Origin of the sequence: Brevibacillus sp. SAFN-007a (assembly GCF_051967035.1) — a bacterium.
In the GTDB taxonomy this organism is placed as follows: domain Bacteria; phylum Bacillota; class Bacilli; order Brevibacillales; family Brevibacillaceae; genus Brevibacillus.
In genome coordinates this window covers 113498-228279 of record NZ_JBQCKK010000004.1, presented here as the reverse complement: position 1 = coordinate 228279, position 114782 = coordinate 113498, and the positions used below count along the sequence as shown (strand labels likewise).

Here is a 114782-nt window from a genome sequence, read left to right as displayed (position 1 = left end):
GGGCGGGCGAGCTTGTTATGCAGTTGGTGGAGGAAACCAAGCGGGTATGTGGCAGCTTGGGGTAGGGATTCGGCAACGGCAGACGACGGCCGTGCCATAACGGAGGAATCGCCATGAACCAAAGGTACGCCCTCAAAGGGAAAATCATCGCGGAGGGGCAAGCAATCGAAGACGGGCTGGTTGTCGTGGCGGGCGGAACGATTGCGTATGCCGGGGAAGCAGCGGGCTACGCCGAGCCGTGGCCGACAGAGGTGGTGACAGCGGAGACAGGCTGGATTTGCCCCGGCTTCGTCGATATGCACATACACGGGATTGATGGACACGATACGATGGACGGCACGCCTGAATCGCTGCGGGCGATTTCCGCAGCGCTGGCGCGGTACGGGGTGACCGCGTTTGTGGCGACGACGATGACAGCGTCCTACGAGGAATTGGAGCCTGTGCTGGAAAACATCGCACAGGTCAGCCAGCAGGGGCTTCCGGGGGCACAGCTCATCGGCATTCACCTGGAAGGACCGTGGATCAACCCGCGCTACAAAGGGGCCCAAAAGGAAGAAAACATCGCCCTGCCCAAGCTGGAAGCCGTGCAGCGGCTGTACGGCCTGTCCCGAGGTCTGCTGAAAGTCGTGACGATCGCGCCGGAGCAGCCGGAGGCGCTCGAAGCGATTGCCTGGCTGAAGGAACAGGGCGTGATCGTTTCGGCAGGGCATACCGGAGCGACGTTTGCCCAGGCGGCGGAAGCAGTCGAAGCGGGCGTGCGCCATTTCACGCACTGCTTCAACGCGATGACCGGGCTGCATCAGCGAGAGCCGGGGGGCGTCGGGGCCGCGATGTATTATGAGCAAGTGAGCACGGAGCTGATTGCAGACGGCATTCACGTTCATCCGGCGGTGATGAACATTTTGTACCGGGTGAAAACGGCAAGACGGCTTGCCTTGGTCAGCGACTCCATGCGGGCAGCGGCGCTTTGCGAGGGCACTTACGATCTCGGCGGGCAGGAGGTGCACGTCCGTGACAATCAGGCCAAACTGGCCGACGGGACGCTTGCGGGAAGCGTCCTGACACTGAACAGGGCGGTCGGCAACATGGTAGCGCTCAGCGGGGTTCCGCTGCCGGAAGCGGTCGAGATGGCATCCCGTACGCCTGCCTCCATTCTCGGTTATGGCGAGCGGAAAGGGCGTCTGGCTGTTGGCTACGATGCTGACATGGCCGTGCTGGACGAGAATTTTGACGTGACGATGACGTTTGTTGCAGGGAAGAAGGTGTACGTTCGCCCTGATAGCGCGAGGGGATGAAACGAATGAAAAGGTATCTACTTATGATTCATTTTGGTTGTCATTGATGTTCGCTTGGCTTGTATGTTCCATTGTGTGGACTGCCGCTTTGAAGTAGGGATGATTTTTCGTTGAGCGAATGGTTGCCCAGCAGCGAAACGGCGACAAAACACGACGCTGGCAAGAGAGATAGGGGAGGTAGCACGTTGTGAAGATCGCAGTAGTAGGCAGCATCAATATGGATCTCGTCACCCACGTCCACCATTTGCCCAGGCCGGGCGAAACCGTTTCCAGTCATGACTTTCGTCGGATTCCAGGCGGCAAAGGAGCCAATCAGGCAGTTGCCGCCGCGCGTCTGGGCGCACGCGTATCCATGATCGGGATGGTGGGCGAGGACGAGAACGGCAGCGTGATGCTGAAAAGCCTGACGGAGGCGCGCGTTCATGTGGAAGGAATTACGCGGGCGGGGACGACAGGCATGGCCTTCATCCAGGTGAGCGAGGACGGGGAAAACAACATCGTGCTCGTGCCGGGAGCCAATGCGCACGTGAGCGTGACGCATATCGAGCAGAACTTGTCCATTCTCCGGGAGAGCGACGTCGTGCTGTTGCAGCTGGAGATTCCGCTTGCCGCCGTGGAATACGTCGCGAAAAAGGCGTCCGGTATGGGCAAGCTCGTCATTTTGAATCCGGCTCCGGCGCAGGCGCTGTCGCCCGAGCTGTTGCAGCACGTCCACACCTTGACGCCAAACGAGACGGAGCTTGCCAGCTTGAGCGGCATGCCGACGGCTACGCTTGCGGAAGTTGAGGCGGCGGCGAAAAAGCTGTTGGCAAGCGGACCGAAGCGGGTGATCGTGACGCTGGGCGCGCAAGGCGCGTTGCTGGTGACGGCAGCCGGGGCGACGCACATCCCGGCCTGCCGGGTAGAGCCTGTGGACACGACGGCGGCGGGCGATGCCTTTACCGCTGCTTTTGCCGTCGGGATCGCCAAGGGGATGGCCGAAGCGGAAGCGGCTTCATTCGCCAGCAGAGTGGCGGCGATCGTCGTGACCAGACGCGGGGCGCAGCCGTCCCTCCCGACGCTTGCGGAAGTAGAGGCGCATCCGTTTTGAGCGATTGGAATTCAGTGAGCAAAGGAAAAAGGAAGAAGCAAACGGTTTGGGAAGGAATGCTCCCAAGACTCGTTTGCTTTTTTTGAGCCTATTCCCACCAAAATCCAAAGAAACCCTCTTGAAAGTCAAAGAAGGTCAAATTATAATAAAGTCATCAAAGGTCAGGAAAGGTCAAACGACACTGAACCTTTCAGGAATCAAACGTGCACGTTCACATTCCAAAACAACTCGATTTTGGAGGTAGGAAACTATGCAATGTGAAGTCTGCAAACAACGACAAGCAACCGTTTCCGTTCATATACAAGTGCAAAACAATCGTCAAGCCTATCAGCTGTGCAAGGAATGCCATGCCAAGCTGGGAAACAAAATGGGAATCGGCATGGGCATCGGTTTCAGTCCGTTTTCCTCCTTCTCCGCGCTGGATGAGTTTCTGCAAGGGTTCGCCCAGGCGCAGGCGAAGGGCGGCAAGACCAGAGGCCAGGAGCAACCGCAAGCTCCGGACCGCGGCGGCATTCTCGATGAGCTGGGCCGCAATCTGAACGATGCGGCGCGCGCCGGGCTGATCGATCCGGTAATCGGACGCGACCAGGAAATCGAGCGCGTGATCGAGATTTTGAACCGCCGCAACAAAAACAATCCGGTTCTCATCGGGGAACCGGGGGTAGGGAAGACGGCGATTGCGGAAGGACTGGCACTGCGCATTACCGAAGGCCAAGTGCCTGCCAAGCTGAAAAACAAGCAGGTGTACGTGCTGGACGTCGCTTCGCTGGTAGCGGGCACAGGAATTCGCGGACAGTTCGAGGAAAAGATGAAGCAAGTCATTGCGGAACTGCAAGCGCGCAAAAATGTCATTTTGTTCGTCGATGAAATTCACCTCTTGGTAGGCGCCGGCTCTGCGGAAGGCTCCATGGACGCAGGCAACATCCTCAAGCCTGCTCTGGCGCGCGGCGAGCTGCAACTGATCGGGGCCACTACGTTGAAAGAGTACCGCATCATCGAAAAAGACGCTGCCCTGGAGCGCCGCTTGCAGCCTGTGATGGTCAAAGAACCGACCGTGGAAGCGGCGATTGAGATTTTGCGGGGGCTGCGTCCGAAGTACGAAGCGTTCCATCAGGTGTCCTACTCCGACGACGTGATCCGGGCTTGCGTGGAATACGCGCACCGCTACATTCAGGACCGTTTCCTGCCTGACAAGGCGATCGACCTGATGGATGAAGCAGGCTCGCGCTTGAATCTGCGCTCTGCCGGGGCAGACACCGACCAGCTGCATGAGCGCTTGGCGCAAATCGGCCAGGAGAAAAAAGCGGCCACCGAGCAAGAAAACTACGAGCAAGCAGCCCGCCTGCGCGACGAGGAGGCAGCCATTCTCGCCAAGCTGGATCAGCAGGATCAAGCGGCGAACCGCGTACAGGTAGAAGTAGCGGATATCCAGGAGTTGATTGAGCAAAAGACAGGCATTCCGGTGCGCAAGCTGCAAAGCGACGAGCAAGAGCGCATGAAAAATCTGGAGGCTCGTCTGGAAGCCAAAGTGATCGGCCAGTCCGAGGCCGTCACGCAAGTCGCCAAGGCGATTCGCCGCAGCCGCGCCGGACTCAAGCCGAAAAACAGACCGATTGCTTCCTTCCTGTTCGTCGGGCCGACTGGCGTAGGGAAAACCGAGCTGTCCAAGGCGCTCGCCGAGGAATTGTTCGGCACGCGCGACTCGATGATTCGCCTCGACATGAGCGAGTACATGGAGAAGCATTCCGTCTCCAAGCTGATCGGTTCGCCGCCGGGATATGTGGGCCACGAGGAAGCAGGGCAACTGACCGAGCGCGTGCGCCGCAACCCGTACAGCATTATCCTGCTGGATGAGATCGAAAAGGCACACCCTGACGTCATGCACATGTTCCTGCAAATTTTGGAGGACGGCCGTTTGACAGACAGCCAGGGCCGCACCGTGAACTTCAAGGAAACCGTCATTATCGCGACGAGCAACGCAGGCGTAACCGAGCGCAAAATCTCCGTCGGCTTCGGAGCAGAGTCGCCTAAGCCCGGAACCGCGCTCGATTCGCTGGGCGCGTACTTCAAGCCGGAATTTTTGAACCGCTTCGACTCGATCATTTCCTTTGCGCATCTGGAAAAACAGGATTTGATCCACATTGTTGAGCTGTTGCTGCAGGATGTCGCGGCGAATCTGAAAGAGCAAGGCAGGGAGCTTGCCGTCACAGACGCTGCCAAGGAAAAGCTGGCGGAGCTGGGCTACAACCCTGCATTCGGGGCGCGTCCGCTGCGTCGTGTGATTCAGCAGTACGTAGAGGACGGCATCGCCGATCTGGTGATGGAGGAAGCCGATGTCCGCTCGATCGTAGTCGATGTCGAGGAAGACAGCATTCGCGTGAAAAAAGCATAAAGACCCGCCAGACGGCAGGTCCCGAAACGAGAAGAACCCCCTTTTGCCGGGGGTTCTTTTTTGCTTGCGCACGATTTACTCATGTCCCGCTTGCTTGTTTACCGGATGCAGCAGTTGCCGTTTGGTCCGTACTTTTCGCACCAGGAGCCCGATCAGCAGAATCGGGATCATCAGCAGAAAGACATACAGGGAGACATGGCCGACCATGTTTTCTGCCATCCGCCCATAAAAATAAAACAGAAAGCCGATGACGTAAAATTTGACAGCTCTTCCGATGGCCGCGTAGCCAATCAGCTTCCAGAGCGGGTAGTTCAGACAGCCGGACAAGATCGTAAACACTTTGAACGGGATCGGCGTAAACGAGCCGACAAAAATGGCGACTTCGCCACGCTTTTGAAACAGGGCCGTCGCAGAATCAATCCATTCTGGTTTGAGCAGTTTGTACAGGACAGATTGGCCAAGCAGCTTGCCGAGATAGTAACCGACAGGTGTTCCAAGCAAACAGGCGATATATCCTGCCGTAGCAATCCATAAAGCGGAGGATGGATCGATCAGGCTTACTGATACCTGCAGAAAGAACACGGGAATGGGGAAGATGATGGCGTCTGCAAAAGAATGGATGACGACTCCCCAAATGCCGTATTCCATCAAAAAATCTAAAACGTTCTGAATCATTTTATTCTCCTTTGTCCATCTCTCAAAATCGGCCTGCTGCGGCGGGAAAAAAGGGAGTAGCGTCATGGTCTGAACCGCCAATCAAGCTTGCGCCGGATGTTTGTCTTTTTCCATTATAACCGCATCGCATGCCATACCGCCAACAACGGATTGATTCCTTTTTCAACCGTTTCTTCCCGGACGGCGTGCAGCGTTCTTGCCAAGCAGATGGGCAAAGCCTTTCATTAATATAGACGTCACAAATAGATAGACGTCACGCTGGCATCGTGTGTCGCTTCGGCTGCCCGGCCGCCGTTCGTCCTCTCCGGGAGGCCCTCTGGAAAAAAATCAGGGACATGGGAGTGAACCTGTTTACAAAAACCGGGTAACACGATATAGTTACCTAGATTGCTATGAGTATAATGACATATGGTGAGATGACGGAATGAAAACGATTATTCATCTGGATTCAATTGAGAAAAGCTTTCACGGTTCGATCGTCGTCCCCTCTCTTTCTCTCTCCATTGCAGAAGGGGAGTTTTTGACGTTGCTCGGCCCGAGCGGCTGTGGCAAGACCACGCTTTTGCGAATGATTGCCGGATTTGAGGAGCCGACCTCCGGGGAGATTTTCCTCGACGAGAAGCCGCTTGCCCATGTCCCTCCTTACCAACGCGATATGAACATGGTGTTCCAGCAATACGCCCTGTTTCCGCACATGACGGTGGAACAAAACATTTTGTTCGGATTGAAAATGAAAAAGGTCAGTGCGAGCGAGCAAAAGAAGCGCCTGGAGGAAGTATTGCAGTACGTGCAGCTGACCGAGCTGAGAAAGCGCACGCCGAAGCAGCTCTCTGGCGGACAGCAGCAGCGGGTGGCAATCGCACGGGCGATCATCAACAATCCGCGCGTTTTGCTATTGGACGAGCCGCTTGGCGCCCTGGACTACCAGTTGCGCAAAAGCTTGCAGCTGGAGCTGAAAAACCTGCAAAAAAATCTCGGAATCACCTTCATCTACGTGACTCATGACCAGGAAGAAGCGATGGCGATGTCCGACCGGATCGCGGTCATGAACAAAGGACGAATCGAGCAGATTGCTTCCCCGGCTGAGATTTACAACCATCCGCAAACGCTGTTTGTCGCTACGTTTATCGGCGAGAACAACATTTTCAGCGCGAACGGCACGCATACAGCGGTCCGTCCGGAGAAAATCAAGTTGTACCAGCCGCAGACGGAGCCTGAGAAGCACAGGAAGCAGGGGACGATTACCGATGCGGTATTCCTCGGCAACCTGCGCAAGATCTTTATCCGCCTGGACGGCCAGGACATGACGGTCATGGCGCATCAGTATGCGGGCGATGGTCTGGACTGGAAGGTGGGAGAGCGGGTAGCGATTGGGTGGGCGCAGACGGACGAGGTGATCCTGACTTGCTGAACAAAAAGCCGGTAAAACTGCTCGCGGCCCCCGCCCTGTTGTGGATGGGTGTGCTTTTCGTCCTGCCCATGCTCCTGATTTTGCTGTTGTCGTTTTTAAAAAGAGGCACATACGGGCAAGTTGTCTACGAGTTTACGTTGGACAATTACCTTCGCATCTGGGACCCGCTGTACGGGTATATTTTCGCAGACACGCTGGCGGTTGCTATTCTGACGACGTTTTTGTCGCTTCTCTGCGGCTATCCGCTCGCGTACTACATCTCTCGTCTGGAAAAATCTTCGCAGCAAATCTGGCTGCTTTTGGTGATGATTCCGTTCTGGATCAACTTCCTCGTCCGGTCTTACGCCTGGGTCATCATCCTGCGCTCGCAAGGCGTCGTCAATACGATCTTGCAGTCGCTGGGGCTGATTACGGAACCGTTGCCGCTGTTGTACAACTCCGGCTCGGTGCTGCTCGGCATGGTGTACACGCTGCTGCCGTTCATGGTGCTGCCGATTTACGTGTCGCTGGAGCAGATGGATCGCCGCAAGCTGGAAGCCGCTTACGACCTCGGGGCCACTCCGTGGAAAGCGTTCTGGCATGTAACTCTGCCGATGACCAAGACCGGCGTCGTCACGGGCTCGATTCTCGTGTTCGTCTCTTCCATCGGGATGTTCGTCGTTCCGGACGTGATGGGCGGAGCGAAGTCGGCCCTGATCGGAAACGTCATCCAGAACCAGTTCCTCTCGGCGCGCGACTGGCCGTTTGGCTCGGCCTTGTCCATCGTACTCATGCTGTTGTCGATGCTTCTCATTCTTCTCTACTTCCGCGCAGTCAAAGCGGGCGAAGCGAAGGAGGGAGCCGCATGAAAACCGGGCGAAAACATATGCTGACCGCCTATTCGTGGCTGATGCTCGTCTTTTTGTACGTGCCGATTGCGATTCTCGTGCTGTACTCGTTCAATGATTCGCGCATCAATGCGACGTGGAACGGGTTCACCTGGAAGTGGTACGTATCGCTGTTTGACAATCGACAGGTGATGCAGGCCTTGATGAACAGCCTGTCCATCGGCGTTATCAGCAGCGTGCTGGCGACCGTTCTCGGCACGGCCGCTTCGCTTGCGATCAAGCATTATTCCTTGCGCTGGCGCAGCATCGTCAACGGGCTGATTTACTTGCCGATCGTCATTCCCGAGATCATGATGGGACTGGCTCTGCTGGTTTTGTTCAGCCAGGCGCACATCGAGCTGGGCAAATGGACCCTGATTATGGCGCACGTGACGTTCTCCATGCCGTACGTGATGGTCATCATCTCCGCTCGCCTCGCCGATATGGGCAAGGAGTTGGAGGAGGCCGCACAAGATTTGGGCGCGACCCCGTGGAAGACGCTGCGCCATGTGACGCTGCCCTTGATTATGCCTGGCATCGTCGCCGGATTTTTGATGTCGTTTACGCTATCGCTGGATGATTTCATTATTTCGTTCTTCGTGGCTGGTCCGAATTCGACCACGTTGCCGCTTTACATTTACGGTTTGGTGAAACGAGGCGTATCGCCGGAAGTCAATGCGCTTTCGACGCTGTTGATCGTCAGCACCGTGCTTTTGGTCATCATCGCCGAACTGTTCCGCCGCAAGGATTCCAAAAACGGTCAAATTCCTTTTGGAGGTTGAGAAGAAAAAATGAAACGTTTCAAGTCCATGATGATCGGCGCCCTGACCGCCGTACTTGCCTTGACAGCTGTCGGCTGCTCATCGTCCGAGCAAGAACAGCAAGTATTGAACATCTACTCCTGGGCCGACAACTTCGACCTCGACGTCATCAAAGATTTTGAGCAGAAGTACAACGTCAAGGTCAACTACGACATCTACGGCAGCAACGAGGAGATGCTGGCGAAAATCCAGGCGGGCGCATCGGGCTACGACCTGATCCAGCCGTCCGATTACATGGTCGCGACGATGATTCAGCTCGGCCTCTTGGAAGAGTTGAACAAAGAAAACATCCCGAACATGAAAAACATCGTGTCCACGTTCAAGACGCCTCCTTTTGACAAGGAGAACAAATACTCGCTCGTCTACACGTGGGGCATTACCGGGATTGCCTACAACAAAAAATACGTCAAGGAAACCCCGACAAGCTGGAGCGATCTGTGGAACGAAGCGTACAAAGGCCGCGTCATCATGCTGAACGACCCGCGCGAAGTCATGGGGATGGCCCTGATTAAAAACGGCTTTTCCAACAGCACGACCAACAAGGACGAGCTGGAAAAAGCGTTTGCTGATCTGAAAAAGGTGCTGCCGGGCGTCATGGCATTTGATACGGACAACATCAAGCAAAAAATGATTGCGGAGGAAGCGTGGATCGGGACCGTCTGGTCGGGGGATGCTGCGATCATCAACGGGCAAAACCCGGATGTGGAGTACGTCATTCCCAAAGAGGGCGCGACGATCTGGGCGGACACGCTGGCGATTCCAAAAGGAGCCAAGCACAAAGACTTGGCCGAGAAGTTCATCAACTACCTCCTGGAGCCGGAAGTCAGCGTGAAAAACTACGAATCGATCGGCTACAGCAACCCGAACGAGCAGGCATACCCGCTGCACAGCGAGGAATATCGTTCCAACAAGATGATCTTCCTGGACAAAGCGGACATCGCGCGCGCCGAGTGGCTGGTCGATGTCGGCGATGCGTTGCAGGAATACGACCGCTACTGGACAGAGATCAAGAGCGGCAGGTAACCATGAAGACCGAGGCCGGGAGAAATCCCGTCTCGGTTTTTCTTTTGGCCCATGCTGTTTCAACAAATCGTCACAGCAGATAGCCCGATGGAGCCATACAGATTCCAAACTGATTTTGATAGGATTAGAAGCGAAAAGGCGAAGGAAGTAGGTGAATGGCTGATGCCCAGCATGAAGCGACTATGGACCGTGCTTTCGCTGGCCTTTTTTCTGGTGCTTGCGATGGGAACAGATTCGGCCTATGCCCATGCAGGCTTGATGGGCAGCACTCCGAAAGACGGCGAGGTGCTGCAGGCGAATCCGGGGCAAATCTCCATGCGGTTTACCGAGACAGTGGAGCCGGATCTCGTCACCATCCGCCTGTTTGATTGGGACGGCCAGGAAATACCGATGCAGCGCCCGACGTTGCAGCCGGGAGATGCTTCGCAGGTGAATGCGCAGTTGCCGACGGATTTGGCGGAAGGGACGTACTCCGTGATCGTATCGGTCGTATCGGAGGACGGTCATCCGATCGAGGAGCGCCTGACCTTTTCCATCGGGCAAAAAAGCGCCGTTGTGGTGCCGCCCGGCGAAAAGCAGACGGATACGACGTATTTGATCGCCTATCGCTACCTAGCCCAAGGCATAATTCTGCTCGGCGGCGGGTTGTATCTGATTGCCGATCGGGGACAGCGCTACGGTTTGCCGACGCTGAAGGCGCTGATCGGGATCGGCAGACAGATCGGTTGGACGCTGGCGATGGTGGGGCTTGTGTTTCTCTGGTTTTTGTACGACGAATCGTTGCCGGCGGTTTCGTTGACGCAGGCGTTGTGGCAGGTTGACAGCCATCTGCTCGCGCAGTCCCCGTTCGCGGTCATGCTGATCGTCTCCTTCCTCCTGCTGCTGCTGTTGGCCATCCCGAATATGGTCTCCGGCTTTTATGCGGGTGTATGGGTACTGCTGATCGGCGCCCAGGCTTTTGGCGGACATGCCTGGGGGATTGCTCCGGTCTGGCTGGCGATTCTTTTGCGGGTGCTGCACGTCTTGACAGTGGCGCTTTGGCTCGGCGCGCTCGTCTATCTGCTGCTGACGGCAAAAGAAACAGAGCGGGGACATGCACGGTTCAAAGCATTCTTTTTGCGCCTGGTTGCCGCGTCGGCCGTGCTTGCCGTCGTGACGGGCGTGCTCATGCTGATCGTGCAGACGGATGTGGCGCTTCTTTGGCAAAGCTCGCTTGCCTGGAACTATTTGCTCTCTGCCAAAATCGTCAGCGTCTGCATCATGCTCGCGCTCGCCTATCGGCAGTCGAAGCGCTGGCGGGTAAACGACAGCCTGCGCATGAATCTCTTGCGTTGGGAAATTATGTTCGGTATCGTCGCTGTGCTGGCAGGGCTGTGGATGAGCCAGACCACCTATCCGACTGACAGGAACGACACGACAAATACACAAGCCGTCATACAAACGGCGACAAACTAGGAGGGTTTTTTGCATGAAGATGAAAAAATGGCTGAGCAGTGTACTGGTGGCAGGCGCCGTCTTGACGCTCGCGACAGCGGCGCAAGCGCACGTAAGCGTCTATCCGAAAGAAACCACTGTCGGCGCCTATGAAAAATATACCGTTCGTGTCCCCGTAGAAAAAGATGTCAACACGGTCAAAGTGAGGCTGGAATTTCCGGCTGGCGTGAAGGTGAACACCGTACAACCGATCCCTGGCTGGAGCTACGAGTTTGAAAAGGATAAGGACGGCGTGAACACCGCACTCGTCTGGACCGCGACAGGTGGCGGAATCAAGGCGCATGAGTTCATGGAGTTCGCTTTCGTGGGAGCGAATCCGAAAGAGGAAGGCACCTTGGCGTGGAAAGCGTATCAGACCTACGCGAATGGCGAAGTCGTAGAGTGGACAGGAGACAAGGACTCCAAGGCGCCTGCGTCCGTGACCACAGTGAAAGCAGGAACCGGCGAAGCCGGACACGACGCTGCTGCACCAGCGGCAAACCCGGCCCAAGATCAAGCGGCAAGCGCAGGCGGCAGCAACACATTGCCCCTGGTGCTCTCCGGACTGGCGCTTCTGCTCTCCATTGTGAGCCTGTTCCGAAAAAAAGCATAGAACCAAACGACGGTAAAGCCGTGCAGCGAGTCGAGAGGCTGCACGGCTTTTTCCTTTTTGGCTACTTACATTCGGAGGTGTTACGTCATGTCAATCACAATCAAATGGACAGAAGGAAACAGAAGAGTAAGAAAACCATACGAGTGGCAGAGTGGCACGGCGGATTTCCTCCTAACGAGCGAGTAACCTAGCGGCATCGCGGCTGGAAAGACGGAACGTGTCATCTGCCCGAAGAGGTGGAGACGGCTTCCATGGTGAGGAATGCAACGCATGTATATATGACAAAACGTTTTGTCACGTCGCTCGCCAACGCGACGATGTTTACAACCTATGCGCTCTACTACATTGCGGCGCTGGGATTGAATCCGTTTGAGCTTTTGCTGGTCGGCATGGTGTTGGAGCTGTCCGTGCTCTTGTTCGAGGGCGTGACTGGCGTGGTGGCGGATACCTACGGCCGCCGCCTGTCTCTTGTGATCGGGATGTTTTTGCTGGGGACGGCGTTTGTTCTGCAAGGTATTTTGCCTGCCATTGACGGGGTGTTGCCGTTTGTCTCCGCGTTTATGTGGGTGCTGGTTGCCCAGGTCTTGTTCGGCGTGGGGGACACATTCGTCAGCGGGGCCGATACGGCCTGGATTGCGGACGAGGTAGGGGAAGACAAGCTCGGGAGTATCTTCATGCGGGCGAAGCGCTACGCTTTGCTGGCGAATATGCTCGGCATCGGGCTGAGCGTGTGGCTGTCCACGCTGGCTCCACACTTGCCCTATCTGGTCGGGGGCTTGATGTACCTGGGGCTTGGCGTGTTTTTGAGTGTGTTCATGCAGGAGACGGGCTTTACGCCCAAGCAGAGGGAGCGAGGCGCTTCCCATTGGCGGGAAATGGCCGAGACGTGGCTGTCGGGCGCGCGCGTCATTCGCGGGCAACCGATCTTGCTGGTGATTTTGCTCGTGACGCTGTTTACGGGTGCGGCTTCCGAGGGATACGACCGTTTGTGGGAAGCGCACTTGATTTCGGAGATTGGCTTTCCGCAGTTGGCGGGCATTTCCATGGCGATATGGTTCGGCATCATCGCCGCCCTGTCGATTCTGGCGGTGTTCGGGCGGGTGCTGCGCAAGCGCTGAGCGAGTTTGCTACGGAGTCATACAGGCACGTGTTCCTTCGGGGATGCGTGTCTTTTTTATCGGTACCCGCGTGCGATCGGTGCCTCGCTTCTGCTGGAAAAATGCCCGCCAAATGCCGCTGCAAAAAACGGAAACAGCCCCGTAACGAGCGAGGCTTCGAACAGGGAAAAAAATCAATTTGCGAACAAGTGTTCTCTTGTGATAGGATATCATCAACAGCAGCTGGGCATGAGCATAGGCGGTACGTCCGTTCAGCCATGCCTATGCATAAGGCGGTGACAGCTTTGGTCTTGGCGGATTTGAAAAAGTACCGAGACAGGCGGCAGGCGGTTGCGATCATTTACTTGAACAAGCGAGGTCAGACGAGCAGACGAATCATCCGGATTCTTTTGCTGGATGAGGAGGCCGGACGGCTCAAGGCGTACTGCTATACGCGAAAAGCTTGCCGGGTGTTTGCGATTGCCGGCATTTTGGCGCTCGTGCCCGTTGCCGGGCAGTTTGCTGGATGACACGAAAGAGCCAGGGAAGCTAGCCAGTCGGGGCAGCTTGCAGCAAGCAGCCCTTTTCCCGATTCGGGTTTTCGGGAGGTGGCGGCCAGCTTGTGGTAGAATGAGAATGTACAGCTTATGTATTCCAAACGGATGGAGAGGACGTGGACGCTGATGGAATACGTGATTCTCGTCGTTGTTTTGCTTGTCGTCGCCGTGATTCTCTTTTCGTCCAAGGCCGCAAGAGGTGGTAGCAGACGCTCTCATTCATCCTCCTCTGACAGCGGCGGCGCATTCTACGTGGACAGCAACCATCGCACGTACGATTCCGATGGAGCTGGAACCGGCCATGACAGTGGCGGCGGAGACAGCGGGGGCGGAGGAGATTAGGGCTTTGTTCCATGCCGCCTGATGTGTTACAATGATTGGGAAAATCTTGATTCCAAACCAATGATGGTGCGGACTTGAAAAAGGAGAGATGTTTTTATGGCAAACATCAAATTCGTACAGAGTGTAGGAATGACCGTCGCAGGAATCCTCCTTTCAAGCGAACAGTAGCACCGTTCAAAAAATCGAGGATTCGACTGCGACTGGTTTTGGCGTAGAGCCAATCGAATAACCATTTGCAGGAGGAATCCGTCTTGAATCATGCAACCCATCCATTTATTTTGCAACCATGGGGCTGGAATGAGCATTTTGCCGCTCTGTTCGCCCCTTATGCCGAGCAAGGCTACAGCGTGGGAAGAGTCATGCTGGAACATAAACGTATCTATCGTCTGGTGAGCGAGCACGGCGAGCTTCTGGGCGAAGTTACAGGCAAGCTGCGCTATGAGGCGACTGGCCGCGAAGACTATCCGGCCGTAGGAGACTGGGTCGTCATCAAGGCACGTCCCGAGGAAAAGAAAGCCTCGATCCATGCGCTTTTGCCGCGCAAGAGCAAGTTTTCCCGCAAGGTTGCGGGGTACAGCGTCGAAGAGCAGATTGTCGCGGCCAACGTCGATACCGTCTTTTTGGTCAATGCCGTAAACAACGATTTTAACCTGCGCAGAATGGAGCGCTATCTCATCCTCGCCTGGGAAAGCGGAGCCAATCCGGTGATCGTGCTCTCCAAAGCGGATTTATGCGACGATCTGGAGCAGCGCATCAGAGAGGTGGAAAGCGTCGCGATGGGCGTGCCTGTGCATGTCGTCAGCGCAGAGCTGGGAGAAGGACTGGAGCAGTTGGCCCCGTATCTGGGATGCGGCCAGACGGTGGCGCTCATCGGGTCTTCGGGCGTCGGCAAATCTACCTTGATTAACAAGCTGAGTGGAGAGAATCGGCAGAAAGTCAGCGGAGTGCGCGAGGGTGACGATCGCGGCCGCCATACCACTACCCACCGCGAACTGTTCCAGCTGCCGGGCGGCGCTCTCATGATCGACACGCCAGGTATGCGAGAGCTGCAACTGTGGGAAGCGGATGAGGGATTCCGTGGAGCGTTTGACGATATCGAACAGTTGGCAGAGGCATGCCGATTCAGCGATTGCCAGCATGGCCGGGAGCCAGGGTGCGCCGTTCGGGCGGCGATCGAGGACGGTTCGCTGGAAAAAGCGCGCTTCCACAGCTACTTGAAGCTACAGCGCGAACTGGCCCATCTGGCCCGCAAGGAAGATGCCAGACTGGCGGCAGCCGAGAAAGACAAGTGGAAAAAAATCACCATGCAAATGCGGGACAAAAAACCGAAGCGATAAATGCAGGGAGCCCTCGACCAATCGAGGGTTCTTTTCATAGGGAGGCGGGAACAGCGCGTTGTCCGACTTTCAGAAATTTACGCTTGATTCCGGCAAGCCAGTTGTGATAGATTGGGGCAAGACCCAGCAATCGTGCTGGACAAAGTGCATAGGAAGTGCTCGTATAATTTTGGGAATATGGCCCAACAGTTTCTACCAGGTGACCGTAAATCGCCTGACTACGAGTGAAATCGCGTTGCGTCGACTGCGCTTTTTGCTGTTTCCTGTTCTGCGTGGCAGGAGGGAGCGGAGGGTTTTGGTCGAACGGGCGCGGACACGCTGTGTTGTCGCGTGTGATCCCTGAGGGAGAAAAGCCTTGAGGGACAGTTTCACTTGGCGGTGGTAGTCGTACCTGAGCATGCCTGTGATCTGTCCGTTCGGGGCTTTATTTTTTTTCGTCGATGGAATGGATAGACATGGCTATCGGCAAACAGGAAAACGGAGGTTCGCCCCACAGCCCGGCGAAGCGAAGGGTTCCCATCTGGTTGGACAGCCTCGTATGCTGCCAACAGCTAGCGTGGATAGAGGAGGAAGAAAAGATGAAAGAATTGCAAGAACGCATCGTGCAAGACGGCAAGGTGCTGTCCGCATCCGTGTTGAAGGTGGATGCGTTTTTGAACCATCAGGTAGACCCGCAATTGACGATGAGGATTGGTGAGCGTTTCGCCCAGCTTTTTGCCGACGAGAACATTACCAAAGTCCTGACGATTGAGGCGAGCGGGATTCATTTTGCGCTGGCGACGTCGTTTGCATTGGGTGTGCCTTTTGTGTATGCGAAAAAGAAAAAGGCAGTGACGCAGACAGAAGAGGTGTACGCAGCCCCTGTTTACTCCTTTACCCGTCAGGAAACGTATCAGATCAGCGTGTCCAAGCAGTATTTGTCGCCCCATGACCGCGTGCTGATCGTGGACGATTTCCTCGCGACCGGAGCGGCGCTGATTGGGTTGACCCAGATTATCAAAGACGCCAACGCTCACCTGGTCGGAATCGGCGCCGTCATCGAGAAAAGCTTCCAGGAAGGCCGCGGGCTGCTGGAGCAAGCGGGTGTCCGCGTTGAGTCTTTGGCGCGTATCCAGTCCATGTCTCCGGAAGGCATTCAATTCGTTCAACAGGAAACTGTTCGTGTCTAAAACCTATGACTAGGGGAGAATCTTTCATGCTGTCCAAACAAAAGATCGTTACGTTAGGTCTGCAGCACGTGCTCGCGATGTACGCGGGTGCTGTCGTCGTACCGCTGATTATTGGCGGAGCCCTGAACCTGACGCCTGCGCAGATTGCCTATTTGATCGCGGCCGATTTGTTTACATGCGGGATCGCTACGCTATTGCAAGTCATCGGGACGCGCTACACGGGGATTCGTCTCCCGGTTGTGCTCGGTTGTACGTTTACTGCCGTCGGGCCGATTATTGCCATTGCCTCTACGAGCAATCTGGCGACGGCCTATGGCGCGATTATCGTCTCCGGTCTGTTCGTCGTCCTGGCGGCTCCGCTGTTCGGCAAGCTGCTGCGTTTTTTCCCGACCGTGGTGCAAGGCTCTGTCGTGACCATCATCGGTCTGTCGCTCATTCCTGTGGCGATGAACAATGCGGCTGGCGGCCAGGGCATGCCGGACTTCGGTTCATCCCGCAACCTGCTGCTCGCTCTCGGAACATTGGCTATCATTTTGTTTATCAATCGCTTCTTCACCGGATTTATTCGCGCCATCTCCGTCCTGCTCGGCCTTGTAGCGGGGACCGTCGCCGCGTACATGATGGGCATGGTCAGCTTCGCCAGCGTGGCGGAAGCTTCCTGGTTCAGCGTGGTCGAGCCGTTTTACTTCGGCACGCCGCAATTTTCCATCGTGGCGATGTTGACCATGGTGCTGGTCAACATCATTAGCATGGCAGAGTCGACAGGTGTTTATTTTGCGCTCGGAAAAGTAACCGAGACGAAAGTAACGGACCAAGACGTGGTCAAAGGCTTGCGCGGCGAAGGGATCGCGATTGTGCTGGGCGGTATTTTCAACGCGTTCCCGTATACCGCCTTTTCGCAAAACGTGGGGCTGGTTTCCCTAACAGGCATCAAGACCCGCGACGTCATGATCGGGGCTGGCGGCCTGCTGGTTGTCCTGGGCCTTTTGCCCAAGCTGGCGGCGCTGACAACCGTGGTCCCCAATGCCGTACTGGGCGGCGCGATGATCGCGATGTTCGGGATGGTTGTCGCATCCGGCATCCATATTTTGTCGCAGGTGGATCTGCGCCAAAATGAAAACCTGCTGATCGCCGCTTGCAGTATCGCGGTTGGCCTCGGCTCCGCCGCTGTGCCGAGCATGTTTGACCAACTGCCGACCATGGTGAAAATGATGCTGCAAAACGGCATCGTAACAGGCTCGCTGACAGCGGTTGTGCTGAACATTTTGCTGGTGCATACGAATAAAAAAGTCAAGCAGGCTGCCGTTCCCAGCACGATCTCGGAAGCATCCTGATCGGCGTATCCAAAGCTTCGACAGCTTCCCTCCTACATGAACCGCCATTCTCTCGCTAGCGTGCAGAGGATGGCGGTTTTTCGCTTCTATTAAAAGGGGCAGGTCACATGAAACGAAAGCATTATCAATCGAAAAACGTCATATGTGGCTTTGCTTCCCGATAGTAGGCGAGACGATCCTGCAAGCTGCCTGTGTGCAGCTCGAACTTGTGCCCGTCGGGGTCCGTGAAATAGAGGGAGCGCTTGTCCCGCTCGTCGCGCTCTCTGCCGGGGAGAATGTGGACACCGTGCTGCTCCAGATGGCGCTTCCAGTCTGCAAAGGCTTCTTCGGCAACGGAGAAGGCGATATGGGTGTAGGACAGAGCAATTTCGTTGCGCGGGATGTCGCGTTCTTCGTTCAACGCCAGCCAATAGCCGTTCCAGTCGAAGTAGGCCAGTGTTCTGCCGCGAACGAGCGGCTTGGCGCCGAGTACGTCGCGGTAAAAACAAAAAGAACGTTCCAGGTCGGAAACAGAAAAAAGGAAGTGGTTGATTCCAGTCAATGGCTTCATAGCAATCGCCTCTTTCGCTTTAGGTGAATGTGACTTGCTTGCTCGTGATGACATGATTGTACGTCAGCGAGACAACGGTTTGCCATGGCTTGTGCAATCCTGATGAAAAGACACGCGCCCAACCCTTTGCGCCGCAGGCTGCATACCTTTGTAGGAGGGGAGGAATGCGTGATGAAGAAAAAGTGGGTAGGGGTTGTCCGGCAGGCGGAGCAGGCTTTTTGGACCATTGTGTTTTCGGCGCAGCGGCGAGTGGGAGAGCGGGGCAGAATTTTGCCCAAGCGGTTTCAATCCATCACCAAAATTCGCCGCTTTTTGACCCGGTTCATGACGCCTTGCCTCGCGAACCGCGTGATCGGCAACCTCGACCTGAGGCGGATCAAGGGACAGCTGGCCGTTCCGGTAGGAGATGGAATCGGTGCGGCGCCGATTGTCAAATCACAAATTTTGAAGAAAAGCGATAGGTGCGTGACGCTCGCTGTCTGGTTTCAATTCGATCCGAGCGACCGCTTTTTTCTCGTCTACCAGTTGAAAAAGCAGCCGGATGGGCGCTGGATTGTGGTAGGCCGCCACCCGCTGGACTATCCGTTCAATCGGCCTGGACAGTTTTTCCGGATCGTGCCCGGCTGTTGCAAGCCTTGTGTGCGGGGATGCAAGCGCGTGAGAAGGAGAGTCCGGCGAAGGTGACCGCCTGTAACAGGAGAGGGAGCAGAGGGAACTGCTGCCCATTTTTCAGGCAAGAAGTGGTAACATTTTCGGGCTGACTTCGTTTGTATAAAAGGGAGGTGGGAGATGAAGGCGCAACGATGGAGCGAATGGTTCGCTGCGTACCAGCAGCCGCTGTACCGCTATTTGTACCGGATGTGCGGTTCGCGCGAGGTGGCCGAGGAGCTGTTGCAGGAGACGTTTTACCGTGCCATGCTCTCCCTCTCGATTCAGGATGCCCGACAGGCGCGGGCGTGGCTCTACAAAGTGGCGCGGCATTTGTACATCGACTGGCTGCGCAAACAAACGTCGGAAAAAAGCATGTTGGAAAACATCCGCCGTCTGTTCAGCGCGTCCTCGCGCACGTATGAGCCGGAAACGATGTATCGCCAAAAAGAGGACAAGCAGCGGGCAGAGTGGATTTTGCAGCAGCTGCCCGAGCGGATGAGGACGATCCTCTACCTGCGCGAGATCGAGGAATTTTCCTATCAGGAGCTGGCGGAGACGCTTGCGATGAGCCTCGATCAGGTAAAAGTCACGCTGCACCGGGCACGAAAAAAATTTCGCGAGTGGGAGAAGCGCGCGGAAGGAGGAATGGACGATGGAGGATGACAAGCTGCGCGATAGGCTTGATGTGTCCGAGATAGTCTGGGACGAAAAAAGGGCGCGACGCCTGATCTGGCGGTCGCGGTTTGCGCTGTGGAGAAATATGGCGCAAGGATTGCTCGCCATCTGGTTTTTGTACATGCTCTACATGCTGGTGATTCAGATCGGCTATGCGAAGCTGGGCAAGGAGGACGACCTGGTCCGCTACGCCGCGACCTTGGTCGAGACGCATTATCCGGGCTTGAAGGTGAACAAGTCGGGACCCACTCCGGTGTCGCTGTCTCCCTGGCTGACGCAAGAGACGACGCTTCTCCTGTACAAGCAGCTTGGCAAGTGGGAAGAGGTCGTCGGTACGGTGTCGGTCAAAAAGCCGCTCTTGGGCAAGCTTTCGTACGACATCCGCTACCAGCAAAAGCAGCTCGACGACCGGGATGGAACGTTTCGCTTTGCCCTGCCGCTGTCGCTGCTCGGCAAAAAGCCTCTGGAAGTGCGCGAGGAGCAGGACAAGCTGTGGGAGCAGCTCGCCCATATGGAGGACGGCTACGTAGCGGAGATGGCGTTTTCCACGCTGCAGCCGTACGAGCCGCTGCAACTCTTCAAGCTGCTGGAAAAATACGATCTGTCTGTGCTACAGATGGTCGTGTACGGAGGCGAGCTGAAGACGTTTCAGCCGACGCAAGTGCGCAGTAACAATACCGTTTACGTCCCGAGCCTGGTGCTGAGGCCGGCGGTTCACTACAGCGAGGGAGGAAGCATGAGCTACGAGACGACGATGGATGTGTCCGAATCGGTGGAGGAGGCGACCAATCAACTCATTCCTGATTTGGAATGGATGCAGTCCTATGCGCCTGATGAGTTCGATGTCTATGACGACAAGCGTCTCGCCTATTTGCGCGAAAACGGAGTCGTCGTCTACGGCGCCGTCGTCACAGGACCGATTCGCGAGTTGGAGAAGCTGCGTGCCGAGCCAGGGCTGCACTTTTTTCAGTTGGGCAGGATTGCCGTATGGAACTGGTAGCCACATTTTTTAAAAATCCGGTCTTGATTTTGGGACGACTTGCCTGTAAAATACGTAAGTGTTGCGGCACTTTGCAGATTTTGTCGAACAAAGTAGAGCAACGTCGTGTGAGCAAGCGGGAAGTAGCTCAGCTTGGTAGAGTACTTGGCTTGGGACCAAGGGGTCGCAGGTTCGAATCCTGTCTTCCCGACCATGATGCACACGAACGGGCCGGTATGGCGGAATTGGCAGACGCGCGCGACTCAAAATCGTGAGGGAAACCGTGGGGGTTCAAGTCCCTCTACCGGCACCAGCCATCCATACATATGGTTTTTGTTATAAGGTGGGGAACAGCGAGCAAATCCTGTTTCTCACTTTTTTCATTTGCGGCGAAAACGTGCTGCTGATTACAATATAAGAGAAAAGGAGGCGGATTTCGTGAGACTTGCGGGAAAACAGGTAGTCTGCTTTGTGGAAAGCGAATTTGAAGATTTGGAGCTGTGGTACCCGGTGCTGCGGTTGCGCGAGGAAGGGGCCACTGTCCATTTGGCAGGGCCGAAAGCGGGACACGCCTACATCGGCAAATACGGCGTGCCGTGCGAGACGGACAAGGCATTGAGCGAGCTTGATCCGGCGCAGTACGACGGCGTGCTCGTGCCGGGCGGCTGGGCGCCGGACAAGCTTCGCCGCTATCCGGAAGTGCTTTCGTTTGTCCGTGCCATGCACGAGGCGAAAAAGCCGATCGGGCACATTTGCCACGCAGGCTGGGTGCTCGCCTCGGCCAAAATTTTGCAAGGAGTGAAGACGACCTCCACGCCAGGCATCAAGGATGACATGGAAAACGCCGGTGCGGTTTGGGTCGATGAAGAGGTCGTAGTCGACGGCCACATCGTCGGTTCCCGTCGTCCGCCTGATTTGCCGGCGTACGCGAAGGCGTTCGCGGATGTGTTGGCGGAGCAATAAAACCGGCACCCGGCGCAGCAAAAAGGCACGCTTGTGGCAAAAGGGCCAGGCGTGCCCGTTTTTTTAGGAGCTTGGCTTTTTGGTGTTCTTCCAGGGCGGGTCCCCCCACTCGTGGATTTTGTTGCTGAGCTTGTAAAACAAAAACGGGATGAGAAATGCCAGGACCGAGCCGCCCAAGGTGAGAAACGGGGGCAGCGAGCCCAAATATTTAATCATGCTTCTTACCTGCCTTCCTCTTTCTCCGAACGGTTGACCGAGCCGACATTTCGCAAGTACACTTTGGCGACTACCCGGATTTCGCTCTTTTCGTACAGGCGTTGTCCGGCTTCCCAATCGTTCTGGATCTGTTTCCATAACGCGTAGTTTTTTTGGCGAATATTGCTGCCCAGTTTGATGACATCGACTTTCATTTCCTTATGCACTTTCCGGATCGTGTCCTGGCACATCCGTTCGATTTCTTTCGCGAAGGCATGCTCCAGCTTTTTCGTTTCGTCTTTGCTCAAAAAATCCATCAGCGCGAACGCCTCTGCCAAAATCCCTTCGCACTCGATTTCGATTGTAAACCGAAACTTTTGCTTGTCGCGCAAATCCTGGTGGATGGTACGCTTGGCTCCCTGGATGTTCATGACTACCAGGTCGTTTTTCACTTTGGCTTTTAACAATCCCCCGTTAATATTCCCCGTCAAAAAGTTCAGGCCCTCTGTTTCTTCTTCGCCGAGAAAGCCGACCATTTGATTGCGATTGGAAAAAATAGCGCTTCCCGCCATTTTGATTTCGTTTGCTTCTGCACGCACGCGCGGGATGACGAAGCTGAACGGGTTTAACAGCTCCTCATGCACATCTCCCACTCTGACTTCCGGAAGCATGCGCGCATTTTTATTGATGTTTTCGCCGATCGAGTTGATGTAGAGAGCGGGCAGCTTCTCGGTTTTGGGCTTGACCTCCAAAATGCTTTTGGCGAGTCCTTTGGAAATATAGACGCGGCTGCTTCGTCTGGAGTCAGGATCGCGCAAAAGAAAATCCATCGCGTTGGCAAAGCTGTTATCCTTGCGAGCCACTTCTTCGGAAATGACGAGAATCTTGAGATGCTGATAGAATGGGGCACGACTGGTCCGCGTAGCCAGCTCGCGTGACACCTCAAAGAGGGAATCGCCCTCGGACGAGAGGTTGTGGAACGCTTCGTTTGTCGTGTTTTGCCCACCGCCGTTCGGATTGCCGGCGATCAGTCCGCCAGGGATAACCAACTGGTGGGTGACGAGAAACCGCTCCTTCACCCGCGGTTTTCCCGGAGCTTCCTTGGCGGCCCGCTTCTCGGCATCCTTGGAGCGAGGCGCATCAATGGCGACACCGACGACGAAACCGCGCTCTTCGATTTGCACCTGATCCCAGCAGCCCGAGACGAAAGCAGACAGCAGTGTCACCAGACAGGACAGGACAAGACGCTTATTCATGGCCCCTCACCCCGCGTATAATGGCGATCAGCAACAGGCAGATCGGACACAGGTACACGATAATCAGGCCGAAGTACGTCACGTAATCGGCAAAGGTAAAGAAGTCCACCAGATTTTGCGGAACCATGGCCACGAAATAAATAATCGGCGACAGCAGCAAGATCCATACCATTTTTTTTACCTTGCGAAACATCGACGTTAAATTGAGAATGGTGACATCGAGCCACATCACGCACGTATCGAAAATCGTCATGATCCAGATGGTGAAAAAGATGGATTCGACTCGTTCAAAAAAACCGCCGGGAATTTCCACTTCCTTCGCGAGGTCGATTGTCGGGTACGTCAAGTTTTTGGCGACCTCGGCCGAAAATACGCCAATGACGAAAATGTAGATGGTCAAGTACAGCGCCACGGGAATGAGCAGCCCGATCGCCATGGCCTTCGTTCCGTCTGTCGGCTTCCTCATCAGCATCGTATAGAAGAGGATGATTTCGAACCCGGAGTACGAAAGCCCCACCGACTGAGAGCCGTCCAGCAAGGCCTTCCAGCTGGAGGAGAAGAAGGGACGGATATTTTCGATTTCAATGAGCTGGGAGGTAAACAGCAGGACGAAAAACATCACGATCAGCACGACGGGCAAAAACAACAGGTTCAGCCTGAGCATGGAGATGCGGGAGCCTGCTACGGCGTATTGGACGATCAACAAAAAGCTCAAGGTAATCATTTCCACCGGGGTATTGTAGAACAAGTATTGCTTGGCGATGTTGCCGATCGCGCGAATTTCAAAAGATACAAACAGCATCGTGTACAGACTGACGAGAAGGGTCAGTACGTAGCCGACGGGTTTGCTCGCGATCAGCGAGGTGTATTCAAAAAAGGTTTGCCGCGGAAAGCGGGCGGCGAGCTTGGCGAGCAGCCATCCGATCAGAAAAGCGATCAGGCCGCTGATGACGATGGAAATCCAGCCGTCAAAGCCGCTGGTCGCTTTGGCGAGCGAACGCGGGAAGGTCAGGATTCCAACACCGATTGTCACAGCGGCGATGTTGATACCCATATGATTTTTGCTGAGCATTTTATCTGACAAGGTTTGTGCACTCATTTGGGGTCCCCTGTTCTCATTCTGATTTCATCTTCCGGATGCAGGACTTTTGGTCGATCCTTTAGAAAGGTGACAGGCGCGCGCAAAATCAAATCCTTCCAGTCTCTGGGCATTTGTGGGGCAAACGGAGCTAGATACGGATGCCCGATGCTCGTCAAATTGGACAGGTGAATCATGATGGCAATCAGGCTCAGCACAACGCCATACAGACCGAAGATGGCCGCGGTAAACATGGCGAAAAAGCGGACCATGCGAAACGCAATCGCCAGGTGGTAGGACGGAATGGCGAAGGACGAAATGGCTGTCAGCGCTACTACGATGACCATGACCGGGCTGACGATCCCGGCCGATACGGCAGCGTCCCCGATGACAAGACCGCCGACGATGCCGACCGTCTGTCCAATCGGTTTGGGGAGCCGCAACCCCGCCTCCTGCAACAGCTCCATCGTCGTAATCATCATGATCGATTCCACGAAGGCGGGAAACGGAACGCCGTCTCGCGTCGCAGCAATGGAGAACGCGAGATCAGATGGAATCAAGCCAGGATGAAACGTAACCAGCGCAATGTAGAGAGAGGGCGAGAAAACGGCGAAAAAAGCGGCCAAATAGCGCAACATCCGTGCCAGCGTGCCGACAATCCAGCGCTCGTAGTAGTCCTCGGGAGAGTGCATGAGCAGACCGAGCGTGACAGGAAGGATCAGCACCATCGGAGTGCCGTCCAGCATGACCGCGACACGTCCCTGAAAGAGAGCGGCGCTGACCTTGTCCGGGCGCTCGGTATTGTGCACCTGGGGGAAAGGCGAGAGAAAATCGTCTTCGATCCACTGCTCGATAAACCCTGATTCCTCGACTTCGTCAATGTCGATGGTAGCGATCCGGCGGTGGACCTCCCTGACCAAATCATGATCCACGATATTGTCGATGTAGGCGATAATCAGCTCGGTTTTGCTGCGCTTTCCTACCAGGGTGCTGTCAAAGCGCAGGTTAGGGTCTTTTACCCTTCTGCGAATAAGTACCGTATTGTCCCGGATGTTTTCGGTGAAGCCGTCGCGTGGGCCGCGCACGAGTCCCTCGGAGACCGGCTCCTCGATGGCTCTGGACTTCCAGCCTTTGCTGTCGATGAGGATGATTTCGCTGGAGCCGTCGACAAAAAGAGCGGTATCGCCGGACAAAATACAATCCAGAGCAGCCAGAAATGACGTCTCTTTTTTGATCTCGACAACGGATAAGACTTCTTCATAAAGGAGGTTGAGGATCGCCTCGGGTTCAGTGGGAACGACTTTTTCTGCCGTCGAGATCATCAACTGAATATGACCCAGTACCTGCGCATGGAGCATATGCGCATTGGCCAAGCCGTCGATGGCGATGACGGCGCACGAATGGTTGGTGTTGCCGATCAAAAACGTGCGAATCAACAAATCGTGAGGATTGCCGAGCAACGTTCGGAATCGCTCCAGATTTTCCTGCAAATGGATGGATAGCGGGATATCGGGTATGGGTGGTTGCTGCATGTGCTGCGCGAGGGGAGAGGTTTTCGTTTTGCGTCGCTGGGCGAAAAATTTGCGCATCATGGAAGTCCCTCCCGATCAAAGTGCAATTCGCATGTTACAGTGATTTTTTCCAGAACCAAGGAATTTATGCGAAAGGAAAGTTCCACGACAAACTTTCGCACAAAGAATTGAACAACCCTATGAGGTATGATACATTCGGCATGGTAGAATAGAGAGTAGTAGAGAGAGTAGGAAAGACGGAGGAAGGGTGAAATCGTAGTGCTTGACAGCCAAGTTTTGGTTCGGGAAACAGACTTTTCGAGACTCGCGCACACGTGGGAGAAGCTGGCGCAAGCCATGGAGGAGCAGGGAGACGCAGCGACGCCTGCCAAACTGAGGCAGCTGGCTGAAAAAACGCGGAAAGCCGAGCTGAATATCGCCTTCTGTGGACACTTTTCCGCAGGGAAGTCCACGATGATCAATACGCTTCTGGGAGTTGGCCTTTTGCCCTCCAATCCGATTCCGACCAGCGCCAATGTCGTGAAGATTCGCGGGGGCGAAAAAGCCGCTCGCGTCTATACGATGCAGGGCGACGTGGTGACGTTTGATCCGGATACGGAGATGGAGAAGCTCAAGCAGTTCGCCGTGGATGGAGACAGCGTGGAGTGGGTGGAGGTCACCTATCCGGGAACGCTGCTCGACGAGCGTTCCAGCCTGCTCGACACGCCGGGGATCGACTCGACGGACGCCGCGCACAAAATCGCCACGGAATCCGCGCTGCACCTGGCGGACGTCGTCATTTACATGATGGATTACAACCACGTCCAGGCGGAAGAGAACTTCAACTTTACGAAAACCTTGAAGGATCGCGGCAAGCCGGTCTATCTGGTTGTGAACATGATTGACAAGCACATTGACTTTGAGCTTGATTTTGAAAGCTACAAGGAGAGTGTGGAAGAGGCGTTTGCGACCTGGAACATTCATCCGGACGGCATTTTTTACACGTCGCTCGCGGAGCCTGACCACCCCGAGAACCAGTATGCCGAGTTTCGCCAAAAGCTGCTGGCGCTGATCGCAGGGCGAGAGGAGCTGGTCGGCAAGAGCGTTCGTCACGCAGCGGAGCATCTGATCGAGGAGCACGTCCAGTCGGTAAAGGCCGGCCATGCCTCCAAGCGTCAGGAGCTGGCAAGCAAACTGGACAGCCTGGAGCTGGCCGATGTAGACAGCGGGGATGCGCAAGCGGTGTCCACCGCGCTTGCCCAGGCAGAGGCGCGCATGGAGGCGCTGAAAAACCGCACAGCGGAAGCGCGCGCCCAGATGGAAAAAGAGTTGGGCTCCTTGCTCGACAACGCCCGGCTGACCTACTACAGCACGAACGAAGCGGCAGCGAGCTATCTGGAGAGCCGCAAGCCTGGCTTCAAGGTGGGCTTTTTGTTCGCCGGGAAAAAGACCGAGGAAGAGCGCCAGCGCCGCGAGGAAGCGCTGTTGGCCGAGTTCCGCGAAAAAGTGGCGGGCAATCTCGACTTCCATTTCAAGGAACTGATGAGCAAGCAACTGCAAGCGCATGACATCCGCGACGAGGAGTACCATGCGCGCGTCCATGCGACCGAGATCGCGATTACGGGCGAGTTCCTGGCCAAGCACATCAAGGACGGGGCGGCTTCCCGCGAGTATGTGATGAATTACTGTACAGACGTGGCGAACGCGATCAAGCTGGAGTACAGACGCGCGGGTCTTCTGTTTATCGAGGAAGTCGTCGGACGCCTGGAGAGCCAGAGCGAAAAGGAGAGCGCGGCACAGCTCGAGCGCCTTGGCGTCCTGCGCGAGATGGCCTCGCTGCATGAGCAGCTTGCAAGCCTCACCGCGAGCGAAGAAAACACGAGAGAACGATTGCAGGCAATCATGCGTGAAGGAGAATCGGAATCATGAATCAGCTACGAGACAAGCTTGTGGCGGCGGCAGAGCGACTCCGCCGCGCAAGCCACGAAATTGTTACCGTACCAGGGATGCAACAACAGGCGCAGGCGATGCGGGAGCGGGCAGAGCGCCTGACCGCCAACCGCTTCACGGTCGCCTTGTTCGGCGCGTTCAGTGCCGGAAAATCTTCTTTTGCCAATGCGTTGATGGGCGATCTCGTCCTGCCTGTATCGCCGAACCCGACGACGGCGGCGATCAACAAAATCATGCCGCCAAGCGCGGAGCGTCCGCACGGCACGGTGCGCGTCGTGCTGAAAGAAAGAGACGCGGTGGAGCAGGACGTTCTGCGCTCGCTCGCTGTCTTCGGGCTGCATGCCGCAAGTCTGGAAGGCGCGCTGGCCGAGTTGAACAACATTGACGTGGCGCAAATTCCGCCGACCGCGAAACCGCACTACACCTTTTTGAAAGCCGTCACCAAAGGACTTCCCGAGATGGACGCTCATCTCGGCGGAGAGCTGATCGTGGACATGCAAGCGTTCAAAAGCTTTGTCGCCAAGGAAGAGAAAGCGTGCTTTGCCGAATACATCGAGCTGTTCTACTCGTGCCCGCTCACCGATCAGGGCATCGTGCTGGTCGACACGCCAGGGGCGGATTCCATCAACGCCCGCCATACGGGTGTGGCGTTTGAATACATGAAAAACGCGGACGCTGTCCTGTTCGTCACGTACTACAACCACGCGTTTTCCCAGGCGGACCGCGAGTTTTTGCTGCAAATGGGCCGGGTCAAAGACACGTTCGAGATGGACAAAATGTTTTTCATCGTCAATGCGGCCGACCTCGCTGCTTCGGAGGAGGAGCTGCAGGGCGTCATGGCGCACGTAGAGAAAAACCTGCTCGCTTGCGGCATTCGGCTGCCGCGCATTTATCCGGTATCCAGCCAGACCGCGCTTTTGGCACGCATGTATGAAAAAGGCAAGCTGGCTGCATCGGCAGAAAAAGTATACCGCCAGCGCACGCAAACGCCAGAAGACGCGCCGCTCATGCCGGCAGAGGAAGCGTTCAGGCTGTCGGGCATGGCTGCTTTCGAAACAGCGTTTCTCCGGTTTACGATTGACGAGCTGACGCAGATTGCCGTGAACGCGGCGATGGGCGAAATCCGCCGTGCTTACGACACGTTGACCGAGTTCATGCGGATGGCCCAGTCCGGCGAAGACGAGCGCCTCGCCCGCAAGGAAGCGGCGAGCAAAGCCCAGTCCGATGCGCTGGCTGCGGTAGCGGCTCTGTCTACCGCCTCGTACGAGCGCGATCTGGCAAAAGAGCGCGAGGAGCTGCTCTACTACGTCAAGCAGCGGCTGTTTTTCCGCTTTAACGAGCTGTTCAACCTCGCCTTTAACCCGGCGGTTCTCAAGGAGGACGGGCGCAGCATGAAGCAGGCGCTCCAAAGCTGCCTGACCGATCTTTTGCGCTCGATCAGCTACGATCTGGCACAGGAGCTGCGGGCGACCACACTGCGCCTGGAAAAGTTTCTAAGCAAGCAGGGAGCCGCGCTCGTTGCGGCGTGGCAAAAAGACGTGCACGCCTACGCAGCAGGCTTGACGCTGGCACCGTACCAGCCGCGCCAGGTAGAGACGCTTCCTTTTGCCGAGGAATTGCCGGTGTCTGTCGAGGCATTCCAGCCCGCGCTTGGACTGTTTAAAAATACGAAAGACTTTTTTGAGCAGGACGGCAAACTGAAGCTGCGCGAAGAGCTGGAAAAACGCATGCAGGAGCCGGTAGCCGCTTACGTCGCGACCGGAAGCGAACAACTGGGCGAGCAGTTCAGCGCGCTGTTCAACGAGCTGGTCGCGACAGAACGGAACCGGGTCGTCGAGCAGATTAACGAATACTTCACGGGGCTGTTTGCCGCGCTGGACATGACCGTCGACCTGGAAGAACTGGGAGCGAAGGTAAGCCGCGTGGCAGCGGAGCTGGAATAACGGCTTTGGGACGCAAGAGAAAAAAGGCAGCGCACGCTTTTCGTCAGGCAAGGGACGGGCGTGGCTGCCTTTTTTGTTCAGAGAAGAAGCGAAAGCAACGAAAAAACCGCCCAGGCATTTGCACGAAAGGCAAAGCATGGGCGGTTTTGGCTTGGGTCAGTTTTATTTGCTTGCTTTTTGGTACTGGTCAAACTGGTCGGCTACTTCTTTAGGCGGTTCGCTGGTCAGCTTGCTGACGATCAGGATGGCAAGCAAGCTGGCAGCGAAGCCCGGCACCATTTCATACAGGAAGTCCTTCAGCACATCGAAGCGTGTCCAGACGATAACGGTGATGGCTCCGGCGATCATACCGGCCAGTGCGCCCCATTTGTTCATCCGCTTCCAGTAGAGGGACAAGAGGACTACCGGACCGAACGAAGCACCGAATCCAGCCCAGGCGTATCCGACAAGATCGAGGATTGTATCGTTTTTGTCAAGTGCCAGCAGGAAGGCGATGACGGCGACGATCAGGACGGAGAGGCGGCCGATGAAGACCAGCTCTTTATCCGACGCCGAGCGCTTGAGAAACGTTTTGAAAATGTCTTCCGTCAGCGAGCTGGAGGTTACGAGCAGCTGGGAAGAAACGGTACTCATGATTGCAGCCAAAATCGCAGCGAGCAAAAAGCCGGTGATGAGCGGGTGGAACAGCACGGTACCGAGCTGAATAAAGATCGTTTCCGGATCGGCAATCGTCCAGCCTTGCTTCGCGTACAGCGCAATCCCGATCAATCCGGTAAACATGGCGCCAGCTACGGAGAAAATCATCCAGCTCATTCCAATTGTACGCGCTTTCTTAATTTCCTTTATGGAAGTAATCGCCATAAAGCGGACGATAATGTGCGGCTGTCCGAAGTAGCCGAGCCCCCAGGCGAACAGGGAAATAATCCCAAGTAGGCTTGTTCCTTTGAAAATATCGAGCAGGGACGGATCAACCGAGCGAATGGTCGTAAATGTTTCACCCACACCGCCAACGGTCAGGATGGTCACGACCGGCACCATGACGAGTGCGATCACCATAATCAGTCCTTGCACCGCATCGGTCCAGCTTACGGCGAGGAATCCGCCAAACAGCGTGTACGCGATAGTAACTAAGCCAACGATCCACAAGCCTGTTTGGTAGTCCATGTTAAACGTGTTTTCAAACAGGACACCGCCGGAGACGAGGCCGGACGAGACGTAAAACGTAAAGAAGACCATGATGACAAGGGCAGAGACGAGGCGCAGGATTCGGGAGCCATCGCCAAAGCGGTTTTCCAGGTAAGCCGGAATCGTAATGGAGTTGTTGGCTACTTCCGTGTACGTACGCAGACGCGGTGCCACATACAGCCAGTTGGCATACGCGCCGAGCGTCAGGCCGATGGCGATCCAGGATGCGCTAATACCCGTGGCATACATCGCACCCGGCAATCCCATCATCAGCCAGCCGCTCATGTCGGCGGCGCCAGCGCTGAGAGCGGTTACAGTTGGTCCGAGCGACCTGCCGCCAAGCATGTAGTCACTCAAGTTGGAGGTACGCTTGTAGGCATAGTAGCCGATGAGCAGCATGCCTACCATGTACACAATAATGGACGTGAGCAGCATATTCATGGATAGCACCTCTTGTAAGTATTTTTTAATATAAATAAATAGTAACGTCTTACACAATATCATGCCCAAGTATGAAAATCTATATTAAAACACAGAAAATTTAGGAGAGAAGCAATAAAAAGTTTTTAAATGAACTGAATAAACCTGCGATTTTTCCATCGCAGGTTATATCTTCAAACGATTCCTTTTTTTACTGTACTTGAATCTGTCCATTGTTATCCAGGGTTACCTTGAATTCCTTTACGACGGTTGGCTCTGCGCCCGGGTTGTTCAAATCGTGTTTGAGCACCTGAAAAGAACCGTCGCCAGCGAGCTTGCCTGTGTATTCCACTCCGAACAGATCAGACTTGTAAAAGCTGAAGTTGGCCAGCTCGGTCTCTTGCAGCTGGTTGACGAGCAGTTGGCCGTCCCCGCTGAACATGGCCTTGCGCAGAGGCTCTGAGGACTCGTATTTTTGCTGGAGATAGGTCTTCAGTTGCTGGGCGATTTCCGATTCCGCCAGCTGCTTGCCCGCCTCTACTGCCTGTTTTCCTGCCTCGATCGCCTGTTTGCCCGTTTCCACTGCCTGCTGCGCTGTCTGGACGCCTTCGGAAATTTCCGAGCAGGCTGTCAAGAGCAGCGCGCATCCGAGAATCCATGCTTTTTTCATCTCCGTGTTCCACTCCTTCCTGATACGCTTGGATCGTACTTTATTTATTTTACCGTATATCCACTTCCGGCGCACCCGCATAGGATGAAGTAAGCGTAAGAGCTGCACTGATGACAGGGAGGAAACGCAATGATTCAAGGGAAAGTAAAATGGTTCAGCAAGGAAAAAGGGTATGGATTCATCGAGCGGGATGGAGGCCCTGACGTGTTCGTGCATTATTCGGCGATCACAGGCACAGGCTACCGGAATTTGGAGGAAGGCGAGCAGGTTGTGTTTGAGATTGTGAATGGACAGCGAGGATTGCAAGCCGCCAATGTGGCGCGCAAAATTGTCTAGGCAAAAACAGCAGATGACTGACCCGTCATCTTTATCCTTCCAGACGCCGTCATACCCGAAAAGGGCAGACGGCGTCTTCTTGTTAGCGGAACAACGTCCGTGGCTGGCGAGAACAGTCTTAGAGGTTGTAGAGAAAGACGGCCAGGGCGATGACGAGCATCGACGTAATCCCCCCGTATAGGAGCAGCAAATTGCGCGAACGCTGCCTGAAGCTGCGCGGCTTGGCTTCTACAGGCTTCCGCCCGATGAGAACCGTCCCGACCAACGCACAGAGGACAAGGATGATGACGGCAACAACAAAGGGAAAAATAGTCATGACGACCCAATCGTCCTTTCTGTCTCACACAGTCATCCTGCGCGGTCCACACAGGATGCAGATGGTTGTAGGCTTTCTGCTACGATCATATACCGATCGCTGCAAAAAGTAGCCATCCACTTTGCGGTTTTTTTGCTCATCCACTTGCGGTAAAAGCTTCCGCAAACCGTTCGACTGCAACAGGAATTTGTTCGAGAGAGGCTCTTCCGAACGTAAACCGCACATGGCCCGGCGCTGCTCCGAACAAATGGCCAGGCACGAAGACGACGCCCCGCTTCACGGCTTCTGTCAGAAGCTGCTCGTCGTTCCCTTTTCCCAAAAAGCGGCACCAGAGATGAATGCCGCCCTGTGCCTCTGTCATGTCGACCTGTTCGCCAAATGTTTCCCGCAGCGAAAAAAACAGCTGGTCATGGCGGATGGCAAGTTGGGTGCGCAACCGATCGACGTGCCGGGCAAACTCGGCGGATGCCAAAAAGCGCTCGGCCAGCCATTGCGGAAAAATGCTGTGCCCGAAGTCAAACTGCTGCTTCGCGTCGGCCAGCCGCTCGATGACGGTTGGCGGGCCGACGATCCAGCCGATGCGCAAGCCGGACGCGACGATTTTCGTCAGCGAGCTGATGTACAGAACCGTGCCGTGCTTGTCCAGTGACTTGAGCGTAGGAATCGGCTCCTTGGAAAAGGCAGTCAGGCTGTAAGGATCGTCCTCGATGATCGGAATGCCGTTTTCGGCGGAAAACGCGAGCAGTTGCTTGCGACGGGCAAGCGACAGGAGCGCGCCTGTCGGGTTTTGAAAATTCGGGTTGAGAAACACCATTTTGAGCCGATGCTTGCGATGCAGCTCGGCCAACTGGTCCGGATCAATGCCATGTCGCTCGACAGGAAGCGAAAAGGTGCGCACTCCAGCCGAATGGAACAGCGGCAAGGAATGGCAGTAAGAAGGCGTCTCGATCGCGACGGCGTCGCCTGGCTTGAGCAGGCACTGCACGACGAGGTGCAGGGCTTGCTGCGCCCCGGACGTAATCATGATGGAAGGGGCAGGCGCTTCGATGCCGCGCCATTCCTGCATATGGACACCCAGCGTCTCGCGCAGCGACCCGTTGCCTTGCGGATGCTCGTAGCCCAGGTGCGCGGGAAAGTCGTCCGGACCGATCAGTTGCCGCAGCGCGTGGCGGGGGACGAGATCAGGCGACAGCTCCCCGCTCGCCAAATCGATCAGCTCGCTATCCTGCGTTTCCCTGCGGATTTTGCGAATCAGCGGCAGATTGGGACGAAACGATCCGGTCTCGGTCAGATGCCGCCAATTCGGTACCCGCGTGCGCGCCAAGCCCCAAATGTCCTGGCTGACGAGCGTTCCGCTTCCCTGCCTGCGCTCCACGATCCCGGCTGCCTGCAACTCATCGTAGGCGGCGACGATCGTCGAACGGTTGACGCCCAGCTCTTTTGCCAGCGAGCGCTCCGAGGGCAGGCTGCTGCCCGGACCGAATTCGCCGCTTGTGATGCGCTGCTCGATCTGCTCGGCAATTTGCTTGTATAACGGCTTTCTTCTCGTCCTTGGCGTCTTGTCGTCCATGTTCATCCTGCTTTCTGTGCGTGCTCAAATTCCGTGACAGAAGTGAAAATCATCCCGCTCATTATAGCATGGATGGAATCTTGGCTTTCCATTTTGGCAGGGGTTGTTTAGTATAGAGGACGAAGGAGTTGATGGGGTTGAAACAATATTTGGACTTGTGCCGGCGCATTTTGGCGGAAGGCGTCACGAAAGAAGATCGGACAGGCACAGGCACGATAAGCATTTTCGGGCATCAGATGCGGTTTGATTTGAGCGAGGGCTTCCCCTTGGTTACGACGAAAAAGCTGCACATGAAATCAATCATCCACGAGCTGTTGTGGTTTTTGTCTGGAGACACCAACATTCGCTATCTCCAGGAAAAAGGGGTGCGAATCTGGAATGAGTGGGCAGACGAGAACGGCGATTTAGGCCCGGTGTACGGCAAGCAGTGGCGTTCCTTCGCCGGGCGCGACGGCAAAACCGTGGACCAGATCCAATGGGTGGTGGAGGAAATCAAAAAAAATCCGGACTCCCGCCGTCTGGTCGTGAGCGCGTGGAATCCGGCGGAGCTGGACGAGATGGCGCTGCCGCCGTGCCATTTGCTGTTCCAGTTTTACGTCGCGGACGGCAAGCTGTCATGCCAGCTGTACCAACGCAGTGCCGATACGTTTTTGGGCGTGCCGTTCAACATCGCTTCCTACGCGCTGTTGACGCACATGGTGGCGCACGTCACCGGGCTCAAGGTCGGCGATTTTGTCCACACGCTGGGCGACGCCCACCTGTATGTGAACCATATCGAGCAGGTGAAGCTCCAGCTCACCCGCGAGCCGAAGCCGCTGCCCAAGCTGAAGCTCAATCCGGCGGTCACGTCCATTTTTGACTTCACCTATGACGATATCGAGATTGTCGGTTACGAGGCCCACCCGCACATCAAGGGCGAGGTGGCGGTATGATTAGCCTGATCGTGGCTTACGCGAAAAATCAGGTGATCGGCAAAGACGGCGACATGCCGTGGAGCCTGCCAGCCGACTTGAAAAACGTCAAGGAGATCACGACGGGAAAAACGATTGTCATGGGCAGGAAGACGTTCGAGTCGATCGGCAGGCCGCTTCCGAACAGACGGAATGTCGTGCTGACCCGCAGCCGGGACTTTCATCCGGAGGGCGTTGAGGTCGTGCATACAAAAGAAGAGGTGCTCGCGCTGGGCGACGTCATCATTTTTGGCGGTGCCGAGATTTACCGCCAGTTTCTGGATGTCGTGGATCGGCTGTACATTACGGAAATTGATCTGGAGACGGAAGGCGACACGTTTTTTCCGGCTTGGGACCGCGACGCGTTTGTGTTGGTGGACAAGCGCGAGGGTGTAGTGGACGAGAAAAACGTGCATCCGCATACGTTTTACGTGTACGAGCGCAAAAAATAGAGGGTCGGCGATTCTAGGGAAGAGAGGGGGCTGTCCCTTAGTAGACAATCTACTGAGAGACAGCCCCTCTTTATACTTTTCCTTACGTTCGCCGCTCATGCTGCCCAATCGTTTCATTATGGGCTGGTAGAATCTAGTTAAACGCGACTGTGGATGCCAAAGTAGCGTGTGCAGGCGGGCTTGCTCGCTCGTAACGCAGACATATCACAGCGCCCTCTCGCATACAAACAGTAGAAAACAGGTGGACAAACCGCGGGAGGAATAGGATGAAAGTCGACTTTCACGTGCATCTGGAAGAAGGGCCGTACTCGCTGGACTGGCTGGTCGGGCAGGCTTGCGCGCTCCGGCCGTTTTTGGACGACAAGGAGGAGAGCGAAAGCCGAGGCTGGGCCAGCGAACTGGTCAAAGGGCTGGCCCAAAGGCTCCAGAGCGGCCCGTACTCCAGGGAGTGGCTGGACTTGTATCGCGTCCGGGCCAAGCAGGCAGGAATTGCGCAGGTGTGTGTCGTGGAGCATATGTACCGATTTGCGGAGTACCGCTCCTACTACGAGCGGCACATTCGCGTAGGTGACGACCGCTTGGGCAGGGCGCAACGGCGCTGGCTGGCGCAGATGGCGAACGACTCGCTTCCGGCCTACGTCGCGTTTCTGACCGAGGAGCGCGAGCGATGGGCGGAGGATGGCCTTGCGCTGCGCATCGGGATTGAGCTGGATTATTTTCCGGGCGGAGAAGACGTCCTGCGTGAAGTGATCGGGCAGTATCCGTGGGACGTGTGCATGGGCGCGGTTCATTTTCCCGGGGGATGGGGTCTTCCCGTTCGGGACGTCCAGGAGCATTGGGAAAGAGTGGCGCCAGCGGGCTTGTACAGCAGCTATTTCGATGTGCTGGAGCAGGCGATTGAAAGCGGCCTGTTTGATGTCATGGTGCATCTTGACGGGATCAAAGCATTCGGGCCGACGCCGGACGAAACGGCGCTTTTGCCTTACTACCAGCGGATCGCGCGGGCGCTTAGGCGAAAAGACATGGCCGCCGAGCTAAACGCCGGGGACGTGCGCGGCCAGTCGCTGCGCGAGTTTTCCCCGAGCTACCGCTTTTTGCACATTCTCGCGCAGCACGAGGTGCCGATCACGCTGTCTTCGCATGCGACGGCTCCCGATCAGGTGGGACAGCATCTGGCCGAGGCGCAGGCGCAGTTGAAGCGGGCAGGCTTTACGACAGTGGTCGTGTTTGCGGACAGAAAGCGGAGCGAACTGGAGATCGGGTAAGGAGCTTCTCCCGGATGGGCGCTTTTTTGCCATGTTTTTTGCTATGATGGTACAGAGAGGCAAAAAACGTACACCCGGGGAGAGGGGAGAAACCGATGTCCTTGCAGGAACAATTGAAATCGTTGCTAAAAGAAATCGAGCCGCAGATCATCTCGTGGCGCCGCCATCTGCATCAATATCCGGAGCTTTCCTTTCAGGAGGAAAAGACGCCCGCGATGATTGCAGAAATTTTGCGAGGACTGAATCTGGACGAAGTGCGGACAAAAGTAGGCGGACGCGGGGTGGTCGGAGTGCTCAAGGGCAGCCGTCCGGGCAAGGTCGTGGCGTTGCGCGCCGATTTTGACGCGCTGCCGATTCACGATCAAAAAGACGTGCCGTACAAATCAACCGTTCCCGGCGTCATGCACGCATGCGGTCACGACGCCCATACCTCCCAACTGCTGGGGCTGGCAAGCGTCCTCGCTTCGCATCGCGACCAGTTTGCCGGAGAAATCCGCTTTTTGTTTCAGCATGCGGAGGAAGAATCGCCGGGCGGCGCGATTCAAATGACCGAGGATGGGGCAGTCGATGGCGTCGATGCGGTGTTTGGCGTCCATCTCTGGTCCATGCTGCCAGTGGGCAAGGTGTTCATCAGCAGTGGCCCGATCATGGCGAACACGGACGATTTCGTGATCGAAATCAAAGGGCGGGGCGGCCACGGCGCCGTTCCCGAGGAAACGGTCGATTCCATCGTGATCGGCTCGCAAATCGTCGCGAATTTGCAGACGATTGCCAGCCGCAACGTCAGTCCGCTGGAAAGCGTCGTCGTGACAGTCGGTACGTTTCATGGCGGGGACAACAACAATATTATCGCGGACAGTTGTCGCCTGACAGGAACGGTGCGGACGTTTTTGCCCCACGTGCGGGATCGCGCGGAGCAGCGTCTCGGCGAAATCGCCATCGGCACGGCGAAGATGATGGGCGGCGAAGCGATCGTATCGTACGAGCGCGGCTACCCGGCTGTCATCAATCATGAGCGGGAAGCGCAAATCGCCCGTGAAGCGGCAGTGGCGGCGTTTGGCCCTGAGCGCGTGGAGCCGATGAAGCCGCTGATGGGCGGAGAAGATTTTTCGTACTACCTGGAGAAGGTCCCTGGCGCGTATTTGTTTGTCGGGGCGGGCAATCCGGACAAGCTGGCGAACTATCCGCACCACCATCCGCGCTTTGACATCGACGAGGATGCCATGCTCATTGCCGGAGAGCTGTTGGGACGAACCGCTCTTCATTACCTGGAAACGCACCAAGCGTAAACCGTTCCCTTTTCATGTGCAAAGATGCGCTTTTGCCTAGCGGTGGCAAAGGCGCTTTTTTTGTCTGCTGCCATAAACTGATGAAATGAGGCGTCGCGCATCGCACACGGCTACGGGTGAACAAAGGAGGGACGGCCTTTTGTGAGAAAACGGATCGGCATACTGACCTATCGGGGAGAAACCGGATTTGTCGAGCCAGGATTTTTGCGTCGCCTGGTCAAGGAAGGCAACGGCATGGGAGCGGAGGTTTTTGTCTTCGGGCTGCAGGATGTCCAACTGGCCGAACGCAGGATCAAAGGCTTCGTCCCCGCCGAAAAAGGCTGGAAGAGCGAATGGTTCGACTGGCCGGACATCGTCATCGACCGCTACCGGTATTATCCGCTGGCGAAGCATAGCCGCTACCCGCCGTTTCGCAAGCAAAACTGGTTCCGCTATGCCAACAACCGTTTCACCAATAAATTCAACCTCCATCAAATCTTGCAGGAAGACCCGCTGTTGACGAGATGGCTGCCGGAAACGCACGCCTACGCCAGAAGCACGCTCGTTTCCATGCTGGCGCGCCATCGCCAGGTGTATCTCAAGCCGACGAACGGCTCGGGCGGGAGGAGCATCCTGCGCGTGGAAAAAACCGCAGTGGGCTATTCGCTGCACGGGCGAACGAAGCAACAGGCGAAAAGCAGCGAAATGCTCTCGTCCATCGCCAAAGTATGCGAGCGGCTGGAGGCGTGGATGCAGCGAGAGAAAAACGGAAAGGAAGACTTTTTCCTCCAGCAAGGGCTGCAACTGTCCCTGGTGCCGGGGCGAACCGTAGATACCAGAGTGCTGGTGCAAAAGGACGGAGAAGGCACCTGGCGGCTGACCGGCATGGGAATCCGCATCGGTTCGACGCGATCCTCGACTTCGAATTTGCACGGGGGAGGCACGGCGATGCCGGCCATTCCTTTTTTGGTCCATCGCTTCGGGCCGGAGGAAGCAAGGCGAATCGTGCTGGAATGCAAAGAGCTCGTCCTGCAAACGGTGGCGCGCATCGAGCAGCATTTCGGCCAGATGATGGAGTTTGGCTTTGATCTGGGCGTGGATGTGCACGGCCGGGTATGGATCATCGAGATCAATCCGAAGCCGGGCCGGGAAATATTCAGGCAATTGGGCGAGTATCGACGCTACCTTCAGGCGGTGCGCAGACCGCTGGAATACGCATTATATCTGCTTGCCCAAGACGAAACGAGAAAAAACCGCTCACTCGGTTGACGGGACCCTTCATAGACTGGAGGGTCTTTCTCATTCCTTTTGCCCAAGGGTTGCGGCATAATAAAAGTGTCGGTCGCCCAGGGCGGACAGCGAGAAACGTGCGAGGCTGCCAAACAGGCGACCATCATGGAACGAGGGAGGAGAACGAGTATGGGACAGGAAGCGTTTTCCCTGGATCTGGGAGAAGGATTGACGCTGAGAGGAAATATACATACGGAGGAAGCGGCCGGGTCTGCGCAGCCCTTGCTGATCTTTTGTCACGGCTTCAAAGGCTTCAAGGACTGGGGCAGCTTTCCGTACGTCGCCGACGAGTTGGCGAAGCGAGGCATTGCGACGATTCGCTTCAATTTCAGTTGCAACGGGGTAGGAGAGAGCTTGACCGAATTCGATGAGCTGGAAAAGTTCGGGATCAACACGTATGCCCGCGAGCTTGCCGACCTGGATGCGCTGGTCGAGCGGATCGTGTCTGGCCAGCTTCCTTTGCCCGCCTATGTGGACAAAACGAAGCTGTACGTGCTGGGGCATAGCAAAGGCGGCGGAGTTGCTATCCTGTTTGGCGCAAAAAATCCGCATGTGACGGGTATCGTGACCTGGAACGGCATCGATGACGTCAACCTGTTCGACCCGGCGCTGCGTAAGCAGATCGCGGAGACAGGCATCGGGTACATAGCGAATGCGCGCACAGGCCAAAACATGCCGATTACGCGTGTCGTGATTGAGGATGTCGACCAGCATCGGGACGAGTATGACATTGTGGCAAAAGCAGCGGCCATGGAAAAGCCTTTGTGCATCATTAGCGGAGAAAAAGATTACGTCCGTCTGGTAGAGGCCGCCAAAAGAATCCACCAGGCTGCGAAAAACAGCGAGCTGCACTGGATAAAAGACGGCGATCATACCTTCAACACGCGCCATCCGTTTGCGGGTACTTCGGCTCCGCTGGAGGAAGCGATCAAGCAGACGGCTGCTTTTGTCCTTGCCTCGCGGACATAGAAAAAGCCGCGATTTTCCTGCGTTTTCAATCCATTTGGGCTATGGTATACTGGGTAACGTCAAAAGATTCGAATGATATGATTATTCAGAAAAATACCAGAGATAGGTGGAGAAGAAACATGAACAGCAAGGTGTATCTGTATGATACGACCCTGCGAGACGGGACGCAGGGAGAGGGGATCAGCCTGTCGGTGGAAGACAAGCTCAAGATCGCGCAGCGGCTGGATCAGTTCGGCATGGATTTTATCGAAGGCGGCTGGCCGGGGAGCAATCCGAAGGACATGGCGTTTTTTGAACGCATCCGTCACATTCCGCTCCGGCACGCCAAAGTGACCGCGTTTGGCAGCACCTGTCGCCCGAATGTGGCCGCAGCCGAGGACGACAACCTGCAAGCCCTGATCGCAAGTGGCGCACAGGCGGCGGCGATTTTCGGCAAGTCCTGGGATTTGCACGTCACAGACGCTTTGAAAACGACAGGGGAAGAAAACGTGCGCATGGTCGCCGATTCGGTGGCTTTTCTGAAACAGCATGGCTTGACGACGCTGTTTTTGGCGGAGCATTTTTTCGACGGCTACAAGGCGAATCCCCGCTATGCCCTGCGCGTGCTGGAAGCCGCCGAGGAGGCCGGAGCGGACTGGATCGTCCTCTGCGATACGAATGGCGGAAGCCTGCCGCATGAGGTGTACGAGATCGTCAAGGCGGCTGTCGGACATCTGCGCACGCCGCTCGGCATCCACCCGCACAACGACAGCGGTGTGGCCGTAGCGAATGCCTTGGCGGCGGTGCAAGCCGGAGCCAGGCAGGTACAAGGAACGATCAACGGCATCGGAGAGCGCTGCGGAAACGTCAACCTGATTTCTGTCGTGCCCAATCTGCAGCTCAAGCTCGGATACCAATGCGTGAGCAGCGAGCAGCTGCAAGAGTTGACGCAGCTGTCGCGCTACGTGGCGGAGATCGCCAACATGACGCTGCCCAACAACCAGCCGTTTGTCGGGCACAGCGCCTTCGCGCACAAGGGCGGCATTCACGTCAGCGCGGTCTTGCGCGATCCGAAGACGTACGAGCACATCGAGCCGGAGAATATCGGCAACAAGCGGCGCGTGCTCGTCTCCGAGCTGGCTGGCCAGAGCAATCTGCTCGCCAAACTGGAAGAGCTGGAGATTGATCTGTCGCTGGATCGGGAAAAGACCCGCGAGATCATTGCGCGCATTAAAGAGCGCGAGTTTCAGGGCTATCAGTACGAGGGCGCGGAAGCTTCGCTCACGCTCATGCTGCTTGCAGCGGCGGGCAAGCTGAAGCATTTGTTCACGCTCGACTCCTTCAAAATTTTGCTGGAAAAGGCATCCAGTCAGTCGATCACGTCCGAGGCGACGGTCAAGCTGCGCGTGAATGGCGAGACCGTCCATACGGCAGCGGACGGAAACGGTCCTGTCAACGCGCTGGATAACGCCATGCGCAAAGCGCTGGAGGGCTATTATCCTTGTATCGCCAACATGCACCTCACCGACTACAAGGTGCGTGTTCTGGACGAAAACGGAGCGACAGCAGCCAAAGTCCGCGTCCTGATCGAATCGGCGAGCAACGGCGAAAAGTGGAGCACGGTCGGCGTCTCTACCAATGTGATCGAGGCGAGCTGGGAGGCGCTTGCGGACAGTATCCGCTACCTTTTGTGGAAGGAAGGCTGCGAGGAAGCGGGCCACCTTGCTTCTTCGGAAGCGCGGGTGGGAATCGTCAATCATTGACCGGCAGGCGGGATAGGCAGGCTTGTTGACCGTGCGCAAGCGGTAGCGCGTTACGGGCGGGGCACGGATGGAACGCGTTCCCCCCGTTCCCTCGGTAAAAAAAGACCAGCAAAGCTCCAGGGAGCTGCTCTCCTTTTGTCAGTCGCATCCTGACAGGGGAGAGCGGCTCGGGTGAGAGCGCGCTGGTCTTTTTGTCGAGCGTGGCTCAGTGGGCCGTCTCGGAAGCAGGTCGGTCAATGAGCTGGCGCAGCTTCGCTTCCGTCGAGGACTGGGGGTCTGGCGTGTAGATGCTGCAACGCAAATCCGCGCTGCCCTGCACTTGCAGGGAGGTCAGGTGGAACTGCATCTTTCCGGCCTTGGCGTGGCGAAATTCAAGCAGCACCTCGGGCGCGGAGCTGACGTGGCTCTGCTCCCAAAGCGGCTGAAAATCGGGGTGGACCTGTTGCATCTCGTTCAAAAAATGCCCGTACCATTCGTCTTCGACGTACTGCCCGTAATACGCCCGGAAAATCGCGAGAAAGCCGCTGACGAAATGCTCCCAATTGACGGCGAGCCGCCGCAGCTCTTTTCGCGTGAACAACAGTCGGATCAGGTTGCGCTCCTCGTACGGAATCTGCTCAAAGTCGAGAAAGACGTGCGCCGCGGCGCTGTTCCAGCCGACGATGTGCAGCCGCCTGTCGGAGACAATCGTCGGACAGGAGCGCAGTTCGTGCAAAATTCTCTCCAGGGCGGGGCTGATCTGGGGCGGTTCCTCCTTTTGCAGGCCCGTGCCGACTCCCGGCCCGCTTTCCAGCGCCAGCGCGTACAAGTATTTGCGCTCGTCCACGGTCAGTTGCAGCGCTGTGGAGACGGCATCCAGCACGGAAGGAGAGACTTTGATGTCTCTGCCCTGCTCCAGCCACGTATACCAGGTGGAGCTGACACCCGCCAGTTGGGCGACTTCCTCGCGGCGCAATCCGGGTGTCCGGCGGCGGGTGCCAGGGGCGAGGCCGACGGACTGTGGGAGAATTTTGGCGCGGTGCGCTTTTAAAAACGACGAGAGAGCCTGTAGGCGTGTCTGCTTGTTCATGGCTGTTTCCTTTCCTGGCCTTTTAGCCCAAACGGTTACTTGTTATACTAGGATAAATAATAACTTGTAATAGGATAACACATGTGACAAGATGGTTTCCAGAAGGACTCGAAAAGGAGGATAACCATGGAAAAAGTCGTGGTGACTGGACTGGGCGTCATTTCGCCTGTAGGTTGCAACGTCCAGCAGTTTTGGAGCAGCTTGACCCAAGGAAAATCAGGTATATCGCCAATAGATACATTCGATACCTCCCGTCTGAAAACGACAATCGCCGGAATCGTCCGCGACTTTGATCCGGAGGCTCGCTTCGGGCGCAAAGAGGCGAGAAGAATGGACCGCTTCTGCCAGTTCGCTGTCGCGGCAGCGGATGAAGCCTTGGAAGACGCGGGTATCCGGCTGGAGGAATGCGACCGCGAGCGCGTGGGCGTCTACGTCGGTTCGGGCATCGGTGGCGTTCAGACGCTTCTGGAGCAGCACGACATGCTGCGCAACAGAGGACCGGAGCGGATTAGCCCGACGCTCGTGCCGATGATCATTCCCAACATCGCGCCAGCCATGATCAGCATCAAGCACGGTATCTACGGCCCGACCATGTCGCCTGTCACAGCCTGCTCGATCGGCAACACGGCAATTGGTGAAGCATTTCGCCTCATTCGCTCCGGCCGGGCAGATGTCGTCATCGCCGGAGGGACCGAGGCCGCGATCAACGAGGTGTCGCTGGCAAGCTTCAGCAATGCAATGGCCTTGTCCACGCGAAACGACGATCCGACAGCCGCAAGCCGCCCGTTCGATGCGAAGCGGGATGGATTTGTCATGGCAGAAGGCGCAGGCATCCTGATTCTGGAATCGCTTTCCCATGCCAGGAAGCGCGATGCTCGCATCTACGCCGAGGTCATCGGCTACGGCGCCAGCTCGGACGCGTACCACATGGTCGCGCCCCATCCGGAAGGAGTCGGGCCGTACCGAGCGATGAAATGGGCGCTGGAGGAGGCAGGCATTCAGCCTGGCGAGGTAGATGTCATCAGCGCCCACGCCACCAGCACCGAGATCGGGGACCGCTCGGAAACAGTGGCGATCAAGCGATTGTTCGGCGAGCACGCAACCCGTATCCCGATCACGGCAAACAAGTCGATGACGGGCCATATGCTGGGGGCGGCAGGCGGCGCGGAAGCCATTGCCCTGGCGAAAAGTCTCCAGGAGGGGATCGTTCCGCCGACAATCAACCAGGAGGAGCGCGACCCTGCCTGCGACCTCGACTACGTACCGAATACAGCCCGCCAGCTGCCGCTGAACATCGGAATGTCCAATTCCTTCGGCTTTGGCGGCCATAATGCGGTGATCGTCATGCGGAAGTACGAGGGATGAGTCTGTAGCGGATCGTTTGTGTGGAAGGAACCTTTCAAACGGGTTTTGAGAGGTTCTTTTTTTATGGGGGTTTCTGTGGGGACCGGGGAGTCCTGCGATTTTGCTTTGCTCCACCCAGAATGTCATCTGGAAAAAGTCTGCATACTAACGAAGCAATCCAATCCACGCAAATGCAGCCGATAAACCAGAACCAAAAAAGGGGAATTGTGCATGGCAAGCGAGCAGGGAGTCAAAGAAGCAAACATCCGTCCGGGACCCATACTCGGCGTCATCATCGCAGGTGCGATTGCGGCTCTGCTGAACCAGACGCTCTTAAACGTCGCCCTGCCCAAGTTGATGGAGCAGTTCCAGATCACCACCTCGACCGCGCAATGGGTGATTACCATCTACATGCTCGTCAACGGTGTCCTGATCCCGACCACCGCCTTTCTGATGGAAAAATATACAACCCGGCAACTGTTTATTGCCGCGATGAGCCTTTTTGCCACCGGAACGCTCACCTGCGGCATCGCCCCCAGCTTTGTCATCATGCTGCTCGGGCGAGTCGTGCAGGCAGCGGGGGCAGGCATCCTCATGCCGCTCATGACCAACGTCATTTTCAACCTGTTTCCCGCAGAGCGGCGCGGCTCCGCCATGGGGATCGTCGGCATTGCCATGGTATTTGCGCCGGCGATTGGTCCGACCTTGTCCGGTTGGATCGTCGAACATTACTCCTGGCGCCTGCTGTTTTTCGTCGTTTTGCCGATTGCCTTGATCGTTTTGCTCACATCGTTTTTCGTCCTGAAAAACGTGACCGAGACCGCCAATCCGAAGCTGGATTTCCGGGGAGTCGTTCTGTCGACGATCGGCTTCGGCGGACTGCTGTACGGCTTCAGCACGGCAGGCGGAGCGGGCTGGGGAAGCGCCGAGGTCATCCTCATGCTGCTCGTCGGCTGTATCAGCCTGGCCGCCTTTGTCTGGCGCCAGCTTTCCATCGACCATGCGATGCTGGAGTTTCGCATCTTCCAGACTCCGGCGTACACGCTGGCGGTACTCATCAGCCTGCTGGTCAACATGTCGCTCTACTCGGGCATGATCCTGCTTCCAGTCTACGTGCAAAACATCTTGCACTTCACTCCTGTGCAGTCAGGGTTGCTGCTTTTGCCGGGGAGCATCCTCATGGGCATCATGTCTCCGGTTACTGGGAGGCTGTTTGACAAGTTTGGCCCGAAATGGCTGGTCTGGATCGGACTCGTCATCACGATCGTCACGACCTACGGCTTTACGAAGCTGAGCCTTTCTACGAGCTACAGCTATCTGGTCACGCTGTATACAGTGCGCATGTTCGGGTTGTCCATGCTGATGATGCCGGTGATGACATCCGGGCTGAATGCGCTGCCGCTGCGGCTGAATCCCCACGGGACGGCCATGTCCAACACGGTCAACGCCATCGGGGGAGCGCTCGGGACAGCGTTGTTTGTCACGATCATGACGACGAAAAGCGCAGCCCACACGGCGGAGATCGTCAGAAGCCAGCACCTCCATCCGGCTGATCGGGCCCAGATGGAGCTGGCCGCGAAGCAAGGAATCGCCATGGGGACGAATGACGCCTTCTGGATCGCCACGCTGTTCACCGTCATCGCCCTGGTTTTGGCGCTTTTTTTGCGCAACCACACACCGCGCCCGGAAAAGCTGGCCTCGAACAAGCGAGTGCCCCAGCCCTCGTAACCCGACAACCCAAACGTCAAAAAGCGTCGCTTCCGGCTGGGGAAGCGACGCTTTTTTGTCTTCCGATCTTCCTTCTTAGGGCTGCTTTCGCATTGCGCCCAATTCTTCGACGATCGCCGTCATCTCGTTGATGCCGAACGCCGTTTTTTTCTGCACCATGTTGTACAGGTACAAAAGATCCTCGTAATGAGCGAGGTCAAAATCTTCCGCGCGCATGACGGCGGTGTTCGCCATGTTCAGCTTGGTCTTGATGCCCTCGATCAGCACGGCTAAATTTTCCTGGGTTGCCTCTTTCAAATCTGCCATGGTTGGCCTCCTCTCCAAAAACGCCGCTAGTTATTTGGTCAGCTGTCCACGCGTGACGCCAAGCTGGTTGGTTGCTTTCAGCGTGCGCCAGACGTGTGTGCCGCTCACTTCCCCGCGCAGGGCCTGACGGTACAGGCGGATGACTTCGCGCACGCGCTCCGGTTCTTCCTCCAAAAACTCGATGCGGTAGCTGCCGACATGAAGGGAGCGGAATTCGTTCAAATACTCCGCGCCTGACTGGTCGATGGCGTTGTACACCGTGTTGCGGCAGCCGGTATCGACCCGCACCGGGTGGGAGAAGCCGACGCGATCCTTGAGCGAGATGCGAGAGGTCTCGCAAGGGGTTCCGCAGTTGGTATGATCGGTCCCCTCACTCAGGAAGGTGCAGTAGACGCAATGCTCGGTGTGGAACATCGGCATATGCTGATGGATGACCAGCTCCATTTTGGCCGCGTTTGCGTGCCGGAGCAGGTCGACCATCTGCTGGATGTTCAAATCGTACGAAGGCGTGACCCGCGTCAGGCCCGCTTCGAGAAACAGCTCGACAGCTTTGTGGTTGGCCACGTTCAGGGAAAAATCGCCGATCAGCGGGATGTCGATCTCATCCTTGCGGGACAGGTAATAGTAGAGTGCCCCGGTGTTGCGCACGAGAATCGCGTCCGGCTTGCTTTTGGCGATCAGGGCAAGCACGCCGTTTTCGTCCGGCATGTGGATGCGCATCGTTGCAATCCCGATTTTTTTCCCGTACTTGTGTGCCAGTTTGACGCCCTCCGGATACTGCTTGACAAACTCGAAGTCTGCGTAAAGGAAATCGACGTCCGTCTGCGCTGCCGCCTCCAACTGCTCAAGCGAGCGGCACAGCGCGGTCAGCATCGGCTTTTCCACCGGCTGTGTGCGAGGCACGTCCGCGTACACGTTCACGTCGCGATGGAGGTAGACAGGCGGCTTGGAGCGCAAGTAGACGAGCTGCTCCACGGCTTCCCGCCGCATCCGGTTCAGCTCGCTGACCGGCACGATCAAGTCACCGTCCAGGTTGACGGTCAGATCGCGCGCATCCAGATGGAAAATCGTTCCGCCCAGACGGCTCAATTGGTCGTGCAGCAACTCATGCGTCAACGGTCGCTTCATGGCAGCCTCCAGCGGCTTTTCCGAAGGGACGGTCACGGCGTGGTTCGCTTGTTTGTCTACCCAGGTGATGCTGAGCTTATCACCCAGCTTGCCGCTGACGTGCACGGCCAGCGGGAAGGTGCGGTACGGCTTTTCCGTTTCAAACGTTTTGCGCAGGCGGCGATCCAACTCCGGGTCGCTCGTTTTCCAGACGCGGTCGCCCACATGGAGCCGCTTCAGGTTGACGTCGTTTCGGCCCATGACGATCTCGTACAAGCCTTTTTCGACCTCGCCCTCCACCTTTTTGCCGCGGGAGAGAATATCGTAGACGCGTCCGCCTTCTTCTTTTTGCGTCGGATCGCCCGCGTCGAACACGATGCCGTCACCGCGTTTGACGGGAGCGACAATCTCGACGAGCACGCTGGATGCCAGCAGCTTTTTCACGGTGCCCAAAAAGACGCCGCGGCTTTTCGGGAACGATCCGTCCACGAGCTGCTTGTTGTTCGTTCCTTCCAAAAATCCATGGGTAAAGCCGCGAGAAAAGCTTTGCTGCAGCTCGCGAATCTCGGTCTCGGTCGGACCCGTGTCCTCTCCGGCAAAGTAGCGCTCGATGGCTGCGTTGTACTTGCTCACCACGTTCGCTACGTACTCCGGCGTTTTCAGGCGGCCTTCGATTTTGAACGAAGTCACGCCCGCCTCGATCAGCTCAGGAACGAGGTCGATGGCAGCCAGGTCTTTGGGCGAGAGGAGGTACGCGATGTTGCCCATGTCCTTTTGCACGCCGTCCACCATCAGATCGTACGGCAGTCGGCAAGCCTGGGCGCATTCGCCGCGGTTGGCCGAGCGTCCGCCCCACATCTCCGAAGTCAGGCATTGGCCGGAGTAGGAGACGCACAGCGCGCCGTGGACGAACACCTCCATAGGCAGCTTCGCTTTTTCCCCGATCTTCTTGATTTCCTTGAGCGAATTTTCCCGGCCCAGCACGACCCGTTCGATGTTGAAGGGCTTCGTGAATTCGACCGCTTCCGGCGAAGTGATCGTCATCTGCGTGGAGCCGTGGATGGGGAAGTCGGGGGAGATTTCGCGAATCAGCTTCACGAGACCGAGGTCCTGGACGATCACCGCGTCGACCCCGGCGTGAATACAGGCGTCGATCAGCTCGCGCGCATCCTCCAGCTCGTTTTCGAACACGAGAATATTAAAGGTCAGAAAGCCTTTGACGCCGTACATATGCAAATACGCCATAATCTCAGGCAGCTCAGCCATGCGGAAGTTCTCCGCGCGTGCGCGTGCGTTGAACTTTTCTACCCCGAAAAAGACGGCGTTGGCCCCATTCGCGACAGCGGCCTTCAAACAGTCCCAGTTGCCGGCAGGAGCCAACAGCTCTATATCTTCTCGCTTTAATCCATTTCGCATGTGAATGTCATTACCTCCAAGGTCAATAAAAAAGCTCTTCTTCATCATAGGGAAATGTCCTTGCTCCCGCAACAAAAACCTCCCGTACAACTCGAAGGGCCGATCGCTTGGATTAATCCACGACCAGCCCTTCGAATACGATCGAAACCTTCTCTTCCATAATTTCTTCCAGTGCCCATGCTCCTTCGCTGCGCACCCAGTCGTACAGAGCGTTGTAGTAAATATTTTCCAGCATGTTTGCCGCCACCAGCGGGTTGAACTTGGCCTTCAACTGCTGTTTTTCCTGTGCTTCCTCAATCAGGTCGGCAAACAGCTGCCGCAGCTCGAAGTACATGTTCTTTTCGTTCTCCAGCACTTTGCGATGCTTCATCGACGATTCCACGACCACTTTGATGAAGTCAAAATTCGTGATCGTCACCTCGTTCATGATCTTGTAAATCCGCAAAACCTTGGCCTTGCAATCGTCGCCGTAATCCCATTCCTGACGGCGCTCCTCAATTTCATGGAGCCGCTCGTATCCCCAGTTCGCAAGGATCGCTTCCTTTGAGGTGAAATGCAGAAAAATGGTGCCGCGCGCGACGTCTGCTTCTTCCGAGATCATGTCGATGGTCGTGGCTTCAAAGCCGTGCAGCTTGAACAGCTTGATCGCGGCATTGAATATTTTTTCGCGGGTTTCCCGCTTTTTTCTCTCCCGTCTTGTCGTCAAAAAGATAATACCTCCTCTGCTTCGTTTGCTTGGTCGTTTGCTTGATTATACCATAACCCTTACTTACAAAAGAATTTTCCGCACATCCCCCGTGAAAAAGCGCAAAAAAGGGATAGACTTCTGGAAGAGTCGAATGTATATTTATATACAATAATGAATAATTATTTAATCATACCGAGCCGTATGAGCGTGGGGTGGAGGAGTGTACAATGAGCGTTGCAAAAGCGCTGACGGTACGTCAGGCCAGGATGGTGGACGTCGATGCCATGCTGGAAATCATTAATGAATATGCACAACAAGGATTGATGCTGCCGCGTACGAAACTGTCTGTCTGTGAAAATTTGCAGTCATTTATCGTCGCTCATGATGGAGATACAGTAGTGGGAGTAGCCGGTTTGCATATTTTGTGGGAGGATTTGGCCGAAATTCGCTCGCTGGCAATTGCTGAAAAAGCAAAGGGCATGGGCGTGGGCAAGCACCTCGTTCTGCATTTGGTCGAACAGTGCCGCCAGTTGGGAATCAAGCGGGTGCTTGCCTTGACGTATCAAAAAACGTTTTTTGAAAAATGCGGGTTCTGGATCGTGGCGAAGGAAACATTGCCGCAGAAGGTGTGGAAAGACTGCATCAACTGTTCCAAACTGCCGATGTGCGACGAAATCGCCATGATTTTCGAGACCGCCTGATACTTTGGTATAGCCTTCCTTTTTTCTTTTCTGGTACTATATTCGTAATAATAATAAAAATATAGAGAATATTGAATCAGAGATGAATGTTCGAAAATGGGGGGCTTTTCCATGAAGCTGGGCGCGCGCGTACTGATTGTGCTCTTAGTCGCAAGTATTATACCGTTAACGGCGGCAGGTGTGTTTGCTTATCAGGAGACCAAACGGGAATTGCTGGATAGCAGTGCGGCCAAGCTGGAAGCATTGCGGCTCAGCAACAAGGAGCAGGTGGAGAATTACTTTCGGGAGCGCACCAAAAATGTCGATACGCTGGCTGCTTCGGGAACCGTGATCTCTGCGCTTTCTTCCTTTCAGGAATTGTGGCAGGGGGGCAGGGAATCCGCTGCCTATCAGGAAGCAGAGCTTGCCTACGCCAAGGAACTGAAGATGGAGGTCGCGCGCTACGGCTTTTCCAACGCCTATTTGCTCAACGAGACGGGCGAGATCGTCTACGAGACGAAGCCGCAGTCCGACTTCGGCACGAATTTGTTGACGGGACCGCACGCCAACTCTGTGCTGGGGCAAACCGTCCAGCAAGTCGCGAAGGGCCAGAGTGCGGAAGTATCTGACCTGGGCAGGTACGAACCGTCGGGAAACGTGCCAGGCGTCTACATTGCCGCTCCGATTTATGAAAAAGGCTACATGATGGGGCAGCTCGTCGTAGAAGTGCCGCTCGATTATATTTCCCGCCTTCTGAACCAGCGCGAGGGGCTGGGGGAGACGGGGAAAATTTATCTCGTCGGGCCGGACAAGCTGATGCGATCCCAGCTCGGCAGCGGCCAGGAGACGATTTTGCAGCAGACCGTCGATACGCCGATCGTTGAGCGAGTCTTCCAGGCGGAAGGGTATGCGGGGACAGAACAGAGCGTCGATTTTCGCGGGCAGCCTGTTTTGGTTTCGTTCGACCAGGTAAAAGTAGCCAAGCACACGTGGGCCATTCTGGCCGAGATCGACATGACGGAAATTTTGGCAGGGCCTACTCGTATTCAAACCGCGATGATCGTTTTTAACGGCGTCGTCCTGCTGGTCATCGTGGCGATCTCGCTCTATACGGCGCGATGGCTGCGTCGCTCCTTCAGCGGGATGCTGCGCGTGGCGGAGCGGATTGGCCAGGGTGACTTCACTACGGTTGTTCCCGACAAGCTGTTGAAGCGCAAAGACGAGCTGGGCGAGCTGGCCCGCTCGCTGTTCACGATGCAACAGCAGCTGCACGGCATTCTTTTGCAGGTCGGGCAAGCCGCCGCTTCCGTGGCGAATGCGGTCAGGGAAATTCACGGCAACACCAATGAGATCGCCCAATCCAGCGAGCAAATTGTCCAGGTCGTCGAGCAGGTGGCGGCGACGAGCGAAAGCCAGATGGAAAAAATGGGTCAGACGCTCCATCTGGCGGTTGATCTGACGAATGATGTAGCGGGCGTCACCGAGAATGTGCGGCAAGTCAACCTGTCCTCCACCGAGATGAAGCAGCACGCCGAAGAAGGCAGGGAGGCCGTGACGGCAGTCATTCTCAGCATGGAGGAAATCAATCGCTCCGTGGAGGCCGCCACGAAAGTCATTCGCGTGCTGGAGCAGCGCTCGCAGGATATTTCCCGGATTATTTCGGTCATTACGGAGATTGCCAGACAGACGAACTTGCTCGCGCTGAATGCGGCTATCGAGGCGGCGCGCGCCGGGGAGCACGGGAAAGGCTTCGCGGTCGTTGCCGGGGAGGTCCGCAAGCTGTCGGAAGGGACCAATGAAGCCGCGCAGCAAATCGTGCGGATGATTAACGACGTGCAAAACGACACGATGATCGTCGTGGCGAAAATGGCAGAGGGGGCAGAGACGACCGCTCACGGGATGAAAACGGCTCGCCAATCGGGGGAAATGTTCCAGCGGATCGAGCAAAATATTTTGCGCGTCTCTGCGGAGATCAATCGGGTCAGCGACGCTTTCGCGCGGATGGCGCCGGATGCCCAGCAGGTCGTCGTGGTCGCCAAGGAAGTATCGGCTGCGTCCGTTCAGGCAACGGCTGGCGTGCAGAGCATCTCTGCCGCGGTGGAAGAGCAGAGCGCAGCGATGGAACTGATCGCCCAATCGGCCGACCAACTGGCGAAGCTCGCGGACGAACTGCGCGGGTCGCTGGCTGCCTTTGTGCTCAAGTAATCGGAGGCGACATATCGAGTAAAGAGAAAGAGCCGGGATATGCTCGTTTTCCCGGCTCTTTTTGTATGGGGGAAGGATATCTCACACAAAATGTTGAATGATAAGGACGATGGAGAGTTTCGGGCCGGAGGGACGTAAGCGTGCACAAACTAGATTGGGAACTTTATTTGCTGCCGTTCGAGCAAGCTGTAGAAGAAATCAAAGTCAAAATTAAAAATATACGCAACGAGTTGCGCAAGCGCAAGGAGCATTCGCCTATCGAGTTTGCCGTCGGACGAGTGAAATCAATCCCGAGCATTTACAACAAGGCGAACCGCCTGCAATTTCCGATTGACGAAAACATCTGCTGGGAGATCAGGGACATCGCGGGCATTCGTGTCATTTGCCAGTTTATCGACGATATTCCCGCCGTGGTCGAGATGATCCGCAAGCGGGGAGACATGCGCGTCTATTTGGAAAAAGACTATGTCTCCACGCCAAAAGAAAGCGGTTACCGCGGCTATCATCTGGCGGTCGAATATCCGATCATGATGGCGGGCGGTCAGGTGACGATTCCGGTGGAAATCCAAATTCGTACACTCGGCATGAACTTTTGGGCGACGATTGAACACTCGCTGAATTACAAATACGAGGGAATCATTCCGTCGAACATTCGCCAGCGCCTGTTTGAGGCGGCCAAGGCATCGTACAAGCTGGACAGCGAAATGAACAACATCCGCGACGAGATCAAGGAAGCACAGGCCGAGTTTACGAAAAAGGAAGTGCCGATGGAATCGCTTCTCTCCCTGGTCGAGCTGGATCTGGACATCGAAGCAGGACTGATGGACGGCAGTCCAAACGAAAGGAACGAAAACGAAGATGACGACCATCAATTGGCTAGAGGAAACAAACAAGCGCAAGGATGAGCTGATTGCCGCCACCCAAGAGTTTTTGCGGATCAAAAGCGTGCTCGATCCAGCTTCCGCTCGCGAGGGAGCGCCGTTTGGCGAAGGCATCCGCGCCGCGCTGGACTTTGCCCTGGACGTATGCGAAAAGGCCGGGATGAAGACAAAGGATGTGCGCGGCTATGCCGCTCATGCCGAATTCGGGCAAGGAGAAGAGCTGGTGGGCATTTTGAGCCACGTCGATGTCGTGCCGGAGGGAGACGGCTGGAGCAGCCCGCCGTATGCGGCCGAGATCGTGGACGGCAAGCTCGTGGCGCGCGGAGCGATTGACGACAAGGGACCGACGATGGCGGCGATTTTTGCGGCCAAAGTGGTGTTGGACCTGGGACTTCCGCTCTCGAAGCGCGTGCGCCTTATTTTCGGAACGGATGAAGAGTCCAGCTGGCAATGCGTCAAAACGTACTTTGAAACCGAGGAAATGCCGACGATGGGCTTTACGCCTGACGCGGATTTTCCCCTGATTTACGCGGAAAAAGGTCTGACCGACCTGACCTTGCGCCAGACGTACGCGGCGTTCCAACAGCTCGGCAAGCCTGTAGCGGAGCAGGCGGAAGCCAGGCTTGTGTCTTTGCAGGCGGGCTTGCGGATGAACATGGTGCCGGACAAGGCGGTGGCGACACTCGCGCCGCTGACCCTCGACAGCCAGACGATTATCGACCGCTACCGCACGTACCTGGAACAGACCGGACGAACAGGGCAGGCACAGGCAAAAGGCGATTGGGTCGTTCTGCACATGGAGGGCGTCTCCGTACACGGAATGGACCCGAAAAAAGGCGTCAACGCGGGCACGGAGCTGATTCACTTCCTGCGGACGCTCGCTTTCGACGCGCGCGCAGCCGTGTACATAGAGATGGCGGACCGCTACCTGCACAAGCAGCACGGCGGGGAAGCGCTGGGAATCGCGCATGACGACGAAGAGATGGGCGCGCTCACCGTAAATACGGGCGTGCTGGAATACGAAGCGGAAGGGGACGCGCTGTTCCGTCTGAACATTCGTTACCCGCATTCGATCTCGTTTGCGCATTGGTCGTCGATTCTCGCGGAGCGCTTTGGCGAGGCCGGGTTCGAGCTGGAGGTCGTGGAGCATCTGACGCCGCACCGCGTCGATCCGAACCATCCGCTGGTGACGACGCTGCAACGGGTGTACACCGAGCAGACAGGCGAAGAGGCAGGCATCATCGCCATCGGCGGCGCCACCTACGGCCGTTCGCTGGACGTGGGCGTGGCGTTCGGGCCGCTGTTCCCCGGTCGTCCGGACAGTGCCCATCAGCGGGACGAGTACATGTTGGTCGACGACCTTATCAAGGCGACCGCGATTTACGCGCAGGCGATTTACGAGCTGGCCAAATAAAAACCAGACAGAGAGGCAGGGGGTGTGGCGCAGGCTGCATCCCCTGCTTGATTTTTGAGCGCGGGACAAGTCTGTGCCCTTTTGCCAGCGAGAGGCGTACCGCCCGCTTCTTCCCCCGGTGACGCGCGTTGTCAGCGATCCGGTCCGGGGAAAAAGCGAGGGGGATCGAACGGGCCGGTTGTATTTTTGGTTCGAGTCCTTTAGTATAGATAGGATAGGATTTCGCAAGGGCTGCAACCGGAACGGGTTGATACCGCAAGGGACGGTACCCGCTTTTCGTTCATCCGCTGTCCATGCAGGCCAGGGTGCGCGAAAACGGAAGACCGCGTGTGAAAGGAAGTGGATTCGATGGCAAAATCGTTTGCGTCTTTTGGCTTTCGACCGGAGCTGATGCAAGGGATTCAAGACCTGTACTATAAAGAACCAACCCCGATTCAGGAGGAAGCGATTCCGCTGATTCTGGAAGGGAAAGACGTGATTGGACAAGCGCAGACCGGAACAGGGAAAACAGCGGCGTTCATGCTGCCGATCCTGAACCGTCTGGAGGCGGGCAAGCGCGACATTCAAGCGCTGATTCTCACCCCGACGCGCGAGCTGTCCATTCAGATCGCCAAAGAAGTGGAAAAGCTGGGCAAGCACCTCGATGTGAACGTGCTGTCCCTGCACGGCGGAACGGATATCGACAGACAGCTGAGCAAGCTGAAATCGACGGTACACATCGTCGTGGGAACGCCGGGACGCGTGCTGGATCACATGAAGCGCGGCTCGCTGCACTTCGGGCGGATTTCCACGCTCGTGCTGGATGAAGCTGACAAAATGATGGAGATGGGCTTTTTGGAGGATGTGGAGCAAGTCATTGTCCATACGCCTTCCCAGCGCCAGGTGCTGCTGTTTTCTGCGACCATGCCGGATGTGGTGAAGCGGCTGGCGCATCGCTTCATGAAGCAACCGCCGCACGTCAAGATCGAAGGCAAGCAAAAGACCGTGGAAAAAATCGAGCAGTTTTACTACGTGGTCAACCAAAGCGACAAGACGGATGCGCTCGTGGACGTCCTGGAGCAGGAGCAGCCGTTTTTAACCATCGTCTTCGCCAATACGCAAGTGCGCGTGCAGCAGCTCACCGCCCGCTTGCAGGAAAACGGATTTACGGCGCAAGCGCTGTACGGGGATTTGTCGCAAACCAAGCGCGAGCAGCTGATGCGGCAGTTCCGCGAGATGCGCTTCCAGTACCTGGTGGCGACAGATATTGCCGCGCGCGGGCTGGATGTCGAGGGCGTCTCGCACGTCATCAACTACGATTTGCCGAATGACGTGGAGAGCTACATTCACCGCGTGGGCCGGACAGGCCGCGCCGGACAGAGCGGAAAAGCGATCTCGCTGATTTCCCCGCGCCAGAAAAGCTTGGTGAGCCGCTTCGCCAAAGCGACAAAGGCGGCGATTGAAGAGCGCATTTTGGAGCCTGGACGCCACCTGGATGCAGGCCGTCGCCAGCGTGCGCTGGAGCGCGAAGCCCACTTCATCGAGCTGCGCGCCCAACAGGCCAAAGAGCAGCAAAAGGAAAAAGACAAGCAGTTTGCTCCTGTTCGCGAAGCTTTGCAGAAAAAGGCCAAGGTGAAGCCGGGCTACAAAAAGAAGCTGGCGCGCGAACTGGAAGAACTCCAGGCACATTATGAGAAAAACCGCAGAAAGGCAGAGGCGATCGCAGCGCGCAAAGCAGGCAAAACGGCGAAGCCCGCCGATGCCAAAAAAGCGGGAAGAGGCGGAGCAAGCCGCTCTGCCAAAGGCGCGAGACCGTTCCGTCACGATTCGGGCAAGCCGCGCGGGTAATCCATACGAGCGAAAAACGCCAAAAGGCCCAGCCTCGCTTCACGCGGTCTGGGCCTTTTGGCGTTGTGGCAACGGGAGGGAGCAGCAATTCATGACGATGTGGTGAAATCGTGTTTTCGTCCCGGAAGAATGCGGGTAATATAGGGAAGAGACAACTCTATGCGAGAACGCATAGGGGAGAGGACAGGGTGCGAGGAGAACGAGCGATGATCGATACGTGCTTCAAATGCGGAAGCAAAATGAATCCGAACGAATACAGCTGCCACGTTTGCGGACAAAACGAAATGGAAGACTACCGGATGATTCGCAATTACGTGCGGAGCTATCCGAATTCGAACGCGATGCAGATTGCCAACGCCACAGGTATCTCCGTGTCAAAAATAGTGCGCTACATCAAAAACGGTTCCTTGACGGTGGTAGACAACCCGTCCCGCAGAGGACGTCGTTTGGAATGAAAGGGAAACAACCATAGCCCGCTAGCCGAGCATGCACGGTTTTGTGCATGAGAGCTGGCGGGCTTTTTTTGCGGTTGCAGAGGGGCAGGCCAGCCGTCTGCACGGGCGAACTACACCCAGCGCAGCCCTTTCGGATAATGGTTTTTCAACTGGCCCTCCGCTTGCTTGCCCCAGCCGATGGAAAAGCCGTCGACGGCGACGAGTGTCCAGCCGTTGGCCCCGTCCCGGACGAGCGCTTCGCCTTTTACATAGCGGAGGATGTCAGGATCGTCCCCGCTGTAGGAGGCGACGCGAGCCGCTTCGGCGGGCGTGATGGCGAGCGCGAGCGCATGGGCAGGCTCCAGCCGGTTTTTTTTCACCGTACCGAGATGCAGGCCGACGCGCGCGACCTTGAGCTTGTCCCAGTCCATCTCGGGAATGGGCGAGTAATACAGCTGCTCGCCAAACAGGACAAAGGCGGATTCGTCGGCAAACGCGTCTGCGAGCTGGGGAATCGCTTCCTTGGCAAAAGCGCGCCAGGCGGCCAGCGCTTCCTTGCGTCCGGCGGGAGTGGCTTTGACGGTTCGTTTGTCCTTGCGCTTTTTCGGCGTTTCCAGGGGGGCGGCATCGGTGTCGGCGCTTTTTTGCAGCTTGGCGAGATAATGCCCTTCGCCTTGCAGGCGGTGAGGCCACAGCCGCGCGGTCTCGCTAAGCTGTTCGCAGGCTGGATGTGCCCAGTCTGGCTGACCGGGAGCGAACCATTCCGGCTGCGGCAGCGGGACGATGGAAAATTCCGGGTGCCGGGCCAGAAAATCGACGAGAGATTGCTCGTTTTCCAGCGGCGCGAACGTACAAGTGGAGTAGACGAGCGTTCCGCCCGGCTTGAGCATGGCGCTGGCGGCGTCGAGAATATCTTGCTGCATGCGGTGGCATTCCGTCACCTTGTCCGGCGACCAGTCTTCCACGGCTTCCGGCAGCTTGCGGAACATTCCTTCGCCGGAGCAGGGAGCATCGACGAGAATTTTGTCGAAAAACTGCGGAAAACGCTCCTGTAGCCGCTCGGGAGTCTCGTTGGTCACGACGGCGTTTTTGACGCCGCAGCGCTCCAGGTTTTCCACCAGCGCTTTCACGCGAACCGGGTGAATTTCGTTGGCCACGAGCAAGCCCTCGCCGTTCAGTCCGGCAGCGAGCTGGGTAGACTTGCCGCCGGGAGCCGCACACAAGTCGAGGATGCGTTCCCCCGGCTTGGCGTCGAGCGCCTCGGCTGCGGACATCGCGCTCGGCTCCTGTAGGTAGTACAAGCCCGCGGCGTGAAACGGATGCTTGCCGGGACGGTCCTGCTCCCGGTAGCGAAATCCGTTTGCGCACCAGGCGACCGGCTCCAGCGCAAACGGCGAGAGCGAGAGGAAATGCTCGCGCGCCACTTTGAGCGGGTTGACCCGCAAGCCGTGTGTGACGGGCTGATCGTAGGAAGCGATGAACGCTTCGTATTCCTGTCCAAGCAGGCTTTTCATACGTGAGATGAAGAGTCCGGGTAGATTTTGTGTCATAGACGCCTCCGTTGTCAGATTTTGGCCGCATGGAAAAGGAAAAGCTAGAATCGTGGCGAATCATAGAACAATGAGGTGAGAGCTTGTTATGAAGGGATCCCGTGCAGAACGCTACCGCTCCCGGCGGAGGAACGACTCGGAAGTCAGCCGGTTTTGGATCATGGGGTTGCTGTTCTCACTGCTGGTGCTCGCTTTTGAATTCTTCATCGAAATTCCCGCCGACGCAGATTGGCTTGTCGATATGGAGATGGCTTTGTTCTCGGCCAGCTTTACGTTGCTCGCCTTTTACCTGCTCGGGCTTACCTTTGCCTTTTCCCGCCACCAAAAGGCAGGGAAGATCAATCACCAGATCATTATCTATGTATGGTTGGGAGCGATCTTGTTTCACCTTTTCCTGCTCATCAGCAATTTGTCCAATCAGCATGTGTACAAAGCAGGGATTATTTTATTTTTAGGACCTCTGTTTTTAACTGTCTACCATTTTATCACGTACTTGTCCGCTTTGCGCGAGGAGCGCGAAGAGCAGGAGGCGGCCACGGCTGCTTCGCTGGAACGGACGGCCTACCAGATGATTTTGGAGGGCGGCAAAGTGTACGGCGAAATCCAACGGTTAAAAGCAGAGTATCCGGAAGTGGATCAGATGCTTCGCGCCAACGACTTTCACGATAGATTGGAGCGCTACGCCCTGGAAATGCAGCAGTATTTGCAGGTGAAGCGCTTTGAGCGCAAGGATGTGGAGCTGTTGGAGGGACACTACTATTTCTTGGAAAATTTGCTGAGTCTCGCGAAGCAACACCCTGGGATCATCGAATCCCGCGCGTATTCGCGCCGAGGAGACAAGTAAAGCAAAAGGAGAGGGAAGCGGATGTTTTGGAAAAAGGACAAAGGACTCGCGGAAAAAGAGACAGCAGCGGCAGCAGTGACAACCTTGGAAAAAGAGAACGCAGCACAACAGCAGGAAGCGTGGAAAGACGAACTGCGCGGACTGTACGAGCAGATGGGGGCGATCATTGCCAAGCACCATGAGGTCAATGCTCAGCATGACGAGCTTGCTCGCCTGGCCACCCAAATGAAAGACGTCGTAGAGAAGATCCAGGCCATCAACGAAAAAGACGATGAGTCCGCCAACCAGCTCTCTGTTCGCGGAGAGCGGCTGACGGTCATCTGCAAGGAATCTGTCGAGCGCTCGGAGGCAGGCAAAAAGGCGATGACGGAAGTGGTCGAAGTCATGAGCCAGCTGGAGAAAGAATCGACCAACACGTCCCGGTCGATGAGCCGCCTGGAAGAGCGATCTTCGGAGATTACGAGCATCGTCAAGGTCATCAGCGATATTGCCAACCAGACGAATTTGCTCGCGCTGAATGCGGCGATTGAGGCAGCGCGTGCCGGTGAGCAGGGACGAGGCTTCGCTGTCGTGGCCGACGAAGTGCGCAAGCTGGCGGAAATGACGGCGAACTCGACTAAAACGATTGCCGAGCTGATCGGCAAAATCCAGGAGGAAACCAAGGAAGCGCTGGCCAACAGCGAGAAGAGCGGCAATGCGATCAAAAACGGCCTGTCGATCAGCAAGGAAGCCTCCGAGAAAATGGATGGAATCGTGCGCGCGTTTCACGAAGTCAACGGAGAAGTGGCAGCCGTCATGCAAATTATCCAGCAGCAAAAGCGTTTTGCCGATGAGGTTTCCAGCCAGGTCAATGAAGCGCGCGGCCTTTTGGACGAGTTGAACGACGATTTGACGGAACACGTCAAAGAAGCGGGCGTCGTGGACCAGCTTTTGCAAAGCAGCCTGACAGAAGTCAAAAAAGTATGGTCGAAATAATAGGATTGCTCATTGAGTGAAACGAAAAGTCCCTCCCCGCAGTCTACATGGGTGAGGGACTTTTTTGCGCCAGCGAAGGCCAGGTCAAGCGGCTGGACCGCCCGTTCTAGGACGGGTCCACGACTGGCAAAGGCTGCTCCAGCATGTAACGGTACACAGGGACTACATCCCCGGCTTCGACCGGAATGAAGTTGAAGGTGACATAGCTGTCGACCGATTCCGGCTCCAGGGCCAGGGCGATGAAGTTGGCGTTTGGCTGGGCCATGCTGAATACATAGCTGCCAGCCGGGAAGGTCTTGGTCGTCTGGGTCACATTAGTCGTCACTTCGTTGGTAAAATGACCGTTTTCGTACGTCGTGTTTACGTTGTTTTCGCTGACGGTGTAGCTTTCGACAGGCACGGTTGTCTCTTCGGCCAGTTTGCTTACGTGAACCCCGAGCTTCTGTAGCTTGGCGGCCACCTCGTGATAGGCCGGGGGCATGAGGTAGGCTGTAGGGCGTTCGCGCTCCAGCACGGGATAAGCGTCTGTCGAGCTGACCCAGTCGACGGGGACAGACACTTTTTTGGCCTGCGCCACATCGACGACGACGAGCGACTGATTGGGAATTAGCTTGTTGACGCTCGTGATGACGAGCTTGTCGCTGTCGTTGGCTTTTCTGCCTTTTTCCGTGACTTCCTCGCGGGCGCGGGCGACTGCTGTCTTGATCGTATCGGCATGATCCGCGGTGGACCGGATGATGGCGGCATGCGTGACGGCCTGACTGTAGACACGCCGCTCAAAATCGGCCCGTCCGATGCCGATGCCGCGCGTTTCCACCAGGAAGGTCAGCGTGTTTTTCAAGCCGAGTGCATTGCGCCCGATGCGCGTCTCCGTGCTGCCCTCGGTGGCGGTCACTTTGCCGTCCTTGCCCTTGGCGAGCGTGAAATAGGCGTGGTGGGAAAGCTGTTCCTTGTCCAGCGCTTTTTGCGCATCGACCAACAAGAGCGAATCGGACAGTTCGCGCAGCGACTGGGGAATATTCAGGTTTTTCGCGGAAGAGATCAGGACGTCGTAAGCGGAAATCGCGCCTTTTTCTCCGACGTGGGCAAACTGGCTGTAGGAGACGCCGTATTCGTGCGCGTCGAGGATGACCTCCGGCTGAAACTCGTTAATCGCCTGGTGGACGGCCTGCACCTCGGGAGATTCGACCTTCATATAGTCGCGGTTGGCATCCAGTTCGGTCGCGATGTAGCGCTTGAACGCATAGGAGCCGTCCGGGTTGAGCCGGGGGACGATGGCGACGTTCACCTTGTCGAGCAAGTCTTCGCCGAGCGCGTCTTCCGCCAGCCATTTGGCGATGACGAGCGCGGATTCTCCGGCGGCAGGCTCGTTGCCGTGAATTTGCGCCTGGAGCCAGACAAGCGGCTTTGTCTGGTTTTGCTTGACGGTCGTCGTATCTTTGCTGAACAAAAGGAGCGGGATGTCCCGGCCCTCCAGCGAGGTTCCGATCGAGACCAGCTTGGCGTGCTGGCTGGTTTTCGCCAGCTTGCTTATGTATGCCAGCATTTCTTCCTGGGTAGTGAAGTCGGTCTTTCCTGGGGCAAAGCCAGGGGTGCCGAAATCGAGCGGCGGATCGGGAAACAGCTTTTTGACCTCGGCAGGCTGTACATAGCTGGGGCCAGTTCCATAGTACGGAACAGGCGCATCCGTCTGGGCGGCGTAGGCGGCCCTTGGCGACCAGGGGAGTGCGGAACCGCTTGAAAAAAGCGACAGGGCAAGGGCGGCAGATGCGATGGAACGGACTTTTTTGTTCATGAGTTCCCTCCACGGATCAACAAAGAATCGTTGCACAGGTTAAAAATATCAGATAATTTTAAAAATAATAATCGCTCTCTGTATTCATTTTCCCAAGCGCGAATCCGGGACTTCCGTGTGAGTCGTGAGGAATGATATGGTATCATTTTCATATAAATACAAAAGTTTACTGTATTCGAACAAGGATAATGGAGGAATTTTTCTTCAGGACAGGGGGATGACATGGTCAGAAAAATCAGCGTTTTGCTCCTTTTGCTGACGGCCATCGCCGTATGCACCTTTTTACCCGACCCGGCTTCTGTCTTCGCTTCCGCTGCGGCGCCGCCTTGGCAAAAGCCCGTCGAGAAAGAAACCACCGGCAAAGGAAACGGCGCCACGTACAAAAAGCGAGAGTTTGCATTTGGCGACGGAGACGTGTACTGGAGCCAGCAGATTATCGGCACGAAAACGGCAAAGCCGTACGTGATTACCGTCCCGGTTCAGGGCAACAGCCAGCACATGGTGTTTCGCTACCGGGCGTACAACGAGGCGAAGCAGCCAGTTTGGCAAGCCGTGACGCTGGATCAGGTCAAGACGCTGCCGCTTGCTTCCGGGTTTCTGGAAACAGAGGGACGATCCATTTGGCTCGGGAAGCCTATCGTCTATGTCGCAAAAGGCAGGGGCACCATAGAGGAGCATGCAGAGCTGGCGCTGCCGATCCAGGTCAAACAACGGACAAACGGCATCGTGCTGGAAATCAGACTGCCGATCAAGGCGGGCTATCGGAGCGAGATGTGGGCGCTGGAATCGAGAGAACCGCTCGTGCCATGGGGCGAGCAATCGATTGACCAGATTTGGCTGGCGCTCGATGTCACGCAAAACGCCAAATGGCTGTATGACGGCTACTATTACAAAAGTCCCTCGACCTACGAGCCGACTTCCGCGAACGCGTATTGGCGAATTCCCGAAAATTACGTGTTGCGCTCCTTTTTGTACACGGGAGGCAGCAGGGCAGCACGCAACATGGGCTATGTGATGCTGAAAACAAGCCTGCTCCAGCAAGAGCCGGAGGGGTACTGGAAGACGCTTCCCCGCTCGCTGTGGCTGAGCGAGGACTACGGGATACCCGACGGCTTTTACGATACCCGCTTCAATACGGGAGCCGCCGACTTGATGCTGCGTGGCTGCGTGCAGTACGCGGAGGAAGCCTTTTGCCAGTCGGCACAAACATACGCCGATTACTTTCATCGGCACGCCGCGAGCCACCATTACGTCGTGAACGGAACGCAGCCAGGCTGGCTCGTTGCCGATTACGCTTCTGCGAAATATCCTGCCAAAAAGACGCACGTTTCGCTCAACCACCAGCTGGCGGAAATCAATTTTTTGTACAGCAGCTACCTGCAATTTGGCGATCCGGCAGACAAAACGTTGGCCGATTTAATGCTCGCGGGCGTAGTCAATCTGGGCACCCGCTGGCTGTTGCCCAACGGCGACTTGCACTATGCTTATTTCCCCAATGGAACGTTCGGGAGAGCGGACTATCCGTATCTGACCTACAACGATTTGCTCGAAACCCAGCGTCTGTACAGACTGCTCCACGGAACAGAGGAGCCGACGATTGCCCGGCTGACTGCAAGCAAGCTGGCCTGGATGCAAAAAAGCAACGTCGCCTACCGCTGAACAGACAAAAGGCCGCCGGATCGCCCGTTTTGGGTTCCAGCGGCCTTTTGTCGATGGCATCAGTCGGTTTGCTTTTGCAGGGCGAACAAGGTCAAAAAGCTGACTGCCTCCCGCAACTCCACGCTCAAGCGCCCCGCGATATCCGGTGTCACGCCTTCCTTGTACACCGGCTCCTCCGCAAGCAGCACGAAGCCGTTTTCTGTGGCAAGCTGCTTGGCTTCCCACGGCATCATCGTGTTTTGAATCGTCTGCTCCTCGTACAGCCGCCGATAGCTGTGGGCGCGAGGTCCCGCTGTCGGACCCAAAATGCCGAGGACGAGAATCCCTCCCGGCGCAAGTACGCGGCGCAGCTCCCGCAAAGCTTTCAACGGAGCAGGGGTGAATTCCACGACATTGATGGACAGCCCGGCTGCAAATGTGTCATCGGCAAACGGCAACTTGCTGACATCGGCTGTCTGAAAATGAACACGTTCCGGGAAAGGGGTTCTCCGTTCCTGTGCAAGGCGAATCATTTCCCCGGCAATGTCGATCCCTTCCACTGTATAGCCGAGTTCGGCCAGCTTGCAGCTCGCATAGCCATCTCCGCAGCCAGCGTCGAGAATCGGTCCCTGCCCGGGGGAGACGTGCCGCAGCAAAAACGGGAGGATCGTCCGGCGGCTGCCTTTTTCCCACATCTGCTCGCTTCTTCTGCGCCAGTCGGCGGCAAACGAATCCCACTGCCTGGCTGCTTCCTGACTCCATGAACCTGCCAACTTTCCCACCTCCTGATCGGATTGCGCTGGCTCTATTGTACCAGGCGGGCGCTCGATTGCGTACGTAAATCACGCATGCTTTCACCGTTGAAAGCGTTTGCGCGTTTTCGCGTTATTTCGTGTTCTTGCATGCGGAAGCGCTTTCCATGTAATCTCAAGGTAACGAAAAATCACCGCAATTCACAAAAAACTGACAATAATCAAAGAGAGAAGAAAGCGGAGGGGTAGGCAAATGAGCAACACCGATTTTTTCCCGATTCAGGACTGGGACTATCTGGAGTTTTACGTGGGGAATGCCAAACAGGCGATGCATTATTTCACCAAGGCGTTCGGCTTTGAACCGGTCGCGTATGCCGGACTGGAAACAGGCTCGCGCGAAAAGGTGTCCTACGTGTTGAAGCAAAAGCACATGACCTTTGTCATCAGCGGCGCTTTGACGCCTGACAGCCCGATCGCGGAATTCGTGAAGAAGCACGGAGACGGCGTGAAAGACGTGGCCCTGCGCGTGGACGACTGTGAGCAGGCGTACCGCGAGGCGGTTTCGCGCGGTGCGATCCCGATTATGGAACCGACCGAATACACCGATGAATTCGGCACCGTGAAAAAAGCAGTGATCGGAACATACGGCGAGAACGTGCACTCCTTTATCGAACGGAAACAGTACAACGGTCCTTTCCTGCCCGGCTATTCCGCCTACGAGTCTCCGGTAAAAGGCGAGAGCACCGGACTGATCGGAATCGACCACATCGTTGGAAACGTGGAAGTCATGGATGAATGGGTGGGCTATTATCAGCGGGTCATGGGCTTTACGGCTGTGCAAAACTTCAGCGAGGACGACATTTCCACCGAATATTCGGCGCTGATGTCCAAAGTGATGCAGAACGGTACAGGCCGCATCAAGTTCCCGATCAACGAGCCGGCAGAAGGCCGCCGCAAATCGCAAATCCAGGAGTTTCTGGAGTTTTACAAGGGGCCTGGCGTGCAGCATATCGCGATTTTGACCAACGATATCATCCACACCGTCTCGAAACTGCGTGAAAACGGCGTAGACTTCCTCACGGTGCCCGACACCTACTACGAGGACTTGAAGGAGCGCGTAGGCGAAATCGACGAGGATATCGAAGCGCTGAAAAAGCTGGGTGTCCTGGTCGACCGCGACGATGAAGGCTACCTGCTGCAACTGTTCAGCAAGCCGATCGTAGACCGCCCGACGCTGTTCATCGAAATCATCCAGCGCAAAGGAGCCCGCGGCTTTGGCAACGGCAACTTCAAGGCGCTGTTCGAAGCGCTGGAGCGCGAGCAGGAGCGTCGAGGCAACCTGTAACGCGCACATCTCATCAGGAAAAGCCGTCTGTTGTACGTTAGGCGTACAGCAGGCGGCTTTTGTTGCTGTCCCGGACCCTGTTCTGCCTACTCTGACAATTGGCTTGACCACCGCTTTGCCCGCTGGAGATAATGGAGCAAAGGGCAGCTGCTGACCGAGCGGGCCCGGAAGTGTGCGAAGAGGGTGAGCCGATGAACATGTCTTTGATGATATCCCTGGCGGAGCGGACGGCTGTCCTGATTGTAGCCGCCTTGCTGTTTACGCGGGTGCGGGCGTTCCGCAGCATCCTGAACCAGCAGGCAACCTGGCGGGAAAAGGCCGTCATGGTCCTGATCTTTTCCGCGATTTCGATTCTCGGGACCTACAACGGCATCTGGTATCAGGACGCGATCGCCAATTCCCGCGTCATTGGCACGGTCGTAGCCGGGTTGCTGGCAGGCCCCTGGGTCGGGCTGATGACGGGCCTTGTCGCCGGCATTCACCGCTATTCGCTGGGCGGCTTCACCGACCTGGCCTGCACGATCTCCACGATCAGCGAAGGCGTGATCGCCGGACTGATCTACCGGTTTCGCCGCAACCGCAACCAGGAAATCGGCTGGACTACCGCGCTGGTCGTAGGTTTTTTGGCGGAATGGATGCAGATGAGCATTATTTTGCTCGTGGCTCGACCTTACGCGGACGCGCTTGCTCTCGTGCAATCGATCAGCGTTCCGATGTCTGTCGTCAATTCGCTTGGTATCGCCATCCTGATTATCATTATTGACCTGGTGAAAAAGGAAGAAGATCGGATCGGTGCGCTTCAGGCGCAGCGGACCATGCAGGTAGCGGACAAGACGCTCTCCTATTTGCGCGAAGGATTGACCTACGAATCCGCGCAAAAGGTGGCGGAGGAAATTTTGCGCACGACACGGGTCGCTGCTGTGGCGATTACCGATACGCGCTGCGTGCTGGCTCATGTTGGCGCAGGCGCATCGCACCATGTGGTGGGAGAAGGCATCTCCACCAAGGCGACCAAGGAAGTGCTGGAGAATAAGAAGCTGATGATCGCCCGGACCAAAGAGGAGATCGGCTGCACAGAGACGAATTGCCCCTTGCGTTATGCGATTATCATTCCGCTGATGCGCAGGCGGGAGGTCGCGGGCGTGCTCAAGCTGTATCAGGATCGTTCGCGCATGCTCTCGGCCGTCGATCTGGAGCTGGTGCGCGGCTTGGGGAATCTGATTTCCACCCAACTGGAGCTGGCCGAGCTGGAAAAGCAGTCGCGGCTGCTCGCAGACGCGGAGATCAAAGCGCTACATGCGCAGATCAACCCGCATTTTTTGTTCAATGCGCTCAATACGATTGTGTCGTTTATCCGCTTTCGTCCCGAGCAGGCGCGTGAGCTGCTGATCCATCTCAGCGAATATTTTCGCCGCAACCTGCACGATTCCGGCGGCTATGTCAGCCTGGCCGGAGAGCTGGAGCATATCGAGGCGTATTTGGCCATCGAACGGGCGCGTTTTGGCGATAAGCTGCATGTGGAATACGACATCGAGCCTGGCGTGGAACGGTATACGGTACCCGGCCTGATTCTGCAACCGCTTGTGGAAAATGCTGTCAAGCATGGGCTGTTGCCCAAGCGGGAAGGAGGCACGGTCAAGATTCGCGCACGAAGGGTTCAGCAGGATACGCTCGAACTGACGGTGGCGGACGACGGGGTAGGCATGGACACCGACCCGTTTTTGCTCGCCCAGACGCAAACAGGCGATCGGCGGCGTCTGTCCGGAATCGGCCTGTCCAATGTGAGAAGCCGACTCGCTTCGATTTACGGCGAGCCGTATGGAATCGTCATCCGAAGCAGCGCGGGGAAAGGGACAACCTGTACGATACAATTGCCAATAGGAGTGAGTGCTAGTGCTAAAAGTGTTCATCGTGGATGATGAGGCACCGGCACGGGAAGAGCTGCGTTATTTGCTGGAGCAGTTTCCCGAGGTGTCGGTGATCGGGGAGGCGGCCAGCGGAGAAGAAGCGATTGAGGCTGTCATGCAACGGGAACCGGATGCGGTCTTCCTGGACATCCACTTGCAGGACCGGGACGGCGTCGAGGTGGGGCAGGAGCTGCTGGAGTCGATGGTCCGGCCGCCCGTCATCATTTTTGCAAGCGCCTATGAGATCCATGCCGTTCGCGCCTTTGAAACAGAGGCGGTCGATTACATCGTCAAGCCGTTTAGCGAGGCGAGATTGGAAAAAACGATGAACCGCGTCCGGAAAATGCTGCGCCAGCTGGAAGCGCCAGCCGAGCCGGCGCGCTTTTCCGAAGAACAGCTGCAGAGCCTGCTGCAAGCCGTCCTGGCCGACCAGCAGCCCCGCCGCATCCCTGTTGAAAAGAACGGCAAAATCATGCTGATCGATCCGAACGAAATTGTTTTTGCCACCTTGGAAGGACGGTACGCGAGCATTTATACGCACAGCGAGCAGTACGCCACCGGCTTTACCCTGCAAGAGCTGGAGAGCCGCCTGTCGCGCCAGCAGTTTTTCCGCACGCACCGGGCGTTTATCGTCAATCTGGCGAAAACGTCTGAGCTTGTCCCCTGGTTCAAAGGCTCGATTCATCTGGTGATGCAGGACAGCCGCAAGACAGAGGTGCCCGTCAGCCGCAACGTCGTGAAGGAGCTGAAAAAGCGGCTGGGCTTTTAAGCGGAATCGGACGACGAAAAAGCCGCCTCCCTTCACGAAAAGCGAAGAGAGGCGGCAGGCTTACCCGCTATTGTATGCGTTTTCGCTCAAACGGATATGCTGCATTTTATGCTTGTTTTTGTGCGATTCAGCCATTTTTTGTTTAGGCCAGGCTCTCCTTCATGATACCTTTTTCTAAGATTAAAAAGAATTAACTGAAAATTTAGTATTGATAATTGATAGAAGGGGGCGAATGAAATGAAAAAATGGCTTCTCTCTCTCCTGATTTGGGGCGGGATTGCCGCTTTGGGTGCGGTTGGTTTCGGGATCGTCGCGCTCAATCGAGGAGAGTCAGTCAACTCGTTCTGGTTGCTGACGGCTGCATTTTGTACGTATGCGGTTGCCTACCGTTTTTACAGTCGTTTTATTGCGAAAAAAATCATGGGGCTGGATGACAACCGCGCCACACCCGCAGAAGTCAACAACGATGGCAAAGACTTCGTGCCGACGAACAAATGGATTTTGTTCGGGCATCACTTCGCCGCGATTGCCGGAGCAGGGCCGCTGGTAGGTCCGACCCTGGCTGCCCAGATGGGGTATTTGCCGGGGACGATCTGGATTATCGTCGGGGTCGTGATCGGCGGAGCGGTACAGGACTTTATCATTTTGTTCGGTTCGATGCGCCGCAACGGGAAGACGTTGGGGCAGATTGCCAAGGAAGAGATCGGGCCGGTTGGCGGCGTGCTCGCCTTGGTCGGAATTATTGCGATTATGGTCATTTTGATTGCCGTTTTGGCGATGGTAGTAGTGAATGCGCTTGCGGAATCCCCGTGGGCTACCTTTACGATTTTCATGACGCTGCCGATTGCGGTATTGATGGGGCTGTACATGCGCTACATTCGTCCGGGACGGGTAATGGAAGGCTCGCTGATCGGTCTGGCGCTGCTGTTCTTCTCCCTCTGGCTGGGGCAGCTGGTAGCAGATTCGCCGACGTGGGGCCCGGCCTTTACCTTCAGCAAGGTGCAACTCGCCTGGATGATTATCATTTACGGCTTCATCGCGTCTGTCTTGCCTGTCTGGCTGCTCTTGGCACCGCGCGATTACCTCAGCTCGTTTTTGAAGGTCGGGACGATCGCCGTACTGGCCGTAGGGATCGTGCTGACGCTGCCTCCGCTGCACATGCCTGCGCTGACCAAGTTTATTGACGGGACAGGCCCTGTGTTTGCCGGTAATTTGTTCCCGTTCTTGTTCATTACGATTGCCTGCGGGGCGGTATCAGGCTTCCACGCGCTCGTCTCGTCCGGTACGACACCGAAGATGATCGCAAAAGAATCGCATGCGCCGCTGATCGGCTACGGCGGGATGCTGATGGAGTCCGGTGTGGCGATCATGGCGTTGATTGCAGCATGTGTGTTGACGCCAGGCGTTTATTTTGCCATCAACTCTCCGGCAGCCGTCATCGGCGTGGACGCAGCAACGGCCGCCGCGACGATAAACGGCTGGGGCTTTACGGTTACTCCTGACCAGTTGACGACACTCGCCAATGACATCCAGGAGAAGACGGTTCTCTCCCGGACAGGCGGAGCTCCGTCGCTGGCCATCGGGATGGCGACGATCTTCTCCGGCATTTTGGGCGGAAAAGCGCTGATGGCATTCTGGTACCACTTTGCTATCCTGTTCGAAGCCGTTTTCATTTTAACCACGATTGACGCGGGAACACGCGTAGGCCGATTCATGGTGCAAGACATGCTCGGCAACGTCATTCCGAAAATGAAGCAGGTCAACTGGCTGCCGGGGAACTTGATCGGCTCGGCCATCATTACGTTCGGGTGGGGCTACTTCCTGCTGCAAGGCGTCATGGACCCGCTCGGCGGTATTTACACCCTGTGGCCGCTGTTCGGCATCGCCAACCAGATGCTCGCCGCCATCGCCTTTACCGTCGGCACGACCTTGATTTTCAAAATGGGCAAGGCGGCCTATTCGTGGGTCACTCTCGTCCCGATGGCCTGGCTGACAGCGGCTACGCTGACGGCAGGATGGCAAAAGCTGTTCCATGCTGATCCGAAAATCGGATTCCTCGCCCATGCGGACGCCTTCCAAAAGGCGCTGGACGCCGGAACGCTGCCGCAAGGGGTAAAGACGGTCGAGGCCGCGCAAAAAATGATCCTGAACGACCAGATCGACGCAGCGGTTTGCGCCATCTTCATGGTCATCATGGTCGGCATCATTCTCGACGGAGCGCGGGTGTGGATCAACATTTTGCGCGGCAAGCAGTACCCGCTGTACGAGTCGCCGTACGTCCAGTCCAAAGGGCCTGTCATTGACGAAAAAGGACATCATGTCGCATGAAGAGAAAGTGGAGAGAGCTGCGCAAGGCGATGCGGCGAGTCAGTTCGGCGATCAAAACGGTTTTCGGCATGCCCGACTACGATCGTTACCTCCAGCATTGGTACGAAACGCACGGCGCTCCAGGCATTTTCCCGATGACGGAGCGCGAGTATTACATGTACGCTCTGCGCGAACGGTTTGAAAAAGGCGGGGTGACGCGCTGCTGCTAGTCTGCCCCTCCCTAAAACAGGGTGCCTCGCTCGTCAGTTGCTGACGGGTGGGGACTTTTTTTGTTCCGGGACGACCCTGGGGAATTCAGAACAACCCCGCTTGCTTGACGTGTGGTGTAACCGCAGGTAAAGTATGGTACACTAAAGAGAAAAGTCAAGGTTTAGGTGGCGATATGCGTGCAAGCATCAACTCTGGCGGCGCTAAAAGAGCTGGCTCTGCAATGCGCCCGTTCAGCGGGTGAGCTGAGTCTGAAACGAATGAAGGAGCCTTTTACCGTCGAATATAAGACGTCTGCCTCCGATCTTGTCACGGCCGTAGATAAAGAAGTGGAGAAGCATGTCGTCAGCATGATTTTGCAGCGTTTTCCGGATCACGGGATTTTGGGGGAAGAGAGCACCTTTACGAAAGACCCTGCCCAGTACGAGACGTTGTGGGTCATTGACCCGATCGATGGTACGACCAACTTTGTGCATCAGCAGATCAACTTTTCCGTTTCCATTGCCGTTTATCATAAGGGAGAGGGTCTCGTCGGCGTGGTCTACGATCCTTCGCGCGATGAACTGTTTTACGCCGTGAAAGGCGAGGGGGCGTATTTGAATGACCGCCCGCTTCATCTGGACCGCACAGTCAGTCTGGAAGAAGCGCTTTTGTGTACGAGTGTTTTTTGGAACAAGCGCGCCGAGCAAATGGGCATTGACCTGATCGTAAAAAAGCTCGCGGGAAAAGTGCGCGGCATGCGTCTTCTGGGCAGTGCCGCACTGGAGATGGCCTATGTTGCGGCAGGAAGACTGGATGGGTACGTGAGCCTTTCGCTCAATGCGTGGGATTTCGGGGCTGGACGAATCATTGTGGAAGAAGCAGGCGGCCGGGTGACGACCATGATGGGCACTCCGCTTCCCTACAACCAAAAAAGCAGCGTGATGGCTTGCAACCCGACTTTTTACGAAGAGTTGCAGCATTACCTTACGCTGGCGGACAATGCGTAAAACAGCTGCCTGCGCGACACAGGCAAACAAAACCCACTGGACAAAAGTTGCCGGTGGGTTTTTGTCTGGGTGCCTCCTCCCGGCTTGTTGCATATGCTATAAGAAAGAAAGAGAGAACAAGGGGAAACAGACCGATCAGACAAAACCGGCTTTCCATGGAGAAGGCTTGTCTCAATAAAGGGGGAAAGAGTGTGGCTGCCAACACCTTGATCTTGGAGAGCATACGGTTGATTTTGCAGCATCAGACGGCGAGCGGAGCGTATCTCGCGTCTCCTGCCTTTCTCCACTATCAGTATGCCTGGCTGCGTGACGGAACCTTTACGGCCTATGCCATGAACCGCGTCGGGCAGCATGACAGCGCTCACCAGTTTTATGCGTGGTGCGCAAGCGTCATCACTGCGCATGAACAGAAGGCGAGGACAGCGATCCGTGCGGTACAGGCAGGAGAGTGCGGCAGCAAATCGGGCAATGAGCTGTTTTTGCACACGCGTTACACGGTGGACGGAAAGGAAGTAGCAGGCGACTGGGGCAGCTTCCAGCTGGACGGCTACGGAACATGGCTGTGGGGGCTTGCCGAGCATGTGCGACTGAGCGGGGACGAAGCGATCATCGACAAGCTGGCATCCGCCATTGACCTGACGCTGGACTATTTGGCTGCGTGCTGGCGCCTGCCCAACTTCGATTGTTGGGAGGAATGGGGCGAACGGATTCACCCGGTGACGCTCGCGGCTATTTACGCCGGAGTCAAAGCGATGGAGCCGTATCGGCCCATGCGTGCTGCCGAGCTTTCGCAGCTGGCAGCCACCATTCGCCAGTTCGTGCTGGATCACGGCACGGCAGATGGTCGATTCGTCAAGTCGTTGGGCAATCGTGCGGTAGACGCCAGCCTATTGTGGCTGACAGTGCCGTACGGATTGGTCGATGCAGCGGATCCGCTCATGGCTCGCACAGTAGCGGAAATCGAGCGGGAGCTGCTTTGGGGCTGTGGCGTCCACCGTTATGCAGCGGATACGTATTACGGCGGGGGGCAGTGGCTGCTTTTGTCGGCGTGGCTGGGGTGGTATGACGTCCAGGTAGGGAACAGCCAGCGGGCAAAAGAGATCGCGGACTGGATCGTCTCCAAGCAAGAGGCGGCAGGGCTGCCTGAACAGGTACAGGATCATTTGCTGGCACCCGAGCAGTATGCCGATTGGATCAAACGGGCGGGCCAGCCTGCCGTCCCGTTGCTGTGGTCGCATGCAATGTTTCTCATACTCGCCGATGAGCTTGGCTTGATCGGATCGGAAACCAAAAACGCGGCACTCCCGTAAAGGGGGCCGCGTTTCAAACTGCTGATGCGGCCATATTTTGCTTGATTTTACGGCTGGCAAACGCTAACATATGATACTGATAACCATTATCAGGACATGACGATGTCCGGCCAAGAAGGTGAACGATGTGTCCATTGCCAAAATCATTCGCGAGCGCCGCTCGATTAAAAAGGGGTATAAACCGGATCCCGTGCCGGAAGAACTCGTACTGGAGCTGCTGAACGATGCCGTGTACGCACCGAACCACGGCTTGCGCGAGCCATGGCGCTTTTTGTTCGTGCCGTCCGAGAGAAAGGAAGCGTTTGTGGAGAAGCTGATTACAGTCTATCCGCCCGAATCGCACCCGGCGCGCAGAGAAATGTACAACGAGCCAGCCGCTTACCTGATCGTCATCATGAAGGAAGACCCGCGGCAAAAGCAATGGGAGGAAGATTTCAGCGCCGTTTGTGCCCTGATTCAAAACTTCCAATTGCTGGCCTGGGAGCGCAATCTCGGTGTCGTCTGGAAAACAAACCAGCACAACTGGGACCCAAAAGCGCATCAGCTCCTGGGCGTGGCGCCAGGCGAGAAGATCGTCGGCTTTTTGCACCTCGGCTTTTTCGATCCGCAGGCTGTGCCGGAAGCCCGGCCGCGGACGCGGGCAGAGGAGAAGTTTACGCGTTTTGAATAAGGGCCGACATGAAACCTCCCTGATTGTCAGGGAGGTTTTTGATAGGGCAGAGGTCTACCTCAGCTCGCTGCTCAAATGCTCATGAATCAGCTTCCACTCGCCTGCCTCCGTTTGGACAAACACATTTGTGGCTCGTCCGCTCCCGGAGACGAACTCGCCGTTGCAATAGCCTTCGTACCGATACGTGTACAGACAGGTCGCGGAGTGCCGATCTGTGCTGATCCACTGCACGTCCGTTGCGGCGTACACTTCTTCTTTAATGACGTTCCAGGCGTTTTCGAAGTAGCTGCGGATTTCAGGCAGCGACGTGCAGGTCTTGTCCGAAAACCAGTAGACGGCCTGCGGATGCAGCAGCTTTTCCACGTTGGAAAAGTCGTGCGTGTTCGTAGCGGCGATGTATTGCTCGAATGCTTGCTGATAACCCATGGCGAACATGACCTCCCAGACCAAATCCAGAAAATACGGCTTCTGTTTGGTATTGTAAAGGATTTCCTTCCCACGCACCAGTCCACGAAAAAAAGCCCGCCCGATCTAGAAGGGGGCTATTCGGGCGGGAATGGAGGACGTCATGTCCATCGTAGGGTCTGACAATTCCATCATAGAGCGGACATGTTAAGGGAGAGTAGAGGCAGCGTGAAGCCTTTGTGAAGGTTAGGCAGCGTACAGGTGAGGAGGGCAAGCACCTGTTTTTTTTATTTTGCCGAGCCACTAGACAGGCATCCACGCGGACAGCCGTCGGTTTTCATAAGCTGAAAGGAAGCGCTGGCCTCTTTTGCAAGGTCAGCTCTGCTCTACGACGTGAGAAGAGAGGAGAGGAAAGCCATGGGATGCAGGCGCGGCGGTTTCGGCTTCGGCTTTGGCGGTGGCGGGTTTTTTTGGATCATCCTCATTATTCTTCTGGTCACTTCCTTCTGGGATGACTAAGGTCTGAATGGCAGCACAACAAAAAAGACTCTGCGCAAAGCTTGAATCTGCGTAGAGTCTTTTTTGGATAGCAGCTTGGCGCCGCCGCGCGTTGTTTCGCCTGTGCGGACACGGCTGCCCGCTTTACGCCTTCAAATGCTGCAAAAACTGACGGGTGCGCTCCTCGCGCGGCGCCGAGAACAGCTTGGCCGGGGTATCGCGCTCGACGATGACGCCCTGGTCCATAAAAATGACTTCGTCGGCCACCTCGCGGGCAAAGCCCATTTCGTGCGTGACGACGACCATCGTCATCCCTTCCTGGGCCAGCTCCTTCATGACTTTCAGCACTTCGCCGACCAGCTCGGGATCGAGTGCAGAGGTCGGCTCGTCAAACAGCATGACTTGCGGGTCCATCGCCAGCGCGCGGGCAATCCCGACCCGCTGCTGCTGGCCGCCGGAGAGCTGGGCCGGATAATGGTCGAGCTTGTCGCCCAGCCCTACCTTCGACAACAGCTTGGCGGCTTTGGCCCGCGCGCTCTCTTTGCTTTCCTTTTTGACGGTGACAGGGCCTTCCATGACGTTTTCCAGGGCGGTCATGTGCGGAAACAGGTTGTAGCTCTGAAACACCATGCCCGTCTGTTTGCGCAGCCGCGCGATGCTTGCGCGCTCAACCTTTTGCGAAAAGTCCAGCTTGACCTCGCCGATCTGCACGCTGCCGCTGGTCGGCACCTCCAGCGCGTTCAGACAGCGCAGCAGCGTCGTTTTCCCGGAGCCGGAAGGGCCGATGATGACGACGACCTTTCCTTTTTCCACGGTCAGGGAAATGCCTTTCAGCACCTGCACGTTGTGAAACTGTTTATGCAAATCCGTGATGGTAATCATCTGGGTTCACCTGCTTTTTAGACGTAGCGGTCCAGCTTGTTTTCAATCCGATCCTGGGCGAAGGAGAGGACGAAGCAAATCATCCAGTAAATGAGCGCCGCTTCCGAATAGACGAGCAACGGCTCATAGGTCGAGGCGACGATCTCCTGTGCCTTGCGAAACATCTCGGGAACGAGAATCGCCGCAGCCAGCGACGTATCCTTGACCAGGCTGATGAACGAGTTGGACAGGGGAGGAACAGAGACACGGGCTGCCTGTGGAAGCACGACCCGACGCAGGGCTTGCCAGTAGGTCATCCCGAGAGAGTAGGCCGCTTCCCATTGCCCTTTGTGAATCGAGAGAATGGCTGCCCGCACAATTTCGGAGGAATAGGCGCCGACGTTGAGCGAAAAGCCGATAATGGCAGAAGGGAACGGATCGATCATGATGCCGACGCTAGGCAAGCCGTAGAAAATGATGAACAGCTGCACTAAAAGCGGCGTCCCGCGAATGAGCGATACATAAAAACGGGCGATGCCCACCAGCGGCTTGATGCCGGACAGGCGGGCCAAAGCGGTTAAGACAGCGATAATCAGGCCGAAGAAAAAAGAAACGATGGCGAGCGTCAACGAATAGAGCAAGGCTCCTTTCAGGAGAGGCAGAAAGGAGCTTTGCGCGATATCGATCCATCGGTTCAGGCGTTCCGGGTTGTCAAACAGGTTACTTAGAAACATCTTCACCAAACCATTTCTCGGAAATTTTTGCGAGGGTTCCGTCCTGCGTCATGTCATCCAGCGCTTTGTTGAACGCGTCCACCAGTTCGGTGCTGCCTTTGCGGAAGAGGAACCCGTTTTTCGCTACGTTCGGATCTTTTGCCACTATTTTAATTGGCGTATCCGGTTTTTGCTTGAGTAAGTCCAAAAGGGACAGACCGTCGTTGATCGTGATGTCGACACGCTTGGAGGCGAGCAGGTCGATCGCCTGGTTGAAGCCTTCTACCCCGACGATTTCCGCGCCGTGTTTCTTCGCGATGTCGGTGAGATTGCTCGTCAGCGTTTGCGCGGCCTTCAAGCCTTTGATATCTTCAAAGCCCTGTACGGTCGTGTTGTCCTTGTGGGTCACAAGCACGGCTGTCGAGACGGTGTACGGCTTGGAAAAATCGTATTTTTCCTGACGGTCGGGGCGGATTCCCACCTGGTTGGCCACGACATCAAAGCGCTTGGAATCCAGTCCGGCGAACATCGCGTCCCACTGGGTTTCCTGGAACACAGGCTCGACGCCGATGCGCTTGGCGACTTCCGTCACAACCTCGATGTCATACCCGGTCAGCTTGCCAGACGCATCGTGAAAGGTGAACGGAGCGTATGTGCCCTCGGTCCCGATCAAGATTTTTCCCTCCGCTTTGACTTTTTCCAGCAGGTTTTGCTCTTGTTTCTCTTCGCTCGCTGCTGGAGCAGGTGCTGCGCTATTTTGCGGCGCTTGGGAAGAAGAGGAGCCGCAGCCGCTCAAAGCGACCAGCAAAGCAGATGCGAGAACGGAAAGCCATATTTTTTTCATAAAGGAACCCCCACGAAACCGATATGTTTGTAGATTAGGATAGGAACAGTGACGTAGCCTATTGCCAACGAACCATTACTTGGTGATGTCTTCGCCGAACCATTTTTGAGAAATAGAGGAAAGTGTACCGTCCTTCTGCATCTCATCGAGTACCTTGTTGATCTCGTTCACCAGCTCGGTGCTGCCTTTGCGGAACATGAAAGCGGTAGGCTGGCCTTCTTCATTTTTGGTCACGATTTGAATCGGCGTGTCCGGCTTCTGCTTCAAGAAGTCGAGTACGGACAGGTTGTCGTTGATGACGACGTCGACGCGTTTTTGCGCGATCAGGTCAATCGCCTGGTTGAAGTTTTCCACGGCGACGATCTCTGCTCCGTTTGAACGGGCGATGTCCGCGTAGTTGCTGGTCAAGGATTGTCCCGCTTTCAATCCTTTGATGTCAGCGAAGCTCTTGACGGTCGTATTATCCTTGTGCGTGACGAGAACCGCGCGCGAGATCGTGTACGGCTTGGAAAAATCGTATTTTTCCTGGCGGTCTGGACGAATCCCTACCTGGTTGGCAATCACGTCAAAGCGCTTGGAATCCAGTCCGGCGAACATGGCGTCCCATTGGGTTTCCTGAAACACAGGCTCAACCCCGAGGCGCTTGGCGACTTCGGTTGCGACTTCGACATCGTATCCGGTCAGCTTGCCGGACTGGTCATGGAACGTAAACGGCGAGTAGGTTCCTTCCGTTCCGATGACGAGCTTTTTCTCTGCTTTGACTTTTTCCAGCAGGTTTTGCGAAGCGGCTGGTGGCGTTGCCTGATCGGATGGGGAAGGCGCGCCGGAGCTGCTGCAGCCAACGATTCCCACCAAAAGGCAAGAAAGCAGTGTAGAGAAAATGACTTTTTTCATGATGAAAATCCCCTTTATGCTGATCGAATTTCATGGATTCATAGTAGTAGGCTCGTCGGACTTTGTCAATCACCAAAATCGCAAATCCGATTTGATTACTATGAATTCATTTTTGTGCGCATGGTTCCTTTTTCAGGATTCACCAATGGCGTTCAAGCTATGTGCGAACAGAGGAGCCGTTGGGCAAGTAGTGGTTGAGGTTGTGGGCGCAGATAGCGTACAATGAGTACGACCTTGGGCATTTGCCTGCTTTTTAATGGAAAAAAAGCAGTGAAATAGATGGGCCATAACGAACCGATAAAAGGAGTCAATCAGCATGCTAAACGACTGGCGTATGTACACGGATGCAAGCGGAACCGAACAAAAGCACGTAGCCTGGCATGAGGTGTTGCGGGAAATCGCGCAGCTTGACGGCGTAACCCGGACGCTCGTGCATGCGGCGTACGGCGACCATGTGGATTTGGTGGTGGCTGGCGGAAACAAAGGCAGGGTGCTGGTTCAATGGAAGGAACACGAGCCGGGCGAACGGCATTTTGTTTTGACTACGGGCGAACCGAGCGCGGTGATGGCGTCGCTCGTCATTGAAGGCAGCGAGGGGGTGTTCCCGCTCTCCTGGTGCATTCCGCTGGAGAAGGCCGTTCCGTTGTGCGGTGATGTGCTTCGAACATGCGACAAAGGCGAGCCGGCAGAGCTGCAATGGCTGCCTGTAGACATGTAGGCGGGGGAAGCGGGCGATGGAATTTCAAACCTTGCAGCAATCCGTTCTCATCATGGCCGTCATTATCGGCATCGGCAGCCTGATCGGTTACCGACAGCCGTTGACGGCCGATTCCCGTCAGCTGGTCATTACGATCATTGTCAATGTGGCGATGCCGTGCATCATTCTGGACGGAATCTTTCAGACGCCGATCGACGATTCGCTGTTGGTACAGATTTTTTCAATTTTCATCCTTTCGCTCGTTCTGAATTGTTTTGGCATTTTTCTGGGATGGGCAGGGGCCAGGACGCTGCCGCTGCCTGCGAAAAAGCGGCGTGAAATCGCCATTTTGTCCGGACTGGGCAACACGGGCTTCATCGGACTTCCGCTGTGCGCCGCGTTGTTCGGGCCAAAAGGCGCTTTGCTGGCGGCGATCTTTGACGCGGGCATGGATGTCGTGCTGTGGACGGTCGGCGTCATGATGCTGCAGGAAAAAGGCTCGTTCTCCCTGAAGGGAATGAAGACGCTGGTCAATATTCCGATGATGGCGATTGTGTTCGGACTCGGTTCCGCTCTGGTCGGCTTTGCCCCGCCGGAGCCGGTCAAGCACCTGTTCGGCACGCTCGCCAAGCTGGCTTCGCCGCTTGCCATGATGTACATCGGGATGCTTTTACCGCTGTTTTTGCGCAAAAAGCCGCAAGTATCCCTGCCGCTGCTCGGCTTGCCGCTCGCCTTCAAGCTGTTCGTCTTTCCGCTGCTGACTGCCCTGCTGTTGTCGACGTTTTCGCTGGACGGCGAGCTTGCCAGCGTCACGCTGGTGCAGGTAGCCATGCCTACCTTGACGCTCGCCTCGATTCTGTTCGGGCGGTATCAGGCAGACGAGGAAATGGGCGCGATGACGACGGTTTGTTCCACGTTGCTGGCGCTGTTGACGATTCCAGCCGTGGTCTTGATGGGAAACTGGCTGTTGCATTGAGCGCGCCTGCCCTGCGAAGCCGGAGGCTGGCGCAGATGGCAGGCGGATTTTTTTTAGGCAACGGCACTGAAACGAATAAGAACGAAGGGAAGTCTAACAAGATAGAAACAAACCGACAGCAATGGAATGGAGGAACAAGGATGAGAGGAAAGACATGGATGATCGCTGCGCTGAGCCTCCAACTGCTGGCCGTAGCCCCTGCTCTCGCGGCGACGGGCGGGACGCAAACGGCCACGGTGCTGGTCGATGGAAAGACGGCAGCCTTGCAAAAGCAGGCGATTCTTCAGCAACAGAAAACGTACGTATACGCCGAGGATGCGGCCAGCTTGCTGCAAGGGGTCTGGACGCTCCAGGGACAAAACGGGCAGTTGAAGCTGGGCGAGCGGACGATTGTTTTCCAACTGGATTCGGGGGCAGTCACGGTGGACGGGAAACCGCTGCAAGGCGGCGCGGCTGCGCTCGTCCGGGGCAAAGAGGTGTACGTGCCGCTGCGGTGGCTGGTAGAGCAGGCAGGGCATGAGATTGCCTGGAATGCCGAGAAAAGGGCGGTGGAAATCGTGACGATAGCGCCAAACGATTCGTTTGTTCTCGTGGATGAAACGCAGTTGACCAAAGAAGAGCAGGACTTCATCGAGTCTGTCAAAGGAAAGCAGGGCATCCATCAACGGGGCGATTTGTACGTCATTGCCCGCGGGCAGGCTCCCCATCCCGGATACGGCCTGCAAGTCACGAAGGTCGAGCAAAAATGGGAGCAGCTGTTTGTTTACGTCAAACAGACAGAGCCTGTACCAGGGATGATGTATCCGCAAGTGATTGCCTATCCTTATCTGACGGCAAAGGTGAAGCTTGCGCCTTACACGACGATCTCGTTTCTGGATGCGGATACGGGCAAGCCTTTGTTTGAGGGGCAGCCGCAAGGACAGTAGGCGCTTGTTTTTGGTATGAAGCTGGTATAAAATGGTGGTTAAGAGTAAGAAATCCTGGGAAATGGAGGTGTATGTACGTGTTCGGAGCCGTTCAAGCATGGTTTGTGGTCGAAACATCCAGTATGACGCATGATTTTTCGTTCAACGGGACCAGTCTGCCCATTTTTGCGCATACAACAGAACGGAGTTTCCAGAGGCGTACCATGCATCGACCAGGAACGGTTTGTTCTTGCTGAGAATGGGGGACCGATTCGCACGGCGTTTTCGCTGGCGAGTGGCTCCCCCCTTGCGATGCCGCAGGTAATGGCCTGCGGCTTTTTTGCGTCCATTTTTGCCTGTTCGCGTGTTCGCGGGCAAGCGCGGGACAAAAGTCGGCCGGGGCCAGCTGAGGAACTCCATGGTTTTGAACCGTTACCACAAACCAGGGAGGAAATGAACGCATGATAATCGTCGCGACTACACACTTGCAAAAATCGTACGGAGCCGATCCGGTTCTCAAAGACGTGACACTGGAAATAAAAGCGGGCGAGCGGGTAGGAATCGTCGGGCCGAACGGAGCGGGGAAAACGACCTTGTTCAAGCTATTGGCCGGAATCGAAACCCCGGATGCGGGAGAGCTGTACCGCGCCAAAGGAACGGTTTGGGCCTACCTGCCGCAATCTCCGCAGTACCCGGCGGACTGGACAGGCGCAGATGTGGTGGCAAGCGCGTTTGCCGATGTGCGCCACATTCAGGGGCAGATGCGCGAGCTGGCAGAGCAGATGGCGCTATGCTACGAAAACGAGGGCGAGTTGAATCGGCTGATGCAGCGCTATCAGAAGCTGCAGGACGAGTTCGAGCAGCTGGACGGCTACCAGTGGGAGACGCACATGGCGCAGGTGACGCAAGGGTTGGGCATTAGCGCGGAGCTTTTGGCGACGCCCTTTGCCAAGCTCAGCGGGGGCGAAAAGACGAAGGCGGGTCTGGCCAAGCTGTTGTGCCAAAAAAGCGACGTCCTGCTGCTGGATGAGCCGACCAACCACCTCGATGTGGAATCGATGGAGTGGCTGGAGCAATTTTTGCAGAGCTATCCGGGAACGGTACTGATTATTTCCCATGACCGCTACTTCCTGGATGCTGTCGTGACGTCGATCTACCATGTCGACGGCGGGGAGGCGGAGTTCTACATCGGCAACTACAGCGCGTTTGCCGCCGAGCGGGAGGAGCGCTTGCTGCGTCAGTTTGCCGCCTACCAGGAGCAGCAAAAAAAAATCAAAAAGATGAAGGAGACGATCAAACGGCTCAAAGAGTGGGGCAATCGCTCCAATCCGCCGAACGAAGCGTTTCACCGCCGGGCGAAGAGCATGGAAAAGGCGCTGGCGCGCATCGAGCGGATCGAGCGGCCGAAAATGGAAGCCGACCGGATGGGCTTGCAGTTCAAAAAGACCGACCGGAGCGGCCAGGATGTGCTGATCGTAAAAGGCGTACACAAAGCGTACGGGGGCAAACCGTTGTTTTCCGACGCCAGCCTGCTGCTCCGCTTCGGGGAGCGAAAAGCGCTGCTCGGGCCGAACGGCTGCGGAAAGTCGACGCTCATTCGCATGCTCCTGGGCGAAATCGAGCCGGACGCGGGCACGCTCACCATGGGCAGCAGCGTCAAGGTCGGATATCTTTCGCAGCAAGCGCTGGAAGGGGACCAAAACCAGCGGCTGATCGACGCGTTCCGCGACGTGGCGAAGGTGACGGAGGCAGAAGCGAGACATTTGCTGGCGCGGTTTCTGTTCTACGGCGAGCACGTCTTCAAGCGGATCGGCCAGCTGAGCGGCGGCGAGCGCATGCGGCTGCGCCTGGCCCAGCTCATGCATCAGGACATCAACCTGCTCATCCTGGACGAACCGACCAACCATCTCGATATCGAAGCGCGGGAAACGCTGGAGGAAGCGCTCGCTGAGTTTCACGGTTCTTTGTTCATCGTCTCCCACGACCGTTATTTTCTGCAAAAAATGGTCGACGGCGTCTTTTGGGTGGAGGATCGACAGCTCGTGCATGATGTCGGCAGCTACGAGGAGGCGCGGGAAAAGCAGAAGCGGCGTAGCGCAGCGCGGGCTGACAGGCGCGGGGAGGAAGAAACAAGCAAAGCGAGCCAGCCAGCGCCGCAAGCGGCAGCGAAAAGCAAGTCGTCTCACGGAACCGTGAGCCCCGGCGCCCCATCCAAACGTCCCAACGCCTTCAAGCTGGCAGAACTGGAGGAGCGAATTGCCAGGCTGGAGGAGCAAAAAGAACGTCTGAACAGACGGCTGGCGGAGGGGACGGCGGACTATCGGCAACTGGCGGAGTGGCAAGCGGAAAGCGAGCAGGTGCAACAAGAAATCGATGCGGCGTACTTCGCCTGGATGCAGTTGCAGGAGGCGTAAGCGAAGCGGCCTGCGGGCAAGCAAAAGAAAGGCAGCGAAGAAGCGCGGACACAAAGTCCGGGGCTTCCGCTGCCTTTGGCGTTTGACGGACAAACGGGCTGTCGGCTACGAATTCGAGGTTTGCACAGTCGGCTCCGGGTCGGGCAGCCGTCGATAGCTGCCGAAAAACCAGAGCAGAATCAGCACCATCAGGACGCCCCCGAGGAAAAACGGGGCGCTGTGGGAGAACGGGTAGACCGCGCCGCCTGCCAGCGGACCCAGGATGCGTCCGAGGCTGTCCATCGAGCTGATCGTCCCGCTGGTGACGCCTTGTCCTTGCGTAGTACGCTGCGTAATCATCGCGGTGGCGGTTGCCCGGATCATGCCTTGTCCGGCCCCGAACAAGGACAAAATCAACGCCAGCGCCCAAAAGTTGCCGGACAGCGGAATGGCGAAAAAGCCGATGCCGTAAAAAATCATTCCCAGGGCAAGCACGGCGGCTTCTCCGAACTGTTTGACCAGCCTGCCGATCAGGCCGCCTTGCACACAGGCTGCAATCAGGCCCATGACGAGAAACATGTAGCCAAGGTCTTTGGACGTAAAGCCGTACAGATCGCTGATGAACAGCGCAAAGGTCGTCTCCAGTCCGGAAAAGGCGAACGAGACCACAAACAGGATCGCATACAAAAGCGACAGGGAGCCGAATAGAGAAGGGAGCGGGTTTTTTCGCGCTTCTTTGGGCAGGCTCGTCCGCTTTTCTTTGGGCAGGCTTTCCGGCAAAGCGACGAGAATGAACAGAAACGTGACGAACGCGACGATCCCCGCCGCGTAAAAGGGAACCGCAAACCCGTACCCGCTGAGCAGACCGCCCATGACGGGGCCGAAGACAAAGCTGAGGCCAATCCCGGCACCGACGACCCCCATTCCTTTTGCCCGCTCTTCAGACGGGAACAGGTCTGCGACCATGGCTGTCACCGTGGGCAGTGCCGCTGCGGAGACGATGCCGCCCAGGATGCGGTAGACGAGCATTTCCGTATAGCTGCTTGCCATTCCAAACAGGATAAAGGTGACGGCGAAGCCGAAAAGGCCAAAAGAGACGAGCGGCTTTCGCCCGATCCGGTCGGAGAGGCTTCCCCATACAGGTGCGAACAAAAGCTGCATGATGTTGTAGCTGGCGAACAAAACGCCGATTTGAAAGGAAGACGCCCCTCGTTTTTCTGCTAGGAAAGGGAGAATAGGAATGATGATGCCAAATCCGAGCATGGTCAAAAAGGCAATGAAGAACAAGAGAGCCAGGTACTTCTTCTTCACGAACAGTTCCCTCGTTTCACGCGAAAATCAGCTGCTTTTTGCTTGCATGTACCACCTTACGTGAACGAAGTGTCGAAGTCAAGCGAGCGGCGTGGGCAGCAACGCTCCTGGCATGGTATAATGGAAAAGAAACAAGAATCGTTTCGCAAGTCGTCTAGTATATATCCATGAGGTGTTGGTTCCATGTCTACTGCAATGCTGTACTACCTGGCCTGGCATGAAGATGATTGGCTGGATGAAGTTCTCGACCGCTTTCCCGAGGTGAATGCCATGGTGCCTACAGCGAAAACGTTTGAGCTGATCGCGGGGCAGCGGGAATCGAATGAGGTAACGCGCGCGGTCCTCGTCTTGAATGCGGCCGAGGAACAGGACAGATGCCGCGAATTTTTGCGTCTGCGCCAGGAGCATCCCCTGCTTTCCAAAGATCCGCTCTACCTTGTCGGATTGAAGCCTGAGGAAGAGGAGGCGTGGCAGGAAGCGTATCCGGATGCGAAGATCATCGTCATTACCGGCTTTGCTGTCGAGTTTGATTACGATGCCGTCCTCGCGAGGATGGAAATCGATCTGGAGGGAGCCCATTGAAAGCGAACCCGAATGAGTTCGATTTAAAGGCGTTTCTGCACCGCTTTGGCTTGTTCATCTACACAGGAGACCCGGAGGGGGATCTGTTGTTGATCGAGGACGAGATTCGCGAGCTGTACGAATTGAATGTGATCGAAAAGGAAGAGTTTATGGAGGCCATGTCCGCTGTGCGCAGCAAGCGCCAGGCGTTGGACAGCCGCTAACAAAAAAAGCGAAAAACCGGAACCAGGCGTGTTTATCTGCTGCTCTCAGGGTGCGGCGGTGATAAGCGCGTTTTTTTGTGCTTCTGGTACCCAGCCAGCCCGCCCCGCTTTCTTCAACCATTTGTCATAAATCCTTTCCCAAAATGTAAGGCATTCGTTTCCTTTTCGAAAGGTTTCCCCTGTAGCATAGAGAGCAGGCTGGAGAGAAGGAGCGGAGAATGGGATGACAGACGTTGCAGCGTTTTGGAGCGAACTGGGGAAAGAACTTCTCCGGCAACTCGTTCCCGATGAAATTTCGGTGATGGGTGCGGGCGCAAGAATGACACAGGTGGATGCAGAATTTTTCGCTGGGTACGCAGTCGTTTTGGCGGCGGCACTCATCGGGATAGGGGCAAGCTACATCGCGGGCGCGAGGATGGGGGCGCCTGTTCTTGCACGGCTGATCGGCCGATCCCGGGCTGCCCGACTGAGACGCGGGCAAAAGCAGCAGGAATACGCGGGCTGGCTTCTGTCCATCAGCGTATGGATTCCGGTGGCGCGCCAACTGGTGCCGTTTGTTGCCGGGGGATGCCGGATGCCGCTGCGACGGTTTTGGCTGTTTTTTCTGCCCAGCACGTTCGTCTGGACGCTTCATTCTTTTCTCATGGGCTACTGGTTTTCGGACGAGCTGGACGCGCTGCTGGCAGGCGTGTACGCGTACAGGAACATTGCGTTGGGGACAGCAGTTGTCGCCGCCGTCTGCTACATCGCGATTCGCCAGTACATGCGAATGAAGCTTTGGAGGGGAGCCAGAAGCGCGAAGCACAGGGGAGAATTGCAAAAGGAGCCGACTGCCTGAGAGGGAAAACGCCCAGGACAGCCGGCTTTTTTTCTCACACTTCCTCGGGACGGTGATTTTCCGCCGCCTGTCTGCGCAGCTTTTCCCTGTTCTTTTTCAGGACGGGCGAGCTGCTCATGGCGGCAAACAGCATGCCGAACCCGGCGAGTGCCAGCACGATGCCAATGATGAGGTAGAGGGTAGAAGACATTCGAAAAAGACCTCCTTCTTCTATGAAAGCAAGCATGAACTTGAACTTGAACTATGCTATAATGGCACAGTGTGTTTTACTCGATACTACGTATTGACTTATAGAAAAGCACAGGGAGGATTTCGCGAGATGACTCAGCATACGTCTGTCGATCAGCTATCCATCAACACCATCCGCACGTTGGCGATTGATGCCATTGAAAAAGCCAATTCCGGCCACCCGGGAATGCCAATGGGCGCTGCCCCTATGGCTCATGTCCTGTGGAGCCGTTTCATGAAGGTCAACCCTAGCAATCCGCAGTGGATCGACCGCGATCGCTTTGTCCTGTCTGCCGGACATGGCTCTATGCTATTATACTCGATGTTGCACTTGATGAAATACGATGTTTCGCTGGAAGACCTGCATAACTTCCGCCAATGGGGCAGCAAAACGCCAGGCCACCCGGAGTTTGGGCATACGGCTGGCGTGGATGCGACGACCGGACCGCTGGGACAAGGGATCGCGATGGCGGTCGGGATGGCCATGGCGGAAAAGCATATGGCAGCTGTTTACAACCGCGACAGCTTTGATATCGTCAACCACTACACCTACGTCATTTGCGGCGACGGCGACCTGATGGAAGGCGTGTCCAGCGAAGCGTCTTCCCTGGCGGCACACCTGAAGCTGGGCAAACTGATCGTGCTCTACGATTCGAACGATATTTCCCTGGACGGCGAGCTGTCCCGCTCCTTCTCGGAAAACGTGGCGGCGCGCTACCAGGCATACGGCTGGCAATACTTGCGCGTAGAAGACGGAAACGACCTGGCCGCGATTGAAGCGGCGATTGCGGAAGCGAAAAAAGACCTGGATCGTCCTACCCTGATCGAAGTCAAAACGATTATCGGTTACGGCAGCCCGAACAAAGGCGGCTCCAGCGCTTCCCATGGCGCTCCGCTCGGCAAGGAAGAAGTGAAGTTGACCAAGGCGAACTACGCGTGGACGCACGAAAATGAATTCCACGTTCCGCAGGAAGTAGCAGACTTCTACGCCAGCCTGGCAGAAGCGGGCGAAAAAGCGGAAGCGGCATGGCGCGACAAGTTTGCGGCCTACGCCAAGGCGTACCCGGATCTGGCGGCGCAATTCACGACCGCACAGGAAGGGCACCTGCCAGCAGGCTGGGATGCGAACATGCCTGTGTACGAGGCAGGAGCCAAACTGGCGACGCGCGTAGCGTCCGGAAACGCGATCAACGCGCTGGCGAAAACCGTTCCGTTCTTCCTCGGCGGTTCCGCTGACCTGGCTCATTCCAACAACACCGTCATCAAAGAAGCGGGCAACTTCCTGCCAGGCTCCTACGAGGGCCGCAACATCTGGTTCGGCGTTCGCGAGTTCGCCATGGGGGCAGCCCTCAACGGGATGGCTTTGCACGGCGGCGTGAAAGTGTACGGCGGTACGTTCTTCGTCTTCTCCGACTACCTGCGTCCGGCGATCCGCCTCTCTGCGCTGATGAAGCAGCCAGTGGTGTACGTGTTCACGCACGACTCCATCGCAGTCGGCGAAGACGGTCCGACGCACGAGCCGATTGAACAGCTCGCTTCCTTGCGCGCGATGCCAGGACTGACCATTATGCGTCCGGCAGATGCAGTGGAGACGAACGAAGCGTGGAAATACGCGATATCCCGCACGGACGAGCCAGTCGTACTGGTGCTCACTCGCCAAAACCTGCCCGTTCTGCCTGAGACGATCGAAAAAGCGGCAGAAGGCGTGACCAAAGGGGCATACGTACTGGCAGATGCGCCAAGCGGCAATCCGCAGCTCATCCTGCTGGCTACCGGCTCCGAGGTATCTCTGGTGATGCAAGCCCGCGAAGAACTGCTCTCCCGCGGCATCGAAGCGCGCGTCGTGTCCATGCCAAGCTGGAACCTGTTCGAGCGTCAGCCGCAAGAATACCGCGATGCAGTCATTCCTCCGACGGTCAAAGCACGGGTAGCCGTAGAAATGGGCTCGCCGCTGGGCTGGGAGCGTTACACCGGAGATAGCGGCAAAATCATCGCAATCAACCAGTTCGGCGCATCCGCACCAGGCGAACGCATCATGCGCGAATACGGCTTTACGGTAGAAAATGTGGTGGCAACTGCCGAAGAGCTGCTGAAATAAATCGTTTTGATCGGTCAAAAAAAGCCTATCTCCGAAGAGATAGGCTTTTCCAGTGACAAATGGAAAGCAGTATGGAATGATAGACACGTGCCAAAACCAAACGGAGAAACTTTTTTCGAAAGCATCCGTCTATATAAGATGCGGGGGAGAGAGAAAACCAGGAGGTAAGAAATGGCAACAAAGGCCAAGAAGAAAGTCAGGAAGAAAAAGAACAACTTGCTGATGATTGCCGTAGGATTCGCAGTCTTTCTCATCTTGAGCGTCATTGGGGGATACTTCTCCCTGCTGTATGCGGGAGATCGGATGATTGCGGAAAACGAACAGAAGCTGAAAGATTTGAAAACAGAACCAACCGTCATATACGACAAAAACGGCGAAGAGATGACGAGCCTGATTCGTCAAAAAAACCGTGAATACAAGCCGATCAGCGAAATGCCCAAAATTTTGATTAACGCGTTCCTCGCCGTCGAGGACAAACGCTTCTTCGAGCACAAGGGCGTCGACATGATCCGGATCGGCGGTGCCATTATCAATGACATTAAAAAAGGTTCACTGGCTGAAGGGGGAAGCACGATCACCCAACAGCTGGCCCGCAACGTATTTCTCACCCTGGACCAAACGTTTTGGCGCAAGACGAAAGAAATGAGTATCGCGATCGGACTGGAACGCCGATACTCGAAGGATCAGATATTGGAAATGTACTTGAACCGCGTCTATTTGGGCGAAGGGGAGTTCGGCGTCGAGGACGCGTCCAACTATTACTTCGGACATTCTGTCAGTGATGAGCGGTTTACGATCGCCAAAGCGGCGATGCTGGCGGCAATTCCGAAAGCACCGACGACCTACTCGCCGTTCAACAACCCGGAAAAGGCGAAGCTGCGCCGGGATACCGTTATTCGCCTGATGTATGAGCAGGGCATCATTACCGAATCGCAAAAAAATGAAGCGCAGGCAGAGCCGCTGCCAACCGAACCGACGGAAGTCGCCGGAGCCAGCCTGAAAAAAGGCTACCGCGCCTTTTTCGACCACATGGTAGAAGAAGCGGAAGTCAAGTACGGCGTGACAGAGGAAGAGCTGTACCGCGGCGGCTGGCAGGTGTACACGACGTTTGATCCGAAAGTGCAGGATGCCATGATCGAGGAGTACGCCAACGCGAAAAACTTCCCGAAAGACGGGCCGAAGCGCGGCGTGGAGTCGGCCATGATCGTCGTGGATGCGAAAAACGGCGGCATCGCCGGGATGATGGGCGGTCGCAACTACGCGGCAAAAGGCTTCAACTACGCGTCGGACATGAAGCGTCAGCCGGGCTCCAGCTTAAAGCCGCTGGCTGTGTACGCGCCTGCGATTGACTCGGACAGCAAATGGGGGCCGAATTCTTCCCTCAGCAACAAGCGACAGAGCTTTAACGGCTATGAGCCTCGCAACTACAACAACAAATACAGCGATTCCGTAAGCATGAACCGTGCCTTGATTGATTCGCTCAACGTGCCCGCGGTTTGGCTGTTGAATGAGATCGGCGTGCAAACGGGGATTGATTACTTGCAAAAATTCGGCATCGAGCTGGCGCCGGAAGACCGGAACCTGGCGATTGCGCTCGGAGGTCTCAGCAAAGGAACGTCCCCGCTGAAAATGGCGCAGGCCTATACGGCCTTTGCCAATGGCGGGATCATGTCCGAGGCGCACACGATTACGAAAATCGAGAACAAGAGTGAAGGCGTCGTCCGCGAGTATGAAGGAAAACAGACCGAGGTGCTGAAGCCGCGAGCGGCATGGGCCGTTCACACCATGCTGGAGAGAGCGGTTCAGGAAGGAACAGGGAAGGCAGCCCGTATCTCCGGACGCCGCGTTGCCGGAAAAACGGGTACGACCCAGTCGATTGCCGGGGACAGCAGCGTGAACAAGGATGCCTGGTTCGTCGGTTATACGCCGGAATACGTCGGCGCCGTCTGGATGGGCTTCGACCCCGAGGACAAACAGCACTTGATGCGTCAGGGCAGCAGCCTGACCGCGCAAATGTTTTCCAAGGTGCTCGCGGCCGGTTTGAAGGGCGTGAAGGCTTCAGACTTCGTGCGACCGGATGGCGTTGCGGACCAGCAGCAAGAGGAAGAAACCGCACAGCCGCTGCAACTGGCGGCAGACCTGACACTGGACAACAACCAGTTGAAGGTCGTCTTGAGCTGGATTGGCGGGGCGCCCGATTACACCTATGACGTGTACCGCATCAAGCCAAACGGCGAGCGCGAGCTGATTGTGGCGGGATGGAAGGATACGACATTCATCGATACGCTGGATCAACCGAACGAGTATCGCTATGTCGTGGTTCCGCGCAACGCCCGGGGCGAGGAACAGACGCCTTCGCCGATCACCCCCATTAACTCGCAAAGCCTGGAGAACCTGATTCGTGCCGGGGAAGAGCAGCACGAGGACGGCAACACCCAGGAGCCGAATCCGGATGGAACAGGTAGCGACAACGGTGACGGCACGCCCCAGTTCCCGCCGAACTTTGGCGGCGGAAACGGCAACCAGGGCACTAATGGCGGACAGCCGGGCGGCCAAAATCCGAATGGCGGCCAGGGCAATCCGGGCAACCAAGGAACTCCGGGGAATGCTGGCGAAGTGCCGCCCGATATCGCCAACCCAGGCAATGGGCCATCAGGCTCCTCTAACGGCAATCAGCAACCGACACCGCCTGCGGATGGCGGGCAGCAGCCGGGAAATTCCACAGGAACGAATGGCGGCTGATTCGCATATAGATAGACAACTCGACCGATTCAACTATTTGCACATCTTCTTTCGCGTGGTACAATACCAGTAAATCGGTAGACAGGGGGGAACAACCATGTCTGACTTCACACAAAGAGATTTGTCCACTTTTTTCAAGGATCAATTACGCCGAGCCAAAGTGAATTTTGAGCGAGCTCTCGACTGTAAACATACCGATTTTGACGACCTTTACCCATATATGAACGAGCAGCCACAGTTTTTCTGGTACAAACGTTACGTCGCCTGGTCAGAGCTATTGACTGTCGTGCGGCTGGCTGAGGAATTGGACGTCGAATGGACAGAGGATTTTAGCGAGCAGCAAGTGGAGTTTATCAAAGGCAAGGTTCTGCAAGGAAAAGTGCTCGATTACTGGAAACCGGAAGAAGAACAGGAAGAAACGATCAGTCAGTTGGAAGAAGAAAAATAAGCCATGACAAATAGAGCGCGTTCCCGATGGGGGCGCGCTTTTTTCAGTTGCCCATCCATTCTTCTGCGCTGGTGTCGCAGAGAACAAAGAAGATGACCGCTTGGCTGACAGCAAGCGGTCTTTCCTGTTTTTGTCGCAAGGCATCGTCCCGTAACCAGCGGTACCGCTGGTTCGTCTTTTCATAGCGAGAACTAGTGCAACCAGCTGTAAGTGACGCCGGGTGTCTCTTCCTCGGGTCCCGCCGGAAGGATGAAGGGGGCCGGATTGCTCCACGGCTGGGCGGGCGCCGGAGCGTCCGAGATGATGAATTCTGTGCCCAGCGAGACAAAGGTGTACAGTTCCTCCACAGCGGCGTTGAACAGTCGGACGCAGCCGAGCGAGACGGATGTTCCGATGCTCGCGGGGTGGTTGGTTCCGTGGACGGCATAGCCGTTTCCTTGAAAAACCAGCCCGCGTGTTCCGTAAATGTTGTCATGGCCGCGCGGTTTGTTGATCTTTTGCAAAATCGTGTAGTAGCCCTCTGGTGTCGAACCGTTTTTGCCAATCGCGGCCGGGTAGCTGCGGACGAGATGCGTCCCGCTGACCAATTGCAGCGTATGCGACTTTTGCGACAGCCGGATCTGAAGCGGCGCAAGCGGCGACAGCGGCTCCGGATAGCCTGGCAGCGGCAGCACGTCACGCAGGCTGTCCCAGGCTGCCCCGCTCTGAAAAGCGTAGGGATGATACGAATAGCTTTCCAGCAGCAGCCGTTTGGGCGGAAATGGAACTTGCGGCAAGGAGTTGCCGGGATAGCTGCCTGCCAACTCCGCCAGACGGGCAGGAAGAGTCCCTTTTTGTTGATAGTAGCGATAGAGGGCATTGCGGAGCGTCAGCACATGCTGCAACGTTTGCTGCTCGACGGCCAGGTCGCCTCTCACGGCTGCGAGCGTGGCTTCCCCATCCAGGCTGACGGGGGTGTCGAACCAGCGCTGACTGATGATCGTCCGGCTGCCCGGATGGTACTGGAGAATGCCCAGCACCTGTTTAGGCTGATAAAACAGGAGGGGCGCAAAGAGCGGCGAGCCGGGAACCTCCGGCACGACGAGTACGGTATAAGGCTGCGTGAGCGCCGGACGCCGCGCCTCTGCATAACGCCGTACCTGACTTTGCCGTTCTTGGGGACGGAGCGTCGCAGGAACGGCAATCACCTCTACGTGCGGCTGCGCCGGAGCCGACATGCTGGCGGGCGCTGCTGGCGTCTCTGTGCCGGCAGCCGGCGTGCCATCCGGCAAAGGACCGGGGGAAAAAACAAATTGGGCGTACAAAAAAGCGAGCGAAGCGAGAAGCAGGCGCGCCCGGTTGCGCCAGCCTTGACGCTGTTGCTCGCGCAGCAATGTTTGATAGGCGTCTCGCGCCTCGTCGCAGTAAGGACCTGGCTTGGCAAAAAGCCCTTGTCTGTAAGCGGCAAGCGCCTGCCGAATGTCTCCCTGTGCCTCGCGGGCCTGGCCGAGATGATACCAGCCGATCGCTTCATCCGGGTGCTGCTGTGTATACCACCGATAAAAGGAGAGATCGCTCTGTTCCGGATATTTCATATGAAAAGCGCTTTTTTCCTGAAGAAAGGAAACCTTGTCCACCGATACCCCCCCTATATGGTTGTATCGGCGTGACTTGGCCCAATTGTGAGTAGGGAGGGGAAACATTTGGTTTATTTGCGGACGATCAAGCTGCTGCGCGAGCAGTTTCCCGATGCCGGGCGCTACCCGTTTGACGAGTCTCCCATACAGCCGATTCGTTATCGGGATACGGAGCATTATCAACTGACCCGGCGGTTTTTGGAAAAGCCGGATGCTTTTTTTCGCGAATAATGGTTCCTGCTGTCACAAAAAAGGCTCCGGCGGTTTCTATCAGATGTAGAACGCAAGAGGGAGCGTCAGGACAGTGGCATTGCAGGAAGGAGGAGGATCGATGGAGATGCAGGCCAAGCTGGCGATGAATCAGATGCGAGCCAGGGCGGAAACGGACTCGTTTCAGGAGCTGTTTACGGCCTACTACCCGTTCGTTGTTCGACAGATCATGCGGATTGTGCGTGAACAGCAGACAGCCGAGGATATCGCCCAGGAAGTGTTTCTCTCCTTGTACCGTACAGATCGCTCCGCCATCGAACATATTCCGGCATGGCTGGCCAAAGCGGCTCTCTATGCGGCCTACAACCATTTGCGTGCGGAAAAGCGCAGGCAGGACAGACAGGAGCGCGGGACAGCCGACCAGGCAGGCGTCATGCCTTCGTCCGAGGAAGTCTGGCTGGAACAGGAAACGATCAGTCATGTCCGCAAAGTGCTGGAAGAGCTGGATGAGCGGGAACGCACCTTGCTTGTGATGAAATACTCCGGCTTTCCCTATGCCGAGCTGGCCAAAGCGACGGGTATGCAGGCCAGCTCTGTCGGGACGATTCTGGCGCGAGCGAAGAGCAAGTTTCGCAAGCTATATGAGCGGTTCAGGGGGGAAGAAGGATGAAATGTGCGGACACAGGCTTTCTTCAGACGTTTTTGGACGGGGAGTGCGACGCGCAGCAAAGCGAACGGTTTCGCGTTCATCTGGCGGAATGCGGGCAGTGTCAGGCTCGCCTGGAAGAGCTGATGGCTCTGGATGTCTGGACGCGGGAAGCAATCGAAGCGCACGTTTTCGCCCAGGCGGACCAGGCGAAGGTCGATACCGCCGCAGCGTGGCAGCGCTTCTTGCAAACGATGGAGAAAACGAACAGGAGCGATGGGCGCGAGTGGCAAAGCCACGAGCAGCGCAGCGCGAAAAGGAGCTGGAAACAGATGAACAAAACGACAAAACGATGGGTGACGGCAGCTTCCGCAGCAGCCGTCGTGGCGGTGTCCCTTTCCTTTCCGCAAGTGCAGGCGGCCGCCAGTGATTTTCTATCTATTTTTCGCATGAGCAAGGTCGAATTCGTCAAAGTGACACCCGAGGATTTGCAGCAAGTGGAAAGCTGGATTGCCAATGGGAATGTCGGCGAGATGGATTTGCAAGGAATCGGGAAAATCTGGATTGAAGGCGTGGAAGAAGGCAAGCTGGAAAATCGAAGCCAAACCTACAACAGCAGAGAGGCGGCGGAAAAAGCGGGAATCAAGCTGCCACAGCTGCCAGAGGAGCTGGCGGTGGACAGCGTAGAGGTGACTTCCCCGTATCGCGTGCACCTGGAAATCAACACCGAACGGGCAAACAAGCTGCTGGCCCAACTGCAAGTAGCGGCGAAGTTCGATGAAAAGCTGAACGGCCAGCGCATCTCGCTGGAGATTCCGAAGATGCAAAAGCTGTGGATCACGGCTGGCAAGGACAGCTACTCCTATTCCGTGGTGAATGCGCCAGAGCTGAAAGCGCCAGAAGGCGTCGATTTGGCACAGCTGCGCGAGACAATGCTGGCGCTGCCGTTCATCCCGGATCAGGTGAAAAAGCAAATTCTCGACATCAAGGACTGGAAGCATACCATTCCGGTGCCGTACATGGCTGACGGTAAAAGCGACATGAAGGAAGTCAAGGTAAACGGCGCGGACGGCATGCTCGTCACAGGCGAGTACGCTGCGCATCTTGTCTGGCAGCAGGACGGATCCATTCACATGCTGGAAGGCAGTGAAAAGAGCGGGGAAGCGCTGCTGGCTTTGGCGAAGCAGTTGAAGTAGAGAGGCAAGTCGAATGGAGGGGAGAGTAGCAGAGCTTTCCTATGAAAAAGGCTCTGCTTTCTCCCGTTTCTTGCAAGAAAGAGGAGGAAACCGATGACGGATTACGTAATCGAGACCTGGGAGCTATCCAAGCAGTACAACGGCAAGGCAGGGTGCAAAAACATTACGCTGCAAGTGCCGCGCGGGTCGGTGTTTGGCTTTCTCGGGCAAAACGGCGCCGGAAAAAGCACCTTTGTCCGAACGATGCTGGGGCTGTTGCACCCGACAAAGGGCAGGGCGGTCATGCTCGGCCACCCGATCGGCAGCGTAGCGTCGCGGCAAAAAGTAGGCTATTTGCCCGAGCTGTTTCGTTATCCGGATTGGCTGACCGGCCAGCAGCTCCTGGAGCACCATGCCGAGCTGTGCGGTCTGTCCCGGACAGAGAGCAGGACGGTCATCCGCGATGTTTTGGAGCTGGTGGGCATGGCTGGACGCGAGCGCGAGCGGATTCGCGGCTACTCGAAAGGCATGCAGCAGCGCATCGGAATTGCCTGCGCCTTGTTGTCCGATCCCGAGCTGATTTTTTTGGACGAGCCGACTTCTGCGCTTGATCCGATTGGGCGCAAAGAAGTGCGCGAGCTGATTGTTCGACTGCGCGAGCAAGGAAAAACCATTTTTCTCAACAGCCATCTGCTCAGCGAGATGGAGAACGTCTGCAACTACGTAGGCATCATCCATCGCAGCGAGCTGGTCGTGCATGGGGAATGGCGCAAGCTGAGAAGCGTCGCTCCCCAGATCGAACTGACCGTAGAGGCGGAGAGTTTTGCCGCGAGCGACGAGCTGCCTGCCTTCGTCACCGGGGTGCGGCTGCACAGACAAGAGGCGGAGCGTTCTACGTGGCTGTTGACGCTGGATGAGGACCATCGGGTGCCGGAGCTGTTGCAGGCGTTGATCGCCAGGGGAGTGGCGGTGCACGAGGTTGTGCGCAAGCAGCAGTCGCTGGAGGACGTATTTTTGTACTGGGTGCAAAAGAAGGAGGGGGAAGCGCATGTGGCCGATCATGAAAATCACGTATAGGGAAATGCTCTCCAAACGGATTTTTACGATTACGCTTTTGATGTCGCTTGCCTTCCTGCTGCTGTTTGGCGTCGCGACCTGGTTTGCCGCGCGGGAGCTGGGGCGTGAGTTGGGAGGCAGCGCGAGCGATGTGCTGCTGGAAAAACACTTTTTCTCCACCCAACTGCTCGGCATGGGCCTGTACTTCGGTTCCTTCATCACCGCACTGCTCGCGATTTTAAGCAGCGTCGGCAGCATCGCTTCGGAAGTGGAGAGCCATCAGATCGACACGTGGCTCGCCCGGGCATTGCCGCGGCACAAATACGTACTGGGCAAATTCGGCGGACTGGCGAGCATGCTCAGCCTCTACGCCCTTCTGTTGTTTTTGGGCATTCTGGGGATCAATCAATGGGTGGGCGGGGGCGTAATAGCCGCAGACGTGGGGGCGCAGCAAATTTTGTCTTCGCTCGGCTATTTTGTCCTGATGCCCGTCATTCTGGTCTGTGTCGCTCTCTTGCTGAGCAGCGTCACGACGACGGTGACAGGCGGAATCGTCCTCATCATTTTGTACGGGATCAGTTTTATCGGCGGGGTCATCGAGCAGATCGGGTCTCTGATCGGGGAAGGGGCGCTGGTCAACATCGGCATTGTATCCAGCCTGCTGTTTCCGGTGGATTCGCTGTTCAGGCTAGCGACAGTCAGGCTGTTCGATGCGGCGGACGACCCGCTGTCCTTTGCGGCGCAGGGGATATTCGGCACGACTTCTCCACCGAGTGACGCGATGCTTTTCTACATTTTACTGTACGGGACGACGACGCTGTGGCTGGCTGTCCGCTCGTTCGGAAAGCGGGATGTGTAACACCCGAGTTGCTCGCCGCGTCCTTTTCTCTGCAAAAAAGCTGGATCAAGCGGTCCAGCTTTTTTGGCGTGGTCTTGGCGCAGACGCTGCGGTAGCGAGCAGGAGTTCCGGCAGCGAAGGAAGGACAAAAAGCTCCACGCAAGCACGCACGATATCGGCAGCGTGTTCACCTGGAGCCATGCGCGTTCGTCCAAAACGTCCGCGTTTCTTCTATTTAAAATGACAGCTTGCCTCTACCCGATAAATGCGCTGGCCGCGGGAAGAAAAGCGCTCTTCGTACTCCGTCATGACATTCTCTTCCGCGAGCTTCGACTGATGCAGGTCAAAGGTGATGTTGCGCATCTGGAAGCGCTCGGCAGCGAACTGGTTCAGGGAAAACTCAAAAAGCTTTTCGTTGTCGGTCTTGAGGTGAATGTCTCCGTCTTCCGCAAGCACCTGACGATAGTTTTTCAAAAAGCTTGTGTGCGTGAGACGGCGCTTGGCGTGGCGGGTCTTTGGCCACGGATCGCTGAAGTTCAGATAGATGCGGGCAATCTCGTGATCGGCAAACAGCTCGGTCAACTTGGAAGCGTCAAACTGGACAAACGCCAGATTGGGAATGGCCCGGTGCTCTGTCCGCTGCAAGGCGCGCAGCACGACCTCCGCTTTCAGCTCGACCGCAATGAAATTAATGTCCGGGTGACGCTGTGCCAATGTGTTAATGAAGCGTCCCTTTCCACATCCGATCTCTACGTGGATCGGATGGTCATTTCCAAAGCGCTCCTTCCAGCATCCTCTATAGGAAAGGGGATTGTCTACAAACGTCGGATATTCTCGCAGGGCCGCTTCGGCACCTGGAATGTTACGCAGTCGCATATGTGCCTCCTTCAAAACGAACTCTTATCTACTTTACGCTGACTCCTTGCAGGTTGCAAGCATAGAGAAGGAAGAGGAGAGAGAATCCATTTTTTGCCCCCGGAAATTGCCCATAGAAAGGAAGTTTATGTAAAGGGAACTAGGCCATAAGTCGCATGTGATGCGGGAAAACGGCATAGGACGCTGGATAGAATTGGTCAACACGAGAAGAACATTTTGGCAAAAAAAATAAACTGAAAATTTGAGGAATGCCCGTGATACCGGGCTTGAGCGCGTCAAGCGGTAATTGTATCCATTTGCTTGAGAGGCTATTGGCAAGTTTTTGGTAATTTCACCGGGCGGCAGCTTTGGTAAAGTAGAGGACAAGTGAGCGGTCAGCCAAACTTTGCATAAGGAAAGCTTCTACTGAAGCGGTTTCGTAGAAGCGGGTTCTGTCGAAAGGGAGGATGAACAACATGAAACTGCGAAAAACCCTTTTCGGAATGGCAATGGGGTTGATAGTGAGCGTGACGGCGATTGCCCTGCCAATGCCGGGAGAACAAAATGTGGCGCATGCTGCTTGGACGCAAGCCAAAGCGGACAAGGTCATTGCCACTGGGAAAAAATATTTGGGCACCCCTTATAAATTCGGCGCCAGCACAAAGACGACAGCTGTCTTTGACTGCTCTTCTTTTACGCAGCGCGTTTTTCGCGTGGCAGTAGGCAAGAGTCTGCCGCGAACGTCGCGCGACCAGGCGAAAAAAGGCATCAGTGTGTCCAAAGCCAACCTGAAAAAAGGGGATCTGGTCTTCTTCAAGGCGAGCACAACGACCACGTCCAAGCGCATTACCCATGTGGCGATTTATGCCGGCAACAACAAGCTACTACATACCTACGGGAAACCGGGTGTGACCTTTACTTCCTTTAGAGGCACGTCCTGGGAGAAGCGCTTTGTGTCAGCGCGTCGCGTCCTGTAGCGGTGTCTCGCATCTCTACTTATTCATACGTCTCACGGCGAGCTTTGTTGCGAGACAGGAGCAAGCAAATCTTGTCAGAAGCGAAGAAGGCCCGTCAGGAGGGCGGTTCCGAACGGATCGGCTTTCGGGAGCCGTCACAGGCGGCTAGTGCCTAACACCCCCCTGCCTATGCGGACAAGGCAGGGGGGTGTTTTCAAAGAAACGGCTAGATTTTCAGAACGCCGCCCATGCTTGCATTGGTCACCAGCTTGGAGTAACGGGCCAGATAGCCTGTTTTGACTTTCGGCTGGAATTCCTGCCAGCCTTCGCGACGGCGGGCCAGTTCAGCCTCGTCTACGTGCAGGTGGATCGTGCGCTCTTCGAGGTCGATGGAGATGATGTCACCGTCCTGGACGAAAGCGATCGGGCCGCCTTCCGCTGCTTCCGGGGAGACGTGGCCGATACTGATGCCTCGGGAGGCCCCGGAGAAGCGTCCGTCTGTGACGAGCGCAACGTCCTTGCCCAGTCCCATTCCGACGATTTGCGAGGTAGGGGCCAGCATTTCCGGCATGCCAGGACCGCCTTTTGGTCCTTCGTAGCGAATGATGACGACGTGACCGGGTTGGATTTTGCCGGCGGCGATGCCCGCCAGCGCTTCCTCCTGCGAGTCGAAGCAGATCGCCGGACCTTCGTGTCTGGTAATGGAAGGATCGACACCGCCGGTTTTGATGATCGAGCCTTGCTCGGCCAGGTTGCCGAACAGGACGGCCAGACCGCCGGAGGCACTGTACGGATTTTCCAGACGACGGATGACCTGGTCGTTTTTGATTTCGGCGTCGGCGATGTTTTCTGCCAGCGTCTTGCCTGTGACGGTGATGCGGTTCGGGTGAATCGCGCCTTCTTTTCGCGCGATTTCCTTGAGCACAGCGGAGACGCCGCCCGCTTCATGGCAATCCTCGATGTGGTAGTCGGAGGAAGGGGCGAGCTTGCAGATGTGCGGGATGCGCTTCGCGACTTCGTTGATGCGCTCGATCGGGTACTCGATCCCCGCTTCCTGGGCGATCGCCAGCGTGTGCAGAACGGTGTTGGTAGACCCGCCCATTGCCATGTCGAGCGCGAAGGCGTCGTCGATGGCTTCCAGGGTGACGATGTAGCGCGGCTTGATGTCCTGCTCGATCAGGTGCTTGAGCTTTTCGGCGGAGGCTTGTACCAGCTCGCGGCGTTCCGGGGAAACGGCGAGGATGGTACCGTTGCCGGGCAGCGCCAGACCGATCGCTTCGAGCAGACAGTTCATCGAGTTGGCCGTGAACATACCCGAACAGGAGCCGCAGGTCGGACATCCGTATTGCTCCAGCTCTTCCAACTGCTTGTTGTCGATCAGACCGGCCTGGTAAGCCCCCACGCCTTCGAAGACGGAGGAGAGCGAGATGGAGCGGCCGTCGCTTGTCTTGCCTGCTTTCATCGGACCGCCTGTCACGAATACGGTCGGGATGTTGACGCGCAGGGCGCCCATAATCATTCCAGGGGTAATCTTGTCACAGTTCGGGATGCAGATCATGCCGTCGAACCAGTGGGCGGCTACGACCGTTTCCAGGCTGTCTGCGATAATCTCGCGGCTCGGGAGAGAGTAGCGCATGCCGATGTGTCCCATGGCGATGCCGTCGTCCACCCCGATGGTATTGAATTCAAACGGGACCATGCCCGCTGCACGAACCGCTTCCTTGACCAGCTTGCCAAACTCCTGCAAGTGCACGTGGCCCGGAATAATGTCAATGTAAGAGTTGCAAATCGCGATAAACGGTTTGTCGAAATCCTCGTCCTTCACTCCAGCCGCCCGCAACAAGCTGCGGTGCGGAGCGCGGTCAAATCCTTTTTTAATCATGTCACTGCGCTGTCTAGCCAATGTGAAACTCTCCCTTCCTCCACGGAAACATTATCTGTCTGATGTTTTGCATTATCTTATCAATTTTCATTCGCAGAAACAACCGAAAAAGTCTGAACATTCGCTCGGAACGTTGCCTGCGAGCGGCTCTGACCCGCTTTTGGGGACATGGCAGAAACGAGTTTGATGGGCTACAATAAAAGATGGCGTCTATTTTTTGGTTGGAGTGAACAAAGTGAGAGAAGAGCTGGAAAAGGTGTGGGCGGAAGGGACGGACGAGGAACGGAAAATACTGGAGCTGGCTCTGCAGGCCATCCGCCAGAAGCGCGAGCGCAAAAGCGCCTATTTATCGGGCTTTCTTGGCTTGAAGGGAGAGTTCATCGACGAAACGAAGCAGTCGTATCGCTTCGAGCTGCCACTGACCGTGTTCATGCACAATGCAGGGGGAGCGGTGCACGGGGGAATTCTCGCCACGCTGATCGACTCGGCCATGGGCTCGCTCGTGAACCGTTCGCTGCCGCCGGAGCAGTACGCCGTCACCACGGAGCTGAAGATCAACTATCTGCGGCCGGGAGTTGGAGAGAGGCTTCGCGCCGAAGCGACGTTTTTGCACCGCGGGCAGACGCTGGTCGTCATGGAGGGCACGGTCTACGACGAGCGGAACAAGCGGGTCGCCCACGGTACCGGGTCGTTTATCGTCCTGACCAGAAAATAGCCAAAAAGGTGTGCCGACAAGCGCACACCGCCATCTTTTTTTAACCTGGGCTTTACCGGATCACAACAAGTCCGCTGTATTGTGTAATGTAAGCGAGCATTTTGGCGGAGAGAGGGACGATGAACTCCATGTTTTCCCTCTCCACGATGCCGGAGCGGGAGACGACCCGGGCCCATTTGACGCCAATCTTGTAATAGTGGGAGCCAAATGTGGTCTGGACGGTCTCGCGGTTCAGGCGAAAGGCCACCGGGGAGCTGTCAAGGTTGTGCGGCACCATGCTGACGATGTCGTGCAGAAACAGGTGGTAGGTCAGGTGCGGCTTGAAAAAGACCAGCTCCTTCGTGGTGACTGAAAAGCCGTAGCTATTGTTCATTTGGGTGAATTTGAGCTCACCCTCCATATTTTTCAGGCGAATAAAATCGCTGTTCATGTTTTCCCCTCCTAAAAGCGTCGGATGCCGATGGCAAAAGGCAAGCTTTTGGGGCCTGACTCCGCGCTGCGTCTTTCGTCTGTCGAGAGATGGGTGTCATTCTATCATAGAGAGGTCGGGATGCGGAATGCAAGGGAAAAACAATGACAGACTGTAGGAAGGGGCGAAAGGCCGATGCTGGAAGTGGCCAAGGAAGCGGCGACGGTAGCAGGTGAATTTTTGAAGGAGCGCTTTCTCGAACAGCTCACGCCGGACGAGGAATTGCCGAACGACGTGAAGCTGCCGGAGGACAAAGGCAGCGAGCAGCGCATCATCGAGGTGCTGCACCGTCATTTCCCGACGCATACGATTTTTTCCGAAGAGGTGGGCCTGGTCAGCCGCGACCAGGAGTATGTGTGGATTGTCGACCCGCTGGACGGAACGAACAACTACTTTATCGGCCATCCGTACTTCAGTATCTCCATTGCCTTGCAGCACAAGTGCGAGCTTGTTCTCGGCGTCGTCTACAACCCGGTGGCGGGGCAAATGTTCTGGGCGGAAAAAGGGCAGGGCGCATTTTTGAACGGCAAACGCATGGCGATCAACAACCGGACAGACCTGACGTGCGCCGTCGGGACCTATATCCGCGGGCGCAATACCGTGACCAAGCCGGAGGAGCTGGCCTTTACGGAGCCGTTCGTGCTGAACACGAAGCGCCTGCTGCGCAACGTCGCTCCGGCGCTCGACTGGTGTCTGCTCGCCAACGGCTGGCTGGACTACATCGTCATGCAGCGCTCGGGCATCATGGATGTGGCGGCGGGGATCGTCATTGCAAGCGAAGCGGGAGCGACCATCACCGACTGGCAAGGGAAACCGTATCAGCATGAGCCGTTTGCCCAAGAGCAGGCGCCCTCGCTTTTGGCGACAAACGGACACTTGCACGAGGCGATTCGCGGCCTGATTGCGGAGCCTGTCATGGCCGACTCCACAAGGTCGGTTTTTTCAGCCTCGCGGTAACGTGACTTTTTTCACAGGAACCACCACAGCTGGGGCTTGGCCGGGGGCTTGCACCAGCTTTTTTCTTTTTTTCTCGGTTTTTAAAATTTTTGGAAACGAATGGCGTTGTCGCGCGTATGAAATGGGGCAGGTCGTGAAAGCGAAGCAGCATTTTCAGAGAAATGAGGTGAAAAAGTGGCCAGATTGGAATATCGGCTGCTGGACGAGGCGAACGGGTACCCGGTTTTGTTTTCTTATGACCGGATCGACAAGGACGAGGTGTCCTTGCGTTTTGCCTGCGACTATCTGGTGAAGGGGCATGTCGTCTACGAGAAGACCTCTTGCGCGATTGAGCCGGGGACGTACGTGATCTACGTCCGGCATTCGGCGGAGGAGACGGCTGTGGACTACGCGGAGAGGCCGTCCGTGCGTTGGGGGAGCATTCAGATCGAGCTGCGGGAATATCGCGAGAATACGCGAGTGTACCCGCTTGTGCACACCTTTTCGTTCAAGGACGACGACGATGCTCTTTTGCATATGCAAAGCGACTATTTGTACCTGAACGGACGCGAGTGGGAAAAAACATCGGCGGAAGTGGATGAGGATCGCCAGGTGTACATTTACTACGCACGGCCGGCAGGGTAGGAGGGAAGAGGATGGCACTGACAAAATCGGCCAAGGTCGTCGGCTTGTTTGTGGCAGCAACGGTGGCCATCAGCGGCTGCTCGTCAGACGATGGAGGCGATTGCTACGACAGAGACAAGGACGGCTATTGCGACGACGGAGGAAGCAGCTCGCGCGGCGGGTCGTCCACCTACTACGGAGGCGGTTCGTCGAAAAGCAAGTCGCAAGGCGTATCAAGCGGCATCAGTCCGAGCAGCTACAAGGGCGGAATCGGCAGCTCAGGCGTGTCCAGTTCGGGGTGAGGCCAGTGACGGTACGGGAGCGAAGAGAAGCGCTGTACGGCCCTTTGCGTGAGGAAGGCATTTTTACATGGGACTGGATGTACGGGGAAGAGTATGCGCTGGCCGATCTGCACCTCATCCCGGCCTCGTTTCGGGAGGAGCTGGCGACGGCGACGGCTGCGCTGGGCCGGATTTTTGCCAAAGTAACGCCCGTGCTGCAACAGGCAGACGACGCGCTCCTGCTCGAATTGGGCGTCCCGCAGCAAGCGCTGCAAACGGTCAGAACGGCAGTCCTGCCCAAGCTGCCGACGGCGATCGGGCGCTTCGACTTTGCCGAGACACCGGCGGGGCTGAAGATGCTGGAGTGCAACAGCGACACGCCGACAGGGATCGTCGAAGCGTTTTACGTCAACGAACATGCCTGCCGCTTCTTCGGGGTGACCAACCCGAATGCCGGCATGGACGGCCAGCTGCGCCAGGCTTTTGCCACGCTATTGCAAGCCTACAGGGACATGGGTTATCCGGTAGAGCACATCTGGTTTAGCGCGCTGGATTGGCACGAGGAAGACAAGGGCACCACGCTTTATTTACTGGAAAAATCGGGGATGGCCGCGCGGTTTGCGCCGCTGGAAAAGCTGCGCGTCTGGGAGGACGGACTGTACGTGCAGGACGGCGACAGCCTGCTTCCCGTCGAGGTACTGTACCGCTTGCACGCGCTGGAAAAGCTCGCCGACGAGCAAGACGAAGACGGCTACCCGACAGGCGAGCATGTTTTATCGCTGATTGCGGACAGAAAGCTGGCGATTATCAATCCGCCGTCCGCGTTTTTGATTCAGACAAAGGCGCTCCAGGCGCTTATCTGGAATGTGCACGAGGCGGGCGAGTTTTTTACTGAAGAGGAGCATGCGACAATCGGCGCTTACATGCTTCCGACCTATTTCGAAAACCATTTTGCCGGAACGACCGACTACGTAACCAAGCCTATTTTCGGCAGGGAAGGGGGCGGGGTCGCCCTGTTTGCGGCAGACGGCACCTTGGTGGAGAAGGATCAGGAGGCGTTGTACTGGGAGCAGCCGATGATCTATCAACAGCGGGTGGAGCTGCCTGAGATCACGGTACAGACCATGGCCGGACCTTACGCGGGACGATTGCTGTGGGGTTCCTTCTGGATTGGCGGGGAAGCCTCTGCGATTGTGGCCCGGGTGGGAGGGCCGATTACCAACAACCTGTCGTATTATTTGCCAGTCGGTATCAAAGGATAGCGAAAAGGAGAGGGGCGCGGCATGATTTCGCAATGGAGCTACATACTCAATTTTTTGGCCTATTTGGCTGTGACAATTCCGATATTGGCAGTGGGGATTCTGGTGTTTGCTTTTACGACTCCCTATAAGGAATTCGCGTTAATCCGAGACGGGGCGCAGACAGACGACACGAAAAAAATGGCGGCGGCCAAGGCAGCTGCCCACGATCTGGGCGGCAAAATGATCGGGCTGGCGATCGTCCTCGCATCGGCTGTCTACCATTCCGTCAACCTGTGGGATTTGGTCGTCTGGGGACTGGTCGGCACGGTGTTTCAAGTCCTCGTTTTTTACTTGTTCGAGTGGGTGACGCCGTTCAAGGTCGTGTCTGAAATCCCGAAAGGGAACGTAGCCGTGGGCATTTTCGCCTCCAGGCTGAGCATTGCGGCAGGCTTGCTGATGGCTGCGCTCATCAGCTATTAACTACTAGCCAAAAAAAGAAGAACGAAGCAAGAAGCTGTCGGTGCTGCCGGCAGCTTTTTTGCGTAGACAAACCGATCCAGCAAGAACGGCCTTTTCGCTCAGGCGGGGCTGCTCATCTTTGAGAAGGATTCGATCGAGGTTTTCTTATCCAGCAAAACGAAAAGATGTGCAAAATATCTTTTCATCAGGATTATTTTCAAGAAATTAGGAATTGATTATTGACGGAGAAAAACAACCCCTTTATAATTCCGAGTAAACATATATGATTTACAAATTAGGTTTGGATAAGGGGTTTATCCGATGGCAAAAACAGCGGCTTTGGTAATCGCTCATGGTTCACCCGATCCCGACTGGCTGCGTCTCGTCGAGTCGGCAGTCAGGCAGTGCCAGAGCGAGCTGCCGACTCGGGTAGCGTATTTGGGGGGAGTAGAGGGGCGAAGCATCCGTGACGAATGGCAGCGTCTGGAGGCATCCGGGGCGAAGCGGATTGTCGTCGTTCCGCTGTTTGCCTCGGCGGGGAGCAACCATGTGACAGAAATCCGCGCGATGCTCGGGCTGGAGCCGTGGCCCGCCTGGGAGACGGAGCAGGAGCGCATTCCTGTTCGCGCGAAGCTGCTCTGGTGTCCGCCGCTGGAAGATCATCCGCTGGTGGAGCAAATCGTTGGACAGCGCATTCTGGAGCTGTCGAGCGATCCACGCAAGGAAGCGCTGTTGCTCGTCGGCCACGGCAGCGACCTGCCGGGAGGCCAGAGGCGGTGGGAAAAGCTTCTGCGCCGCATGACCTTTCGCCTGCAAAACCGCTACGCCTTTCCCGCAGCCGGGTATGCGACACTGCGGCCGGACACGTTGCGGGAACAAGCGCTTTTGCTGGCGGAAAAAGGGGATGTCCTCGTGCTTCCTTTGTTCGTCAGTCAGGGGTACTTCACCCGCAAGGCGATTCCGGCAAGGCTGGCGGAGCTGTCGTACCGCTACAACGGCAGCGCCTATTTGCCTCACCCGCTGATCGCAGACTGGATTGCCCAATCCATTCGCACGGCACTTGCAACCGACCTCTTCACAAAAAGGAGCGTGTATGAGCATGGCAGAGAGAAAACAGTGGAAATGGGCAGATGATCCGTCCCTGAACAAAATGGAGCTGACCAAGCTGGAAAAAGACGGACTGGACGTCATCGAGACCATCATCAACACCTACTCCAAAGAAGGTTTCGAATCGATTGAACCTTCTGATATGGATCGCTTCAAGTGGGCGGGAGTCTATCAGCAACGTCCCAAAGATGGCCACTTCATGATGCGGGTGCGCATCCCCGGCGGAATCATGACAAGCGAGCAGGCGAGAGTGTTGGCAAAAATCGCCCAGGACTACGGCCGCGACCTCGTGGACGTGACGACGCGCCAGGCTGTCCAGTTTCACTGGCTGACGGTGGAGACGCTGGCAGATATTTTTGATCGGCTTGCTGCCGTGGGTCTTTCTTCGTTCGAAGCATGCGGCGACTGTCCGCGGCAGATCATGGGCAATCCGCTCGCCGGAATCGATCCGCACGAAGTGCTGGATACGCGCCCGATCGTAGCCGAGCTGGAAACGTTTTTCCTGCTCAATCGCGACTTTTCCAACCTGCCGCGCAAGTACAAAATGTCCATCTCCGCCAACATCTACAACGCTGCCCACGCGCAAATCAACGACCTCGCCTTTACTCCGGCCAAAAAGCTCATCGCGGGCGAGGACGTGATCGGGTTCCACGTCTGGGTGGGCGGGGGCCTGTCCGCGAAGCCGTACCTGGCAAAGCGGCTTGACGTGTTCGTCCGCCCGGAAGAGGTCGTCAAGGTGGCGGCGGGCGTCACAACCTTGTTCCGCGACTTCGGCTACCGACAGAAGCGGACACATGCCCGCCTGAAGTTTCTCGTGGCGGACTGGGGACCGGAGAAGTTCAAGGAAGAGCTGGTCAAGCTGGTCGGCGAGCTGGAAACGAGCGGAGAGGATTTGACGAAGGGCTGGAATGGCGGCTATTTTTACGGGCTGCACGAGCAACGTCAGCCCGGCTACTACTACGCGGGCCTGTCCGTTCCCGTGGGTCGGATGAACGCTGCGGAGCTGATCGAGCTGGCTCGCCTGGCCGATGAGTACGGGGATGGCACAATCGGCGCCTGCAACACGCAAAACGTCCTCATTCGCAACATCGCCAAGGAGAAAGTGGCGGCCTTCCGCCAGGAACCGCTGATTGTAAACCGCTTCAAACTCAAGCCGAATACCTTTGTCGGATACGCCGTTTCCTGCACGGGGATAGAGTATTGCAACCTGGCGCTCGTGGAGACCAAAGAACGGATGCGTTCGCTGGCCCAATATTTGGACGATACGGTTGAACTGGATACGCCGCTGCGCATTCACATGATCGGCTGCCCGAACTCGTGCGGACAGCGGCAGATTGCCGACATTGGCCTGCAAGGGGCAAAAGTCAAGACCCCGGCCGGAATGGTCGAGGCATTTGACATCCACGTGGGCGGGACGCTCGAAGAACCGCAATTCAACCGCAAGCTGAACGCGCGAGTGACCGTCGACAGGCTGGGAGCTTTTTTGGCGCAGCTGATTACGTTTTACAAGGAAGAGCGGCTGGAGGGAGAGGAGTACTGGCGATACGTTGAACGGGTCGGACTGGCACGCATTCAGGAACAGGTCGACAGCATTTTGCAAACGGCGTAAAGAAGCCAAAAGCCGGACAATATCGGATCACACCCGATCCAAGGAAAGGAGGGACTCCCATGGCAGAGGAACAAACCGAGAGCTACTTGTACAAACTGGAGGCCGTACTCGAAGAAGGGCGGCTCTTGACCGTGGTCGTGATTGCCAAAACAGATGAACGCGCCTTTTCGTCCGCGGAAAACAATCTGCTGCGGCACACCATCGCCCCGCCGAAAATCAAGGAGCTGAGCCTGGTGGAAAAAAAGCCGCTCGGGCGGCAGGGAGTCGGCTACGTAGTGGAAACCTCCCATTTCAGCCAGTGAGACGAGACAGCTTTTCGCCTGAGGGAAGGCAGCAAGGAGGATGAATCGACGATGAACGCTGGCAGAGTCTTGTTTGTAGGGGCTGGCCCTGGGGATCCGAAGCTGATTACCATTCGCGGGAGGGAGGCGCTCCAGCAGGCCGATGTCGTCGTGTACGACCGTCTGGCTAGCCCGCTGCTGCTCGCCCATGTCAAAAGGGGCGCCCGGCTGATTTACTGCGGCAAGGAAAGGGATCGCCATACACTGCCACAGGAAGAGATCAACCTCCTGTTGATCCAAGAAGCCCGGCGAGGAAAAATCGTGGTTCGCTTAAAAGGCGGGGACCCGAGCATGTTCGGGCGGGTAGGCGAGGAAGCACAGCTGTGCGCGGAGCATGGCGTGCCGTACGAAATCGTGCCGGGGATTACGTCGGGCATGGCGGCGCCGCTGTATGCGGGAATACCGCTGACGCACCGCGACTACAACTCCTCCGTTGCCTTTGTCACCGGGCATCTGTGCGACAAAAACGCCGGCAAAGAGCCGGATTGGGCAGCGCTGGCCCGAATGGAGACGCTTGTCATTTACATGGGCGTGAAAAATTTGCCGCACATCAAGGCGCAGCTTTTAGCCTGCGGAAAAAGCGAGGATACCCCGGTCGCACTCGTCAGATGGGGCACCGTGGGAGAGCAGCAGACATTGGTCGGGTCGCTTGGTACGATTGATCGCGATGTCGTGCAAGCGGGCTTTTCCGCCCCTGCCATCATCATCGTGGGCGAAGTGGTTCGGCTTCGCGGAGAGCTGAACTGGTTCGAATCGCGGCCGCTGTTTGGACAGCGGGTGGCAGTTGCTGCAAAGCCCGCAGCAGGCGCAAGCGACGCACTGGCGAGCAAGCTGGAACTGCTGGGCGCAGAAGTCGTTACGCTTCCGCTCGTGGAGCGTCCCTTGCTGGCGAGGGAGGCTTCTGCCTTTCCGGAAGATTTTGCGGCGTATGGCTGGGTCGTGCTCGACGATGAGCAGCAGGCGGCGGCTTTTCTCGCCGAACTGGGCAGACGGCGGTTTGATTTGCGGAGACTGACGTGCAAGCTCGCTGTGCGCGGGAAGCAGGCAGCTTTGTACCTGGAGAGCAGAGGGCTGTACCCGGAGCGCGTGTTCGATCATGCCACCTCTTCTGCCGCTTTGCATAGAGAGCTGGGGCGAAACGGGGAGCGGATTTTGTACGTATGCGCCCCAGCGGTGAATGTTCCTGCCCAGGCAGCAGTAGAGCTTTTGCATCTGCCGACGGGAGGCGTCCTGGAATGGGAGGAGGCGCATCCGGTCGCTCCCTGGATAAAAAAGCGAACCTTTGACTGGTTTGCTGCCGAGGGGGGAGAAGTCTTGCCTGCCCTGGCCGATTTTGCTGGAGCTGGCTGGGAACATGTGCCGCTTTTTTGCGCCGACGAAAGGACGCGCGAGGTGGCGAGGCAAATGGGGTGGCGCGTCGTTATCGCCGAAGATCTGGAAGGCTTTGTCCGAGGAATCCGGCCGCGAGAGCAACTCGCCAGCGCAACCTGAATCCGATAGTGGCGCGCTTCTTCCTTGCTTGTCGCGACAGATGGGCGACAGGAAGGCGGCGAGCGCGTCTTGCCGATCAGCGCAGGGAGAACCGTTCAACCTACGATCAAGGAGGGGGCATATGAGCCGGCTACATTACGATACGGCAACAGACGAGCAGCTTGCTGCCATCAACAAAAGTCTCGCCAAGGGAGATACCATGGACGTCATCAAGTGGGCCTACGAGACGTTTGCCGACGATTTGGTGTATTCGTGCAGCTTTGGGGCCGAAGCGATGGTGCTGCTCGACATGATAAGCGATGTGAAAAAAGACGCCCGCGTCACGTTTCTGGACACCCATCTGCATTTTCCCGAGACGTACGCATTGATCGAGAAAGTGCGTGCGCGCTACCCCGACTTGCAATTGACGATCAAGGAGCCATCGCTTTCTCTCGCCGAGCAGGCAGCGGAATACGGCGACGAGCTGTGGGCGACCAAGCCCGACCTGTGTTGCCATCTGCGCAAGGTACAGCCGATGGAAAGCGTGCTGAAAGGGACGGTAGCCTGGATGTCCGGGCTGCGCAGGGAACAGTCGGCGACGAGGGCGAACGTCCAGTTTGTCAATCGCGACGAGAAGTTTCAGTCGCTGAAAATTTGCCCGCTGATTCACTGGAAGGCAGAAGAGGTGTGGCAGTACATCCGAATGTTTGAATTGCCGTACAACGCCTTGCACGATCAAAGCTATCCGAGCATCGGCTGTGCGCCGTGCACCCGTCCGGTCCAGGCGGGCGAAGATGAGCGGGCGGGCCGCTGGGCGCATCTGGGCAAGACCGAGTGCGGGCTGCATCTCGCCAAGTAAGCGCGGAAGAAGAGAACAACGGATATGGATGAGGAGGGCTTGAATGTGAGTGGGAGCATCCCGCATGGAAACGTACTGGTCAATCGTTTTGATCCGACTGCCGACCTGTCCCGCGCGACGGGCGAGGTCGAGCTGGACGCTTTTGCGCTGTCGGACCTGGAGTTGATCGCCATTGGAGGATACAGTCCGATTACCGGATTTTTGGATCGCCGCGATTACGCGTCCGTAGTGGAGCGGATGAGACTGGCGGACGGCACCGTCTGGAGTCTCCCGATCACGCTCCCTGTTCCGGAGACCGTGGCAGGTGCTCTTCAGGTAGGAGACATCGTGCGTCTGGTCTATCAGGGAGAGGTGTACGGTCTTCTGGAAATTGCTGATCGTTACTCCCCGGACAAACGACAGGAAGCCCGGCTCGTGTACGGCACGGAGGACGAAAATCATCCGGGCGTGAAAAAGCTGCTGGAACGTCCCGATGTTTACCTCGGCGGGCCGATTACGCTGGTGAAGCGCCCGGACAAAGGCCCGTTTGCCGCCTACCATTTCGACCCTGCGGAGACGAGAGCTGCGTTTGCGGAAAAAGGCTGGAAGACAATCGTCGGCTTCCAAACGCGTAATCCCGTGCATCGGGCGCATGAATACATCCAGAAAGCGGCGCTGGAGATCGTCGATGGCCTGTTTTTGAATCCGCTGGTGGGCGAGACGAAGGCAGATGACATCCCGGCCGATGTACGGATGAACAGCTATCAGGTGCTATTGGAAAAATACTATCCGGCCGATCGGGTTAAGCTCGCTGTCTTCCCTGCCGCCATGCGCTATGCCGGGCCGCGCGAAGCCATTTTCCACGCCTTGGTGCGCAAAAACTACGGCTGCACCCACTTTATTGTTGGCAGAGATCACGCGGGCGTCGGCAACTATTACGGCACATACGACGCCCAACACATTTTCCGCCAGTTCCAGCCCGAGGAGCTTGGGATTACGCCGCTGTTTTTCGAGAACAGCTTTTATTGCTCGGTTTGCGGCAATATGGCATCGGCGAAAACGTGCCCGCACGGAGCCGAGCATCATGTCGCGCTGTCGGGAACGAAGGTGCGGGAAATGCTGGCGCGCGGAGAAGCGCCGCCTCCTGAATTCAGCCGTCCGGAAGTGGCGCGTGTGCTGATCGAAGGACTGCGGCCCCTCTCGGTGTAGCCGAGAAGCAGCGAATTTTCGGGAAAAAGAAGGGGGGACGCGCATGGCAAAGGAAGGAGCTGCCCACATCGTTTGGCACCCGACGACGGTGACCAAGGAAGATCGGCAGCGGCGAGCGGGACATCGAAGCTGCGTCCTATGGTTCACGGGACTGTCCGGTGCCGGAAAATCGACATTGGCCAATGCAGTCGAGCAGGAACTGAACCGGCGGGGCTTGGCCAGCTACGTGCTGGATGGGGACAACATCCGCCACGGCTTGAACAAAGGGCTTGGCTTCGGCGAAGAAGACCGCAAAGAAAACATCCGCCGCATCGGCGAGGTTGCCAAATTGTTCGTGGATGCAGGGGTGATTGTGCTGACGGCATTCATTTCGCCCTACCGCTCGGATCGCGAGCTGGCGCGCAGTCTGGTCGAGGCGGGGGAGTTTATCGAGGTGTATGTGAAATGCCCGCTGGAGGAGTGCGAGCGCCGGGATGTGAAGGGGTTGTACGAAAAAGCGCGGCGCGGGGAAATCGGGCAGTTTACCGGAATATCCGCCCCGTACGAGGAACCGATACAGCCGGAGCTTGTGATCGAGAGCAGCCGACAGACAATCGAGGATTCGGTTGCTGCCGTTCTGGCCTATCTGGAACAGGCGGGAATCCTCACCTATGAGAAAAAGCACGACGCGTAAAGGCGCCGTGCTTTTTTCTGTAGCCGGGAGTTAAGGAGTCGCTGCTTTTGCTTCCTCAGCCCGCTCGGCTTCCCATTCTTTTTGCCATTTCAGATTGTCCAGCAGGCTTTGTGCGAAGGGGCGCATGAAACCTTTGTCGCTGAAATGGTTGATCGCTTTTTCGTCCTTGTACAGGTCTTCTGGGGTCAGGCTCGCGTCTTTGGCCGGAACGTCGTACTTGGTCGCTTTTCCGAAGTTGTACGCGTATTGATCGGCGAACAGACCGATTGTCAACGGTTGTTTCATCTCGGGCGCCTGGAAGGTTACGCTCAGGTCGCTCTTTTGGTGGACAGGCATTTTGTCTTTGTCTACGTAGAAGTCGAGGTTCCAGGCGAGGTTGTGGAAGCCTTCTTTTTTCAGTTCTTCTACGATTTTTTCAGGCGTGTACACTTTGCCTGTTTCGTCCAGCCAAGCTTTTGCTTCTTTCAAGCCTTCGGTGATCGTTGCTTCGGCGTTGGCGCGTTTTTCTGCCTCGGTCGTTTTGCCCGTTTCCGGATACATTTCTTCGGTCAGGGAGTTGGTCAGAACCAGCATGTCGATCGCGAACGCTTTGACGTCCTGGCTCGCTACCGCGTCGTTGGCGGTGAAGAAGAACATTTTCACCAGTTCTTTGGTGTCGATCTTCACGGTTACGTGAGTCGCTTCTACTTTTTCGCCGTTTGGCAGCGTGACGGTTTCGATGCCGAGATTTTTCGCGTCAGCCAGCTTGTAGCCGTACTTGCCCACGTATTTTTTGATGAAGTCCAGCGTCAGCTGGTTCATTTTGTCCTGGTATTCCTTCAGCTTGGCAGGATTCACCTGATCGTCCCCGGTTGCGCCAGCGAAACCGCCGGGAGCGTTCGCATCGATCAGCAAGTACTTGCTGTCGAGCGGGGATTTGACGAGTACGTTGTCATCGCTGACGATCAGCTCGACAGACGCTTTTTTGTCGCCTGCCCAGAGCTTGTTGTCACGCAGTACCTTGTCATCGTTCACTTCCAGCTGAACTTTCGCATTTTTCAGATCGAGCTGGGAGCCTGTTACGGTCACGCCCGCCTTCAGGGCAGACAAAATGGCTTGTCCCTGTTTGTCCGGTGCGGTTTCGCCGAAAGCTTCCGGCAATTTGTCTACGTCGCCCGTCAGCTTCAAGGTTCCTTGGAAATCGTAGTTTGGTTTATCAATGGATGCCACAATAGAATCGCGCACCAGTGAAGCTTCACCGGCACATCCAGTGAGTACCAGCATCCCTGCAAGCAGCAGGGCGCTTCCTTTTTTCCACATGCTGTGTTCCTCCCCTATGTATTTGTTTTTGTTCCATGATCTAATAGTTATTACGTCGCAAGAGAACAAAAGGTTTCGCAAATACGGAAAAAAATCACAATCGGCCTAAATCGCTGCGCGTTTCGTGGTAAGATGAGAGGGAATAGATGGTGAGCAAAGAAAGGACGTTGCAGCATGTGGTTGTGGCTTCAAAATCTGTTGAAATTTTTTCAGGGCGAAGCGGAGCAGGAAGAGGTAATGGAAGGGCGTCCCGTGACGAGTCCGCCTGCAGGCCCCGCACCCCGTCAGCCCCAGGTGAAGACAAAAAGCATTTACCCGAGAGAGCGGGTAAATTCTCGCCATATAGACGATGTGCGTCCGCGCCGGGAGCGCCAGTTTCGCTTCCCTGTCGTGCCGGACGACTATTTGGAAAACAAGCGAAAAGAAAGAAGGAATCAGCAGGCAAGAGAGGAAGCGGAGGGGCGTGAGCGGGCAGCGGGTGCGCGGGAGACGCTTCGTCCGCGCGAGGAACGCGTGCCGGAAAAACAAGCGGAGCCATTCTTGGACAGAATGCCGACTGCTTCGGTCGAGTTCAAGCGGGACTATCGACGGCAGCCAGCCAGACAGGCGGAAAGCGTGCCCCGCAAGCCGCTGACACCGGAGGAAAAACAGGCGTACCGCCCGTCAGAGATCGTCTCGCCCGTTTACGGCAAAATCACCCCGGCGACGCGCGAAGCGGAACACCGTATCCACACGACAGGGGGAGTGGTGTATCCGCGGCTGGAGCAGGAAGAGCATTTGCAGC

At 56.5% G+C, this 114782-nt stretch carries 108 protein-coding genes, 2 tRNA genes and 1 riboswitch (2 of these 111 running past the window's edge); of the genes, 81 read left to right on the top strand and 29 right to left on the bottom strand.

The features are described from left to right. The 4 genes from ACTHO6_RS07785 to ACTHO6_RS07770 all read left to right on the top strand — a co-directional run. On the top strand, nt 1-65 hold the end of the coding sequence (locus ACTHO6_RS07785) for an NAD(P)H-dependent flavin oxidoreductase (RefSeq protein ID WP_440240971.1). 1006 nt of this gene lie to the left of the window's left edge; the window shows 65 of its 1071 coding nt (coding positions 1007-1071); its start codon lies beyond the left edge, outside the window; the stop codon is at nt 63-65. Nucleotides 66-113: 48 nt separating this feature from the next. Next, on the top strand, nt 114-1295 hold the full coding sequence (gene nagA / locus ACTHO6_RS07780) for an N-acetylglucosamine-6-phosphate deacetylase (RefSeq protein WP_440240970.1): 1182 nt from the start codon (nt 114-116) through the stop codon (nt 1293-1295). A gap of 187 nt (nt 1296-1482) precedes the next feature. Next, complete coding sequence (rbsK, locus tag ACTHO6_RS07775; RefSeq protein WP_440240969.1) at nt 1483-2385, top strand: ribokinase; 903 nt, start codon at nt 1483-1485, stop codon at nt 2383-2385. A 250-nt stretch (nt 2386-2635) separates the two neighbouring features. Further along, the gene (locus ACTHO6_RS07770; protein ID WP_440240968.1) at nt 2636-4777 is read left to right on the top strand and encodes an AAA family ATPase; all 2142 of its coding nucleotides are present in this window, start codon (nt 2636-2638) and stop codon (nt 4775-4777) included. 75 nt (nt 4778-4852) lie between these two features. On the opposite strand, the gene ACTHO6_RS07765 is transcribed toward ACTHO6_RS07770, so the two are convergent. Further along, the gene (locus tag ACTHO6_RS07765) at nt 4853-5452 is read right to left on the bottom strand and encodes a YqaA family protein (protein ID WP_440240967.1); all 600 of its coding nucleotides are present in this window, start codon (nt 5450-5452) and stop codon (nt 4853-4855) included. Nucleotides 5453-5876: 424 nt separating this feature from the next. Here ACTHO6_RS07765 and ACTHO6_RS07760 point away from each other — a divergent pair, with 424 nt between their 5' ends. From ACTHO6_RS07760 to ACTHO6_RS07705, 12 genes are all read left to right on the top strand, one after another. Then, a complete protein-coding gene (locus tag ACTHO6_RS07760) occupies nt 5877-6863 on the top strand; it encodes an ABC transporter ATP-binding protein (protein WP_440240966.1) in 987 nt (328 codons plus the stop codon). Between the two features lie 44 nt (nt 6864-6907). Beyond that, a complete protein-coding gene (locus ACTHO6_RS07755; protein ID WP_440241002.1) occupies nt 6908-7711 on the top strand; it encodes an ABC transporter permease in 804 nt (267 codons plus the stop codon). Next, nucleotides 7708-8511, top strand: coding sequence for an ABC transporter permease (locus tag ACTHO6_RS07750; protein WP_440240964.1), 804 nt, complete (start codon nt 7708-7710; stop codon nt 8509-8511). Before ACTHO6_RS07755 ends, ACTHO6_RS07750 begins: the two co-directional genes overlap by 4 nt. Nucleotides 8512-8520: 9 nt before the next feature. Beyond that, nucleotides 8521-9573, top strand: coding sequence for an ABC transporter substrate-binding protein (locus tag ACTHO6_RS07745; protein WP_440240962.1), 1053 nt, complete (start codon nt 8521-8523; stop codon nt 9571-9573). Between the two features lie 162 nt (nt 9574-9735). Continuing rightward, entirely contained in the window at nt 9736-11028 is a 1293-nt protein-coding gene (locus ACTHO6_RS07740) for a copper resistance CopC/CopD family protein (protein WP_440240960.1), read from the top strand. Between the two features lie 13 nt (nt 11029-11041). Then, nucleotides 11042-11659, top strand: a complete 618-nt coding sequence (locus tag ACTHO6_RS07735; RefSeq protein WP_440240959.1) for a YcnI family copper-binding membrane protein — start codon at nt 11042-11044, stop codon at nt 11657-11659. Nucleotides 11660-11910: 251 nt separating this feature from the next. Then, on the top strand, nt 11911-12777 hold the full coding sequence (locus tag ACTHO6_RS07730) for an MFS transporter (RefSeq protein WP_440240958.1): 867 nt from the start codon (nt 11911-11913) through the stop codon (nt 12775-12777). Nucleotides 12778-13061: 284 nt separating this feature from the next. Beyond that, on the top strand, nt 13062-13286 hold the full coding sequence (locus tag ACTHO6_RS07725; protein ID WP_440240957.1) for a WYL domain-containing protein: 225 nt from the start codon (nt 13062-13064) through the stop codon (nt 13284-13286). Nucleotides 13287-13403: 117 nt separating this feature from the next. After that, nucleotides 13404-13655: a hypothetical protein gene (locus tag ACTHO6_RS07720; protein WP_440240955.1), complete on the top strand. Its 252-nt coding sequence runs from the start codon at nt 13404-13406 to the stop codon at nt 13653-13655. Nucleotides 13656-13906: 251 nt separating this feature from the next. Next, a complete protein-coding gene (gene rsgA / locus ACTHO6_RS07715; RefSeq protein ID WP_440240954.1) occupies nt 13907-14992 on the top strand; it encodes a ribosome small subunit-dependent GTPase A in 1086 nt (361 codons plus the stop codon). A 139-nt stretch (nt 14993-15131) separates the two neighbouring features. Beyond that, nucleotides 15132-15233: riboswitch (purine riboswitch) on the top strand. Between the two features lie 337 nt (nt 15234-15570). Continuing rightward, nucleotides 15571-16161, top strand: a complete 591-nt coding sequence (locus ACTHO6_RS07710; RefSeq protein ID WP_440240953.1) for a xanthine phosphoribosyltransferase — start codon at nt 15571-15573, stop codon at nt 16159-16161. 26 nt (nt 16162-16187) lie between these two features. Continuing rightward, entirely contained in the window at nt 16188-17495 is a 1308-nt protein-coding gene (locus ACTHO6_RS07705; protein ID WP_440240952.1) for a nucleobase:cation symporter-2 family protein, read from the top strand. A gap of 124 nt (nt 17496-17619) precedes the next feature. Here ACTHO6_RS07705 and fosB read toward each other — a convergent pair whose 3' ends face one another. Continuing rightward, a complete protein-coding gene (gene fosB, locus ACTHO6_RS07700; protein WP_440240951.1) occupies nt 17620-18045 on the bottom strand; it encodes a metallothiol transferase FosB in 426 nt (141 codons plus the stop codon). Between the two features lie 171 nt (nt 18046-18216). Between fosB and ACTHO6_RS07695 the strand changes: the two genes are divergently transcribed. The 6 genes from ACTHO6_RS07695 to ACTHO6_RS07670 all read left to right on the top strand — a co-directional run bounded on the left by ACTHO6_RS07695 (nt 18217) and on the right by ACTHO6_RS07670 (nt 21313). After that, nucleotides 18217-18729, top strand: a complete 513-nt coding sequence (locus ACTHO6_RS07695) for a hypothetical protein (RefSeq protein ID WP_440240949.1) — start codon at nt 18217-18219, stop codon at nt 18727-18729. Between the two features lie 105 nt (nt 18730-18834). After that, entirely contained in the window at nt 18835-19359 is a 525-nt protein-coding gene (locus tag ACTHO6_RS07690) for an RNA polymerase sigma factor (RefSeq protein WP_440240948.1), read from the top strand. Next, on the top strand, nt 19349-20371 hold the full coding sequence (locus ACTHO6_RS07685; protein WP_440240946.1) for an anti sigma factor C-terminal domain-containing protein: 1023 nt from the start codon (nt 19349-19351) through the stop codon (nt 20369-20371). Before ACTHO6_RS07690 ends, ACTHO6_RS07685 begins: the two co-directional genes overlap by 11 nt. Nucleotides 20372-20487: 116 nt before the next feature. Next, a tRNA-Pro gene (locus ACTHO6_RS07680) sits at nt 20488-20564 on the top strand. 16 nt (nt 20565-20580) lie between these two features. After that, nucleotides 20581-20663 (top strand) — tRNA-Leu (locus ACTHO6_RS07675). 125 nt (nt 20664-20788) lie between these two features. Next, nucleotides 20789-21313: a type 1 glutamine amidotransferase domain-containing protein gene (locus ACTHO6_RS07670; protein ID WP_440240944.1), complete on the top strand. Its 525-nt coding sequence runs from the start codon at nt 20789-20791 to the stop codon at nt 21311-21313. Nucleotides 21314-21376: 63 nt separating this feature from the next. Here the strand turns inward: ACTHO6_RS07670 and ACTHO6_RS07665 are convergent, their stop codons facing one another. Genes ACTHO6_RS07665 through ACTHO6_RS07650 form a run of 4 tightly spaced genes read right to left on the bottom strand, consistent with a single transcriptional unit; the run spans nt 21377 to nt 25434 of the window. Further along, a complete protein-coding gene (locus ACTHO6_RS07665) occupies nt 21377-21529 on the bottom strand; it encodes a hypothetical protein (RefSeq protein ID WP_440240943.1) in 153 nt (50 codons plus the stop codon). A gap of 5 nt (nt 21530-21534) precedes the next feature. Continuing rightward, nucleotides 21535-22764, bottom strand: a complete 1230-nt coding sequence (locus tag ACTHO6_RS07660; RefSeq protein ID WP_440240942.1) for a Ger(x)C family spore germination protein — start codon at nt 22762-22764, stop codon at nt 21535-21537. Next, on the bottom strand, nt 22757-23863 hold the full coding sequence (locus ACTHO6_RS07655) for a GerAB/ArcD/ProY family transporter (RefSeq protein ID WP_440240941.1): 1107 nt from the start codon (nt 23861-23863) through the stop codon (nt 22757-22759). Before ACTHO6_RS07655 ends, ACTHO6_RS07660 begins: the two co-directional genes overlap by 8 nt. After that, complete coding sequence (locus ACTHO6_RS07650) at nt 23860-25434, bottom strand: spore germination protein (RefSeq protein WP_440240940.1); 1575 nt, start codon at nt 25432-25434, stop codon at nt 23860-23862. Before ACTHO6_RS07650 ends, ACTHO6_RS07655 begins: the two co-directional genes overlap by 4 nt. Nucleotides 25435-25632: 198 nt before the next feature. Here ACTHO6_RS07650 and ACTHO6_RS07645 point away from each other — a divergent pair, with 198 nt between their 5' ends. Beyond that, the gene (locus tag ACTHO6_RS07645) at nt 25633-27282 is read left to right on the top strand and encodes a dynamin family protein (protein WP_440240939.1); all 1650 of its coding nucleotides are present in this window, start codon (nt 25633-25635) and stop codon (nt 27280-27282) included. Further along, nucleotides 27279-29246 carry a dynamin family protein gene (locus ACTHO6_RS07640; RefSeq protein ID WP_440240938.1) on the top strand — a complete coding sequence of 656 codons (1968 nt, stop codon included), beginning with the start codon at nt 27279-27281 and terminating at the stop codon, nt 29244-29246. Before ACTHO6_RS07645 ends, ACTHO6_RS07640 begins: the two co-directional genes overlap by 4 nt. A gap of 162 nt (nt 29247-29408) precedes the next feature. Here ACTHO6_RS07640 and putP read toward each other — a convergent pair whose 3' ends face one another. Together putP and ACTHO6_RS07630 are read right to left on the bottom strand one after the other, a co-directional pair. Continuing rightward, entirely contained in the window at nt 29409-30872 is a 1464-nt protein-coding gene (gene putP / locus ACTHO6_RS07635) for a sodium/proline symporter PutP (protein WP_440240937.1), read from the bottom strand. A gap of 190 nt (nt 30873-31062) precedes the next feature. Next, the gene (locus ACTHO6_RS07630) at nt 31063-31521 is read right to left on the bottom strand and encodes a hypothetical protein (protein WP_440240936.1); all 459 of its coding nucleotides are present in this window, start codon (nt 31519-31521) and stop codon (nt 31063-31065) included. Nucleotides 31522-31650: 129 nt separating this feature from the next. Between ACTHO6_RS07630 and ACTHO6_RS07625 the strand changes: the two genes are divergently transcribed. Further along, the gene (locus ACTHO6_RS07625; protein WP_005831638.1) at nt 31651-31857 is read left to right on the top strand and encodes a cold-shock protein; all 207 of its coding nucleotides are present in this window, start codon (nt 31651-31653) and stop codon (nt 31855-31857) included. Nucleotides 31858-31975: 118 nt separating this feature from the next. On the opposite strand, the gene ACTHO6_RS07620 is transcribed toward ACTHO6_RS07625, so the two are convergent. Together ACTHO6_RS07620 and pdxR are read right to left on the bottom strand one after the other, a co-directional pair. Beyond that, nucleotides 31976-32173: a hypothetical protein gene (locus ACTHO6_RS07620; RefSeq protein WP_440240934.1), complete on the bottom strand. Its 198-nt coding sequence runs from the start codon at nt 32171-32173 to the stop codon at nt 31976-31978. Between the two features lie 136 nt (nt 32174-32309). Beyond that, nucleotides 32310-33743, bottom strand: coding sequence for a MocR-like pyridoxine biosynthesis transcription factor PdxR (gene pdxR / locus ACTHO6_RS07615; RefSeq protein WP_440240932.1), 1434 nt, complete (start codon nt 33741-33743; stop codon nt 32310-32312). Between the two features lie 137 nt (nt 33744-33880). On the opposite strand from pdxR, the gene ACTHO6_RS07610 reads away from it, so the two are divergent. From ACTHO6_RS07610 to cimA, 7 genes are all read left to right on the top strand, one after another. Beyond that, a complete protein-coding gene (locus tag ACTHO6_RS07610) occupies nt 33881-34675 on the top strand; it encodes a thymidylate synthase (RefSeq protein WP_440240931.1) in 795 nt (264 codons plus the stop codon). Further along, nucleotides 34672-35145 carry a dihydrofolate reductase gene (locus ACTHO6_RS07605; RefSeq protein WP_440240930.1) on the top strand — a complete coding sequence of 158 codons (474 nt, stop codon included), beginning with the start codon at nt 34672-34674 and terminating at the stop codon, nt 35143-35145. The genes ACTHO6_RS07610 and ACTHO6_RS07605 overlap by 4 nt, the downstream gene beginning before the upstream one ends. Nucleotides 35146-35411: 266 nt before the next feature. Next, nucleotides 35412-36410 (top strand): PHP domain-containing protein, encoded by a 999-nt coding sequence (locus ACTHO6_RS07600; RefSeq protein ID WP_440240929.1) that lies wholly within the window; start codon nt 35412-35414, stop codon nt 36408-36410. A gap of 95 nt (nt 36411-36505) precedes the next feature. Continuing rightward, nucleotides 36506-37699: a M20 metallopeptidase family protein gene (locus tag ACTHO6_RS07595; protein WP_440240927.1), complete on the top strand. Its 1194-nt coding sequence runs from the start codon at nt 36506-36508 to the stop codon at nt 37697-37699. A gap of 141 nt (nt 37700-37840) precedes the next feature. After that, nucleotides 37841-38947 (top strand): YheC/YheD family endospore coat-associated protein, encoded by a 1107-nt coding sequence (locus tag ACTHO6_RS07590; protein ID WP_440240926.1) that lies wholly within the window; start codon nt 37841-37843, stop codon nt 38945-38947. A gap of 150 nt (nt 38948-39097) precedes the next feature. Continuing rightward, nucleotides 39098-39937, top strand: coding sequence for an alpha/beta hydrolase (locus ACTHO6_RS07585; RefSeq protein ID WP_440240925.1), 840 nt, complete (start codon nt 39098-39100; stop codon nt 39935-39937). Between the two features lie 119 nt (nt 39938-40056). Continuing rightward, nucleotides 40057-41679, top strand: coding sequence for a citramalate synthase (gene cimA, locus ACTHO6_RS07580; protein ID WP_440240924.1), 1623 nt, complete (start codon nt 40057-40059; stop codon nt 41677-41679). 205 nt (nt 41680-41884) lie between these two features. Here cimA and ACTHO6_RS07575 read toward each other — a convergent pair whose 3' ends face one another. Then, entirely contained in the window at nt 41885-42748 is an 864-nt protein-coding gene (locus ACTHO6_RS07575) for a helix-turn-helix transcriptional regulator (protein WP_440240923.1), read from the bottom strand. 126 nt (nt 42749-42874) lie between these two features. On the opposite strand from ACTHO6_RS07575, the gene fabF reads away from it, so the two are divergent. Both fabF and ACTHO6_RS07565 read left to right on the top strand, forming a co-directional pair. Beyond that, nucleotides 42875-44113 (top strand): beta-ketoacyl-ACP synthase II, encoded by a 1239-nt coding sequence (gene fabF / locus ACTHO6_RS07570; RefSeq protein WP_440240921.1) that lies wholly within the window; start codon nt 42875-42877, stop codon nt 44111-44113. Between the two features lie 210 nt (nt 44114-44323). Beyond that, on the top strand, nt 44324-45820 hold the full coding sequence (locus ACTHO6_RS07565; protein WP_440240920.1) for a DHA2 family efflux MFS transporter permease subunit: 1497 nt from the start codon (nt 44324-44326) through the stop codon (nt 45818-45820). A gap of 75 nt (nt 45821-45895) precedes the next feature. Here the strand turns inward: ACTHO6_RS07565 and ACTHO6_RS07560 are convergent, their stop codons facing one another. The 3 genes from ACTHO6_RS07560 to ACTHO6_RS07550 all read right to left on the bottom strand — a co-directional run bounded on the left by ACTHO6_RS07560 (nt 45896) and on the right by ACTHO6_RS07550 (nt 49355). After that, on the bottom strand, nt 45896-46126 hold the full coding sequence (locus ACTHO6_RS07560; protein ID WP_440240918.1) for a DUF1128 domain-containing protein: 231 nt from the start codon (nt 46124-46126) through the stop codon (nt 45896-45898). Nucleotides 46127-46156: 30 nt separating this feature from the next. Next, complete coding sequence (locus ACTHO6_RS07555) at nt 46157-48649, bottom strand: DUF3656 domain-containing U32 family peptidase (protein WP_440240917.1); 2493 nt, start codon at nt 48647-48649, stop codon at nt 46157-46159. A 112-nt stretch (nt 48650-48761) separates the two neighbouring features. Further along, nucleotides 48762-49355, bottom strand: a complete 594-nt coding sequence (locus tag ACTHO6_RS07550) for a TetR/AcrR family transcriptional regulator (RefSeq protein WP_440240916.1) — start codon at nt 49353-49355, stop codon at nt 48762-48764. 209 nt (nt 49356-49564) lie between these two features. On the opposite strand from ACTHO6_RS07550, the gene ACTHO6_RS07545 reads away from it, so the two are divergent. The 6 genes from ACTHO6_RS07545 (at nt 49565) to ACTHO6_RS07520 (ending at nt 56799) form a co-directional block, all read left to right on the top strand. Beyond that, nucleotides 49565-50038 carry an N-acetyltransferase gene (locus ACTHO6_RS07545; RefSeq protein WP_440240915.1) on the top strand — a complete coding sequence of 158 codons (474 nt, stop codon included), beginning with the start codon at nt 49565-49567 and terminating at the stop codon, nt 50036-50038. A gap of 111 nt (nt 50039-50149) precedes the next feature. Further along, complete coding sequence (locus ACTHO6_RS07540) at nt 50150-52222, top strand: methyl-accepting chemotaxis protein (protein WP_440240914.1); 2073 nt, start codon at nt 50150-50152, stop codon at nt 52220-52222. Between the two features lie 140 nt (nt 52223-52362). Beyond that, a complete protein-coding gene (locus ACTHO6_RS07535; RefSeq protein WP_440240913.1) occupies nt 52363-53127 on the top strand; it encodes a GTP pyrophosphokinase in 765 nt (254 codons plus the stop codon). Next, nucleotides 53081-54517 carry a dipeptidase PepV gene (pepV, locus tag ACTHO6_RS07530; protein WP_440240912.1) on the top strand — a complete coding sequence of 479 codons (1437 nt, stop codon included), beginning with the start codon at nt 53081-53083 and terminating at the stop codon, nt 54515-54517. Before ACTHO6_RS07535 ends, pepV begins: the two co-directional genes overlap by 47 nt. A 348-nt stretch (nt 54518-54865) precedes the next feature. Next, nucleotides 54866-56344: a DEAD/DEAH box helicase gene (locus ACTHO6_RS07525; protein WP_440240911.1), complete on the top strand. Its 1479-nt coding sequence runs from the start codon at nt 54866-54868 to the stop codon at nt 56342-56344. A 188-nt stretch (nt 56345-56532) separates the two neighbouring features. Then, nucleotides 56533-56799 (top strand): hypothetical protein, encoded by a 267-nt coding sequence (locus ACTHO6_RS07520; protein WP_440240910.1) that lies wholly within the window; start codon nt 56533-56535, stop codon nt 56797-56799. Nucleotides 56800-56909: 110 nt separating this feature from the next. Here the strand turns inward: ACTHO6_RS07520 and ACTHO6_RS07515 are convergent, their stop codons facing one another. Next, nucleotides 56910-58328: an RsmB/NOP family class I SAM-dependent RNA methyltransferase gene (locus ACTHO6_RS07515; RefSeq protein WP_440240909.1), complete on the bottom strand. Its 1419-nt coding sequence runs from the start codon at nt 58326-58328 to the stop codon at nt 56910-56912. An 88-nt stretch (nt 58329-58416) separates the two neighbouring features. On the opposite strand from ACTHO6_RS07515, the gene ACTHO6_RS07510 reads away from it, so the two are divergent. Continuing rightward, on the top strand, nt 58417-59172 hold the full coding sequence (locus ACTHO6_RS07510; RefSeq protein ID WP_440240908.1) for a hypothetical protein: 756 nt from the start codon (nt 58417-58419) through the stop codon (nt 59170-59172). A 21-nt stretch (nt 59173-59193) separates the two neighbouring features. After that, entirely contained in the window at nt 59194-60147 is a 954-nt protein-coding gene (locus ACTHO6_RS07505) for a methyl-accepting chemotaxis protein (protein WP_440240907.1), read from the top strand. Between the two features lie 106 nt (nt 60148-60253). Here ACTHO6_RS07505 and ACTHO6_RS07500 read toward each other — a convergent pair whose 3' ends face one another. Continuing rightward, nucleotides 60254-61942 carry a M14 family metallopeptidase gene (locus ACTHO6_RS07500; protein ID WP_440240906.1) on the bottom strand — a complete coding sequence of 563 codons (1689 nt, stop codon included), beginning with the start codon at nt 61940-61942 and terminating at the stop codon, nt 60254-60256. 222 nt (nt 61943-62164) lie between these two features. On the opposite strand from ACTHO6_RS07500, the gene ACTHO6_RS07495 reads away from it, so the two are divergent. After that, complete coding sequence (locus tag ACTHO6_RS07495) at nt 62165-63601, top strand: hypothetical protein (RefSeq protein WP_440240905.1); 1437 nt, start codon at nt 62165-62167, stop codon at nt 63599-63601. A gap of 59 nt (nt 63602-63660) precedes the next feature. On the opposite strand, the gene ACTHO6_RS07490 is transcribed toward ACTHO6_RS07495, so the two are convergent. Further along, complete coding sequence (locus ACTHO6_RS07490; RefSeq protein ID WP_440240904.1) at nt 63661-64353, bottom strand: class I SAM-dependent methyltransferase; 693 nt, start codon at nt 64351-64353, stop codon at nt 63661-63663. 232 nt (nt 64354-64585) lie between these two features. Between ACTHO6_RS07490 and hppD the strand changes: the two genes are divergently transcribed. From hppD to ACTHO6_RS07450, 8 genes are all read left to right on the top strand, one after another. Continuing rightward, nucleotides 64586-65677 (top strand): 4-hydroxyphenylpyruvate dioxygenase, encoded by a 1092-nt coding sequence (gene hppD / locus ACTHO6_RS07485; RefSeq protein WP_440240903.1) that lies wholly within the window; start codon nt 64586-64588, stop codon nt 65675-65677. 191 nt (nt 65678-65868) lie between these two features. Beyond that, nucleotides 65869-67596: a LytS/YhcK type 5TM receptor domain-containing protein gene (locus ACTHO6_RS07480; protein ID WP_440240902.1), complete on the top strand. Its 1728-nt coding sequence runs from the start codon at nt 65869-65871 to the stop codon at nt 67594-67596. Then, nucleotides 67571-68353: a LytR/AlgR family response regulator transcription factor gene (locus tag ACTHO6_RS07475; RefSeq protein ID WP_440240901.1), complete on the top strand. Its 783-nt coding sequence runs from the start codon at nt 67571-67573 to the stop codon at nt 68351-68353. Before ACTHO6_RS07480 ends, ACTHO6_RS07475 begins: the two co-directional genes overlap by 26 nt. A 237-nt stretch (nt 68354-68590) precedes the next feature. Continuing rightward, on the top strand, nt 68591-70681 hold the full coding sequence (locus tag ACTHO6_RS07470) for a carbon starvation CstA family protein (protein WP_440240900.1): 2091 nt from the start codon (nt 68591-68593) through the stop codon (nt 70679-70681). Then, nucleotides 70678-70890 (top strand): CstA-like transporter-associated (seleno)protein, encoded by a 213-nt coding sequence (locus ACTHO6_RS07465; protein WP_440240899.1) that lies wholly within the window; start codon nt 70678-70680, stop codon nt 70888-70890. Before ACTHO6_RS07470 ends, ACTHO6_RS07465 begins: the two co-directional genes overlap by 4 nt. A gap of 177 nt (nt 70891-71067) precedes the next feature. Further along, the gene (locus tag ACTHO6_RS07460; RefSeq protein WP_440240898.1) at nt 71068-71877 is read left to right on the top strand and encodes an inositol monophosphatase family protein; all 810 of its coding nucleotides are present in this window, start codon (nt 71068-71070) and stop codon (nt 71875-71877) included. A gap of 191 nt (nt 71878-72068) precedes the next feature. Beyond that, entirely contained in the window at nt 72069-73187 is a 1119-nt protein-coding gene (locus ACTHO6_RS07455) for a glycoside hydrolase family 15 protein (protein ID WP_440240897.1), read from the top strand. Between the two features lie 127 nt (nt 73188-73314). After that, nucleotides 73315-73857, top strand: a complete 543-nt coding sequence (locus tag ACTHO6_RS07450) for a nitroreductase family protein (RefSeq protein ID WP_440240896.1) — start codon at nt 73315-73317, stop codon at nt 73855-73857. Nucleotides 73858-73911: 54 nt separating this feature from the next. Here the strand turns inward: ACTHO6_RS07450 and ACTHO6_RS07445 are convergent, their stop codons facing one another. From ACTHO6_RS07445 to ACTHO6_RS07425, 5 genes are all read right to left on the bottom strand, one after another. Then, nucleotides 73912-74283, bottom strand: a complete 372-nt coding sequence (locus ACTHO6_RS07445) for a YybH family protein (RefSeq protein WP_440240895.1) — start codon at nt 74281-74283, stop codon at nt 73912-73914. Nucleotides 74284-74904: 621 nt separating this feature from the next. Next, nucleotides 74905-75642: an amino acid ABC transporter ATP-binding protein gene (locus ACTHO6_RS07440; RefSeq protein WP_440240894.1), complete on the bottom strand. Its 738-nt coding sequence runs from the start codon at nt 75640-75642 to the stop codon at nt 74905-74907. Between the two features lie 17 nt (nt 75643-75659). Then, complete coding sequence (locus ACTHO6_RS07435; protein WP_440241001.1) at nt 75660-76355, bottom strand: amino acid ABC transporter permease; 696 nt, start codon at nt 76353-76355, stop codon at nt 75660-75662. After that, the gene (locus tag ACTHO6_RS07430) at nt 76342-77178 is read right to left on the bottom strand and encodes a transporter substrate-binding domain-containing protein (protein ID WP_440240893.1); all 837 of its coding nucleotides are present in this window, start codon (nt 77176-77178) and stop codon (nt 76342-76344) included. The genes ACTHO6_RS07435 and ACTHO6_RS07430 overlap by 14 nt, the downstream gene beginning before the upstream one ends. A 75-nt stretch (nt 77179-77253) precedes the next feature. Further along, complete coding sequence (locus tag ACTHO6_RS07425; protein WP_440240892.1) at nt 77254-78072, bottom strand: amino acid ABC transporter substrate-binding protein; 819 nt, start codon at nt 78070-78072, stop codon at nt 77254-77256. Between the two features lie 316 nt (nt 78073-78388). Here ACTHO6_RS07425 and ACTHO6_RS07420 point away from each other — a divergent pair, with 316 nt between their 5' ends. The 4 genes from ACTHO6_RS07420 (at nt 78389) to abc-f (ending at nt 83064) form a co-directional block, all read left to right on the top strand. Continuing rightward, nucleotides 78389-78790 carry a hypothetical protein gene (locus ACTHO6_RS07420; protein ID WP_440240891.1) on the top strand — a complete coding sequence of 134 codons (402 nt, stop codon included), beginning with the start codon at nt 78389-78391 and terminating at the stop codon, nt 78788-78790. A 16-nt stretch (nt 78791-78806) separates the two neighbouring features. Then, nucleotides 78807-79745: an AEC family transporter gene (locus tag ACTHO6_RS07415; protein ID WP_440240890.1), complete on the top strand. Its 939-nt coding sequence runs from the start codon at nt 78807-78809 to the stop codon at nt 79743-79745. A gap of 140 nt (nt 79746-79885) precedes the next feature. Continuing rightward, nucleotides 79886-80671, top strand: a complete 786-nt coding sequence (locus tag ACTHO6_RS07410) for a stalk domain-containing protein (RefSeq protein WP_440240889.1) — start codon at nt 79886-79888, stop codon at nt 80669-80671. A 440-nt stretch (nt 80672-81111) separates the two neighbouring features. Then, nucleotides 81112-83064, top strand: coding sequence for a ribosomal protection-like ABC-F family protein (gene abc-f, locus ACTHO6_RS07405; protein ID WP_440240888.1), 1953 nt, complete (start codon nt 81112-81114; stop codon nt 83062-83064). 105 nt (nt 83065-83169) lie between these two features. On the opposite strand, the gene ACTHO6_RS07400 is transcribed toward abc-f, so the two are convergent. Further along, entirely contained in the window at nt 83170-84360 is a 1191-nt protein-coding gene (locus tag ACTHO6_RS07400) for an MFS transporter (protein ID WP_440241000.1), read from the bottom strand. A gap of 177 nt (nt 84361-84537) precedes the next feature. Between ACTHO6_RS07400 and ACTHO6_RS07395 the strand changes: the two genes are divergently transcribed. The 3 genes from ACTHO6_RS07395 (at nt 84538) to ACTHO6_RS07385 (ending at nt 85977) form a co-directional block, all read left to right on the top strand. Further along, nucleotides 84538-84936 carry a hypothetical protein gene (locus tag ACTHO6_RS07395; protein WP_440240886.1) on the top strand — a complete coding sequence of 133 codons (399 nt, stop codon included), beginning with the start codon at nt 84538-84540 and terminating at the stop codon, nt 84934-84936. Then, on the top strand, nt 84933-85139 hold the full coding sequence (locus ACTHO6_RS07390; RefSeq protein WP_440240884.1) for a YqgQ family protein: 207 nt from the start codon (nt 84933-84935) through the stop codon (nt 85137-85139). Before ACTHO6_RS07395 ends, ACTHO6_RS07390 begins: the two co-directional genes overlap by 4 nt. A gap of 223 nt (nt 85140-85362) precedes the next feature. Continuing rightward, complete coding sequence (locus tag ACTHO6_RS07385) at nt 85363-85977, top strand: DedA family protein (protein ID WP_440240882.1); 615 nt, start codon at nt 85363-85365, stop codon at nt 85975-85977. Nucleotides 85978-86011: 34 nt separating this feature from the next. Here the strand turns inward: ACTHO6_RS07385 and ACTHO6_RS07380 are convergent, their stop codons facing one another. Further along, nucleotides 86012-86167: a hypothetical protein gene (locus tag ACTHO6_RS07380; protein ID WP_440240881.1), complete on the bottom strand. Its 156-nt coding sequence runs from the start codon at nt 86165-86167 to the stop codon at nt 86012-86014. 129 nt (nt 86168-86296) lie between these two features. Between ACTHO6_RS07380 and tkt the strand changes: the two genes are divergently transcribed. The 3 genes from tkt (at nt 86297) to ACTHO6_RS07365 (ending at nt 91493) form a co-directional block, all read left to right on the top strand. After that, a complete protein-coding gene (gene tkt, locus ACTHO6_RS07375) occupies nt 86297-88303 on the top strand; it encodes a transketolase (RefSeq protein ID WP_440240880.1) in 2007 nt (668 codons plus the stop codon). A gap of 171 nt (nt 88304-88474) precedes the next feature. Continuing rightward, the gene (locus ACTHO6_RS07370) at nt 88475-91045 is read left to right on the top strand and encodes a PBP1A family penicillin-binding protein (protein WP_440240879.1); all 2571 of its coding nucleotides are present in this window, start codon (nt 88475-88477) and stop codon (nt 91043-91045) included. Between the two features lie 97 nt (nt 91046-91142). Then, on the top strand, nt 91143-91493 hold the full coding sequence (locus ACTHO6_RS07365; protein WP_440240877.1) for a hypothetical protein: 351 nt from the start codon (nt 91143-91145) through the stop codon (nt 91491-91493). Nucleotides 91494-91684: 191 nt separating this feature from the next. On the opposite strand, the gene ACTHO6_RS07360 is transcribed toward ACTHO6_RS07365, so the two are convergent. Further along, nucleotides 91685-93109 carry a L,D-transpeptidase family protein gene (locus tag ACTHO6_RS07360; RefSeq protein WP_440240876.1) on the bottom strand — a complete coding sequence of 475 codons (1425 nt, stop codon included), beginning with the start codon at nt 93107-93109 and terminating at the stop codon, nt 91685-91687. A gap of 66 nt (nt 93110-93175) precedes the next feature. Here ACTHO6_RS07360 and ACTHO6_RS07355 point away from each other — a divergent pair, with 66 nt between their 5' ends. From ACTHO6_RS07355 to ACTHO6_RS07335, 5 genes are all read left to right on the top strand, one after another. Next, entirely contained in the window at nt 93176-93340 is a 165-nt protein-coding gene (locus ACTHO6_RS07355) for a hypothetical protein (protein WP_440240875.1), read from the top strand. Between the two features lie 100 nt (nt 93341-93440). Continuing rightward, nucleotides 93441-93989, top strand: coding sequence for an RNA polymerase sigma factor SigX (locus ACTHO6_RS07350; RefSeq protein WP_440240874.1), 549 nt, complete (start codon nt 93441-93443; stop codon nt 93987-93989). Next, entirely contained in the window at nt 93986-95161 is a 1176-nt protein-coding gene (locus tag ACTHO6_RS07345) for a zf-HC2 domain-containing protein (protein WP_440240872.1), read from the top strand. Before ACTHO6_RS07350 ends, ACTHO6_RS07345 begins: the two co-directional genes overlap by 4 nt. A 93-nt stretch (nt 95162-95254) precedes the next feature. Then, complete coding sequence (locus ACTHO6_RS07340; protein WP_440240870.1) at nt 95255-96217, top strand: ABC transporter ATP-binding protein; 963 nt, start codon at nt 95255-95257, stop codon at nt 96215-96217. Beyond that, nucleotides 96189-97055 (top strand): ABC transporter permease, encoded by an 867-nt coding sequence (locus ACTHO6_RS07335; protein ID WP_440240869.1) that lies wholly within the window; start codon nt 96189-96191, stop codon nt 97053-97055. Before ACTHO6_RS07340 ends, ACTHO6_RS07335 begins: the two co-directional genes overlap by 29 nt. Before the next feature lie 210 nt (nt 97056-97265). On the opposite strand, the gene trmB is transcribed toward ACTHO6_RS07335, so the two are convergent. Next, on the bottom strand, nt 97266-97910 hold the full coding sequence (gene trmB, locus ACTHO6_RS07330) for a tRNA (guanosine(46)-N7)-methyltransferase TrmB (RefSeq protein ID WP_440240868.1): 645 nt from the start codon (nt 97908-97910) through the stop codon (nt 97266-97268). A 455-nt stretch (nt 97911-98365) separates the two neighbouring features. On the opposite strand from trmB, the gene ACTHO6_RS07325 reads away from it, so the two are divergent. Continuing rightward, nucleotides 98366-98866 (top strand): C40 family peptidase, encoded by a 501-nt coding sequence (locus tag ACTHO6_RS07325; RefSeq protein WP_440240866.1) that lies wholly within the window; start codon nt 98366-98368, stop codon nt 98864-98866. Nucleotides 98867-99071: 205 nt separating this feature from the next. Here ACTHO6_RS07325 and ilvD read toward each other — a convergent pair whose 3' ends face one another. Then, on the bottom strand, nt 99072-100748 hold the full coding sequence (ilvD, locus tag ACTHO6_RS07320; RefSeq protein ID WP_440240865.1) for a dihydroxy-acid dehydratase: 1677 nt from the start codon (nt 100746-100748) through the stop codon (nt 99072-99074). 214 nt (nt 100749-100962) lie between these two features. On the opposite strand from ilvD, the gene ACTHO6_RS07315 reads away from it, so the two are divergent. After that, nucleotides 100963-101442, top strand: a complete 480-nt coding sequence (locus tag ACTHO6_RS07315; RefSeq protein ID WP_440240863.1) for a PaaI family thioesterase — start codon at nt 100963-100965, stop codon at nt 101440-101442. Nucleotides 101443-101494: 52 nt separating this feature from the next. On the opposite strand, the gene ACTHO6_RS07310 is transcribed toward ACTHO6_RS07315, so the two are convergent. Next, entirely contained in the window at nt 101495-101872 is a 378-nt protein-coding gene (locus ACTHO6_RS07310; protein WP_440240862.1) for a hypothetical protein, read from the bottom strand. 174 nt (nt 101873-102046) lie between these two features. On the opposite strand from ACTHO6_RS07310, the gene ACTHO6_RS07305 reads away from it, so the two are divergent. The 12 genes from ACTHO6_RS07305 (at nt 102047) to cysC (ending at nt 112699) form a co-directional block, all read left to right on the top strand. After that, nucleotides 102047-102868: an inositol monophosphatase family protein gene (locus tag ACTHO6_RS07305; protein ID WP_440240861.1), complete on the top strand. Its 822-nt coding sequence runs from the start codon at nt 102047-102049 to the stop codon at nt 102866-102868. A gap of 174 nt (nt 102869-103042) precedes the next feature. Then, a complete protein-coding gene (locus tag ACTHO6_RS07300; protein WP_440240860.1) occupies nt 103043-103492 on the top strand; it encodes a hypothetical protein in 450 nt (149 codons plus the stop codon). An 11-nt stretch (nt 103493-103503) separates the two neighbouring features. Then, on the top strand, nt 103504-103773 hold the full coding sequence (locus tag ACTHO6_RS07295; protein WP_440240859.1) for a hypothetical protein: 270 nt from the start codon (nt 103504-103506) through the stop codon (nt 103771-103773). A gap of 5 nt (nt 103774-103778) precedes the next feature. Continuing rightward, nucleotides 103779-105014, top strand: a complete 1236-nt coding sequence (locus ACTHO6_RS07290; protein ID WP_440240858.1) for a glutathionylspermidine synthase family protein — start codon at nt 103779-103781, stop codon at nt 105012-105014. A 21-nt stretch (nt 105015-105035) separates the two neighbouring features. Continuing rightward, on the top strand, nt 105036-105473 hold the full coding sequence (locus ACTHO6_RS07285) for a DUF350 domain-containing protein (protein ID WP_440240857.1): 438 nt from the start codon (nt 105036-105038) through the stop codon (nt 105471-105473). Between the two features lie 300 nt (nt 105474-105773). After that, nucleotides 105774-106586, top strand: coding sequence for a sirohydrochlorin chelatase (locus ACTHO6_RS07280; protein WP_440240856.1), 813 nt, complete (start codon nt 105774-105776; stop codon nt 106584-106586). Continuing rightward, nucleotides 106552-108168 (top strand): nitrite/sulfite reductase, encoded by a 1617-nt coding sequence (locus ACTHO6_RS07275; protein ID WP_440240855.1) that lies wholly within the window; start codon nt 106552-106554, stop codon nt 108166-108168. Before ACTHO6_RS07280 ends, ACTHO6_RS07275 begins: the two co-directional genes overlap by 35 nt. 59 nt (nt 108169-108227) lie before the next feature. Further along, nucleotides 108228-108470 (top strand): DUF3906 family protein, encoded by a 243-nt coding sequence (locus ACTHO6_RS07270; RefSeq protein ID WP_440240854.1) that lies wholly within the window; start codon nt 108228-108230, stop codon nt 108468-108470. A gap of 51 nt (nt 108471-108521) precedes the next feature. Next, entirely contained in the window at nt 108522-110000 is a 1479-nt protein-coding gene (gene cobA, locus ACTHO6_RS07265) for a uroporphyrinogen-III C-methyltransferase (protein WP_440240853.1), read from the top strand. Between the two features lie 121 nt (nt 110001-110121). Then, entirely contained in the window at nt 110122-110838 is a 717-nt protein-coding gene (locus tag ACTHO6_RS07260; RefSeq protein ID WP_440240851.1) for a phosphoadenylyl-sulfate reductase, read from the top strand. A gap of 45 nt (nt 110839-110883) precedes the next feature. After that, on the top strand, nt 110884-112026 hold the full coding sequence (gene sat / locus ACTHO6_RS07255; protein WP_440240850.1) for a sulfate adenylyltransferase: 1143 nt from the start codon (nt 110884-110886) through the stop codon (nt 112024-112026). 43 nt (nt 112027-112069) lie between these two features. Next, nucleotides 112070-112699, top strand: coding sequence for an adenylyl-sulfate kinase (cysC, locus tag ACTHO6_RS07250; RefSeq protein WP_440240849.1), 630 nt, complete (start codon nt 112070-112072; stop codon nt 112697-112699). Nucleotides 112700-112729: 30 nt separating this feature from the next. On the opposite strand, the gene ACTHO6_RS07245 is transcribed toward cysC, so the two are convergent. Beyond that, nucleotides 112730-113998, bottom strand: a complete 1269-nt coding sequence (locus ACTHO6_RS07245) for a hypothetical protein (protein ID WP_440240847.1) — start codon at nt 113996-113998, stop codon at nt 112730-112732. Nucleotides 113999-114172: 174 nt separating this feature from the next. Here ACTHO6_RS07245 and ACTHO6_RS07240 point away from each other — a divergent pair, with 174 nt between their 5' ends. Next, on the top strand, nt 114173-114782 hold the start of the coding sequence (locus ACTHO6_RS07240) for a DNA translocase FtsK (protein ID WP_440240846.1). Its footprint extends 2468 nt past the window's final position; only the first 610 of its 3078 coding nucleotides appear in the window; its start codon is at nt 114173-114175; the stop codon falls past the right edge of the window.

Bases quoted from the DNA above. Each gene is read 5' to 3' on its own strand.
- nagA (WP_440240970.1), top strand. From the start codon at position 114: ATGAACCAAAGGTACGCCCTCAAAGGGAAAATCATCGCGGAGGGGCAA.
- ACTHO6_RS07770 (WP_440240968.1), top strand. From the start codon at position 2,636: ATGCAATGTGAAGTCTGCAAACAACGACAAGCAACCGTTTCCGTTCAT.
- ACTHO6_RS07765 (WP_440240967.1), bottom strand. From the start codon at position 5,452: ATGATTCAGAACGTTTTAGATTTTTTGATGGAATACGGCATTTGGGGA.
- ACTHO6_RS07760 (WP_440240966.1), top strand. From the start codon at position 5,877: ATGAAAACGATTATTCATCTGGATTCAATTGAGAAAAGCTTTCACGGT.
- ACTHO6_RS07755 (WP_440241002.1), top strand. From the start codon at position 6,908: ATGGGTGTGCTTTTCGTCCTGCCCATGCTCCTGATTTTGCTGTTGTCG.
- ACTHO6_RS07750 (WP_440240964.1), top strand. From the start codon at position 7,708: ATGAAAACCGGGCGAAAACATATGCTGACCGCCTATTCGTGGCTGATG.
- ACTHO6_RS07745 (WP_440240962.1), top strand. From the start codon at position 8,521: ATGAAACGTTTCAAGTCCATGATGATCGGCGCCCTGACCGCCGTACTT.
- ACTHO6_RS07740 (WP_440240960.1), top strand. From the start codon at position 9,736: ATGCCCAGCATGAAGCGACTATGGACCGTGCTTTCGCTGGCCTTTTTT.
- ACTHO6_RS07735 (WP_440240959.1), top strand. From the start codon at position 11,042: ATGAAGATGAAAAAATGGCTGAGCAGTGTACTGGTGGCAGGCGCCGTC.
- ACTHO6_RS07730 (WP_440240958.1), top strand. From the start codon at position 11,911: ATGGTGAGGAATGCAACGCATGTATATATGACAAAACGTTTTGTCACG.
- ACTHO6_RS07720 (WP_440240955.1), top strand. From the start codon at position 13,404: ATGTATTCCAAACGGATGGAGAGGACGTGGACGCTGATGGAATACGTG.
- ACTHO6_RS07710 (WP_440240953.1), top strand. From the start codon at position 15,571: ATGAAAGAATTGCAAGAACGCATCGTGCAAGACGGCAAGGTGCTGTCC.
- ACTHO6_RS07705 (WP_440240952.1), top strand. From the start codon at position 16,188: ATGCTGTCCAAACAAAAGATCGTTACGTTAGGTCTGCAGCACGTGCTC.
- fosB (WP_440240951.1), bottom strand. From the start codon at position 18,045: ATGAAGCCATTGACTGGAATCAACCACTTCCTTTTTTCTGTTTCCGAC.
- ACTHO6_RS07695 (WP_440240949.1), top strand. From the start codon at position 18,217: ATGAAGAAAAAGTGGGTAGGGGTTGTCCGGCAGGCGGAGCAGGCTTTT.
- ACTHO6_RS07690 (WP_440240948.1), top strand. From the start codon at position 18,835: ATGAAGGCGCAACGATGGAGCGAATGGTTCGCTGCGTACCAGCAGCCG.
- ACTHO6_RS07685 (WP_440240946.1), top strand. From the start codon at position 19,349: ATGGAGGATGACAAGCTGCGCGATAGGCTTGATGTGTCCGAGATAGTC.
- ACTHO6_RS07665 (WP_440240943.1), bottom strand. From the start codon at position 21,529: ATGATTAAATATTTGGGCTCGCTGCCCCCGTTTCTCACCTTGGGCGGC.
- ACTHO6_RS07660 (WP_440240942.1), bottom strand. From the start codon at position 22,764: ATGAATAAGCGTCTTGTCCTGTCCTGTCTGGTGACACTGCTGTCTGCT.
- ACTHO6_RS07655 (WP_440240941.1), bottom strand. From the start codon at position 23,863: ATGAGTGCACAAACCTTGTCAGATAAAATGCTCAGCAAAAATCATATG.
- ACTHO6_RS07650 (WP_440240940.1), bottom strand. From the start codon at position 25,434: ATGATGCGCAAATTTTTCGCCCAGCGACGCAAAACGAAAACCTCTCCC.
- ACTHO6_RS07640 (WP_440240938.1), top strand. From the start codon at position 27,279: ATGAATCAGCTACGAGACAAGCTTGTGGCGGCGGCAGAGCGACTCCGC.
- putP (WP_440240937.1), bottom strand. From the start codon at position 30,872: ATGAATATGCTGCTCACGTCCATTATTGTGTACATGGTAGGCATGCTG.
- ACTHO6_RS07630 (WP_440240936.1), bottom strand. From the start codon at position 31,521: ATGAAAAAAGCATGGATTCTCGGATGCGCGCTGCTCTTGACAGCCTGC.
- ACTHO6_RS07625 (WP_005831638.1), top strand. From the start codon at position 31,651: ATGATTCAAGGGAAAGTAAAATGGTTCAGCAAGGAAAAAGGGTATGGA.
- ACTHO6_RS07620 (WP_440240934.1), bottom strand. From the start codon at position 32,173: ATGACTATTTTTCCCTTTGTTGTTGCCGTCATCATCCTTGTCCTCTGT.
- pdxR (WP_440240932.1), bottom strand. From the start codon at position 33,743: ATGGACGACAAGACGCCAAGGACGAGAAGAAAGCCGTTATACAAGCAA.
- ACTHO6_RS07605 (WP_440240930.1), top strand. From the start codon at position 34,672: ATGATTAGCCTGATCGTGGCTTACGCGAAAAATCAGGTGATCGGCAAA.
- ACTHO6_RS07600 (WP_440240929.1), top strand. From the start codon at position 35,412: ATGAAAGTCGACTTTCACGTGCATCTGGAAGAAGGGCCGTACTCGCTG.
- ACTHO6_RS07595 (WP_440240927.1), top strand. From the start codon at position 36,506: ATGTCCTTGCAGGAACAATTGAAATCGTTGCTAAAAGAAATCGAGCCG.
- ACTHO6_RS07585 (WP_440240925.1), top strand. From the start codon at position 39,098: ATGGGACAGGAAGCGTTTTCCCTGGATCTGGGAGAAGGATTGACGCTG.
- cimA (WP_440240924.1), top strand. From the start codon at position 40,057: ATGAACAGCAAGGTGTATCTGTATGATACGACCCTGCGAGACGGGACG.
- ACTHO6_RS07575 (WP_440240923.1), bottom strand. From the start codon at position 42,748: ATGAACAAGCAGACACGCCTACAGGCTCTCTCGTCGTTTTTAAAAGCG.
- fabF (WP_440240921.1), top strand. From the start codon at position 42,875: ATGGAAAAAGTCGTGGTGACTGGACTGGGCGTCATTTCGCCTGTAGGT.
- ACTHO6_RS07565 (WP_440240920.1), top strand. From the start codon at position 44,324: ATGGCAAGCGAGCAGGGAGTCAAAGAAGCAAACATCCGTCCGGGACCC.
- ACTHO6_RS07560 (WP_440240918.1), bottom strand. From the start codon at position 46,126: ATGGCAGATTTGAAAGAGGCAACCCAGGAAAATTTAGCCGTGCTGATC.
- ACTHO6_RS07555 (WP_440240917.1), bottom strand. From the start codon at position 48,649: ATGCGAAATGGATTAAAGCGAGAAGATATAGAGCTGTTGGCTCCTGCC.
- ACTHO6_RS07545 (WP_440240915.1), top strand. From the start codon at position 49,565: ATGAGCGTTGCAAAAGCGCTGACGGTACGTCAGGCCAGGATGGTGGAC.
- ACTHO6_RS07540 (WP_440240914.1), top strand. From the start codon at position 50,150: ATGAAGCTGGGCGCGCGCGTACTGATTGTGCTCTTAGTCGCAAGTATT.
- pepV (WP_440240912.1), top strand. From the start codon at position 53,081: ATGACGACCATCAATTGGCTAGAGGAAACAAACAAGCGCAAGGATGAG.
- ACTHO6_RS07525 (WP_440240911.1), top strand. From the start codon at position 54,866: ATGGCAAAATCGTTTGCGTCTTTTGGCTTTCGACCGGAGCTGATGCAA.
- ACTHO6_RS07515 (WP_440240909.1), bottom strand. From the start codon at position 58,328: ATGACACAAAATCTACCCGGACTCTTCATCTCACGTATGAAAAGCCTG.
- ACTHO6_RS07510 (WP_440240908.1), top strand. From the start codon at position 58,417: ATGAAGGGATCCCGTGCAGAACGCTACCGCTCCCGGCGGAGGAACGAC.
- ACTHO6_RS07505 (WP_440240907.1), top strand. From the start codon at position 59,194: ATGTTTTGGAAAAAGGACAAAGGACTCGCGGAAAAAGAGACAGCAGCG.
- ACTHO6_RS07500 (WP_440240906.1), bottom strand. From the start codon at position 61,942: ATGAACAAAAAAGTCCGTTCCATCGCATCTGCCGCCCTTGCCCTGTCG.
- ACTHO6_RS07495 (WP_440240905.1), top strand. From the start codon at position 62,165: ATGGTCAGAAAAATCAGCGTTTTGCTCCTTTTGCTGACGGCCATCGCC.
- hppD (WP_440240903.1), top strand. From the start codon at position 64,586: ATGAGCAACACCGATTTTTTCCCGATTCAGGACTGGGACTATCTGGAG.
- ACTHO6_RS07480 (WP_440240902.1), top strand. From the start codon at position 65,869: ATGAACATGTCTTTGATGATATCCCTGGCGGAGCGGACGGCTGTCCTG.
- ACTHO6_RS07470 (WP_440240900.1), top strand. From the start codon at position 68,591: ATGAAAAAATGGCTTCTCTCTCTCCTGATTTGGGGCGGGATTGCCGCT.
- ACTHO6_RS07465 (WP_440240899.1), top strand. From the start codon at position 70,678: ATGAAGAGAAAGTGGAGAGAGCTGCGCAAGGCGATGCGGCGAGTCAGT.
- ACTHO6_RS07445 (WP_440240895.1), bottom strand. From the start codon at position 74,283: ATGGGTTATCAGCAAGCATTCGAGCAATACATCGCCGCTACGAACACG.
- ACTHO6_RS07440 (WP_440240894.1), bottom strand. From the start codon at position 75,642: ATGATTACCATCACGGATTTGCATAAACAGTTTCACAACGTGCAGGTG.
- ACTHO6_RS07435 (WP_440241001.1), bottom strand. From the start codon at position 76,355: ATGTTTCTAAGTAACCTGTTTGACAACCCGGAACGCCTGAACCGATGG.
- ACTHO6_RS07430 (WP_440240893.1), bottom strand. From the start codon at position 77,178: ATGAAAAAAATATGGCTTTCCGTTCTCGCATCTGCTTTGCTGGTCGCT.
- ACTHO6_RS07425 (WP_440240892.1), bottom strand. From the start codon at position 78,072: ATGAAAAAAGTCATTTTCTCTACACTGCTTTCTTGCCTTTTGGTGGGA.
- ACTHO6_RS07420 (WP_440240891.1), top strand. From the start codon at position 78,389: ATGCTAAACGACTGGCGTATGTACACGGATGCAAGCGGAACCGAACAA.
- ACTHO6_RS07415 (WP_440240890.1), top strand. From the start codon at position 78,807: ATGGAATTTCAAACCTTGCAGCAATCCGTTCTCATCATGGCCGTCATT.
- ACTHO6_RS07410 (WP_440240889.1), top strand. From the start codon at position 79,886: ATGAGAGGAAAGACATGGATGATCGCTGCGCTGAGCCTCCAACTGCTG.
- abc-f (WP_440240888.1), top strand. From the start codon at position 81,112: ATGATAATCGTCGCGACTACACACTTGCAAAAATCGTACGGAGCCGAT.
- ACTHO6_RS07395 (WP_440240886.1), top strand. From the start codon at position 84,538: ATGTCTACTGCAATGCTGTACTACCTGGCCTGGCATGAAGATGATTGG.
- ACTHO6_RS07385 (WP_440240882.1), top strand. From the start codon at position 85,363: ATGACAGACGTTGCAGCGTTTTGGAGCGAACTGGGGAAAGAACTTCTC.
- ACTHO6_RS07380 (WP_440240881.1), bottom strand. From the start codon at position 86,167: ATGTCTTCTACCCTCTACCTCATCATTGGCATCGTGCTGGCACTCGCC.
- tkt (WP_440240880.1), top strand. From the start codon at position 86,297: ATGACTCAGCATACGTCTGTCGATCAGCTATCCATCAACACCATCCGC.
- ACTHO6_RS07370 (WP_440240879.1), top strand. From the start codon at position 88,475: ATGGCAACAAAGGCCAAGAAGAAAGTCAGGAAGAAAAAGAACAACTTG.
- ACTHO6_RS07365 (WP_440240877.1), top strand. From the start codon at position 91,143: ATGTCTGACTTCACACAAAGAGATTTGTCCACTTTTTTCAAGGATCAA.
- ACTHO6_RS07350 (WP_440240874.1), top strand. From the start codon at position 93,441: ATGGAGATGCAGGCCAAGCTGGCGATGAATCAGATGCGAGCCAGGGCG.
- ACTHO6_RS07345 (WP_440240872.1), top strand. From the start codon at position 93,986: ATGAAATGTGCGGACACAGGCTTTCTTCAGACGTTTTTGGACGGGGAG.
- ACTHO6_RS07340 (WP_440240870.1), top strand. From the start codon at position 95,255: ATGACGGATTACGTAATCGAGACCTGGGAGCTATCCAAGCAGTACAAC.
- ACTHO6_RS07335 (WP_440240869.1), top strand. From the start codon at position 96,189: ATGTGGCCGATCATGAAAATCACGTATAGGGAAATGCTCTCCAAACGG.
- trmB (WP_440240868.1), bottom strand. From the start codon at position 97,910: ATGCGACTGCGTAACATTCCAGGTGCCGAAGCGGCCCTGCGAGAATAT.
- ACTHO6_RS07325 (WP_440240866.1), top strand. From the start codon at position 98,366: ATGAAACTGCGAAAAACCCTTTTCGGAATGGCAATGGGGTTGATAGTG.
- ACTHO6_RS07310 (WP_440240862.1), bottom strand. From the start codon at position 101,872: ATGAACAGCGATTTTATTCGCCTGAAAAATATGGAGGGTGAGCTCAAA.
- ACTHO6_RS07305 (WP_440240861.1), top strand. From the start codon at position 102,047: ATGCTGGAAGTGGCCAAGGAAGCGGCGACGGTAGCAGGTGAATTTTTG.
- ACTHO6_RS07295 (WP_440240859.1), top strand. From the start codon at position 103,504: ATGGCACTGACAAAATCGGCCAAGGTCGTCGGCTTGTTTGTGGCAGCA.
- ACTHO6_RS07285 (WP_440240857.1), top strand. From the start codon at position 105,036: ATGATTTCGCAATGGAGCTACATACTCAATTTTTTGGCCTATTTGGCT.
- ACTHO6_RS07280 (WP_440240856.1), top strand. From the start codon at position 105,774: ATGGCAAAAACAGCGGCTTTGGTAATCGCTCATGGTTCACCCGATCCC.
- ACTHO6_RS07275 (WP_440240855.1), top strand. From the start codon at position 106,552: ATGGCAGAGAGAAAACAGTGGAAATGGGCAGATGATCCGTCCCTGAAC.
- ACTHO6_RS07270 (WP_440240854.1), top strand. From the start codon at position 108,228: ATGGCAGAGGAACAAACCGAGAGCTACTTGTACAAACTGGAGGCCGTA.
- cobA (WP_440240853.1), top strand. From the start codon at position 108,522: ATGAACGCTGGCAGAGTCTTGTTTGTAGGGGCTGGCCCTGGGGATCCG.
- ACTHO6_RS07260 (WP_440240851.1), top strand. From the start codon at position 110,122: ATGAGCCGGCTACATTACGATACGGCAACAGACGAGCAGCTTGCTGCC.
- cysC (WP_440240849.1), top strand. From the start codon at position 112,070: ATGGCAAAGGAAGGAGCTGCCCACATCGTTTGGCACCCGACGACGGTG.
- ACTHO6_RS07245 (WP_440240847.1), bottom strand. From the start codon at position 113,998: ATGTGGAAAAAAGGAAGCGCCCTGCTGCTTGCAGGGATGCTGGTACTC.